Raw genomic sequence first — 115343 nt, forward strand, 5'->3', positions numbered from 1 at the left:
GGGCAGGAGGTCGTAAACCTTACAGCCATTGAGGGCGAAACAGTCACGCTGTACGCCCAGTGGCGGGCCAACAACTATACCATCAAATTTGATGGCAACACCGCCGATGGCGGCAGTACGCAGGATCAGGCCATGACCTATGATCAGGCAGCAGACCTGACGATCAATGGCTATACTAAAACCGGCTACACCTTTACCGGCTGGAACACCCAGCAGGATGGTGGAGGAACGGCCTATACCAATGGACAGAATGTGATAAATCTGACGGCCATCGAAGGCGAAACCGTCACCCTGTATGCCCAGTGGCGAGCCAATAACTATACCATCAAATTTGATGGTAATACGGCCGACGACGGCAATATGCCTGACCAGCCTATGATTTATGACATCGAAACCAGTCTGAGCATTAACGGCTATACTAAAACTGGTTATACCTTTACAGGCTGGAGCACCCAGCAGGATGGCAAAGGAACTATCTATGCCGATGGACAAAATGTCATCAATCTGACCCCGGAAGAAGGAGGAATGGTAACCCTGTATGCCCAGTGGCGTACCAACAGCTACACCATAAGATTTGACGGCAACACCGCAGACGGCGGAGACACAAGCGACCAGAGCATGACCTATGACACGGAAGCGAATCTGACCATCAATGGTTATACTAAAACCGGCTACACCTTTACCGGCTGGAATACCCAGACCGATGGTAAAGGAACAGCCTATACCGATGGACAAAATGTCATCAATCTGACGGCTGCCGAGGGTGAAACAGTTACCCTGTACGCTCAGTGGCGTGCCAACACTTACACCATCAAGTTCGATGGCAACACCGCAGACGGCGGCAGCACGCAGGATCAGGCCATGACCTATGATCATGCGGCCAACCTGACGCCTAACGGCTACACCAAAACCGGCTATACCTTTACCGGCTGGAATGCCCAGCAGGATGGTGGGGGAATTGCCTACACGAATGGAAAGAATGTGATAAATCTGACGGCCATCGAAGGCGAAACCGTTACCCTGTACGCCCAGTGGCGAGCCAATAACTATACCATCAAATTTGATGGCAACACCGCCGACAGCGGCAGCACGCAGGATCAGGTCATGACTTATGATCAGGCAGTGAACCTGACCGTCAATGGCTACACTAAAACTGGCTATACCTTCACCGGCTGGAATACCCAGGCCGATGGGGGCGGAACCACTTTTACCGATGAGCAAAGCGTCGTCAACCTCTCTCCAAATGAGGGAGAAACAGTGACTCTGTACGCCCAGTGGCGTGCCAACAGCTACACTGTCAGATTCGACGGCAACAGCGCCGATGGCGGCAAAACACCAGATCAGGTAATGACCTATGATCAAGCGATGGAACTGCCCGCCAATGGCTATACTAAAACCAGCTACGCCTTTATGGGCTGGAATACCCGGGCCGATGGCCAGGGAACCGGATATGCAGAGGGAGAAAGCGTGAAGAACCTGACCGCTGCGGATGATGATACCGTTCTTTTATACGCCCAGTGGCGTTTAAGAACACCAAACATCACCCTAAACCAGAATGTGAGCACACATGGGGATACCATCACAGTGACAGGCGCCGATTTTGAGCCAGACGCAGAAATTGTTTTTACAGTACATTCTACGCCAAAGGAAGTCGGGCGGATGCACGCCGATGCCCAGGGCGAGGTCCTGTTTATCTTCCAGATGCCCTCTGATGTTGAAGCAGGGGATCACACCCTTTTAGCCGATAACGGTATCCATTCTGCCCAGGTGCCTATTAAGGTAACAGCATCAGCACATGCCGATTCCAATGCGGCAGACAGCAGCGCTAATGCAGGCAGCAGCAGTGCAGGCACCGGAATACAGGGCAGCACCTACATCCCTGTAGTGATAATATTGCTGATTTGTGGTGTTTTGGTGATTGTATTATTCCAGAGAAAGCGTTCGAAGCGTTAACCTTTATCATTGGAAAGACACAGGTAAGTCCACATAAGGCTACCCCTATGTGGACTTACAATTTTGGACTAGGAGAAAAACAATGGAAAATTTCGTTGCAATAACAGAAGTAATCAAAAATGTCGTTTGGAGTAATATTCTTGTGATCCTCTTAATGGGTGCTGGTATTTATTTTTCAGTCCGTCTGAAGTTTCCGCAGCTTCGTTTTTTTAAGGAGATGATCAGGGTGCTTAAAGGGAATGGAGACACAAGTGATGGGATTACACCATTTCAGGCATTTGCCACAGCCCTTGGAGCACGTGTCGGCGTTGGGAATATCGCAGGAGTCGCGACAGCCATTTATTTTGGGGGACCAGGCGCCCTTTTCTGGATTTGGGCTTTTGGATTTTTTGCTACCTGTACAGCTCTGGCAGAAGCTGTGCTGGGCCAGGCTTACAAGATTAAAACAGGCAGCGAATACCTAGGCGGACCGGCCTTTTATATTGAGCGGGGCTTGAAGTGTAAACCTTTAGCAAAAATATTCGCCATAATACTGATTTTGGGAATAGGAATACTCATGCCCGGTATCCAGATGGACGCGATCGTCACCACGCTGGATAACGCCTATGGTGTGAACACACTCGTTACCGCCATCATCGGCACCGCCTTAATAGGAATTATTATCTGGGGCGGAATTAAGCGTATCGGGCGTGTGGCCGAAGGCATGGCACCCTTTATGTGCGCCATTTACCTGTTATTTGGTATTGCTGTCATTATTCAAAACATTACAAAGGTGCCAGATGTGTTCTCAGTGATTTTCACCTCTGCCTTTGGAGCGCACGCCATTTTTGGCGGCATTCTGGGCTCGGCGGTTTCGTGGGGCGTAAGGCGCGGGATATTTTCGACCGATGCGGGCTATGGCTCCGGCGGTATTATGGCAGCGGCGGCAGAAGCGACGCATCCGGCCAAGCAGGGGCTCATTCAGGCTCTGTCCATTTATCTGAGTATTTTTATCGTCTGCACAATCTCAGGCCTGGTCATTCTTTTGTCCGGGATTTATAACGTTGTGGATGAGAGCACAGGCGCGATGCTTGTGCAGGGCGCGCCTAATCTTGAGCAGGGAGCCCTCTGGGTACAGACAGCGCTGAATAACCTGACGCCTCACACCATTCCGTGGGAGGGCAAAATTCTGAGCGTCATTATAGCACTGTTCGCGTTGACAACCCTGCTCGGATATTATTACCAGATCGAGAGCAATGTCCGGTATTTATTTAGAAACGTTGGAACCCTGGGGAGAACCATCTTACGCTTTGCTTTTTTAGCCGCTATTTTTATTGGCGGTATCGCAGACTCGTCAATGCTTTGGAATGTCATGGATATTGGCGTGGCCTGCATGGCATGGATCAATATTATTGTGATACTGCTCCTTTCAAATCAGGTTGTAAAGATTATGAAGGACTATGAAATACAAAAGAAGGCGGGCATTATCGAGCCTGTTTTTAATCCGAAGCTTCTGGACATAGAGGATACCACACAGGTGTGGTCAAAATATCACAAAGAAGGATGACAGCTTACAGCAGAATTAATCACAGCGTTCTGTTGGGAAAATTCACAGCTTTTGGTGCAGAAAACAGAATGATGATCGAATTTCCAGAATAAGGCAGATTGATTGTAACCTTCAAATGAAGCTGTTAAGATAAAAACAGATAAAATAATCGTTATCAAGAGACTGGGAGGGAAAAATCATGATGCAGAAAATTCAGAAATTTGGCGGGGCAATGTTTACACCCGTTTTGCTCTTTGCCTTTGCCGGAATTGTCGTCGGCATAGGAACACTTTTTACCACTCAGGCCATTTTTGGTGAGCTGGCAAGCCCGGAAAGCCTCTGGTTTAAGTGCTGGAATGTCGTGCTTCAGGGCGGCTGGACCGTATTCCGGCAGCTTCCGCTTTTGTTCGTGGTGGCGCTGCCCATCGGTCTCGCCAAAAAACAAAATGCGCGCTGTTGTATGGAAGCGCTGGTACTCTATTTAACCTTCAACTATTTTGTCTCAGTCATGCTCTCCCAGTGGGGAGCAGACCTTGGCATCGATCTGACAGCGCAGGCAGAAGGCGGAAGCCATTTAACCCAGATTGCCGGTATCGAGACCCTCGATATGGGGATGTTTGGTGCATTGGGAATTTCGGCGCTTGTCATATTCCTGCACAACCGTTTTTATGAAAAAGAGCTTCCGGAATGGCTGGGCATTTTCAGCGGTTCTACCTTTGTATTTATGATTGGCTTCTTCGCAATGCTGCCAGTGGCAGTCTTAGCGATCCTTATATGGCCTCAGGTTCAGCTTTTAATGAGCGCCCTTCAGCAGTTTGTACTGGGAGCAGGCACCTTAGGTGTGGGCTTGTTTGTATTTTTGGAAAAACTGCTGATACCCTTTGGCCTCCACCATCTGCTTTACTCCTCTTTTTACTTTGACAATGTGGTCGTTAACGGAGGAATTTATTCTTACTGGGCCACACAGCTCCCTCAACTCGCGGCGTCGACAGAAGCATTAAAGGAGTTGGCGCCGTGGGCCTCCTATACAGCCACAGGATTTTCAAAGATATTCGGCTGTCCGGGGATTGCATTGGCCTTTTATTTCACAGCGAAGCCACAGAACAGGAAACGTTTGCTGGCTCTGCTGATTACAATAACACTGACCGCTGTTTTGTGCGGAGTGACAGAACCCATTGAATTCACATTTTTATTTATCGCCCCTGTTTTATTCGTTGTGCACGCCGTATTATCGGCGCTGCTGGCCATGGTGATAAACCTGCTGGGAATAACCGGAATCTTCTCCGGGGGGCTTATTGAGATGGCTTCCTTTAACTGGATTCCACTCATGGGAAGCCACTGGCAGCAATACCTGCTCCTGTTTGCAGTGGGGCTTGTTTTTACCGGAATCTGGTTTGTTGTGTTTCGTTTTATGATCCTCAAGCTTAATCTTAAAACACCAGGGCGCCAGGATGAAGAAACCGTCAAATTCTATTCCAAATCAGACTACAGGGCAAGTAAAAGTGATGAGGAAAGCCTTATTGTGCAAAAAGTGCTTGAGGCACTGGGAGGAAAAGAAAACATCATCGACGTTACGAATTGTGCGACGCGGCTCAGAGTGAATATTAAAGACCCAAAAGTGGTGCTGGGCGACCAGGCTTTCAAGGCGCTCGGAACACACGGCTGCATCGTGAGCGGTAAATCGGTGCAGGTCATTATAGGACTGTCCGTTGCGAAATTCCGAGAGCAGTTTGAACATCTATTATAGACACAGGAGGATAAAGCAATGACACAAAAATACGCAGTTACAGTAGCAGGCGGGGGCAGTACTTTTACACCGGGCATTGTCCTGATGCTGTTAAAAGAAAGCAGCCGTTTTCCAATAAGGAAAATCATGCTCTATGACAACGACCCCGGGAGACAGAAAGTAATCGCAGAAGCCTGTGGGATTTACCTCCGCGAAAACGCGCCGGAAATTGAGTTTGGCTATACCGACGATCCGAGAGAAGCCTTTACAGAAATCGATTTTGTGCTGGCACATATCCGTGTTGGAAAATACGCCATGCGCGAAAAGGATGAAAAAATTCCTTTAAAATACGGCGTTGTCGGGCAGGAAACCTGCGGCCCTGGCGGGATCGCCTATGGGATGCGCTCCATCGGCGGCGTCCTTGAGATTTTGGACTATATGGAAGCGTATTCGCCAGAGGCCTGGATGCTGAATTATTCAAATCCGGCGGCCATTGTAGCAGAGGCCACCCATCGTCTGAGGCCAAAATCAAAAATTTTAAACATTTGTGACATGCCAATCGATCTTGAAGAAAAAATGGCAGGGATCGCAGGGCTTAAATCACGTAAGGAGATGCAGGTTGGTTACTATGGACTGAACCATTTTGGATGGTGGCACCAGATCTATGACAAAGCAGGCAACGACCTGATGCCTGTCATCAGAGCATACATTGCGGAAAATGGCTTTCCAGTCAGTGCAGAGCAGCATGTCGATGACAGCTGGGCCCACACCTTTAAAATGGCCAGAGAAGTTTACGCGATCGACCCAGAGACAATCCCAAATACTTATCTGAAGTATTATTTGTTTCCTTATGAGATCGCGGCTGGGCTGGACCCGGAATATACCAGAGCAAATGAAGTCATTGACGGGCGTGAAAAGAAGATATTCAGCGTCTGCCGTGAGATTATCGAAAAGGGAAGCAGCATCGGCAGTGGCTTTGAGGCAGACGCCCACGCGACCTATATTGTCGACCTGGCCCGGGCGATTGCGGAAAACACCCTGGAACGGTTTTTACTCATCGTTCCAAATGAAGGCGCCATCGAGAATTTTGAACGAAGCGCCATGGTGGAAATCCCCTGCATTGTTGGAAAAAACGGTTACGAAAAAATATGTCAGGGAAGAATCCCGCGCTTTCAAAAAGGAATGATGGAGCAGCAGGTCAGTGTGGAGCAGCTGGTGGTGGACGCCTGGATTGAAGGCAGCTACCAGAAATTATGGCAGGCCCTGACCCTTTCCAAGACCGTTCCGAGCGCCGCAGTGGCAAAAATCATATTAGACGAATTTATTCAGGCCAATCAAGGCTACTGGCCAGAGCTAACTTAATCACACAAACAGATGAGGAAAAAATGAAACTTGATGAACATATAAACAAGTACTACCATAATCTCAACGAAAACGACTTATATATCTGGAAGTACATAAAATCAAACAGAGAGGCATGCAAAAGCTTGACAATCACCGAAATGTCCAGCCGGTGTCATGTCTCCCGAACGACATTATCACGGTTTGTCCATAAAATTGGATTTAACGGCTTTAGTGAATTCAAGGTGACCCTGATACAGGACAGCCAGATGCCGAAAGAGGATTACAGCAGTATGAAAAAGGTGATCAGCCTTTATAATGAGGTGGTCCACCGCGTCGTGGAGCAGAACTGTGACGCTATTTTTGAGCTGATCGACGGTGCGGAGAACCTGTATATTTACAGCTCCGGAATCCTGCAAAGCACCGTTGCCCATGAAATGACCCGGATTTTTGTCTCAGCAAAACGGATATTTTATGAGATCAACGGCAACGCAGAGACAAACCGGATGATCGAAAAGCTCACCCCAGGGGACGTGATGTTTATGGTCTCATACAGCGGGGAATCGCCAGAGGTGGTAGAATTCGCCCGTGCGCTGAAAATCCGTAATGTACCCGTTGTCTCGATCACCACCCTTCACGAAAACGAGCTGGCAAAGCTCAGCACCGTTAATTTATATACGTCAGGGCTGGTCATAAAAAAAGATGACCTCGATGTTTCATATACATCCGTTACCAGCTTTTTTATATTGATTGAGATGCTGTTTCTAAAATATTTGGAATACCGTTCTCGCAAGGAGCAGTGATATGGATATTAATCAATTAATCAATCAGCACTATGAAAACTTTAGCGAAACCGACCATCACATATGGCAGTATATTTATAAACATATGAAAGAATGTCCTCAGTATTCACTCAGTGAGCTGGCAGAAAGGTGCAGCGTTTCAAACAATTCGATCCTGAGCTTTTGCAAAAAGCTGGGAATGGATGGCTATGGGGAGCTAAGGGTTATTTTAAAATGGCAGGAGCAGACAAACGATGTTTTGGCCGTCAACCTGCTTAACCGTACCTATCAGGATTATTATCTGACCTTAGACTACTTAAAAAATCTTGATCTGACAAAAACCTTCGAGCTGTTCGACTGCCCCGGCCGGATATTTATATTTGGAACCGGAGAAGTACAGCGGCACGCGGCTAAAGAGCTGAAGCGCCTTTTCTTCATACTGCAGAAGCGTGCCTTTGTCATTGAGAGTAAAACAGAACTGGAAACAATGACAGAGCTCCTGAAAAAGGAGGATACCCTGATCGTTTTTTCCCTGTCCGGCGACAACCGGCCGGTAAACAATTTGGTGCGCGGGATAAAAAATAAAGGGACATCCATATTATCCATTACCTCCTATGAGGATAATGAGCTGGAAAAGCTCAGTGATGAGCACCTTTATTTTTATAATCACCGTATTATAAAAGGTAAGAGCCAGAAAACAGACGGCTACCTCTGCGCACCGTTTTTCACTATTGTAGAGGTATTGTTTGTGCGCTATTTAGAAGCGCATTATTTACAAAATGAGCGATCATAAGGACAGGAGGCAGCATGGATATTCAATATTTACTTGTGTTACAGAACTTCCGGTTTTATTCAGAGGGCGTCTTTAACGACTTCTTTTCATTCATCACAACCCTGGGAGAATCCTTCATACCCGTTTTGCTGATGGCAGCAGTGTACTGGTGTTTTAACAAAAAAGCCGGAACATATATGTGTCTGGCAGAAGGCGTGGGGGGATTAGTCAACAGTGTATTAAAAATCAGCTTTTGTGTTTACAGACCGTGGATAAGAGACCCGGGAATCGAGCCCATCGCAGGCGCTAAAACCACTGCCACAGGCTACTCCTTTCCAAGTGGGCACTCAACAAAAGCGACCTGCTATTACGGCTCACTGGCCCTGTATTTTAGGAAATACCGTTTTGTTGTCGTGTTTTTATTCAGCGTCGTCTTTTTAGTCATGCTGTCACGGAATTTCCTGGGCGTTCACACGCCGCAGGATGTATTGGTAGGATTTGGCAGTGCATTTCTGGTCATCTTGCTGATGGGTTATGTATTAAATAATTACTTAGAAAAAAACCCAGAGAAAGATATTTGGGTGATGGCAGCCATACTAACCTGTGGCGTCTTGATCATTATCTACGCAATGACAAAAAGCTATCCGCAGAACTGGGTGGACGGCACACTCCTGGTGGACCCGGCTAAGATGATCACCGATGTTTTTGGCAATGTAGGGTTTGCGTTTGGCGCCGCCATTGGATGGATTGTGGAGAGGAGGAAAATTAAATTTTCACTCGATGGGACGCTCTATGTTAAAATCAGACGCTACCTTATCGGCGCGGCAGTTATCACCGTACTGCACTATATTCTCAAAAATGTGTTCAGTCTGTTTTTAGACGCCTACGCCGCTGCCTTCATCTATAATTTTCTGGTCCCATTTTTTATTCTGGCAATTTACCCGGCACTTTTCAAAAAGTTTGAAACAAAATGTTCATGAATGAACAGGAAAGGAAAAAATGATGAAAACCTTATACAGAGTAATCAGCGTAATGACGCTCGCTTTACTGCTAATGCTGTTCGTGGGAGCGTCTACCCTTGCCAGAGGGTTTGATATCACTTATATAAAAGACCTGATCCCCACACAGCTTACCTTTGACAAAAGGGCCATAAACGACGGCGAGCAGGTAACAGCAACCCTGGAGCTCGACAATCCAACAGAGGCGGGGTTCTACAACGTATCGTTAAAGACGACCCTCCCCGATGGCTTACATGCGAGCACAACCGAGAAAACCTATGACCAGATTGCAGGCGGTCAGAAAATCAATTACAGTTTTAAGATAAGCAATGGAGAGATCAGCAAGGCAGCGCTCCTGACAGCCACAAAAGGGTCGAACCCGCATACAGGGTACCAGGGGCCCCACGCCATATTTGCAGTATTGATGCTCACAATCTTAATTCTGGGCGTTATATTCTTTAAAGGAAACACCCGGCATAAACAAAAGATGATGTCCCTTATACTCTGCCTGAGCATCGGAACACAGCTGGGACTCGCGGCCTTTCCAAAAGCGGCCTCAGCCGCCGGGGAGGAAACCACAGCCGAAGAATCCGAGCTGCCCACATCACTCGATAATATTACCTACGATGTAACCAGCCAGCTGGTGGTAGATGGGGAAGAACAGAACGTGACAACCACCGTCACCATCGAAAAAATCGCGCCCCTTACCGTGACCACCGCAAACTATGAGCCCATGACGACAGAAACAGAAGTCGCGGCAGATGCCAGGTTCTTTAATGTGGTCGCAACCAGTGAGGGAGACGCCTTTTCAGATTCAATCACAGCCGGCGATATTGAGCTGGCAAATGCCTTTCATGGTGTGAGTATTGATGAAATCAATTTGCTGGATGAGCACACAGTCAGTCTTAAAATGTCCGGTCAGCTTGACGAAAATGACGAAAGCTGCGGCGTTCTGTACTTTGACAAAGACAGCTTTAAACAGGAAGGTGATAAAGTCGGCGTTCTTGTTGTCGACGTCATGGCGCCGCTGCCGTATTTTGCAGAGGGAACCGACAACGTCCGGGTTAATGATGACGGCACAGCAGACATAGCATTCTGCGTTGATACCGCCGAGTTTGCGGACACTGCCGACGCTGCCCACTTCTCGTTTGACAATCCAGCAATCCAGCCCGTAGCCCTGACCGTTCCATCCACCCAAGCCAAAAAAGATGGCGTTTTAAAAGTTACGGTGAATGGTATAACCGATAAAGGCCAGATTTTGGACGAGCTTGACGGGGCCACCATGACCATTGACAGTGCAGGACTTAACTGCGACAGCCTGGAGCTGGATCTGGAGCTGGAGGAAGAGCGGATTACAGCAGAGCTTACGCTTGATACCGTTACCGCAGATCCCCAGTCGCCCAGTACGGCAGCAGCCGTCTTCACCGGCAGGGTAAGTTCTTTAAACGGCAGTGTAAACTTAACACCAGGCTCTGTCAGCCTGACAGAGGATACGCTGATCGACGCCGTTATCTCGCCAGTTACAATTGAAAACGCCAATACCTTTACCTTCTCGGTAACCATTGACAACGCAGAGCTGCAAAGGTGGTATGAGGAGGAAGGCGAAGAAGGTCTGAGAGCATTCTTTGCCCATTGGGCCAGTAATGAAAATATCGTGCTGGCCGAGGGCAGCCTCATTGACGCTTACGGTGTGCCTGTTGCTGCCGACGATTATGAGGTCATTGTTTATGACAACATGCTGGCGTCAAACAGCGCGGCCTCCACAACCGACCTGGTGTCAAAAATCCTCACGATTGTCAACTCCTTTGCCAAGGACGCTCCAATAGGAGGCATCGCGGGTATCCTGGGGCTTGGCACCCTGGCCATGTCCGAGAGCAAAGAATCAATGAGTGGCATAAGCGACAGCATTGCCGCTCTCAGCGAGTCAGCGCTGGAAATAAATAAAATGACAACTAAAATTCAAAATGAGGTCAATTATTTAGTCGATGCGACGCTGGAATCAAAAATCAGCAAATTTCAGGACAGCGCGCGTTCTATAAACTTCCGGGCCGGGCTTTTATCCAGCAGCACAAACGATATTCTGGCGCAATTAGCCAAGATAGAATCAATCGATTCGCAGGAATATAAAGACCTTATGGACCAGCTCAATGTTATCTTAGGAGGAACGACTACTGGCGGACAAGGCTTTGTCTATGATACCTATACCTTTGGGCAGTATATCCTTGGTGAGGGGGTTGTGGGCAGTGTGCTGGATGATTACGTCACGCTTTACAACCGGCGCTACAACTGGGAATCACAGACAACAACCGCCAAATCAGAATATTGGGCAAGCAATTACCAGATGTATATCAAAGCCTATATGATCAGTATGTGCTATATGAATGTCAATAATAAAGACCATATGTATGATGCACAGATCGCTAAAATGAAAGATCAGTTTAACAGCATTAACACGAAGTGGACCACTTTTCAGGCAAACCTGAAGCTACCGGCAGGCAAGGACCGGAATCTTGTGGATAAGCAGCTGTACACCGTCAAAACAGCCAATACAGTAACCCTTGATCCTCTAAAAGATATCCATGAAATGTTAGGCGATAAATACACAGGTACCTTTAATATGAAAGTGGAGACTCTTTTTAATAATTTGAAAAATGATAAGAAAATCACATCATATCAGGCGGATAATAAAAAAATCATTTCAGTTGATACTTTGAACACAATGAAAAACCGCCTGTCCTCCAGCGGGCATAAAACGTTGTATGATGAAATGACAGCAGTCGGTATGGTATTGCCCACAAAATATCTCTATATTGGAAATGAAAGCCTCAATGTCGAGGACAGGCTCTGGGTTATGTCGATTGTTACAGCGTTTGTTGGAGCCTCTGGGACAGGGAGCTTTAGAGGAGACGTGTATAATCTGGAAACCAATGCACTCGAAAAAAATGTAAAGCTTGTGAAATTTCGTTTTATTACAGGCGGTGATTTTTTCGAATATAATTTAGACAGTTACAAGAGCGCATATAATAAGACACCATTTGTATTCAAATCGACGACACAGTAATTAAAAATAAATAAAAAGCATGGCGCATAGTTCCTTACTATGCGCCATGCTTTTTTTATTTGACTCCAATTATAGCAGTTAATCGGATAAAATGCTAGTATGAAAATCAATTAATTTAAAAAAACAAAAGTTTTATGTAATAAAGGAGATTATAATGAACAAACTAAAAGCTTTAATAAATCATTTTAAATTGTCAACAACGATGAATACACTTTTTGATGAATGGCTGGATAGCAAGAGACATTTAAAGGCTCAATCGATCAGAACATATACGCAACTGCTTGAAGGTTATTTACGTCCTGCTTTTGGCGAGATGGTCGTTAGGGAAATTCGTAAAGAGACGATACAAAAATTTATTGATAATATGCAGAAAAAATATAGTGCTAAAACCATTCATGAGGTTTACCGTTGCCTTAAAACGATTTTTAACTTAGCGCTCAGACAGGGTATGATTGAAAATAATCCGTGTGAAAAAATAATTTTGCCGCCAAAGGAAAAAACCCAGGCACAGTCATTATCGATTAAGGAGCAAAACAAACTGGGAAAAGTTTTGGAACAGAGCGAAAATGCTTTAGATATTGCGATTCTGTTGGCTTTAAATCTGGGTTTGCGGCTGTCTGAGGTATTAGCTCTGCGATGGCAGGATGTACATTTTAAAGAAAATCTAGTCGTTATTAGACACAGCATGGAGCGTATACCGACTGGTGAGGGCCGGAAAACTGAAGCACATCTTGGAAAGCCAAAGACACAAAATGCTCTGCGAAAAATCCCCCTAACCGCAGAATTTTCGGCTTTTTTAAAGCATTACTATAACAGTCGGAATCTGAAACAAAAAAAGAATGCAGCCTATGTAGCCGGTAAAAAAGATGGCACTGCCTATCACGGGCGATCCATTGAAAGACATTTTAAAAAAAGAATGAAAGAGCTTGGACTTTCAAAAGACTACACTTTTCATTCACTACGGCATAGCTTTGCAACCAGGGCTATGGAAAGCGGCGTAGCTGTCAAGGTTATCAGCGCTCTGTTGGGACACAGCAAAACAGCTACCACAACAGAAATTTATTTACATTTAAGTGATCATTTTATTCGAGAAGAAATGATGAAAATGACAAAATATCAAGCGAAAAAAAGACGGCGCTCTAAAACTAAAGTGCCGCCGATGAACGCCGCATAGTAAGGAACTATGCGGCGTTTGATAGAAACAAGATACCCGAAAAAAATAAAAAATAAAAGGAAAGGAAACGCGTAAAGAAATGCTCAAGGAATTAACCCGCGCAGCACAGCAGTGCCCTAAGGATGTGCAGCAGCATAACCGGCGAACCGGACAAATCATCCGTGCCCTGCTCATCGAGGCAGGCAGGGGAGAACTGGTGGAGCTTTGGCGCTTAGAGCAGAGCGGCCCCTGCGATTACCACGACATTGGCAAAGGCAGCGGCGATAGTGACCCGCTGGCCCACTGCAGCCGCGGTGCAGCCCTGTTTTCCTACGCCTACGAGGAAGTGCTGGACGGCAGAGAACGCATTTTTTGCAGCATCGCCTGTGATCTGTGCCGCTATCATCATGAGCGGTGGGACGGCACCGGCGGTCCCGGGCATTTGTATGGGGAGGATATCCCCATTATCGCAAGGGCAGGCGCTGTAGCCGACGCCTGGGATCATCTGAGTATGGATAACCCACAGATGTCCACTGCCCAAAAGCATGAAAAAATAAAACAGCGCGCCGGCTTCTGGTACGACCCAGAGCTGGTAGCCGCGCTGGAACGCTTATTCCCGGCCTGGCCGGTAGAATAATAAAACTTTTTACCTTTTTCCGGCGGCAGCGCAGCGCCAATCGCGCTGCCGCCACCTCATGAACCCAAAGAAACGAGATAAAAACGTGGAACTGAACATCATCAACGAAGACAACTACGGCGCCGCTTATACCCATAAAAAAAGCGGCTTTACCACCAGATACTATACCAAAAAGCAGATGGCAGCTCTGTATCCCCAGCACAGCTACAAGGTAGCTGGCGCCATCGGGGCAGTGAAAGCAGAAAAAAATACCCAAAAAGAAAGCCTGAGCCTGCAGGACGGGCAGGGGCACAGCCTGCCCGTGACCCGGGGCTTTGCCATTACCCCCGCCACGGCGGTTATCGGCTATGTGCGCCTGAAGGACAACGTCTTTGCCGCCATTGTCAAAAACGTGGCGTTAAAACGCCTGGCGGTGGCCATAGCCGGCATTGCGCTCCTTACCTTTGGGGCCTGGTGCGCGGTCAACTGGTACGACTGGTTTCCGGCCAAAATCGAAATCGACCCCAACGCCATCGTTACCCAGACCACAGATACCCCGCCCCACGAGGACATCACCATACCCGGCTACACCGTCATAAAGGCCGACAAAAACGGCACCACCTACTGGAGCCTGCAAAACCCCGAGGGCAATCCCTGTTATTTTCAGGTGACCCTCAAGCTGGAAGAAAGCAACCGAAAGCTCTACCAGTCCGGCCTCATGCCCGCCGGCTCCGCCATCGAGAACCCAAAGCTTGAGACCATGCTGGACCCCGGCACCTACAGCGTGCTCATCCAGTATAACACTTACGAGCTGGAGGGCGCCCATAATCCCATGAACAGCGCCGCCACCGCCGGGCAGCTCATTGTCAAATAAAAACCAGAAGGAGGAAAACCATGCGAAACAAAAGAATCGGTAAGCAAGCCCTGTCCGTACTGCTGTGCGCCCTCGTGGTCTTTTCCTCGCTGGGGATCAGCCCTCTGACGCCGCAGGCCCAGGCCGAGGAAGCCGCGTCCGGCGTGTCCGTCATGCCTCGATATAAAGATAGCGATGGGCGTGTAAAAATTGAAGAGAGCGGGAAGTGGTATCCAAATATTACATTCGATTTTGTTCAAACAGGCACCACTACAACGACAACCGGTAATTGGTCAGACAATACCGATACAAGTTGGTATAATGCTGATGCTAGTGTGACAGGCTACACTCTTTATAATGCCTCTCAGCTGGCAGGCCTGGCAAAACTGGTAAATGCTGGAACTGCTAATTTTTCAGGCAAAACCATCACCTTAGGCCAGTCAATTGATCTTAGCGAACACTTTTGGAATGAGGTGATCGGTAGCACTGAAAGCCAAACATTTAACGGAATCTTTGATGGCAATGGATATAGCTTAATGGGGTTGAGGATAAAAGCAAGCATAAAAAATTCTGGCACGTCGCCGGGCTATAATTACTTTGGACTTTTTGGAGCAACGGGCACCACTGCAACGATAAAAAATTTGATCATGGACGATAGTATGATTTCAGTGATAAATGAAGGTTCAGCAGTCGTATATATTTCACCTGTTGTCGTCTTTAATAATGGAACAATTGAGAATTGCCATGTGGTTGACGGCCGTTTTTATGGAAACGCCCAAGTCATTATTGTGGGTGGGATAGCGGCTTGTAATAAAAACAGTATGACCAACTGCACTGTGTCGGAACAGACCGTTACTTACAGTGTTTGCGAACAAAAGAATACTAATGTGAAAATGACTTATGTCGCGCTTGGCGGCATTGTGGGAGATAATAAAAGTAATCAAACTGTAAAGAATTGTGTCAATAATGGAGTCATTATCGGATATACCGAAGGCGGCGATATCAGTATGGATTCAAAGCGCCATTTTATTGGCGGTTGTGTTGGCGTTAATGATGGTTTGGGTGCTAAAGGGCAAATTGCAAATTCGACGAATAATGGCAATATTGAAATCCATGCCGATGGCAAGGCCATCGGATATACTACAGGTCGAGGACTTCTCATTGGAGGGATTACGGGAGTAACAGCAACAGATACCTATGGTTGCGTGAATACCGGAGAAATATATGTGGATGGCGCTCAGAAGGCTGTTCCTACCAAGGGCGCTGTTGGCGGGATAGCCGGTGCTATGAACAGTGGCAATATAAAATATTGCTATAACTCCGGCAAGATTATCACCAATCACCCGGTAACGGCTGGTGTTGCGGGCTATATGAACAGTGGCAATATTGAGTATTGCTATAATACCGGTGAAATTGACACCACCGTTGCCGCCATTCCAGTACAGCCCACTACCCAGTATGTTGGCGGCCTGGCAGGATATGTAAATGCGGGAAATGTTAATGGGTGCTACAGTGTGGGCACCATCGTAGGAGAAAAACCTAATGATAAAGATAATAAAGGCGGCCTGACCGGTAAGGCTGGCGGGACGTTTACGAATTGTTTCTATCTGGGCGCCGGTAAGGCGTCGGGTGATCAGTCAACAGCCAGCGGCAAGGCCATCAACCTGGCCGCCATCAAAGACGCCTCGGCCACAAATGTAATCTCCCAGGTAAAACAGGGGGACGATACCGCCCAGGTGGTTCTGGCCGACGCCACCCAGCTGAATGCCCTAAAGACAAAAACTACCCTTGGCGATAGCTTTGGGGTACAGATGCCCACCGCCTCCGCCTTTTCCTCCGACAAGCCCGACGTGGTGCAGGCCGTTGTGGGCAGCGGCAACACCGTCAACCTCAAAACTTCCGGCGGCGCCGGGGGGCAGGCCGCCATCAGCGCAAAAATGTATCTGAGCCAGAACGAGCTGGCCGAGGATACGGACGGCGTCAGAAAATTTATTGGCCCTGTAAAAAGTGTGGAGACACCCATTAGCCTAAACCTGAACGTGGTCAATGTTGGCCTTGCCAACCAAAGCCCCACCAGCGCCATCGGCGATGTCACCAGCTTTAGCTTAAAGGCAGGCGTCACCTTTGGCGGTACCGGCGTAGATAAAAAAAGCTACAGCCTGACATGGTATAAAGATAACGCCGACCAGTCCACCGTGCCAACGGGCGACGGCACCGAAGTGACCGGCCTGACGGAAACCTGGGACGAAACCACCAATACAGCGACCTGGAAAAAAACAAGCGATTCATCCGCCACATTTGCAGAAAGCGATGCGGGCTGGTACAAGCTCAAAGCCACATCTGCAGTAAGCGGCCTGAGCGCTTACAGCTTCGAGACCGACTGGCAGTACCTGAGTGTGGATAAATTCATGGTCGTTGATGAAAACAGCACAATGCCCGATACCGTCGAGCTCAGCAGTCAGGATACCGATGCCGATATTCAGGCTAAAACCAAGCTCAGCGTTAAGATCAAAATCGCGGCAGGCTTTACAGGCAGCGTCACCTACGGCTGGTATAAGGTGGACGGGCAAACCCCAGCGCTGGTCGCAAATACCAAAGAGACAACAAAAGAGATCACAGAAGACGCTGCGACCCACACCATCGCCGAAGAAATCACGCTGGGTACTGCCTACAGCGATAGCCTGAAAGGCGCCTATCAGCTCAGGGTTACCAGCGTTACGGCCACTGGCAGCACAGCTCAGGAAAAAGACATCCGCGGCCCCGCCAGCAAGGTTACCTGTTATGAGGCCGTGATCAAAGACGACTACGCCCAGGCAGGCCCCGGCTACGAGGGCACCCCGGGCAACACCATGACCCAGAGTGTCATTACCCTGTCCGAGGACTTTGCCGACGCCATGTACGACGCCTATTGGATAAAAGGCGGTACCCTGAGCGAGAGCACCGATTTAACCGATTATACCCAGGTGCGCCACGCCACCCTCACCCAGCAGGCAGACAAGAAGACCTATAAAGCCATTGCCACCTTTAACATGGAAAAGGGCTACGAGGGTGACGATTACCAGCTGGTCATTTATCCCACCAACACCGCCAGAATCGCCCGGGCCGATACGGCCATGCAGTTTAAAGGGGCGTCCGGCTGTGTGTTAGAGCGATACGCAGTCAATACCGTCACCTACACACTGGCAGACAGCTACGCAACCACCGAGATGGCACAGAACACCGCCATCACCACCGCGCCGTCTGTCAGCGCCCCTAACCCGTCAGGAAGCCTGACCTACACCAAGGTATCCGGACCGGCGGCCTTTGACGTGGATCCAGCCACCGGGGCGATTCGATGCGCGGCAGCGCCAGCAGATATCCCCAACGGCCTTTACACCTACACCATAAAAGTGACCGAGGAAGGCTTTAAAAACGATACGGGCGCAGTCCTCACCGGCCCAGGCATGAGCAAAACCATCACCGTCAGCTTCCGGGTCACTGGCTCATCCGATTTTCCGTTGGCTAACAATAACCTGTATATTTACGACATCGGTTATATCTTTGCCGATGCAGAGCCAACCGGTCAAGCTGGGCTTACACCCTACCAGGGAATTTATAACATCCCCGCCACCAATAATGGCAGTGCCTACACCCACAGCATTATCGTGGTCAGCGGCACCCATACCGACGGCTCAAGGATCATCCTAAATGAAAACATTAACACCGCAGACGTACCCATCACCGTCAAGGCTGGCGCCACCGCCCAGGTGGGCGTGCCCGACGGCCAGACCCTCACCCTCACCAACAGCAGCCAAAACGGCGCCAGCCTGCAAAGCGACGGCAGCCTCAGGATCACCGGTGGTACAGCCGGCACCGGCAGTCTTACACTGCCCGGCAAGGCCACAGGAAATGGCAGCCTGACCATTGGAGCAGCCGATACAAAGGGCCTGACCCTAAACGCCGCAGCCGGTCTGGCCACCGCCAGCACCACCATTGAGAGCGGCCAGACCACCGTGGCCGGCAGCATTACCGGCAAAGCCACCATCAAAGGCGGCAACGTGAAAGCCATCGCCATCGGCACAGCAGGAACCACCATCGACGGCGGCTCCATCATCGGCAGTGTTGCCAGCGCCAAAAACAGTAGCGGACAGACAGTATACCCCGTTACCCTGAAGCTTAGCGCAACCCCGGCAGGCTATGCCGGCGTACCCGCCAGTGTCACCACCCAAAAAACAAAAGCCGACGGCAAGGCAGACGGCACCGCCAAAACCTGGAACGCCCAGGCCTCAGGTGGCAGCTTTAATCAAAACAACGGAAGCGGAGAGCTCTACGTCTATCTGCCCAAATATTCCGGCGGTTCTTACACAGCCGTCACCGCCGCCGCCACACCGGCAAGCGGCACAGCCCAAACCCTGAGCCGGAAAATAAACGCGAATGCCGACGGCAGCCTGAGCGCCAGCCTGCTGACCGCCACCTATACCCTCAGCCTTCCAAAAGCGCCCATCACCGGCAGCGCCAGAGTGGGGCAGGGTGCGACTGCGCCCATCACCGTGGGCGTGGCCAGTAATGACGGCTGGCTGTACGAAGGCCGCACCATCGACCTCGAGATCAGCCCGGGCGATGGCTACAAAACCATCTGGGGCAAGTACCAGATGCAGCCTGCGGATACCGCAACCCAGGGCAGCTACAGCCCCGAGTTTTGGATACAGACCCCATCCGGCGCAGCCCTGAGCAAGGCAGGCAGCTTTGCCACCCTGACCGATCAAGACAGAAAAAACGGCAAAACCGGACAGCTCGTCGTGCCCGCCGACAGTAAAATCACCGAGGGCACTTACAAAAGCCAGTTAAACTGGAAAAGCATTCCCAACGACCCTGTGGTCGGCGGGACAAATTAATTATCTTACTGAGAGGGAAAGCCCTTTTAAATAAGCCAAAAAAATAAAAACCAATAAAAGAGAGGTAAAAGAAAATGGCAATGAAGAAAAAATTAATCGTCGGCATCACCGCGGCGCTCGTCACCGCAATGTGCTTAGGAGGCAGCGTGTTCGCTGCAGGAGAGAGTGTTTCCGTTAACGGGTCGGGAACCACGGCTACCAAAGAAGGGCAGACAGAAGTAAAGATGGAGTATACAAAGCCAGCTGATAATACGCCTGTATGGTCGGTCACAATTCCAAAAACAATCGACTTTGGCTCCATCTCCATTACAAGCTCAAATTTAAAGCAAGATCTGAACTATACCGCCGTTATTGATAACCAAAAGCTGACGGGTGCACAAAGTGTAGCATCTCTGAAAATTTCATTACCGGCTACAAAAAATACAATGGCGCTCAACGATGCCACACATGGCATCAATATTGCGGAGGCCTTCAGTATTTTAAATACGGGTGGCGCAGAGGTAACAAAGAGTGATACGGCCGATAGTGCCCTTATCGCCACATTGACAGAGGCAAACCCCAGCGCGACCGCTTATGCTCAGCTTAACAGAGATAAGTTTAAGGATAATTCAAGCATAACAGCTAATAGTACCCATGCTTTTTCAGGCAGCTTCAGCATTTTAGTGACGCCAGTAGCAGGAACGAACTAAACACATAACCTCAAAAGAACAATCAGCTGTCCGCGGGTGAAACCACACCCGGTTCGATTTCAGAGCGCTCAGCCCAAAGGGCTGCAGCGCCCTGCATGAGAGAGGGTGTTTTTCACCCGCGAACAGCGACTACTACTTTCCGCTCTGCCGCAACTTATTTGCGACCTAAAGGAGGCATTGTCCATGAAAAACTTAATCACCATGCTCACCCTGTGCCTCCTTTTGCTATGGCCTGTCCCGGCAAAAGCCCAGGCCACGCCCGAGTCACCCGTCGGCGAGACCACAGTCACCCTTACCTATAGCGCCGGTTACCGTATTCCCACCGATGTGCCCTATGATCCGGATTTTCGCTTTACGCTGGCCGCCCAGACCCGCTATACCGACAGCCGCCCCTTCAGCCATGGCTTTATGGAGCTGCACTCAGTTGTCAAACGGGCCATGACCGATGAAAACGGCAGCTTTGTCATGGACAACGTGGAGCAGGGCAGCCATGTTCTGAGAGCCCTGAACACGGCCAACACCGAGGTTGGGCGTATGCGCCTGCGCATCGACCGCACCAATACCGTCGATGAAACCAAAGTATTTACTCTGCCCGACGGCACCACCGCCATTCACGTCAATGCCCGTATCCATTATCTGGAGCTTGTCCTGGAGCTGGACGGCCAGGGCGGCCTGCGCATCGTGGAAGCCCGGGGACACCAGAGCGAAAGCCCGGCAGGTGAAACCCAGAAGGTCAGCCTTGTAAACCCGCCAACCGGTGTGGCAAAAGCCGCCCGCGCGTCGGCGGGCGCCGCCCTTTTGCTGGTACTGCTGATAACAGGACAGACGCTCTTGTTAAAAAAGAAAACATAACCAAAAAAGAAAATGGGACAACGGCTGTCACCCATCAAAACACCGAAGGCCACATACGGATATCCGTATGTGGCCTTCGGTGTTTTTTGTTTAAAGAACATAAAAAAGGAGAAAAAAATGGCACTGGCAATATATTTGAAAGAACTGCTGAAAGCACTGGAACTGGATTTGGAGACCTATCTCAAAAAGCACTACGAGCTCTTTGAGGCAGTGGATACCGGCTATACGGCCAAGGATGGCAGGCAGCACCTGACAGAGCTCATCTACCACGGCCACAGTAGCCACGTCTGCCGCTATTGCCGGCGTGGGCTTAAAAAGAAAACCATGCGCCTTGTGGTAAAGGAGGGCAGAAACCATGTGGTCAACGGCCTGTCCAAAGAGGTGGAGGACGCCGAGGGAAACCTGTACGTGTTCTGGGTGTGCAGCTGCGAATGCGAGCACTGCGCCAGGCGCCAGCGGGTGCTGCCCGCCTTTGCGGGACGCTGGATGCGTCACAGCCTGTTTACGGTGGCCCAGACCCTTTTACATTTATTTGAAAACGATGAACTGGACAAAAAAGCACTGAAAGCCCGGCGCGGCCGCCTAGTGCTTACCATGCCCTTTTACGGTGAGCTGAGCACCGTATACCGGTGGCGGCAGAAAATAAAAATAATTTTTGATTTTTAATAATAAAAAACACGTTTACGCATCGGATAAAACCATAAAAGCCTGTATCATAGAATCATCAGCAGGAGCAGCCACAAAACGCTCTTGATGAAATAGAAATATTATATTTTACAGGAGGTTTACAATGAAAAGTAAACAGACAACCATGACAACCGCGGCAGAACAAAAAGGATTTAGCCCATGGTGTGCTTCGTGCGCGCTAAAACAGGAGGACCGACTTTTAGGCAGCTTTGAGAGCCTTTCCAGTATTGATATGCGCATTGAGCTGTGTTTTATGGAAAAGCAGCTCATAGCCCTGCAAAAAGAATATGAGAAAAAAGCCCGGATCTATCTGAAGGATGATTATGAGCGGCAGACGTATAGGAGCGCCAGATATGAGGCGGCCAAAGCAGGAGAAAATGATATCCCAGTGTCCCGTCTGGCTGAGATCATGCGGGATATGGGCTTGAACATAGGGAGGAACCAGCTGTACGTCTGGCTTCGGGAAAAGGGCTTTGCCTATTTTAACAATCAGTGCAACCGTAATTTACCCACCCGGCAGTCTTTGGATAAAAAACGCATGACCATTGAGTACAAAGACTATGTGGAGAAAAAGAGCGGCCGTCTCAAGCAGTCCCCCGAGCTTCGGATCACCCCTCTGGGCCAGCTCTTTTTTATCCGTGCGCTGGCAGAGGAAAGAAGCAGAAGATGAACTACCTGACCGAGCTCCTGGCCTTTTACAGATGGCTGGCCGACAGCCCTGTGAGCCCGCTGCTCCAGGCCTACTGGCACCTGCTCATGTATACGAACAACCGGGCGGCCATCCGTACGGCTGAGGGCGTGTGGTACTGGCCGGTAGCGTTTAAGCTGCCAAACACAATGGCCATGCCCCTCTTAGGCCTAAAGGACCGGCGTGTCCTGCTGCGGCAGCGGGGGTACCTCATTAACCGCGGACTTGTGACGTACCAGAAGAACGTCAGCCAGCGGGCAGGACTTTACCGCATGGTGCCCTTTGATAAAGGCCTTGAAGCCATCTGGGTGAGGGATGAAAGAAGGGACAGTGTGACACAGGTCTGGGCGCAGGCTGTCCCGCTATCTGCGGACGGGCTGTCCCCGTTAATAAACATAAACACTAAACAGACTTCTCTATTGTATAGTAATCAGGAGGACGCGGCAAATATCCACGGCTTCAATCTGCTTCCGCCGCTCAGTGATGAGGAAAAGGCAGAAATCAAAGCCCGTTGCCCCGATGATGATGTGGCTGCCTTTAACGCCATGTGGGCAGCCAGAGAGAGAAAACAAATGGCGGGAAAAAAGTAAGACTTTAAAATTTATGGAGGGAATCATATGAATCGATATGGCAGGGGACCAGGAATCATCAACCGTCGACGGGGCTACAGAGTCGAGGCGGCGTGCCGGATGAACGCGGGCTTTTATGCCCGCAGCGCGGAGGAGGCTGAGGATTTGTTTAACGATCTCAGCGCCGCGGTGGAGGACCGTTTTCCAGGCATTGTGCTTGAGATTACAGATGTGTATGAGGATGACTGAAAATGAGAAGTGGTATGGATTACAAGGAAATTGAACGGTGGGTGCTCCGCGCGCAAAAGGGTGATGGCGAGTCCATGGCCTTTCTGGAGCGTATGTTTCGTCCGCTGATGCTGGCGTCGGCGGATAAGGCCCGGCCGGAGAATTACAGCTTTGAGGATTGCCTGCAGGATGCGCGGCTCTTTTTTCTGGAGGGTGTGAAGTGCTATGACGGCACGCGGGGCGGTGGCTTTGCCGCTTATATTAAAACCTATCTTTACCGGTCGCTGCAAAACAAACGCAGGAAGTGCTGGCGCCGCCTGGTGCGGGATATCTCCGGCGATGGGAGCAGCCGTGAGGAGGAGGAAGGAACTTTGTTCGATACCCTGCCAGATTTTTCGGTTGACATTATGGGGAATTATATCCATCGAGAGGAACTGGAAGCCCTGTCAAAGGCTCTGGCTGAGCTGACGCCGGGTGAGCTTTCCCTGTTGAGGGCCGTTTACGGGCAGGGGCAGACCTTGAGATGCGCCGCCCAGAGTCTGGGAATGGGTTACAGCACAGTCCAGTACCGGCACCGCAGGCTTCTGGAGGTTCTGAAAAAGCGGCTGACCGAAGCGCCGTTAAGAAAAGAATTGGTCAAAAAGAGGATTCCAGACAACTTATAGAAAAGGGCGGCTGCATTCTTCAAGAAAGCTTCAAGAAATGGAAAAAGGCTTTTATTTGCTGTGGTCAGGTGCTATGATAGGTTCATGCTAAACATGGAGGTAAATCGATATGAAAAAATTAGAAGGTAAAGTCGCCATTGTGACAGCCGCAACCGCCGGGATTGGTCTGGCGAGCGCAAAAAAGCTGGCTGAGAACGGCGCCTTGGTTTATATTGCAGGGCTGGAGGATGAACTGGCTCAAAAGGCCCTGGCCGAATGCAGCGAGGAGAAGCTGAATGTTAAGTTTCACCCCTTTAACGCCTTTGATTATGAGGGATACCACGTGATGGTGGAGCACGTCGCCCGGGAGGAGGGGCGCCTGGATATTCTGGTGAATAACTTTGGCATGGGCATTCCCACCAAGGATTTTGATATTCTGACAGGAGACCCTTATGCGTTTTTCGACATTCTGCAAAAAAATATCGGCAGTGTGTACCTGCCCTGTAAGCCGGCCATCCGCTATATGGTGGAGCATGGCGGCGGTAATATTGTCAATATTTCCAGTATCGGCGGCCTTTTACCGGATGTCTCCAGACTGGGCTATGGTGTGTCTAAGGCGGCCATTAACTACCTTACAAAGGCCATTGCCCTGCAGTTTGGGAATAAAAATATCCGCTGTAACGCAGTAGCGCCGGGAATGATTGGCACCGACGCAGTTAAAAACAGTATGACAGGCGATTTCCAAAAGGCATTTTTACGCCATGTACCCCTTGGCCGGGTAGGCGAGCCGGAGGATATTGCCAACGCGGTGCTGTTTTTGGCGAGTGATGATTCCTCCTTTATTACCGGGCATATTCTGGATGTGGCCGGCGGCTTTGGCATCGGCACCCCAGAGTACGCCGATGCGGTGAAGGGGTAAACAAAAAGAAAGCACCGGTGTGAAAACACCGGTGCTTTTGCGTGCATACAGGATATTATGGTGTAATGGTCATTAAAATGCCAGTATATAGCCAGCTGCTCCCCGCGATGGGGTCTCCGACAGTAAAAATCTGATCCGGCTTTTCTTCACCGTTATTGGGATCATAAACGGTGCATGGGCATGGGTCCTTTTGCTCCTGCTTTTTTATAAGCATGTAGTGGAGGAGCATATCGCAGGCGGTCAGATCAAAGGTATTGCTTGTAATGCTGATGGTGTACTGCCCAGGCTGCAGTGCCTTTAGCGGGTCTTCGCAGGTAAAATTGAACAGTGGCTTTTGTCCATGGGTATTAACAGATCGGATGAGCGCGATAAACGGCGGGTCGACGGGCATGAGACAGGTTGGCTTAAGCCCGCATTTTTGAAGATAGTCGGCCATTTTTATGGGTGAGCAGTAATCGGAGGTCATGACGCCGCTAAAGGGATAGCTGAATTCACGAATGCTGTCCCCAAATTTAATTTGGTCGTGAATTTTGTTTGCATATTCAACGGCGTCATCAGGTGTTTTAAACGGACAAGCGTTGTGTTCAAGCTCCCACAGCAGATAGGCAATGGAAAAGGCGCCACAGTTATAGGGTTGGTCTTGTTGGATATATTTTGGCATTTAATCTTCTCCTTTAGGGTTCGGTTATAATTTCCAGTTTTTTCTGATAAATATTCAGCTGGCTGGTTTCTTCACACTGCTGAACCAACGTCTCAAGCAGCTCGGCGCAGGCCAGCTCATAGTGGGCTTCGTGAGCGGATATCCAGTTATAGGGAGCTCCGGCAAGCGTTGGACCAGTGTAGAGTTCAACCGCTCTCCGGCAGTTCTCAATCTCTGAGCGGTTATAGTACAGTGCGTCAAACTCCCAGAGATCACTGTAGACCTGAGAAATATCCAGACCCAGGGTCCCGCGCTGGGTAATGAGCGGTATGCAGATACCCTGTTGGCGAAGGTTTTTAAACCATTCCAGCGTTTTATACAGGCAGTACATGGCCTGGCTTTCTGTGCGGCCGGGCCAGATCGTTTCAGCAATGTTTTTCTTTGAAATCAGATTGCCTTTTTCGCAGATCAGATAGGCCAGCAGCTCCTCTGCCTTCCTGGACTGGAGAACCAGGGGCTCCTGTGCATAGAAGATGCGCAGGGGGCCAAAGCAGAATACGGCCAGCAGCTTATCGGTTCTTTGAGAAATAAAGGGTTTACCGGCATACTGGTGAATCCGTTTTTTTTCATGGGATGGCTGACGGGGCTCAGACAGATGGTATTTCCAATAATTTCACATTCCAGCGCATCACCTGTGTGAAGCTCTAATTGTTCCACCACCGAAGAGGGCAGTGTGATTTGTGATTTTTCCCTGAATTTTATATTCATAATATGTAGGTCCCTTTCTCGTTACTATTAATAAAGTTTGTCTTTTTTATGCACGCATTATTAAAATAACATACTAATTGTATTATATCAGCAGAAATTGGAAGTTTTTTTGAAGAATTTCAGAATTTAAAGAATTTATAGTAAGATAAACCGGCTTCGTCGCGTTGATTACCTGTTTACACGATAAAAATTTAAACATTTACAATAAAAATAGGAAAAATTTACAATTAATTAGAGTTATATAACCATTTTTTGATATTCTTAGAAAAAACTTAAAACATAAAAATAGCGAAGGATGTTAAGCCTCCGCTATTCATATTATTAATAGTTACCAATAACAACATTGCGGTCATCAAACAAAGGAATCTCGGTGCCGCTGCCTGTCTCACGATTGGCCAGTGTGCGGATAACAGAGAAATCCTCCCAGAAATGCATGGGGATCAGAACCTTTGGATGCAGCCTGTCAATAAAGTATTCCGCGGCACGGTAAGCCGAGCCGCCAAGGCGGGAGTCCACCGGGACAAAGGCCACGTCCATTTTGTGCTTGCTGGTCTGTTCCTTAATTTTCTGAATAACGGCTTTGAAGTCGCGCTCCTCCACCTCGGGGTTAATGTTGGGGTGTGATTCGGTATCCCAGTCCCACCAGTTTAAATCGCCGGAATGGAAGATATTCTTACCCTCAGCCTGTACAAAAAAGGAAACGCCCAGGTCGGTCGAGCCAAAGGTTTCAATTTCGATGCCTGGAAAGCTCATTTTCTGGTAAGGTGCCATATAATGGATATTGCGTCCGCCCTTTTCGGGAATATCGTCGCTGAAAATGTAGGTGGTGTCATAATCGCTGCCATAGGAAAGGATCTTTTGTGAGAAATGATCTTGATGGCTGTGGGTAACAAAGAAGTAATTTTTCCGACCTTTTCTGAGAAAATGGGGTGGAATATTCGTGATCGCATCAAAGATCAGTGTCATGCGCTCTAATTCTACGATGAAGCCACTGTGATGAAGATAAATAATTTTCATAAAATGCCTCCGGTTAATCATAAATTTACTTTTATTATACCATACTTATGCCCAGGTGATGGAGGGGTTATTCAATCTTTAAGAAAAGAAATTTGAAAATGTTTACGCCTCAAAAAGGTATCCGAACGTTTTAAAAACCATTGAAAATAAAGTTCGGAAATAGTAAAATACAAGTATCATTAAACAAAGGTGGAAGAGTAGTGATCAAACGAATTTTTGTAGAGAAAAAAGCGGGCTTCAATACCGAGGCCCAGGAACTGGCACAGACTTTTCAGCGCATTTTGGGCATTAAGGGTCTTAGCAGTATTCGTATCATTTACCGTTATGATGTTGAAGGATTAGAGGGAGAGCTTCTGGAAAATGTTAAACGGACCATTTTTTCAGAGCCTAATGTAGACAACATTTATGAAGACACCATGGCCTTTGGACCGGAGGAACAGGTCTTTGCCACCTCCTACCTGCCGGGTCAGTACGACCAGCATGCGGATTCAGCGGCTCAGTGTATTCAAATTTTAGCAGGCGAAAAGCCTTTAATCAAGGTTGCGAAGGTCGTTGCGGTTAAGGGCGATGTGAGCGGTGAAGAACTCGGAAAAATTAAAAAATACATGATTAACCCTGTAGACTCTCAGGAAACGGATCTCGGACCAAGGGATACCCTGACGGATAAAATCAAACAGCCGGCAGACATTGAGAGGATAGAGGGCTTTACTGATTTTAGCGCGGAAGCTCTGGAGGCTTACCGCAAAAAAATGGGCTTTGCCATGAGCGAAGCGGATATTGCGTTTGTACAGAAATATTACAGGGAAGATGAAAAGCGTGACCCGTCTCTGACAGAGCTGAAGGTTATCGATACCTACTGGTCTGATCACTGCCGTCACACGACGTTTTCGACCTGCATTGAAGCCATCGATTTTGAGCGCGGCCCGGTAACGGAAGCGGTTGAAAAAGCCTTTGAAAGCTATGACGCGACCCGTGACGCCCTTTACGGAGAAGATACCGACCGCCCCATGACCCTTATGGATATGGCCGTGATCGGCACCAAGGAAATCAAAAAACGCGGCATGATCCCGGATTTGGATGAATCGGAAGAAATCAACGCCTGCAGCGTCAACATGACGGTTGACCACGATGGTGTGGATGAGGACTGGCTGCTCATGTTTAAAAATGAAACCCACAATCATCCCACAGAAATCGAGCCCTTTGGCGGTGCGGCAACCTGCCTTGGCGGTGCAATCCGTGACCCGCTGTCTGGCAGAAGCTATGTTTACCAGGCCATGCGTCTCACCGGTGCATGGGACCCGAGAACACCGATTGAGGATACCCTGCCGGGCAAGCTGCCTCAGCGTAAGATTTCTCAGGAGGCGGCTCACGGCTACAGCTCCTACGGAAATCAGATCGGCCTGGCCACTGGCCAGGTAGTTGAGGTCTATGATCCGGGCTTCCTGGCCAAGCGCATGGAGGTTGGGGCGGTTATCGCGGCAGCGCCTAAGGAAAATGTTGTCCGTGAACGTCCGCAGCCGGGAGATGTCATTCTTCTGGTCGGCGGTAAAACCGGCCGTGACGGCTGCGGCGGTGCGACGGGTTCCTCCAAGGCACACACCGAGGAATCCATTCATGAAAGCGGCGCAGAAGTCCAGAAAGGGAACCCGGTTGAGGAGCGTAAGATTCAGCGTTTGTTCAGAAACGGTGATCTGGCCCGTATGATCAAGCGCTGCAACGACTTTGGCGCGGGCGGCGTATCGGTAGCCATCGGCGAGCTGGCAGACAGCCTGGATATCGATCTGGATAAGGTGCCGAAAAAATATGAAGGCCTTGACGGAACCGAGCTGGCGATCTCAGAATCCCAGGAACGTATGGCGGTTGTCGTCGCAGCTGAGGATGTCGATCGTTTTATTGAGATGGGCAACGCCGAAAATCTGGAGGTTACCCAGGTAGCGGTTGTCACCGACACCGGACGTCTGGTCATGAAATGGCGCGGTGAGGAAATCCTCAACCTTTCCAGAGCGTTCCTGAACACCAACGGGGCTGCCCAGTACGCGGATGTTCTGGTTAAAGAACCCGAACCGCTTCATGAAAAATCAGAAACCATTGGTTTTACAGCTAAAACCAGAGAAGTGCTCAGCAGCCTGAACGCTGCCAGCCAGAAGGGGCTGGCCGAAATGTTTGACAGCACCATCGGCGCTGGAACAGTGGTTATGCCATATGGTGGTAAGTACCAGCTGACGCCTCAGGATGGTATGGCGGCTAAAATTCCGGTTATTCACGGAGATACGACTACCTGCAGCATCATGACCTATGGCTACACGCCGGAATTATCCAAATGGAGCCCGTTCCACGGCGGTATCTACTGCGTGCTTGAATCCTTATCTAAAATGGTGGCCATGGGGGGCGATTTCAGAAAAGCCCGTCTGAGCTTTCAGGAATACTTTGAGCGTCTGAACAAAGACCCTGAAAAATGGGGCAAGCCCTTTGCGGCGCTTCTGGGCGCCTTTGAAGCCCAGAAGGCCTTCGGCGTTCCTGCCATTGGGGGTAAAGACAGTATGTCCGGAACCTTTGAGGATATGACGGTTCCGCCGACGATTATCTCCTTTGCCGTCGAAGCGGATAAGGTCCAGAATGTTCTCTCCAATGAGCTGAAAAAAGCAGGATCAAACCTGTATCTCTTTGAGGTGGAACAGGATGACAACAAGCTTATTGATTATGATAAGGTAATGGCCATGTATGACCGTATCCGCAGTCTGAACGTTGAGGGCAGGCTGCTCTCTGCCAAGGCTGTGTCTGCCAATGGTCTGGTCGACGCTCTGGCTAAGATGGCCTTCGGAAATAAGATTGGTGTGGATATTGCAGACATTGATGAAGCGCGCCTGTATGCACCGCTTTATGGCAGCATTATCGTGGAAACCGTCGAAACCCTGGACGACGCTGAGCTCATTGGTAAGACCACCGATACCGCAGCGGTCACCTATAAGGGAGAAAGCGTGGATATGGATGAACTGATCGAAGTGTGGGAAAGCGCCATGCGCAGTGTTTATCCAGAAAGCAAAACAACAGAGGGCAAAGTCCAGAACATCGAATACACTGGCGGCCCTGTCACTTTCGCCAAAGAAAAATTCGCGGCGCCTCAGGTTTTTATCCCGGTATTCCCGGGAACCAACTGTGAGTACGACACCGCTAAAGCCTTTGAGAACGCCGGCGCCAAGCCAGAGATCGTGGTTTTCAGAAACCGGACGGCGGACGATATTGCGGCGTCGGTCAAAGAAATGGCGGATGCCATCCGACAGTCCCAGATGATCATGATTCCCGGCGGCTTCAGCGCTGGTGACCAGCCGGACGGCTCTGGTAAATTTATCGCGGCGGTTTTCAGAAATCCTGAAATCAGGGACGCAGTCATGGAGCTCATTAAAAACCGCGATGGCTTAATGCTCGGGATCTGCAACGGCTTCCAGGCCCTGATCAAGCTTGGGCTGGTACCCTACGGCGAAATCGTGGATATCGAGCCTGAAATGCCAACCCTTACCTACAATACCATTGGCCGTCATGTGTCCACTATCCCCATGACAAAGGTTGTCTCCAACCTGTCGCCTTGGCTGGCTGGCGCCAAGGTGGGCGAAACCTACCGGATTCCAATGTCTCACGGCGAAGGCCGGTTTATCGCAAGCGACGCGGTGATGGAGGAACTCATCGCCAAGGGCCAGGTTGCGACCCAGTATGTCGATTTTGACGGCAACGCCACCATGGACGGCGCCTTTAACCCCAATGGCTCTACCTGCGCGGTGGAAGGGATTACCAGCGCAGACGGGCGTATTCTGGGTAAAATGGGCCATTCCGAACGTATCGGAAAGGGATTATATAAAAACATTCCGGGTGAGAAGGATCAGCTGATCTTTAAATCCGGTGTTGAATATTTCAAGTAAAAGAAGGAGAATACAATTATGCCAAAAGTTGCAGTTATTATGGGCAGCGACTCGGATTTTGATGTTGTTAAAAAATGCCTGATCGCTTTGGAAAAATTTGATATTGAATATGATGCTGAGGTTATTTCAGCACACAGAAATCCGGACAAGATTTTCTCATATGTCCGTTCTGCCGAGGAAAACGGCATCGAACTGATCATTGGCGCTGCCGGTAAAGCAGCTCATTTACCGGGTGTTATGGCAGGGCTTACCCCGCTTCCGGTTATTGGTATCCCGATTCAGACCTCTTTCCAGGGCGGCCTGGATTCCTTACTCTCCATCGTGCAGATGCCTTCCGGCGTACCGGTTGCCACTGTTGCGGTAAACGGCGCTGAAAATGCCGGTATTCTGGCAGCTCAGATGCTTTCCATCAAGTATCCTGAAATCCGTGAAAAGATGAAAGCCTACAAAGAAACACTGGACGAAGAAGTAGCGGCTAAGAATGAAAAGCTTCAGGCTAAGATTAATGGTTAATAGATTATTTCAAATATAGAAAGAGGTATTTTAAATGCAGAAATTAGAACAGTTATACGAAGGCAAGGCAAAAAAAGTTTTCAAAACAGAAGATCCGGACCAGTTTATCATCGAATACAAAGATGATGCGACCGCAGGAAACGGCGAAAAAAAGGGTACCATTGTGGGCAAGGGCGTCATCAATAATAAAATGACCGCTACCATTTTCAAAATGCTGGAAGAACAGGGGATCCCGACACATTTCATCGACCTGCTTTCAGACAACGAACAGCTGGTTAAGGCTGTTACCATCTTCCCGCTGGAAGTGATTATCCGCAACACTGCTGCCGGCTCTATCTGCAAGCGCCTTCCGTTTGAAGAAGGACAGGCTCTCGAAGCGCCGATTTTTGAATTCTGCTATAAGAATGACGACTATGGCGATCCCGTCATCAATGACAATCATGCCACTGCCCTGAAGCTGGCAACTCAGGAAGAACTGGATGCTATCCGTGAAATGACCATGAAGATCAATGATATCCTGAAAGCATACTTCTTGGAAAAGGGCATTAACCTGATCGATTTCAAGATTGAGTTTGGTAAAACCAATGACGGACAGATCGTTCTGGCTGATGAAATCTCACCGGATACCTGCCGTTTCTGGGATGTAAAAACCGGAGAAAAACTGGATAAGGACCGTTTCAGACGTGATCTGGGCGGTATTGAAGAAGCTTACGAAGAAATGTTAAAGAGGGTTAACGGCTAATCGCCCATACTCATTACGATTTGTCAACAGACTGCACGGGGCGGGCGCGAGACAGCGTCTGCTCCATAGAAATATTTACGGAATACGGCATAGAATGTGTTTCAATGGATGACAGCATGATTCCATTTTTGGAGGAAGAACGAATCAATGAGAGAAGACAAATTTCATGACGAATGTGGCGTTGTAGGTGTGTACTGTAAGAATCGTGAGACAAACTGCGCTTCCTATATCTATTATGGCCTGTATGCGCTTCAGCACAGGGGCCAGGAGAGTGCGGGCATCTCGGTTAACCGTGATGGCAGGATCACAACCCATAAGGACCTCGGTCTGGTGGCGGATGTCTTTAAGGGGAATGTCCTGAAATCCATGAAAGGTAACCTTGGGATCGGCCATGTGCGCTATTCCACCTCAGGCGAGGGCGGCGTGACCAACGCCCAGCCCCTGACGGTCAGCCTGAAATCGACCCAGATTGCTCTGGCGCATAATGGTAACCTGGTAAACGATAAGGCACTGAGGGATATGCTGGAGGATTCCGGCGTTGTTTTCCAGACCACCATCGACACAGAGGTCATGGTTGATATTCTGGCAAGGGGCCTGCGTCACGGCGTGATTGAGGCCATCCAGCGTATGGTTGAGATCATCAAGGGCGGCTTTGCACTGGTGATCACACTGGAGGATAAGCTCATCGGCGTCCGCGACCCATACGGCCTGCGTCCGATCTGCCTTGGCAAAAAAGATGACATGTACATGCTCGCTTCTGAGAGCTGTGCCATCGACGCCATTGGCGGTGAGCTGATTCGCGACCTGAACCCGGGTGAAATTGTCGTCATTGATGAAAATGGTATTCAGAGCTATGGGCAGAATAACTGGGCCAGCAAGAGAGCCTGTATTTTTGAGCAGATTTACTTTGCGCGTCCCGACTCTGTCATGGAAGGGCGCAGTGTTTACCAGGCCCGCCATACCGCTGGGCGTATCCTGGCCAGGGAAAGCCCTGTGGAGGCGGATGTGGTGATCGGCGTTCCGGATTCTGGTATTCCGGCGGCCATTGGCTATGCCGAGGAATCGGGCATCCCCTATGGTATGGGTCTGATTAAAAATAAATACAGCGGGCGGACTTTTATCCAGCCCAACCAGAAGCTGCGTGAAGAGGGCGTGCGTCTGAAGCTGAATCCGCTGAGAGATACCATTGAGGGCAAGCGGGTAGTCATTATTGACGACTCCATCGTGAGGGGGACAACCTCCAAACGGCTTGTTGAAATATTGAGAAGCGGCGGCGCAAAGGAAGTGCATTTCCGCGTGACCAGTCCGCCGGTATCCCATACCTGTCATTTTGGCATTGATACCCCAAAACGTAAATATTTGATCGGCGCCAAGAAATCTGTGGAAGAAATCCGCGAGATTCTGGGTGCGGACTCACTGGCCTATATCAGCCTTGACGGCTTAAACGAATCCGTCGGAGGCGGCACAGAGTACTGCCGGGCCTGTTTTGACGGGGACTATCCTATGGAAGTCCCTGTCTTAAAAAAAGATGATTAAAAGGAGAGAAAAGATGGCACAAACAGATGCTTACAAGGCAGCAGGCGTAGATGTCGAGGCTGGTTATGAATCTGTCAAGTTAATGAAAGCAGACGTTCAAAGAACGTTTAACCAATACGTTTTATCCCATTTAGGAGGTTTCGGCGGTTTGATCGAGCTGCCCGAGGGCTACAAGAAGCCCGTCCTGGTTTCCGGTACCGATGGCGTTGGCACAAAACTGATGATTGCCTTCATGATGGATAAGCATGATACCATCGGTATTGACGCGGTGGCCATGTGTGTGAATGATATTTTATGCCAGGGAGCAAGACCGCTGTTCTTTCTGGACTACATTGCCTGCGGAAAAAATTATCCGGAAAAAATCGCGCAGATTGTAAGCGGTGTGGCCGAGGGCTGTGTCCAGGGCGGTATGGCGCTGATCGGCGGCGAGACCGCTGAAATGCCGGATATGTACAGTCTGGATGACTATGACCTGGCCGGCTTTGCCGTTGGCGTTGTCGAAAAGGATGAAATCATCACAGGACAGAGCATCGCAGAAGGGGACATTTTGGTCGGCCTGCCGTCCTCCGGCGTTCACAGCAACGGCTTTTCCCTGGTGCGCAAGCTGCTCTTTAAGGATCTGAAGATGGATGTGCACACCAAGGTTGACGAGCTGGGCGGCACCCTGGGTGAAGCGCTGCTCACTCCGACCCGCATCTATGTCAAGGCAGTTGAGGATCTTCTGAAACCTTATGGTGTTAAGGGTATGAGCCATGTTACAGGCGGCGGTTTCTACGAAAACATTCCGAGAATGATCCCGGATGGCCTGTGTGCCAAGGTGGATGTCTCTGCCATCGATACCCTGCCAATCTTCAAGTTTATTAAAGAAGCAGGTAATATTACGGATGAAGCCATGTACTCCACCTTTAACATGGGAATCGGTCTGGTTGCTGCGCTGCCGGCAGATCAGGCGGATGGCTTTGTGCAGGCCTTAAAGGATAAAGGTGAAAAGCCTGTGGTTCTTGGCGAAGTGGTCAAGGGCGACGAAAAAATTATATTATGACAAAAATAGGCGTACTGGTGAGCGGCGGGGGGACGAACCTCCAGGCCGTCATCGACAGGGTTCATCACAGGTCAGGCGAAATCGTGGTTGTCATTGCCAACAACGCCGACGCCTATGGTCTGACGAGAGCGCAGAACAGCGGGATACCAACCGCTGTGGTGCTGGAGTCGGATTTTGAGGATTATGACGCTTTCAATGCCGAGATTATCCGGATCTTAAAGGATAAAGGTGTTGAACTGGTCGTGCTGGCAGGCTACATGAAGATCATTACCCCGGCCTTTGTGGAAGCCTACCCCAATAAGATTGTCAACATTCACCCTGCCCTGATCCCATCCTTCTGCGGTGAGGGATATTATGGAATGCACGTGCATGAGGCGGTCATCGACTACGGTGTTAAGGTTACGGGTGCGACGGTTCATTTTGTTAACGAGGAGGCGGACGCAGGCCCGATCATCGCGCAGAAAACCGTTGAGGTTGCGGACGATGACACACCGGAATCCATTCAGAAAAAGGTGCTTGAAATTGAGCATACACTGCTGCCCTGGGTGGTAGAGCAGTACTGTCTGGGCCATATAACCGTGGAGGGCAGAAAAACAAAGATAACCAGCAAACAATAGGGTTTGCTGCGGTTTAAATAAAATGATCAAAAATTGGAGGAGAAACTATGAGAGCTTTAATCAGTGTATCAGACAAAACGGGTATTGTTGAATTCGCACAGAAGCTGGCCGGTATGGGCTGGGAAATTTTGTCCACCGGCGGGACTGCAAAAGCCCTGCGTGAAGCAGGTGTGGATGTTATCGGCGTTTCCGATGTAACAGGCTTTCCAGAATGCCTGGATGGTCGTGTCAAAACCCTGCATCCCAAGATTCACGGCGGCATCTTAAATATCCGTGACAATGAAGACCATCAGAAACAGATCAAGGAGCTGGGCATTACCCCCATCGACCTGCTGGTCATCAACCTTTATCCTTTCAAAAACACCATTTTGAAGGAAGGTGTTGCCTTTGAGGACTGCATTGAAAACATTGATATCGGCGGACCAACCATGCTGCGCTCAGCTGCCAAAAACTTTAACGACGTTACCGTTGTAGTAGACCCGGAAGATTATGACGTTGTATTAAACGAGCTGGAAAAGGACGGCGCCACCAGCTATGATACCCGCTACCGTCTCGCATTAAAGGTCTTTGAAACCACAGCGGCCTATGATACCATGATCTCAGATTTCCTCAGAAAACGTGTTGACGGAGAAGTATTAAAGGATACCGTCACCATGACCTATGAAAAAGTACAGGATCTCCGCTACGGTGAAAACCCGCACCAGAAGGCTGCGTTCTACAAGGAAATCGGTATGACCAGAGGCGCTCTGACAGCTGCCGAACAGCTTCAGGGCAAGGAATTATCCTACAATAATATCAACGACACCAACGGTGCCCTTGAAATCCTGAAGGAATACACAGACGAACCGACCATCGTTGCGGTTAAGCATGCCAATCCCTGCGGCGTAGCAAGCGCTGAAACCATTTCAGAAGCCTACAGAAAGGCCTATGAAGCGGACCCAACCTCTATCTTTGGCGGAATCATTGCGTCAAACCGTGAGATTGATGCAGATACGGCCAAACAGATGGTTGAAATCTTTCTGGAGGTCATTGTAGCGCCAGGCTATACCGATGAAGCGCTGGAAGTGCTGGGCACCAAGGAAAACCTCCGCGTGCTCAAGCTGGATGATATTCTGTATAATGAACCGGGCTATGAAACCAAAAAAGTGCTCGGCGGCCTGTTAATCCAGGAACGCGACACCAAGGACTATGAAAAGCTGGAAGTGGTCACTGACCGTAAGCCCACCGACAAGGAAATGGAAGACCTGCTCTTTGCCTGGAAGGCCGTTAAGAATACTAAATCCAATGCCATCACCCTGGCCAAGGATAAATGTATGGTCGCCAACGGACCAGGACAGGTTAACCGGATCTGGCCGCTGGAAAACTGTATCGAACACGGCGGAGAAAAGGTAAAGGGCGCGGTGCTGGCATCAGACGCTTTCTTCCCGTTTGACGACTGCGCTACCGCAGCCGCCAAGGCAGGCATCACAGCCATTATCCAGCCGGGCGGCGCAGGACGCGACGCAGACTCCATCAAGGTCTGCAATGAAAATGGCATTGCCATGGTCTTTACAGGCATGCGCCACTTTAAACACAGCTAAGCTCAGAGGAGAAACGACATGAAAGTATTAGTAATCGGCTCGGGCGGACGTGAGCATGTGCTCACCTGGAAAATTGCCCATAGCCCAAAGGTAGATAAAATTTACTGTGCCCCTGGAAATGGCGGCATGGCCAAAATCGCCGAATGTGTTGACCTTTCGGTGGAAGACATTGACGGCTGCGTAAAATTTGCGAGGGAAAAAGGGATTGACCTGACCGTTGTGGGCCCCGAAGTGCCGCTGGTGATGGGAATGACCGACGCCTTTGAGAAAGAGGGCATGCGGGTGTTTGGCCCCAATGCAAAATGTGCGGAGTTTGAAGGCAGTAAGGCCTTCACCAAGGATTTTCTCCTGCGTCACAACATTCCGACAGCCGCCTACAAGGAGTATACTGATCTCGATGAGGTCATGAAGGATATCGGTGTTTACGGCTTCCCCATGGTTATCAAGGCCGATGGACTGGCAGCCGGCAAAGGGGTGTTGATCGTAGAAAACGAGCAGGAAGCCAAAGACGGCATTAACATGATCATGGCTGACCATGAATTCGGTGATGCTGGCGACAAGGTTGTCGTTGAAGAATTTCTGACTGGCCGTGAAGCCTCCATGCTGTGCTTTGTCGATGGCAATGTCATTGTGCCCATGGAAAGCGCCCAGGATTATAAGCGCGCCTACGATCACGATGAAGGCCTGAACACAGGCGGTATGGGTACCTACTCTCCAAATGTTTTGTTTGATAATGAGGTGTTAAACAAGCGCATTGAAGAAACCATTCTGACACCGATTATTGAGGGCTTCAAAGCAGACGGTATGGACTTTAAGGGGATTCTTTTCATTGGTCTGATGATCGAAAATGATATGCCCAAGGTTCTGGAATTCAATGTCCGCTTTGGCGACCCGGAAGCTCAGAGTGTGCTCATGCGCATGGACAGTGACCTGGTAGACATCATGGAAGCCTGTATTGATGGAAAGCTTGCAGACTGTGACATTAAGTGGAAGGATGAAGCCGCAGTGACGGTAGTTCTTGCCTCCGGCGGATACCCGGGACCTTACAAAAAGGGGCTTGAAATCACCGGAATCGAGGATGTGGAAGGCTGTGAAGTATTCCATGCCGGAACAGCGCTCAAGGATGGCAAGCTGGTAACATCCGGCGGGCGCGTCCTCTGCGTTTCCACCCTGGGTGAAGACCGTGAGGCAGCGAGAGCCAAGGTTTACAGCCAGGTGGACAAAATCAAATTTGACGGCGCACGCTACCGGACCGATATTGCAAAAATGGATTGATAACAGTATAATAAAGGCACGCAATGGTATTTTGCGTGCCTTTTTTTGAATAATCTGGAGGAAAGTAACGTGTGGAGTAAATTAAAAAAGAATATTGCACTTGGAATATTTATCGCTATTTTGGGCGCAGTGGTTGGAGCGGTTGTATGGTTTCTGCTGTGGCTGATGAATCTGGGCATTGACTTTTTCTGGACATGGCTGCCCGGAAAGTTTAATATCCCAATCTATAATCTGGTGATCTGCGGTGTCGGCGGGCTGCTTGTGGGGCTTTTGCAGACAAAGTTCGGTCCCTGTCCCAGTGAGCTCAGTGAAGATATGGCGGCCATCAAACAGGGCAAACGCCTGCCCTACGATAATCTGCCGGTCATCGCGGTCTGTGCGCTGGTACCTCTCATTTTTGGCGGCAGCCTCGGACCCGAAGCCGGGCTGACCGGTGTGATCGCCGGTCTGTGCTTTTGGCTGGCTGACCGCTTTAAGTATGCCTATGAGGAAGTGGAAGACCTGGCGCAGGTCGGGATCGCTGCCACACTGGGGGTTATCTTTCACGCGCCACTCTTTGGTTTTGTAAATCAGGTTGAGGACGAAAAGGGCGGGCAGGCCATCCCTAAAAATTCAAAGATTCTATTGTATTTTATCGCAATCTTTGCCGGCTTCGGTATTTATATTCTGCTTTCAGGATTGTTTGGCGGCGGTATGGGGCTTGGCCGTTTTGGGCACATCACCGTCGGGCGCAATGAGCTTCTGGCAATGCTGCCCCTTGCCCTTGTGGGTGCACTCTGCGGTATTCTGTATTTTTATTTTGCCAAGGGTGTCAAGGTGATAACCGCTCCGCTTGAAAAACACAAGGTACTTCTGGGAATCATCGGCGGTTTGGTTTTAGGCGGTGTTGGAATGCTGCTGCCCTTTACCATGTTTGCAGGTGAGCACCAGATGGGCGAAATGATGGAAATCTGGCAGACCCTGCCCATAGGGCTGCTGTTTTTAACAGGGATTGTCAAGCTTTTGATGATTAATATCTGTATCGGCACTGGCTGGCGTGGTGGGAATATTTTCCCCATTATCTTCTCTGCGGTCTGCATCGGCTATGGTTTTGCCGCTGTTTTTCCAATGGTCGACGCGACCTTCTGCGTGGCTGTGGTAACTGCAGCAGTGGCTGGCGCCATTATGCGCAAGCCCATTGCGGTTGTCATGCTGCTGATCATCTGCTTTCCAGTGGATGCCATTATCCCCATGTGTGTCGGCGCCATCATTGCGGCGTCCATTCCCCTGCCTAAGCTATTTAGACAGATGGCTGACGCTCAGGGAGAATAAAAGAACACATAAAAAACACTCCGCTTTTGCAGAAAAGGGAGTGTTTTTTAGTGGTTCGTATTATTCGCTTCTTTTACGTTTGATCAGGGCGATCACACCGATGAGGATCCCGCCGCCGGCAAACAAGCCGATGATAGAAGGAATCATCCAGGCTGGAACGTCTCCGTTCATCAGGGCAGCCTGACGGATACTGGTATCCGGGTTGGTGCCTGTGACAGTGGCGGCCAGCTTCTTAATAACATTGCCGTCTCCGCTGCCACCGTCATTGTAGGTCTGGGTGGTGCCAGCGCCTTCGTTTGAATCCAGTGCTTTCACTTCGATTTCGCAGGTTGCGGTTTTACCATTGGCTGTTGTTGCGGTAACGGATGCGGTACCCTCTTTGATGGCCGTAACCTTGCCGTTTTCATCAACTGTTACGATGCTTGGGTCACTGGAGCTCCAGGTAACATCGGCATTGGTGGCATTTGCAGGCTTGACAGTTGCTTTTAAAGTGGTGGTGGCATCCGGCTGAATTTTCAGATAGTCATTGGACAGCTTGACATCAGTTGCTGCTACCGGGGTTTTGACAGCTGCGTAGTAGCTGAAATGCGGTGCTTCAAAGGATACGGTTTTGCTGTCTTTGTCTGCTACAGCATTGTCAACGACATTTATTTCATCCTTACTGTCATCAAAATGAACGATTTTGATATCGCCATTGTCCTTGTATTTTTCATTCAGATCAAGTTCAACGGAAACAGTTCCGCCTTCTGGCTGTTTTTCTTCATTTGTGGTTTTATCAACGGCTTTAATATCGAGAATTTCCAGAATCTCGGCTTCTGGATCCAGTTTGTTCTTCACAGCCTGATCCGCTTTATTTTTAACTTCATCGCTGACAGATGAAACCTTTAACTCGGCATCTGGCAGAACCTTACTGTCTGCGGAGACCTTTACCTGAGTTCCGTCCACATCCGCGGTTGTCTCGACTTTTTCAGGCTGAGGCGTGGGTTCAGGAGTCGGCTGGACAGTTGGCTCAGGAGTTGGCTGAGCAGTCGGTTCTGGAGATGGCTGAGCAGTTGGTTCTGGAGTCGGCTGAACGGTTGGCTCAGGAGTTGGCTGAGCAGTTGGTTCGGGAGTTGGCTGAACGGTTGGTTCAGGAGTTGGCTGAGGTGTAGGTTCAGGAGTTGGCACTGCAGTTGGCTGAGGTGTGGGTTCAGGAGTTGGTTCTGGAGTCGGCTGAGGATCTGCATTGTCTAACAGGTAAATATAACCCAAGAAATTGCCGCCCATGCTGTTGGCATTGTCATAGTCCATATAAAAATCACGATAGCTCCAGCCAGAGTTGGAGGTGACAACCTCATTGCCGTTGACTTCCTCGACAACAGCGACATGACCGCACCAGCCATTGGTTAATGAGCCGTCCCACACCGCAATGGCACCTACAGCAGGCTCTGACCCGTAGGCAAAACCACCGCGTCCTTCGTCATAAAGCTCTTTATTATCAGACCAGAAATATTTTGCGTTGCTTCGGAAACTGCCCCATCCATTTGGATTGCTGTTTACCTGGTTATTTGGAAGCGGATAACCCAGAATTTCGTAGGCACGGCCCCAGGCGTAGTAGGTACAGTTACCTCCTGTTAAAGGATTTAACTCAAACGGATTTCCACTGGACCGGCTGTAAGGATAAGAATAGTAGTCCGGTTTTTCAGTCCTTGGTGAGAATTCCGCAGCCTTTACGGTCGGTGCAAACTGCAGCGAATAGGCAAACAATAGGCAGACGCATAAAAGCGAAGGAACAAATTTGTGAATAAACTTCTTCATGCTGTGATTCTCCTTCTAAAATGATTTTGTTAAACATAATACTGTAAAATGATGAAGATCAGTTAACTGTTTGTAGAAAATATTATACCGTATTTCATACCATATTTCCTTAAAATGTAACGAATTCTTAAAGGAGAAAATCCAATTGTAACAGAATTGCAAACAAAAAATATAGTCATTGCTTTTTAAGTTTTCAATAAGAGGCGTTGATTAAAACAAAAGTTAATTTCAAAAGTTGAATGCCTAATATTCCTGGGAACGGAGGATTTTATTGTGATAAACGACAAAGCCGCATAGGGCGGTCAGAATACCAGTGGCAATAATGATCAGCCGCACATCGATCATATCGGCTAAAGGGCCAAAAACGGTCATGCCAATCGGAAATGCTGTGGCTGCCATAATCTGGACAAGGCTGAAAACACGGCCCTGCATGGCTTCTTCCACCCGTTCCTGAAGCAGGACAGTGATGGGCGCGGTGATAAAGGGAACAGTTAGGCCCACAAAGAGCATAAAGCCTAAAAAGACAAGAAAAACTGGTGAGAAGCCCAGCCCAATGCAGAAGACACCGCACAGGGTGCTGAAAACCATGATGGTGGTTACACGGCTTTTAAAACCACCCCAGGCAGCAATGATGAGCCCGCCGATCATGGCCCCGACACTGTAAATGATTTCGTTGGCTGTCAGATACCATACCTCCTCGCCAAAGGTTCTGGCAATGAGGAGAGGCGTCAAAAAAGCGGTAGGAGTGACTAAGAACATGAGCAACGCATAAAAAATCAGCAGTACTTTGATAAAGGGATGCCGGTAAGCATAGAGAATACCGGTTTTTAAATCGGATATGGTGCCTGTGTTCTTGGCAGACTGGGCTCGTTCGTGAGGTAGAATTTTCAAAAAGGAAAGCAGTGAAATGCCAATGATGGCAGTGACAACGTCAATGAAGAAGGTTGACTCGACAGACACAGTGGCCAAAAGGGCGCCGCTGACTGCTGGCGCCACAATCATGGTCATGTTCTGGAGGCTCCCATTAAAGCCAGTGACACGCATAAGCATACTTTTGGGTGTAATCTGCGGAATGAGCGCATTGACAGTGGGGGTCTGGATTCCAGTGCCCACTGAGCGGACAGCCGATACCAAAAAAATAATCCACAGCTCCCGGTAACCCATGAAAAAACTGAAAGCCAGACCCAGTGTGGACAGGGCAACCAGAGCATCGGCGCAGATAATCAGGTTTTTCCGGTTATAGCGGTCTGCCCACACACCGGCAAAGAGGGAAATCAGTACCTGTGGAATAAAGGTGACGAGTGTGGAAATGGTCAGCATGATCCCTGAGGTGGTGGTCAGGGTGACGTACCAGATAATGGCATACTGAGTAAGGGAGGATCCGAGCAGGGAAATGGTCTGGCTGGTTAAAAAGAGGATGATCCGTTTTTTCCAAGCTTTGTCACGGGTACAGGTTTGTTGGTTCATTACTTCCTCCTTTGGGCTTCTGCCCTTTAATTTAAGGTGATGAAATCCTGAATGACCGGATTATCCGATGCTTTAAAATCTTCAACACTGCCGTGAAAGAGGAGGCTGCCGGAATCGATAAAGCTCAGAGTGTCACAGATACGGTAAGCCTGGCTTGGGTTATGGGTAATGATGATAACAGTCAGCCCGGCCTCACGGTTTCTTTTGATCAGCGCAGCCTCAATAATTTTCAGGCTTTGAGGGTCGATGTTGGCGGTGGGCTCGTCTAAGAGCAGTGTATCCGGTGAAAAGGATAAGGCCCTGGCCAGAGCTGTTTTCTGTGATTCGCCGCCGGAAAGCTTTTTCGCATTTTGTTTTGCAAGCTCTTCGATTTTAAATTCCCGCAGCAGTCCCTCAACGATGGGGGCTGCCGATGCTTTGGCATATTTGCGTATTTTTAGGGGATAGGCGATATTGTCATAGACAGACATGGCAAAAAGATAGGGTGTATGGCTGGCATAGGTCAGCTTTTTCAGCACGGCTTCATCACCAGTGCGGCCATTATAGGTGATGGCGCCGCTGGTGGGCGTGAGAAGCCCGGCAACAGATTTCATCAGGGTGGTTTTCCCTGATCCGTTTGGGCCTAAAATTCCGTGGATTTTTCCGGATTCAAGGCACAGGCTGTCCAGTGACAAGACTGTTTTTCCATGATAAATTTTCGTGAGTTTTTCAATCGCGATTTGCATAAGGGTCTCCTACCATATATTTGTAAAGGATCGAATTGGTCACAAAGGAGATGACCAGCAGAATAATACCCATGGCGATGGAAACCGCGTATTCGCCCATGTTATTGTTCATGGCAATGAAGGTGGTCATGACCCGCGTGTAGTTTTTAATGTTGCCCCCCACGATCATCACAGCGCCAACCTCAGATACAGCCCGTCCAAAGCCGGTGACCAGGGCGATCATGATGCTGGCCTTAAGCTCCCGGATCAGCAGGAAGAGAATATCCCCGCCGCCGGCCCCAAGGGTTTTTCCCATGGTCACCACAACCTGGCCGTTGACGGTAGTGTCGTTAAACACAATGCCCATGATAATCGGGGTGACGAGGATCACCTGGGCGATGATCATGGCAGTGGGTGTGTACATAAGCTTTAGATGCCCCAACGGACCGGATCGGGCCAGCACCAGTGAGGTGAACAGGCCGATGATGACCGGCGGAAAAGACATAAAGGTGTAAAGCAGCCGGGATACGATCCGCTTTCCCCTGAATTCCTTGATGCCAAGCAGGATGCCCAGGGGCACGCCGAGAACTGTGGAATAAATGGTGGAGGAGAAGGATACGTATAAAGAAAGCCCGACAATCTGGTAGATTTCCGGATCTCCGGAAATCAGCAGATGGAAAGCCTCAATGAAGCCGTTGATAATATAATCCATAAGAAACCTCGTCAGTCTGTCAATTCAAAATCAGCGCCCGAAGAACGGACGCTGATAAATTCTGGATTCAGTTAATGCTTATTTGCTGGCGTTTGGCACAAAGGTCGCTTCGCCGTTAATCTTGTAGTTTGAGATTTCCTGCTGTACGGCGTCGCTTAAAATCCATTCCTGGAATTTTTTTGCGCCGTCAGTGTTCAGCTCAGCGCTGACCTTGTCAGGATTGACGACGATAACGCCATACTGGTTATACAGGTTATCGTCCTTTTCGACAACAACCTCAAGATCCAGATTATCTTTCATGTTTAACCAGGTAGCGCGGTCAGACAGGGTGTAGGCTAATTTTTCATTGGCCATTTTCAGGGTGTCGCCCATGCCGGAACCGGATTCGATGTACCAGGGCTGTCCTGCCGGGGTAACGCCTGCCTTTTCCCACAGGCCCAGTTCTTTGGTGTGCGTACCGGATTTGTCGCCTCTGGATACAAATTCAGACTGGGTTTCAGCAATGGTCTGGAAAGCTTTTACCGCATCGTTTGGAGCGACTTCCTTCAGTTTGGCCGGGTCATCCTTGCTGCCCAGAACGATGAAGTCATTGTACATAACGTCAAAACGTTCAAGGCCGTAACCGTCTTTCACAAACTGTTCTTCCTGTGATTTGGCGTGAACCAGAAGAATATCCGCTTCACCGTTTTTGCCCATCTCAATGGCTTTACCGGTGCCAACTGCCACAACCTTTACGGCAATGCCGGTTTCTTCTTCAAACTTGGGCAGAAGCACATCCAGCAGACCGCTGTCCTGTGTGCTGGTGGTGGTGGCCATAATAATTTCACCGTTGGAGCCTGGCTCCAGCTTTTCGGTTTTAGCAGTATTGCTGCTGCATCCTGCCAGGCCGATAACCATGGTCAGAGTCAGCAGTGCTGCTAAGACCAGCGTCAATTTCTTTTTCATTTCTCTTCCTCCTTGATAATGAAAATTAAATATATAAAAGAATAATCTTCTATACCATTGTAATCTGTGAGGAGGAAATAAACGCAGTGCGCACGTTTATCATCTATCCTTCTCACAATGGAAAGCACAGCCGTTTCCCGCCGCACTCTATCGATTTTGAATCCATGGTTTGACTTTAGGATAAAAAATTCGGATAGATAAATCTGTAAAACGATTTCGATATGACTATTTTAACAGAAAATGGCGGAAAATTCAAGCGGCAGTACTAATTGACAAGGGCTGTCAGGCGTGCTAGGATTAATCTGTTGGAAAAACACAGGGATTAGAACAATATTGAGGAGTAAAAAATGAAGGAAATACATATTTGTATTGGCAGCGCCTGCCATGTCAAAGGTTCCTACCAGGTGGTGCAGCGCTTTAAGGAACTGGTGGCTGAACGGGGACTCGAGAATGAAGTAGAGCTGATGGGGACTTTCTGCCTGGACGCCTGCAGCGATGGGGTAGCAGTTAAGGTTGATGAGCATATTTATACGGTTAAGCCAGAGGGCGTTGACCAGCTGTTTGATCAGATAATGGAGGGAAACAATGGGTGTCATTAATTTCACGAAAGCAAGCTGCCGGAATTGCTACAAATGTATCCGATACTGCCCGGTAAAGGCCATTAAGCTGATGGATAACCAGGCCCAGATCGTTGAAGACCTGTGCATTGGCTGCGGCAACTGTTTTCGGATTTGTCCGCAAAATGCCAAATATGTGGCCAGCGATGTGGCCAGCATTAAGCAGTGGCTGGAGGAGGGACCCGTGGTTCTGAGCCTTGCGCCGTCATTTCCCGCCGGATTTAATACAGATGACCCGCTGCAGGTACTAAGCGGCCTCCGGGCTCTGGGATTCACAGTGATTGAGGAGACTGCCATTGGGGCAGAGCAGGTCTCAAAATACTATGCCAAGGATTACTGGGGGACAAAACGCCATGTGATCACGACCTCTTGCCCGACCGTTAACATGATGATTGAAAAATACTATCCTGATGTGGTGGAATACCTGAGCGAGGTGGTTTCTCCCATGACTGCTCACGGCATGATGCTGAAGGAAAAATACCCCAATGCCAAAATTGTGTTTGCGGGGCCCTGCATCTCTAAAAAAATGGAGGCCGTTGATTCGGCTAACCCGATTATTGACGGGGTGCTGACCTTTGATGAGCTGGATGTGTGGTTTAAGGAAGAAGGCATTGAGGTGTGCGATATGCCTGCAGGCAGCTTTGACGCGGCAGGCTGTAATGTCGCGCGGTTTTATCCGCTGGCCGGTGGTGTAGAAAAGACCAGCATACCAGGCGTGCAGGGCGTCCGGCGGGTCATAAAAATTGACGGCCTCAAAAACTGCCGTGATTTTCTGGATGATATCAGTAAGCTGGAGGGCCAGTACTGGATTGAGATGAACGCCTGTGTCGAGGGCTGTATCAACGGCCCGGGCAATACCCACAGCCCTCTGGTCAAGTATGAGCGGATCGAGCGCGTGACGGATTACATTAATAATAACGCCCGGAAAGACCCGGAAACGCCTGAACAGGTGCCGGATTTTGGTCGCGGCTTTTCATCTGAAAAGAAGAATCTCTTTGCGGGTGTGCCGGAGGAAGCCATTGAAGAAATCCTGCGGCAGACAGGTAAGTTTACCCCCAAGGATGAGCTGAATTGCGGTACCTGCGGCTATGACAGCTGCCGTGAAAAGGCCGCGGCTGTTTACTGCGGCATGGCGGAGCTGGATATGTGCCTGCCCTTTATGCGCAACCGCAATGAGGCCATTTCCAATTTGATCATCGCGTCGACGCCAAACGCCATCGCGGTACTGGACAAGGATTTCAGGATCGTCGATTTTAACGGGGCGGCCGAAAAGCTGTTTAAAACCGCTAAAACCGATGTGCTGCATAAAAATTTTGTAGAAGTTTTTGATTATAACCCATTTAAAAAGCTGGACAATGTCGAGGGCAATTATTACAGCGGAAGGGGACTTTACGCCCGCGGCAATATCCATTTTATGGAAATTCTGACCTACATACCAGGACAGAAGATGTATATGGGAATATTTGTGGACATCTCCAGAGAAATCAAAAAGGAGCGGGCATATCAGAAGATGCAGGAGGAAACCCTGGACATGGCCCAGAAGGTTATCGACAAGCAGATGCGTGTCGCCCATGAAATCGCAGAGCTGCTGGGTGAGACCACTGCCGAGACCAAGGTCACGCTGACCCGGCTGCAAAAGGTTGTAGGAACAAGAGAGGAAGAGGAATAATGGCTTTTTTTGTCGATATTGCCCATGACAGCATCAACAAGCACCATCAGGAGCTGTGCGGTGATAATGTGGAAATCCGCATCAACGATGAGAGTGTGATTGTTGTTCTGGCCGACGGGCTTGGAAGCGGCGTGAAGGCCAATATCCTGGCGACCATGACCTCCACCATTGCGGCGACCATGCTGGAGGATAAGATGTCGCTCAAGGATGTGGTGGAGACGCTGGAGGCCACCCTGCCGGTCTGTCAGGTTCGCAAGCTGGCTTACTCGACATTTACCATCGTCCAGGTTTACTGGAAGACCCGGAGGCTTTATATCGTCGAGTTTGACAACCCACCCATTGTTTACATCCGGGATGGGGAAATTTTAGAGCTTGAGCGCCATCCTATCGAGTTTCAGGGCAAACAGATCTATGAAACTACCATGAAAATTGAGGAGAACGATGTTCTCGGTTTTTTCAGTGACGGTGTAATCCACGCCGGGGTCGGGACGCTGCTCAATTTTGGCTGGCAGTGGGAGGACGCGGCAGACTATCTGCTGGCACGTACCTATGATGAAAAGATGATTACGTCAAAGGATATCTCCATGCGGATGATTGAGACCTGTAATGATTTGTATGGCGGCGAGCCCGGCGACGACACAACGGTTGTGGTGATGAAGGCCGAGGAACACCAGTATGTGACGCTGTTTTCAGGTCCGCCTCTGGATCGTACAAAGGATCAGATGATCAAAGAAATTCTGGACGAGGCCAAGGGAACAAAGGTGGTGTGCGGAGGCACCGCCAGCAATATTGTATCCCGGGAGTACGACGAGAAAATTGACATTGATCTTGAGACCATGTCGGAACGGGTGCCGCCGGTCGGCCGGATGAAGTCCATCGATCTCGTGACCGAAGGGGTACTGACCATTCAGGAAACCGTCAATATCATTGAAGATTACATCTACAAGCGCCGGGGCCATGAGGTTTTTGAAGGAAACAACGGCGCGTCCATTCTGGCAGACCTGCTGGTGAACCACTGCACCCATCTCGATCTGATTCTGGGCAACTCCATCAATCCGGCGCACCAGAATCCGGATTTTCCCGATGCGCTCAGCTCTAAGTGGAAGATCACTCAGCGGCTTATTAACCTGCTTAAGGAGCTCAACAAATCCATCAATATTGTGTACGTGTAAACTGCCGGCCTGCGGGCCGGCTTGTTTAAGTTGTACTTAAGCGGTAAAATATAAACTTCTAACATGGCATTGATTCTTGACACTAAATTCAAAAAAGTATAAAATAGACTTTATAATGAGTGTCTAAAAAAACAATAATAACAAAATATTTACTTTAGGGAGGTGAATGTTATAGACATATTAACTATATGCTTAATCGTTGGTATAGTCATTGCCTTTGGCGTTGGGTATTTTATCCGCAAAAACGTTGCTGAGGGCAAGATAAATAGTGCTGAAGAAACAGCCAAGAAAATCGTAAACGATGCAGTTAAAGAGGGCGAAGCCCAAAAGAAGGAAATGCTGTTTAATGCCAAGGAGGAATCATTAGCTTTAAAGGAAGCGATTGAAAGAGATAACCGCGAGAGACGCGCCGAGCTTCAGAAAACGGAAAACCGTTTGATCCAGAAAGAAGAGAACCTGGATAAAAAGGCAGCGAATCTCGAGCGCAATGAGGACAAGCTCGAAAGAAAGAACAAAGAGCTTGATAAGAAACAGGAAAAGCTGGACAGCCTCTACGAAGAACAGGTCAAAGAACTGGAACGTATTTCAGGCATGACCTTTGAAGAAGCAAAACAGATTTTACTGGATGATGTTGCCAAGGAAACCCGTGCCGAAGCGGCGGTAATGATCCGCCAGATCGAGGCTGAATCCAAAGCGACAGCAGACAAAAAGGCCAAGGAACTGATTGCGCAGTCCATTCAACGCTGTGCAGCAGACCATGTGGCAGAAAATACCATTACCGTGGTCAACCTGCCAAATGATGAAATGAAGGGCCGTATCATTGGCCGTGAAGGCCGCAACATTCGTACATTGGAAACCCTGACGGGCATCGACCTGATCATTGATGATACACCGGAAGCCGTTATTCTTTCCGGGTTTGATCCGATCCGGCGTGAAGTAGCCCGTTTGTCACTGGAAAAACTGATTATTGACGGACGAATCCATCCAGCAAGAATTGAAGAGATTGTTAAAAAATCTCAAAAAGAAATGGATGCTCAGATCAAGGAAGTTGGAGAACAGGCCTGTTTTGACACAGGTATCCACGGATTACATCCCGAAGTTGTCAAGCTGCTAGGACGTTTGAAATACCGTACCAGCTACGGCCAGAACGTGCTCAAGCATTCCATTGAGGTTGCCCATCTGGCAGGCCTGATGGCCGCTGAGTTGGACGCCAACGTTAAAATTGCAAAACGCGCAGGCTTGCTGCACGATATCGGCAAAGCCATTGACCATGAGGTTGAAGGAAACCATGTCGAAATTGGTGTAAACCTGCTGAAGAAATACAAGGAAAATAAAAATGTGATCCACGCGGTAGAGGCCCATCACGGCGATGTGGAAGCCACAACCATTGAGGCTGTGCTTGTGCAGGCTGCTGACGCCATCTCAGCCGCAAGACCCGGTGCCAGGAGAGAAACACTTGTCTCCTACGTGCAAAGGCTGGAAGAACTGGAAAAAATCGCCACCTCCTTTGATGGTGTCGAAAAATCCTTTGCGATCCAGGCTGGGCGTGAAGTGCGCATAATGGTTAAACCAGACTCTGTCAACGACGACGACATGATGATGCTGTCCCGCGATATTGCCAAGAAGATTGAATCTGAAATGGAATACCCAGGGAATATCAAAGTCAACGTCATCCGCGAAACCAGAGCCGTCGAGTATGCTAAGTGACGCTGAGTCCAAATTTCAAAGAAATTTGGCAGCGAACAGGAGCGTGAGCGGGTGAGCGGTAACGAAGCTAACGCAGATGACGAAAAAGCCATCCTGAAAGGATGGAAAGGCTTTTGAGAAATCTGTGCTCCGAAAGGGAGTCCAAATTTCAAAGGAATCTGCGATCCGATTCAAAATTAAAAAAGGGGAGGGGCAAAGCCCCTTCCCTTTTATTTATTCATAAAAAGAAGACTGGAGTAACAATGAAAGTATTAATGATTGGCGATGTTGTCAGCCGGCCAGGGAGAACAGTGCTCAAGGAACAGCTGACTAGCCTGATTGAGGAATATCAGATTGATTTTACCATTGTCAATGGCGAGAACGCTTCCGGTGGAAACGGCATTACCGAAAAAAATGCCAGGGAGCTGTTTAACCTGCCCATTGATGTCATGACCATGGGCAATCATGTCTGGCAGCAAAAAGAAATGGTCCATTACATCGAGAAATTCCCCAGGATCATAAGACCCCTTAACTATCCGGAGCCCTGCCCGGGCAAGGGCTATGATTTTTTTGAGCACAATGGCAAAACCATCTGTGTGATGAACCTGTCCGGACAGATTTTTATGCCGGAGCTGGATTCTCCCTTTAACCTGTTCAGCCGAGTGTGGCCGGAAATTGAGGGCAAATTCGATCTGCTGATTGTGGATTTCCACGCCGAGGCCACCTCTGAAAAGATTGCCTTTGGGTATTATCTGGACGGAAAGGCCTCCATTGTGGTGGGAACCCATACCCATGTGCAGACTGCAGATGAGCGGATTTTGCCCGGCGGCACCGCCTATATTACTGATTTGGGTATGACAGGCCCTTTAAATGGGGTTATTGGTGTGGAAAAGGATATTATTATCAATAATATGGTGACCAAACGGCCAGAGCGTTTTGTCATTGAAAAAGCGCGGCCATGGCAGATTAACGGGATTGTGGTTGAGACTGACGACTGCACAAACCAGCCGGTTAAAATCGAACGGGTTTACCGGATTTATGAGGAGTAGATCATGAGAACGAGAGTATCGGAAAAAGTAGAAAATTGTATAGATTCCCTGACATTGAGCCTGTCAGAAAAGGCGAAGGCCTTTCGTGAAGCTGGCGAAGCGGTTGTGAGCTTTGGAACAGGCGAGCCCGATTTCACCACGCCAGCTTACATTTGTGATGGCGCTAAGGCCGCCATCGATGCCGGTCATACAAAATATGATGCAGTGACCGGCGTAGCGGCGCTGCGCAGTGTCATTGCCAGAAAGCTGAAGGAGGATAACGGCCTGAGCTATGGCATGGATGAGATCATTGTTAACAGCGGTGCCAAAAGCAGTCTTTCTGTGGCCTTACAGACTATTTTGAACCCCGGGGATGAGGTTATTATTCCCAAGCCTTACTGGGTCAGCTATACGGAAATGGTTAAGCTGGCGGGCGGCGTGCCTGTAGTGGTGGATACAGACCCTGAAAATGCCTTTAAAATGACTGCAGAGCAGATGAAAGCAGCTATCACAGATAAAACTAAGGCTATGATGTTAAACACGCCTGTAAACCCCACAGGGGTATTATACAGCCGTGAGGAGCTGCAGGCTCTTGCGGCTGTGGCTGTGGAGGCAGATATTCTGGTGATATCCGATGAAATCTATGAAGAATTCGTCTATGATGGTAATAAAACGGTCAGCATTGCCTCTTTAGGAGAAGCAATCAAAAACAACACTATTTTGGTCAACGGGTTTTCAAAAACCTATGCCATGACTGGCTGGCGGCTGGGCTACGCCGCGGCGCCCGCAGACATAATCGCAGGTATGAAGCGGATTCAGGGCCATACGATTTCTCACCCGTCGACCATTACCCAGTACGCAGGTATCACGGCTCTTGAGGAAAAAGGTGAGGTGGTGGATGAGATCATCCGTATTTTTGACGAGCGCCGTAAGACTATGATGGCCCGTCTGGACAAAATCCCACAGCTCAGCTATATCTATCCCCAGAGTACTTTTTATATTTTTGTAGACATCAGCCGGGTTATCGAGGATAATAGATACGGAATTGGGTCCGGATATGAATTCTCACAGAGGCTTCTGAATGAGCAGAAGGTCGTTACCATACCGGGTGAGGCCTTTGGCGTCACAGAGCATATCCGTTTATCCTTTGCCACCTCGATGGAAGAAATCGAAGAAGGGTTCAACCGGATTGAGGCGTTTTTAGCATCGGCATGCACTGCATGACCGCATTAATAATAGATAGGAGAAAGAGAGTAAGAAGATGAAAGAATTTTACGAGAGTCCATTGATTGAGCGTTATGCGTCCAAGGAAGTCTGCCGGATTTTTTCTGCCGATAACAAGTTTTCAACCTGGCGTAAGCTGTGGGTTGCCCTGGCAGAAGCTGAACAGGAGCTGGGACTGCCCATCACCGACGAACAGATCGAGGAGTTGAAATCCAAGATTTATGATATTGACTATGAAACAGCCGCCAGGGAAGAAAAAATCCTGCGCCATGACGTCATGGCTCATGTGCACACCTATGGGGAACAGTGCCCCAAGGCTAAGGGGATTATCCATTTAGGCGCTACCAGTGCCTATGTGGGCGATAACACAGATATTATCACCTATACGGAGGGGCTGGTACACATCCGCAAGTGTCTGCTGAACCTCATCAATGCTCTCACTAAATTTGCGCTGGAATACAAGGATCTGCCCACTCTGGGCTTTACACATTTCCAGCCGGCTCAGCTCACCACTGTGGGTAAGCGTGCCAGCCTCTGGATTCAGGATTTGATGATTGATCTGGAGGATCTGGACCATCTCATCAGTATTGTCCGCCTGCGCGGGGCCAAAGGCACCACCGGCACCCAGGCCAGCTTTATGGATTTATTTGAAAATGATCAGGAAAAGGTAAAACAGATCGACAGGCTGGTCGCTGAAAAAATGGGCTTTAAGGCGACCTACGCTGTCACAGGACAGACCTATCCCCGTAAATTTGACAGCCAGGTTCTGGCAGTGCTCAGCGGTATTGCTCAGAGTCTGAGTAAGTTTGCCACAGACATCCGTTTACTTCAGCACCTGAAGGAAGTAGAGGAGCCCTTTGAGAAAACACAGATCGGCTCGTCAGCCATGGCCTATAAGAGAAACCCCATGCGTTCCGAGCGCATCTGCTCTCTGGCGCGCTACATTATTGTTGACTCTCTGAATCCAGCCATCACAGCAGCCACCCAGTGGTTTGAAAGAACTTTGGACGACTCTGCCAACAAACGTATTTCTGTGCCGGAAGCCTTCCTGGCAGCAGATTCCATTATTTCCATTGCGATCAATATCTCTGAAAATCTGGTGGTTTATCCAAAGGTTATCCATCAGCATATCATGAATGAGCTGCCCTTTATGGCGACTGAAAATATTATCATGGAAGGTGTGAAAAACGGCGGAGACCGTCAGGATCTCCATGAAAAAATCCGGGTGCTCTCCATGGAAGCGGGCGCGACGGTCAAGGTTGAAGGCAAACCCAATGACCTCATCGAACGCATTGTGGCGGACGGTACCTTTGGGATTAAAGAAGAAGACATCGAAAGCATTCTCGATCCTTCTTTATATATTGGCCGCGCGCCGCAGCAGGTGGTGGACTTTATTGAGGAAGAGGTACAGCCTGTACTGGATGCCAATAAGGACCTGCTGGATATGAAAGAAATTGACTTGAAAGTGTGAAAGCACACAGCAGAGCTGCCTGTAACGGCAGCTCTGTTTCACTAAATGGTACACCATGTAAAAAAAATAAAAAAAATCGAAAAAAGTACTTGCATTCCAGCATCGATATGGCTATAATATACGAGTACCTTAAATCTGAGGTCACACAAATGGGCCATTAGCTCAGTTGGCTAGAGCACCTGACTCTTAATCAGGGTGTCCAGGGTTCGAGTCCCTGATGGCCCACCATTTAAATTTAATACACGAACAACACCAGCCGCTTTTGCTATGCAAAAGCCATTTTTCTGTAGGGGTATAGCTCAGTTGGTAGAGCAGTGGTCTCCAAAACCACGTGCCGAGGGTTCAAATCCTTCTGCCCCTGCCAAATTTAATCATAAACTCTAAAATTGGCTTAAACAGCCGACTTTTAGAGTTTTTTTATATTCAGCTTTAGCGAAGAAAATTGACGTATCTGTTTTTTTATATTATAATAACGAACGGTTTGTAGCATTTTTTAAACAAGTTTTAAGGATGATGCTTATCCATATACTCAAAATAAAAAAAAGAGAGAGGACGAAGAAATGAAGAGTGTAAAAAAACTTTTTGCTCTGCTGCTTGTAGCCGTACTTGCCATCGGCGTTGCAGGCTGTGGAACCGGTGGAAGTTCTTCTGGGGGAACATCTTCAGACGGTAAGGTTCGTGTAGCAATGCAGGATCCTAATGTACCGATCGACCCACAGAAACAGACTAGTAGTTATTTAATGATGGTTGCTGATCAGATCACACAGCCATTAATCAGCCTGAAAAATGATGGTACATTAGCACCAGAATTGATCAAGGAAATGCCAAAAATCTCTGACGATGGTTTAACCTATTCTTTTGAATTGAAGGATAACGTTAAATTCCATAATGGAGAAACTGTGAAAACGTCTGACGTTAAATATTCCTTTGAACGTTTATTAACCGAAGGTGTTATGGGCTCTATGATCGACCAGATCGTGGGCGCACAGGCATTGATTGACAAAACAGCTACCTCCCTGGAAGGTTTTAAAATTATTGACGACCAGAAGTTTGATATTGTGCTGGAACAGCCTTTCAGCCCATTTACTTCTACTATTGCTACAGCTTACGTGGCCATTTATCCAGAACAGGCCTGTAAAGATGCTGGTGAAGATTGGGGTAGAACCGTGCTCTACGGTACCGGCCCATATAAAATGGACAGCTATGTTGCAGGACAGGGAATCGAATGCTCCAAATTTGAAGATTATCACGGAGAGCCAGCCAAAAATGCGGGTGTTTCTTTCAAATTTATGGAAGATGCCAACACACAGGTTATGGAATTCCAGAAGGGCAACATCGATATTGTTCAGTTAGATGCTACCTTATATCCACAGTATAAGGACAATGCAGACATCAAAGACAGCATTCACTCTTTCATGCCAATCGGGGAAATTTACTTAACACCCAGTGTTGAAATGATTCCTGAAGTTAAAGTAAGAGAAGCCTTAAGCTATGCGATCGACAGAGAAGCGATCTGCAAAGATTTATTAAACGGTACTGCTGTTCCAGCTAAGACCTTCCTTCCAGATGGCCTTATCGGATACAATGAATCAGCACCTGCATTTGAATACAACCCAGAAAAAGCAAAACAGTTATTGGCAGAAGCAGGATACCCGAATGGTTACACCATTGATGTGCCATTATCTTCAAAATATCCGTTCAAAACCAAAATTGCAACTGCTATTCAGGACCAGGCACGCGCAGCAGGCTTTACACTTAATTTAAGCGAAGTTGACGGCGCTGCTTACAACGATATGGATTTAGGTGGACAGATTCCGCTGGGCGTCAGCAACTGGTATGTTGACTACATTGATCCAGATGGAATGATTTATCAGCGTTTTGCACCGATCGTTACAATGACACATTCAAGTAAATATCAGAATCCTGAATTTGACGCTCTGTTGAATGAAGGTCGTCAGATTACCGATGAATCAAAACGTCAGGAAATCTATTCTAAAGCTGATCAGATGATTACACGTCAGGATTATGCTGCTATTCCGATTTGTCATGAAACCAAATATTATCTGATGAACTCTGCAGTTAAGAACTTTGAAGTTACGGATATGTTCCGTTTCCATTTTGAAACAGCAGAATTATCCTAAGTGATATAAAGGGTTATTTATAAGTTTAAAGACACGGTAGGACAACTCGTAGGGTTTTGTTCTACCGTGTATTTTAAATGGTTATAAATTAAAAAGGAGGAAAACAGTTTGGGTAAATATATCCTAAAAAGACTTGGGCAGACATTGCTGGTACTTTTTGCTATCAGTATTATTGTCTTCTTATTGATGAATGTGCTGCCCGGTGACCCTGTTGCGTTGATGCTTGAAAAACGTGCAGATCCTGCAACTGTTGAGCAAGTGCGTCATTCGCTAGGATTGGACAAACCTTTATTCCAACAATATTGGGATTTTCTCGTTGGGATTTTTCATGGTGATTTGGGGACTTCTTATTTCACAAAAGAGCCGGTTATGGAAACATTAACCCGCAGCTTTTTCATTACGCTTCAGTTAGCAGCATGTTCTTTTGTCTTTGCCGTTATTATTGGGGTGACTTGTGGAATGCTGGCTGCTATTTACAGAGGTAAGGCACTGGATTCAACATTAATGACACTCTCTATCGTAGGAATTTCTGCACCATCTTTCTGGGTTGCCATTATTCTACAGATTATCTTCGGCCTGCAGCTTGATTTACTGCCGATTTCCGGGTTTTCATCGCCCATTTATTTTATCCTGCCGAGTATTGCACTGGGAACGCGGTATGCCGCATCCATTGCCCGTATCACGCGTACGAGCATGCTGGACGTTATCGGACAGGATTACATCCGTACTGCGAGGGCGAAAGGGGTAAAGGAAAGCGTGGTTATGTGGAAGCATGCCTTCAAGAACGCCTTGATTCCGATTGTCACCTTATTGGGGACGCAGCTTGGCTACATGCTTGGCGGTTCCATGCTCATTGAAAAAGTATTTACAATTCCAGGAATTGGTAACATCCTGGTTACGAGCCTCAACAACCGTGACCTTCCGCTTTTGCGTGGCGCCATGCTCTATGTTGCCGTTGCCTTTGTACTGGTAAACCTTCTGGTCGATATTTCTTATGCTTTCATTGACCCAAGAATTCGAGTTACGGAGGGTAAAAAATAATGAAGACACCAAATCTTGGATATAAACGAAACAACTATGCTGAGGAGAAGACAGGACAGGAGATTGTCGTCCAGTCAAAAAGCTACTGGAAGGACAGCTTTAACCGCCTGAAGAAAAATAAGGTTGCCATGGTTTGCATGGGAGTCATTATTATTCTGGCGCTTGTCGCAATTCTGGCTCCGCTTATTTCTCCATATGATCCAAATCAGCAGAATTTGGCCATTGCCCTTCAGTCACCTTCAGGTGAGCACCTATTCGGCACCGATGAATACGGCCGTGATATTTTATCCCGTGTTATTTACGGTACCCGCGTATCCCTCTCAGCAGGGATTGTTGCCCAGATTATCGCAACAATTTTGGGTGTTACCCTCGGCTCGCTGGCGGGCTATTACGGCGGTAAGGTGGATACAGTCATTTCCAGAATCATGGAAATCTTCGCGGCATTCCCTGACTTGCTGTTGGCTATGGCGATCATGTTTGCTCTTGGTACTGGCCTCACCAGTCTGTTTATCGCTCTTGCGATTGTCAACTGGGTGCAGACAGCCAGAATGGTCCGCGGGCAGGTTATGCAGCTCAAGGAAAAGGAATTCGTTGAAGCCTGTATTGCCAGCGGCGGAAGCGGTTTCCGCATTATCATGAAGCACATGATTCCAAATTGTATTTCAACCATTATTGTACTGATAACCCTTGGTATTCCAAGTGCGATTCTGACCGAGGCGTCCTTAAGCTTCCTCGGTATTGGTATCCAGCCGCCAGATCCGAGCTGGGGTTCCATGATCAGCTACGCGCAGCCATATATTAACAGTGATCCACTGTATAGTATCTTCCCAGGGATCGCCATTATTATCACGGTAATTTCCTTTAACATGTTCGGTGACGGCCTCAGAGACGCCCTTGATCCGAAGTTGAAGAATTAAGATCAGAAAGCGGTGATTACGACATGAAATTATTAGAAGTAAAAGACCTTAAAACCTATTTCTACACCGATGAAGGTGTCGTTAAATCTGTTGATGGTGTTAGTTTTTCTGTAGATAAAGGCGAGACACTTGGGGTTGTAGGCGAGTCTGGCTGTGGTAAAAGTATCACATCGATGTCGATTATGCAGCTGATTGGTAAGCCAGGGAAGATTGTCAACGGTGAAATTGATTTTAAAGGTGAAAACCTGCTGAATAAAGATAAGGAAGAGATGCGGAAAATCCGCGGCAAGGAAATCGCCATGATTTTCCAGGAACCCATGACCTCCCTGAATCCAGTTTATACGGTTGGACAGCAGATTATGGAAGCTGTTTTGATTCATGAGGATATGACCAAGGAACAGGCCCGGGAACGCGCGATTCAGATGCTGGATCTTGTCAAGATCCCAGATGCCGAAAAGCGTCTTAATTCCTATCCCCATGAGTTTTCAGGCGGGATGCGCCAGCGTGTTATGATCGCCATGGCGCTCTCCTGTAATCCTGAGTTTTTGATCTGTGACGAACCGACAACGGCTTTGGATGTTACCATCCAGGCTCAGATTCTCAATTTGATCAATGAGCTCAAGGAAAAAACCGGGACTGCGGTTATGATGATTACCCATGACCTCGGGGTTATCGCTGAGGTTGCCGATAACGTTATGGTTATGTACGCGGGCCAGGTGGTCGAGTACACGGATGTGGATACAGTGTTTGAAAAGCCGCTGCACCCTTATACCCAGGGCCTGATCAGCTGTATTCCAAAGCTGGGCGGCCAGGAAGAAAAGCTTTCGACCATCAAAGGGATGGTGCCGAGCTTTAACGATATGCCGGAGGGCTGTCTGTTCTGTCCGCGCTGCGAGTACGCAAAGGATATTTGCCGCAAAGAACGTCCGGAGCTTGTTGACCTTGACGGCCATCAGGTACGCTGCTTTAAATATACCGATAGATGGGAGGAAGAAAACTAATGGCAGAAGAAAAAAACAATGTGTTGCTGGAAGTTAAAGACCTGAAAAAATGGTTCCCCATCAAAGGCAGCGGATTTGGCAAGGAAAAAGCCTTTGTCAAAGCGGTGGACGGCGTCAGCTTTACCCTCAACCGCAGTGAAACCCTCGGTATTGTAGGGGAATCCGGCTGTGGTAAGTCCACTATGGGCCGCTCGGTTTTACGTCTGATTGAGCCTACTGAAGGCCAGATTATCTATGAGGGTGAAGATATTATGACCCTGGACCGCAAGGCCCTGCGCACAAAACGCAAGGAATTTCAGATGATGTTCCAGGACCCTTACGCTTCACTGAATCCGAGAATGACAGTGGGTGAAATTATCGGTGAGCCTCTGGAAATCCAGACGGATATGAACAGCAAGGAGCGTGAGGCAAAGGTTCTTGAGATCATGGACCTTGTTGGGCTTAATACCCAGTATATCCGCCGCTATCCCCACGAGTTTTCAGGCGGACAGCGCCAGAGAATCGGCATTGCCCGGGCAATCATCTTACAGCCAAAGCTATTGGTGTGTGATGAGCCTGTATCCGCTCTTGATGTTTCCATCCAGGCGCAGATCATTAACCTGATGGAGGACTTACAGCATCATATGGGAATCGCCTTTATGTTCATTTCCCATGACCTGAGTGTTGTACGCCACATTTCTGACAAGGTTGCGGTTATGTACCTTGGTCACGTTGTTGAGTACGCAGAAAAGGATGAGCTTTACAATAATCCATCCCATCCTTATACCATTGCACTGCTGTCGGTTATCCCGACGGTTGAAAAGACTAAGAGGGAGAAAATCATCCTTCAGGGCGACCTGCCAAGCCCGGCTAATCCGCCGAGCGGCTGCTGTTTCCATACCCGCTGCTACAAAGCGCAGCAGATTTGTAAGGAATGCACCCCTGAGCTCAAGGATTTAGGCAATGGCCATATGTGCGCCTGCCATTTTCCGGGAAAGTAAATCACTCAATATAAATAAAGCGTTAAAAGCCTGGTAACCCAGGCTTTTGCGTTGCATACAGGAACTTTAACAGAATAAAGGGAGAAAGTATCTAAAATGAAAATTACGAAAATCAATACGAAACGTGTCAAGATTCCTTTGGTTGAACCTTTCCGCATCTCACTGGGAGTTATCACCCATGCGGAGCAGATTCTGGTTGAGATTGAAACCGATGAAGGCCTTGTCGGAATTGGCGAAGGTTCTGCAGCAGTTCTGATCAGCGGCGAAACCCTGGAAAGCATTGAAGCCGGTATCCATATTATGGAAAAGGATATTATCGGCTGTGACCCGATGGATATTGAAAAAATCTACTGGATTATGGACCGCGCCATTGCGCACTGTCCTTCGGCTAAAACAGCCATTGACATCGCCTGCTATGATTTGATCGGTAAAATCACAAACATGCCTTTATACAAGGTATTAGGCGGAAATTCCAATACTTTTGAAACCGACATGACGGTTGGGATCAACGACCCGGCTTATATGGCTGAAAAAGCAAAAACCCATGTGGCAGAAGGCTTTGACACCATTAAAACAAAGGTCGGCACCACTGTGGAGGAAGACGTGGCGCGCGTTAAAGCCATCCGCGACGCAGTGGGCCCAAATGTTAAAATCCGTCTGGACGCTAACCAGGGCTGGACGCCAAAGGAAGCCATCTCTGTGATCAACAAGCTGGCGGACTATGACATCGAGCTGATCGAGCAGCCTGTTCCTTACCATGATTTTGACGGTCTGGCATTTGTCACCGCCCATTCTCCAATTCCGATTATGAGTGATGAGAGCGTCTTTAATTCAAAGGATGCCATGAGAGCCATCAAAATGCGCGCGGTTGACCTGATCAATATCAAGCTCATGAAGTGCGGCGGTATCCGTGAAGCACTTAAGATTAACGCTATCGCTGAAGCGGCTGGTGTTGAATGCATGCTGGGCTGTATGGCGGAAGAAAGCAACATCGGTGTCACCGCTGCTGCCAGCCTGGGCGCTGCCATGAAAAACATTACGAGAGCAGACCTTGACGCACACCTGACCCTGACCGACGTAGCTGTAAAAGGCGGCGTGATCATGGAAAATGGCAAGACCATGATTATGCCCGAAAAACCAGGTTTGGGACTGGAAAGATAATTGAAAAAGACCGGGAGACCGGTCTTTTTTTAGTTGAAAGTTGATAGTTGAAGGTGGAAGGTGTATGAACCCTTTTGTATGCGCAAAAGCGATTGAGATTGTGGCCGCAGGCCGCTTCTGATCAAATTCGCACGGCGAATTTGCACCAAAACTTTCCACTTTCCACCTTTCACCTGTTTCATTCCGCGTTGACGACATCCACAATGTCCATACGGCGGATTTTTTGGGTTGGCCCGATGATGGACAGGAAGGTGGTAGCTAAGGACAAACCGATGATGATGACCAGGGGCAGCCAGGGCAGGCTCCAGGCATCGCCCCAGCGGATTGTAATCATCCGGTCATACAGAAGGGCATGCAGGGGCAGGCCCAGAACCGTACCGGCCAAACAGCCAACAAGGGCATAGGCGGCGGATTCTGAGGCGACCATCCGCACCAGCTGCCTGCCAGACATCCCCACAGCGCGCATGACGCCGTACTGGTTAATGCGGCTGGAAACACTGATGTTCATGCTGTTGATGATATTGAATACAGTGATCAGAGCAATGATAAACAGAAAGCCGTACACAAAGGTGGACATGGTGTAAAAGGCTGAGCGGGCCTCCTGATTGCTCTGTCTGGAATCCGCTACGGTGATATCATAGCCTGGGGTGCCGCTGTGCGCTTTTTCCGCAGCTGCGGCAAGTGCGCTGACTGTGTCCAGGGTCTCATCGCCGGCAGCTTCATTTACCTGCAGGTCGATCACAGTGTAGCCGTGATTACCCATGATGTGGTTAAAGGTATTTTCTGAGCTGATGAGGATCGCTTCGTTTTCGCCAGCGTTAAAGGGCAGGGAGGAGAGCACGCCGCCGACTGTGACGGCTTTGCTGCCGCCGGGCGTTTGCAGCGTAATGGTGTCACCAGTTTTCCAGCTTTGGCTGTTGTCGTAGCTGACCAGTACAGTATCAGGTGTTTCACGGACACTGTCAAGGCTGCCGTCCACCAGGAGCGCTTCGGACCAGTCAAACTGCTGATTCTCGTAGGAGATAAGGCTGACGGACAGGCCGCCGCTTTCGGGCAGTGGGGCGTATTTACGGCCAAAAACCCGCTCGATTCCCGGAACCTCATTAAGCCTTGCGGCCAGATCATCGGGCAGATAAAGGCCTTCTTCCTCCAGTGCGACTGTGATGTCTGGTGTGTTGGGTTTGAGGGGGCGCATGGCATGGGACATAAAATCAATGAATACCGTGAAGGATAAAAAGAGAATGATGCTGATGGCAAAGGAAGCGGCCATCAAAGCCATATTCTTCCGGTTTCCAAAAGCATGGCTGGTCCCCATGGCGATATCCACAGGCAGGCGGCTGGTTTTTGCCGCCCTGTGCACCCTGGGCAGATTGCTTTCCATATTGCCGGTAACAGCGTTTAAAGGAGAGACCTTTGACGCTTTTTTACAGGGAGACATGGCAGCCAGAAAGACGGTTAGAAGCCCGACGATTACACCAGCGGCCAGGCCGATGGGGCTGATCTGAAACAGGGGCAGGTTGCCGTAAAAGGTTGGGTTGAAATACCCCACTACGGCGCAGGAAATCCAGATGATGACAGTGCCTGCAAGCAGTCCCATTGGGATGCCCCGCAGGCTGAAGCCAAAGCTCTCCCGCCGCACGTACCGGCGAATCTGTTTCTTTGAGGCGCCCAGACAGCGCAGCAGGCCGAAAAACTGGGTCCGCTCCAGAATACTGATGTTAAAGCTGCTGGAAATCATGATGGTACCTGCGACCAGCACTAGCAGAAACAGTACCAGCGCGATGCCGTAAAGGGAGTAGGCGTAAGGGTCGCCGCTGACGCCGTAGAGCCCGAGGAGGCGTTTGTTTTCCTGAATCTGGTCTTGGGATAGGCCGTAGGTGGTCTGGATATCCTCGATACCCGAGCGGATGTCAAGGGGATTTTTGAACTGAAGGTAGTAGACCTTCTGGGAATCCCGGCCATCAAGCCGCTGCTTTATCCCCGCTTCATTGAAGAATGCGGCGTGGCGGTCTTTTGACTTAAGGGAGGAAAAATCATTGAAGGTACCGCAGATGGTAAAGGTGAGCGGAGGGCCGCCCACCGCCTCGGTAGTGACGGTGTCACTGATGCTCAGGCCAAGCGCATCAAGGAGCTGCCGGTCCACAAGGGCTTCGTCCGCGGTCTGGGGAAAGTGGCCCTGGTTTACCGTAAGCCCCATTTCAGCCGACAGGGCCTCACTGCTGCCCTGAAGCATTAACGCTCTACCGTCCAGCTCTGCGCTTGAAGCAGCAATAAGCCAGCCGGAGACCGCTACGTCGGGCCGGATACCAATCATCTGGCCTGTGGCCTCGTCCAGATCCTTGATGGCGATGTGAAAATTGCCGTCCTCCCGGATGGCCCGGTCGACTTCGGCCCGGACAGCCATATCGGCCATGCCGAAGATCGCAGTGACCAGGCAGACCGCAATGGTGATACAGAGCACGGTGATCCGGTTTTTCTTCCGGTGCACCCTCGCATACTGTGAGACAAGGTCGAGGTAGCTTTTCATTGCTGGGCACCTCCCAGATCGGTGAGGAAACCATCAGAAACCTGAAGCACCCGGTCCGCCTGCTGTGCGATAGAGGGGGTGTGGGTGATCATCAGAATGGTCTGCCGGTAATGTCTGGAGGTCGATTTGAGCAGAGAAATCACCTCGCGGCTGTTTTGGCTGTCCAGGTTGCCGGTGGGCTCATCGGCCAGAATGAGCATGGGACGGGTGACCAGAGCCCTGCCGATGGCCACACGCTGCTGCTGCCCGCCGGAGAGCTGCCGCGGCAGATAGCTTCTGCGCTCCCTGAGCCCGAGAACTGCCATAAGCTCCTCCACATAGGCCTGATCTGGCTTTTGATAATCGAGCAGGAGGGGGAAGATGATATTCTGCTCTACGCTCAGCTCAGGAATCAGGTTGTAGGACTGGAAGATAAAACCAATGCTGCGTCTCCGGAAAATGGTAAGCTGCTCCTCTTTCATGGAGAAGATATCCTTGCCGTCGATAAAAACCTGCCCCTTCGTCGGTGTATCCAAAGCGCCGAGGGTGTTGAACAATGTGGTTTTACCAGAGCCGGATTCGCCTACGACTGCCACAAATTCGCCCTTTGTGATGTTAAAGGAAACGTTCTTCAGGGCTTCTACCCTGGCGTCGCCGTCCCCATAGATTTTTGTCAGTTTTTTTACTGTGAGTAAGTTCATGTTGTTTACCGCCTTTCTTGATCTGCTAACAGGATAACATGGTGAGCTTACGGACAGATGTCCTAAAGCTTACAATTTTGTCATCTTTAAAAAGGTCATGGTAAACAGGGCCCCCTGTCCCGGGCTGCTCTCCACCGAGAGCGTGCCCTTATGAGCTTCGGTGATGGCCAGGGCAAGGGGGAGCCCCAGCCCGGCGCCCTGGGTATCCTTTGAGAAGCGGCTGCGGTAAAAGCGTTTGAAAATATGGTGGATATCCTCAGGGTGGACGCCGCCGCCGTTGTCCTTGACTGCAATTCGGGTGACTGCCGCGCTTTCATCCCAGCTCACTGAGACCCAGCCGCCGGCGCTGGTATGGTCAAGGGCGTTTTTTATCAGATTGCTGACCGCCTCGGTGAGCCAGTCAGGGTCGTAAAAAAGCCGGGCGGACGGGCTTCCCGAAAAGCTCAGGGTTTTCTGCTCGAGTCTGGCCCGCGTTTCAAAGCTGCGGGACAGCTCGTCCATCATGGCCTGAATGGGCCTGAGAGCAGGCTTAAGGGTGATGGCGCCCGCGTCCAGGCGGGTGATCTTCAGCAGGTTCTGAATCAGAGTTTCCATGCGGCTGAGCGAGGCGTTTACCTTCGCGGTGAAGCGGGAAAGCACCTCGGGGTCGGCGCCGTCCTCCTGAAGAATCTCGTTATACATTCTCAGGGCGGCCAGCGGCGTTTTCAGCTGGTGAGAGATATCGGAGAGGGTATCCTTGAGAAAAGCTTTTGCTTTTTTTTCTGTATCCAGATGGGCGGTGAGGGAGGTGGCCAGGCTGTTGATGTCCGCAAAAAGCTTGTACAGGCTGCCATCCGCGTCGCTTTCCAGCCGCGCTTCGGTGCTGCCTGCCATAAAGCTTTTGAGCTGGCATTCGGCCTGAGTGATAGTCCGCTGCTGGGAGCGGAAATACAGCAGACAGAGTGCAGCGACAGAGAGTGCGAAGACAAGGCCGAAGGCAAGCAGAGAGAGCGCGGCGCTGTGCCGGAAAGCGGATAAAAAAGGCAGGTAAGCGGCAGGGGTATCTGTCGTGTAGCCAGCCTCTCTGAGCAAGGCTGCCCCGGCCTCTCCCTGCCCGGCGCCGGGGTCCCTGGTAAAGACTGCTGCGACCTCGGCGGCAGGCACTCCTTTATCAAGCAGCGCGCCGGCCAGCTCGGAGTCTCGGGTGTAGAGTGCGTTCCGGGTGCTGGCGCCGAGGGAAGCTGCGACCAGCTGACCGGCGACCAGGAGAACCAGGGCCGTTATCCCCAAGGTGATAAAAAAACGCCGGATATCTCTGTTATTGAAAATCGTGTTCATCATCAGGCACCAAGGATTTCAGACTGCCATTTGTAGCCCATGCCCCGCACAGTGAGCAGCCGGGCAGGATGGTTAGGATCATCCTCGATTTTGCTGCGCAGGCGTCTTATATAGACAGAGAGGGTGTTGTCGTCCACAAAATCGCCAGGACTGTCCCAGAGGCGTTCCAGAATGGAATTCCGGCTCAGCACAATGCCGGGATTCTGTAAAAACAGGATCAGCAGGCGCTGCTCTACGGTGGTGAGCTCCAGAGACTGACCGTTTTTAGTGGCGCTGCCCCTCAGCAGATCCACAGCGATACCGTGGCTTTCCAGGACGGGAGACCTGAGCTTTCGTGCCCGGCGCAGCAGGGCCTTTATTCTGGACACCAGCTCGCCCAGATTAAAGGGCTTGGTGATGTAATCATCCCCGCCAATGTCCAGCCCCATGACGATGTTGACCTCCTCGTCGGAGGCGGTCAGGAAAATGATTGGCACCTCGGAGTGCCTGCGGACGCTGCGGCAGATATCAAAGCCGGTGCCGTCGGGCAGGGTGAGGTCCAGCAGAAGCAGATCAAAGGTCTCCGCAGAGAATTGGGCCAGGGCATCCTGCACGGTCCGGGCAATGTGGACATCGAATCCATTTTTGATCAGTGTATATTCCAGCCCGTCAATCAGGCTTGTGTCGTCCTCAACTAAAAGGATACGGTTCATAAAAAATACCTCCCATGTTCTGTCATCATTTTTTATTATAACACGGGAGGTCAACTGCTTTATGAAATTGTGCGGACTAGCCAATGGCGTTGTCGGCGTGAAGAATCACCGACAGGGTAAAGACGCTGTCCTGAACCTGGCAGTGGGCAGAGCCCTGGTATTTTGCTGCGATGGCACTTATGCTGGATAACCCGATGCCGGAATGGTCCCCGTCCTTGGTGGAGCGGCCGGGCGATGGCGCTGTATCCGGCAGGCAGCGGTTGGACAGGCGAAGCACCAGAAAGCGGGTGTTCTGGATGGAGATATTCAGTGTGAGAAAGGGCTCTTTCACCAGTAAGCTGGCTTCAAGGGCGTTTTCGAGGGCGTTTCCCAGCAGCACACAGAGGTCGGTGTCGCCAAAGGGCAGCTGCTCGGGCAGGCTGGCCCGGCAGTGGGTATGGATGCCCTGTGCCTTAGCCTGCTCCAGGTAATAGCCGATGATCAGATTTGCGCTCTGGTGTGCGCAGTAGCGCCCGCCCGGGCCGTCTGGAATCTCGCCGGCATAGGCCTCCAGATAGTTGCTGAGCTGTGCATAATCGCCCTGCTCCAGGCTGCGCTGCATAAGACGGTAATGCTGACGCAGATCGTGGCGGAGCCTGGAGGTTGCCGCGATGTGCTCCCGCAGCCCGGCATAGCGGTCCTCCTCGAGGCGGAGCTTCAGCTTTGTGTAGCGGCTTTCCTCCTCCAGCTGGTAAAGCCTGCGGTGGGCGTCGATACTGCGGTTCAGCAGCACTCCCGACAGGATGAGAAGAAAGAGGAATACGGCGGTTTCCACCATCCACCCGCCCACAATGGGCTCGTACAGGGGAAAGAGGCGGTCACAGACAAGGCTGGCTCCAAAGACAGCCACGCCGCAGCCCAGGGCGATGTCCACGCCGCGCATTTCGCGAAAGCGCATTATGAGAAGGACAGCCAGGTATAAAACGGTGCCCCATTTGTAGACGTCGATGAGAAGGCTGAAAACCGCCATGCTTTTCAGGGGAAAACGGTTGAGCCAGAGAGGATAGACGAGGACAGCGGCGCAGACAAGGCCCGCCAATGCCAGAGCAGGAGTCTGGACTCTGGAGGACAGGCCGGACAGCCGGCCGCATACTAGCATAATGAGCAGAAACTGGAGGTAATAGCAGAGGTGCTCCAGGCTGTACCAGTAATCGCCGCCGAGGGACAGCATGTGAACCACCGGGTAGCTCGATGCCCCGATATAGGCAAGACAGAGCAGGGCAAAGGGCAGCGATCCGGCCAGCCCCCGGGTTTTAAGGCCGAGGACCAGGAGAAAAACGCCGGCCAGCAGGGCGAGACAGCAGGTGAAAGCCGTGTAGGTAATACGCGCAGTCCACAACAGGTTCAGGGTATGCTCGGTGCCAAGGGCAGGCGGGTAGGTAAGCCCGCTGTAAAAATGGCGGTCATCCGATACAGCGAGCAGCAATTCGACCTGTCGGGTGTCCTCTGGCAGGCGGATTTTTTGAACCGAGGTACGGCGGCCGTCTCCGGCGGCGGCCAGCTGGCGGTTGATATAGAGCTGATAGGAGCCATAGATTTCGGGCAGCTCAAGGAACAGTCCTTTGTCTGCCGCCTCGGTATCGAGCACAAGGGTCTGGCGGTAGGTGGCGGACCCGTGGGGACTGCCGTGGCCGAGATCGAAGCCCTGGACCTGTCCGATGGTGATGCGGGCATTGGGAATGGGCTGTGCGTTGGCAAAGCTGTCCGGAGTCAGAAGCTGGTATTGGTAGAATTCCCAGCCTTTGGCCAGAAAGACAGGGCGGCGGCCCGAAAGGTCCGCTGCGCTGATGCGCACAATGCTTCCGTTTTCCTCGGGCGCAGACGCAGTGTATTTATTGTTAAAGCGATAGCTGGCAGTAAAAAGCAGAAAGGCAAGCAGCAGGGCTGCCGCCAGGAAAAGCCAGTTTCGGGGTGAATCAGATGTTTTCACATAATCCTCCGGAGGAACTCAGACGGTTCTTTTTTTCAGGCGCGCGATGATAAGGGCGGCGGTGCAGATGGCAGTCAGGACAGCCAGCCCGATCCATATCGGCCCGGGCGCGGGTGCCTGCAGTGCGGCGGCTGGCGCGGCCGGCACGCTCCAGTCTGAGGACAGGGTGTAAACGCCGGGGACGCTCACCCTCAGCTCCAGCTGTCCGGTTTCGCTGTTGTAGGCGGCGATGTCCGCGGCGGCGCCGTCCTCGGTTTTAAAGCTGAGCTGGTCAGGCGTCTCGTTCTCACGCAGCGCGATGTTAATTCTTACAAGCAGCGGGGTGTCAGAAAAGGTCACAGCCTCGCCGCTTTTTTTGATAAAGGCGACGCGGTAGCGGCTGCCGCCCAGGGCGGTCAGCTGGACCGTGAGCGTATCGTCCGCGCCGGGCATCAGAGCTGCGAGGGCCTGTGAGTCCACAGAGGCCTGGATGCCTTCCCCGAAAAAGGTGGTATAGCCGGGATTGGCTTCTACCATGTCCATGACTTCGCTGCTGCTGTAGGTTTCTCCGTCAGCGGCGGCAGTATCAATAGGTGTGTCAGGCGAGACAGGTATGACATCGCTGTGGCTGTCGTCCCGGTCGGAGAAATCCCGGTCGCCGTCAAAACTAAAGATGTCCAGACTGCCGTCATCGGAGAGGGTGATCTCCAGTATATTAGAGGTTCCGGAGATTTCTGGGCTTTCTACCTCCATTTTTAAGAGGTAGGTTTTGCCTGGTTCAAAATAGTTTTTAAACTGGATGGACAGGTGGTTATAGCTCATGTAGCGGTCTCCCTTGCCGCTGTCGGAGGGGACGCTGTGCCAGCTTTTGCCGTTGTCCTCGCTGAGATACAGGATTTCATGATGATCCTTGGAGTTAAAGGTCTTAAAATAAGGGATCGCGCAGACGCCGTCGGCGTTGAGCTGGTAAATGGGCTTCAGGTAGGGTCTGGACGGGTCCACCATCTGTACGGACAGAGTGGGCTTAAAATCGCCGAGCAGAGCGGTGAAATCCTCTGGAAGCTCCAGAACGCCGGTGACCGTGTAGCTGCCCGGAACAGCGGGCGGGGTGGTCTCAGGCGTCCAGTCCAGTGAAAGACTGCGCGCAGGGGTGCTTTCGGTCTTGTCAAAGGTTATTTCGACGCGGCCGGGCAGGGGTTCGGTATCCTGGATGCTTTTATAGAAAAAGGAGTCACTGTTGGCAACCCACAGCCCGATTTTGTGACGGCTGGCCGGGATGAGCACAGCGTCCTCTGGCTCTGGGCTGCAGGCCGCAGTATCTACCACTGAGCCGGCCCCGGAGCGCAGAGACACGGCGTCCGGCCCTGTGGCCTTGAGAATCGAGAAAAACACGTCGGCTGTGCCCTCGCCGGCATCGAGACAGGCGGCGCCTTCGCCGCTGGCGTAGAGACGGATACAGGAGAGGGAGAGATCGCCCCCGGCCAGCCGAACAGCGGTGGCCTGGCGGCCCGTGACGCAAATATCCGCAAAACAGGTGGACAACCCCTGGCTCCAGCGGGTCTGGACCGCAGTGACGTTGTCGCCCTCTGCCACAACCCTGGCGCCATCATCCAGAGAGAGCTGGGCGTTCTGTTCGCCGTCGAAGAGGACGCCGCCGGGCAGCGGGGAGCCCTTGATGGTCACCGGGCCGGAAAAACCGAGATAAGACCGATAGTTGAGATGAAAGCTGTAGCTGCCGGCGTCGATGATCACCGGGGCCTTGGTCAGGAATTTGAAATACCCCTCCCACTCGATGTCTGCGTCCAGGGCCACCTGGCCGCCGCTTTCCTTATGGCTGTCCAGCCACTGGCTCAGCGCTTCGGCGCTGTCCACGCGGTCGGGGACGGTGGTTTCGGCATGGGCCCTGACGCTGGGCAGGCTCAGAAACATCAGAAGGGCCAGAATAAAAAACAGTTTTGAGCGCATGTCATTCCTCCTTTGCTTTTTCGAGTAAAAACTGGTTAAAGCTGGCCTGTACCTGCTTTTTGCGGCGGCGGCTGATATAAAGGGTATGGTTATTGGACAGCAATACGGTATCGCCGTCGATGGCCAGAATGGAGTTCATGTTCACCAGATGTGAGCGGGAGACACGGACAAAGGTGCTCTGAGGCAGCTGGCTCTCCAGTGCGCGCAGGGAGAGATAGGTCTGAATCACACGCCCACCAATGTGGATAAGGAGGTAATTTCCGGAGATTTCGGCGTAGTCAATGATGGAGACAGGCACCTCCTGGGAGGACTGGGCACTGCTGATGGGAATCAGAAGCTCATCCTCTGTGTTGTTTATAGGCGGGAATCGGTCAAGGGCATCGGACAGGCACTGTGGGTCCAGGGGCTTTAAAAGGTAATCCACAGCCCGGACCCGGTAGCCATCAAGGGCGTAGTCGGGTGTGACGGTGGTAAAAATAATGCCGCAGTCCGGATCGAGACCGCGGATTTTCCGTGCTGCCTCCATACCCGTCATTCCCGGGAGAATGAGATCCAGAAAGATCAGGGAATAGCGCTGTGGAGAGAAAGTTTTGAGCAGGGCTTCACCGTCCGCGAAAGTGACGATGCGGCAGGTAACGCCCCGGCGCTGCATTTCATTTTCAACCAAAGACCTGATGGCGTCGCGGTCATCTTTCAGGTCTTCACAGATCGCAATTTCAATCATCATACGAATACGCTCCATTCATTTGTTTACTTCATTATTAAATTATATCATATTTTGCTGTTTTTTCATTTTTTTAAGGCAAAATATCATGACCGTTCACATAAAAAAACAACCGTTTATCCAGTAAAATTTGAAATTTTATGCAAACGGTCGTTTTTTTATGTGAACGGTCTCCATGAAAAATGTCCGAGATGTTATAATAAAATAAAAGTAAAAATTGGAGGAGAGCAATGAAGTACAAAAAATATCGGCAACGAGTACTCGTAACACTGCTTTTGGCCCTTCTGCTGGGGACGCCGGTTCTGGCGCAGCAGTCCGCGGCCGTGGATTTAGAGGGGCCGGATTACACCGGAAACGTCATGATGTCCGAAAACCTGAAGCTGGATATCGAATCGGACGATGACCTGCCTATAACTCAGGCAACCGGGATTCCCGCCACGCCGGCGGGCAGCCCAGGGCTGGATATAAACGCCGGAGGAACGGCAGAGGGCGAAGCTGCCGCGGGCGGACGATGCCTGACCCCATACCTGAATCAGGAAAACCTGCCGGCACTGGATCAGACCCCCAGGCTGAGAAACGCTCCGGCAACAGCGTACAAGGTGGGCGACACCAAGACATTTTATTCGGATTATTATAACGGAGAACCCGGCAATTTTACCGCGGAGGTGGCCGCTGTGGGCGATACCTGCACCATCTGGCGGGATACAGCCAACCGGGATCAGCTGACAGACGCCCAGGCTCAGGTCTTTGCTGAAACCATTGACCATCAGATTCACGACCAGCTGCAAAACGCTTTTGGCAGCTGGGACAGCGTGGACGTGGACGGCGACGGCAAAACCGCTTTTGTCTTTTATCCCATGAGCTATGCCGGCTTTTTTTACGCCGCTGATCTTTTGCCTGCGGGAACAGAGTACGCCACTGGCAATGCCATGGATATGTTAAACATGTCCAGCAGTTCGTCCGCCAGCACAGAGGTCATGATGTCCACCCTGGCCCATGAGCTCCAGCACCTCATCAACTACGCCCAGACAGGCGGCAATTCGGACAGCTGGCTCAATGAGACCTTTTCCCAGAGCGCCATCGCCATCGCGGGGCTGGCCAACGCCACCACCGTCTATGAGGTGCCAACACTGATAAGGTGGGCCAATACCAATGGCAGCACCTATCCCTTTATTTTCAAGAACTGGTATGTACCCTCAGGCAGTAACAGCAGTGTGCCCTATGGCAGCTGGTACCTCTTTGGGCGCTATCTGGCCCACCAGACCAGGGGTTATGAAGGCGGCGGCGACGCCATCTACAAGACCATTTTAAGTGCGAACAGCCAGGAGGATGGATACAAGAGCAGCACCATAGGCGACCTCGAAAAGGCCCTGCGGGATATGGGCTACATGGGCGAGGGCAAAACCGTTGCGGATATGAACGCCCTCATCACCAACTATAACCTGGCCCTGTACCTGAGAGAGGCCTCGGGCGTTTACAGCCTGAACGGCGGCGCAGACAGCGATGTGAATAACGTGGACGGCGTGGAGGTCGGCCGTATTTTTGCCATCCGCAGCGCCCTCAAGGCACTGCCCGGCGGAGGGGCGGCCAGCTTCAGCATGAGCCCCGCTGACGCTACCACGCCCACAGCCTATGGCGATAATGTGCGCTTTGCAGGCATCACCACCGAGGTGCTGTCCGGCGTCACAGCCACACCGGGCGAGGAGAAATACACCATTTACGGCACAGACGTCACTCTGAGCACAAATGATGAGAACGCCAGGATTTATTACACCACCGACGGCAGCGATCCGCTGACAAAGGGCCGGGAATACACAGCGCCCATTGTCCTGAACCAGAGCGCTGATATCAGGGCCTGCACTGTGAACGCAGACGGCAGCAATTATTCGCCCACATCCAGCTGGAGCTACACCGTGGTACCGGCGCCGGTTAAGGCAAACGTGGTGTCGGGATGGGTGCAGAAGGGAACCGAGATAGCTCTGAGCTGCGACACCCAGGACGCCCAGATCCGCTACACCACTGACGGCACCGACCCATCGGCGGACAACGGCAGCGTTTACAGCGCGCCCATCAAAATCGAAGAGACGACCACCCTCAAGGTCATGAGCCTGCTGCCAGATGCCGAGGGCGTGCAGCCGGGCAATGTGTATACTTATACCTATGAGACCGGTGAGGGTGAGGGCGACCGCTACGAGCCCAATGACAGCGTGACCGCGGCCACGGCCGTCAGCTTTCCCGGAAGGCTTGAGGCCACCCTGCACAACAGCGGCGACGTGGACGTTTACGCCTTCGAGCTTGGAAACAGCGCCAATCTCAACCTAACCCTGACCCCGCCGGATGGCACCTCCTACAGCCTGACCCTCTGCGACGGCACAGGCAATACCCTGGCCCAGTCCGCCATCAAGGGAAAGAGCCAGAGCATCCGCTATGCTGCGGCCCCGGGCAGATACCTGCTAAAGGTGGCCAGTCTGGAGGACAGCTTCTCCCAGACCCAGCCCTACACCCTGAGCCTGACCAAAGAGCTGGATAAGGACGCGGTGAGCAGCCTGGATCTCTCCGAGATGAACATGCTCACAGCCATGTCTGACAAGAGCAGTACAGGCAGTGGCTATGCCTGGGATCTGGGCCCAGACGGCGGCGGTCATTTCCTGATGTCCATGGCCTACCTGTCGCACTGGAGCGGCCCAGTCACCGAGGCAGCCCATCCCTACAGCGATCAGGGTCCTTACAATTATAAGGATAAATCTGACGAGGCACAGTACCATGTCCAAAACGCCCTGTACCTGCCCAACAGCGACCGGGCGAACGCGGTGGATAACCTTAAAAACGCCGTGTACAGCTATGGCGCGGCTGATATTTATATCCAGTCAGCCAGTGCCTACTGGACTCCAAACAGCCAGAACCTGTATGTGGACAGCAGCTACGCCTATCCCATAGAAAAAGCAGACGGCGGCCACATCGTGACCGTGGCGGGCTGGGACGACGACTACAGCCGCAAAAATTTTACAGGCAACCCGGCAGCAGCTGAGACTGCTGGCTACACCAATGTTACAATCCCCATGCCGGAGCATGACGGAGCCTTTATTGTCAAAAACTCCTGGGGCGATCAAGCGGGAGACGAGGGATATTTTTACCTGTCCTACGAGGACGCCTACTGCATGATGAACAACCCTACGGTCTTTATGGCCGATGAACTGCCTGACAATTACAACCGCCAGTATATGAACGACCCCTGGGGTACTGTCAGCTTTATTAACAGCAGCGCCGCTTTCACGACCACTGAGGTCTTTAAAAGCGCGGGCAGCGGCGACGAGTTGCTGAAAGCCGTATCCTTTGTTACTGGCGACGCCAACACCCGGTACGAGATCAGCGTTACCCAGAACGGCGTTACACAGAAGGTGGCTGAGGGCGTTAAAAAATACGCTGGTTTTTACACAGAGGCCTTAAATCAGGCCATTCGTATCCCGCAGGGCGGGAGCTTCGCAGTTAACGTGCGGCTGGAGGCCCAGGAGCCCGGTGGCAACGCATCCATGGGTATAGCCTCCAATGTTCAAAACGCCACCAGCGGCATCGAGCCCGCGGAGGGAGTTTCTTTCATCAGCCAGAACGGCCAGAACGTGGACTATGGCGCCCAGGGCGTGTTCTTTAACATCCGGGCCTACACCTGCGATGTGAACAGCAGCAGCTACAAAGAGAGCGTGTCCACAGCCACAGCCGCAAAGGGCGTCCTGCCCGAAGACACCGAAATGGTGGACAGCCTGCCAGAGGTGCGCATCAACGACATCAGCCTTGGCGGCCAGGATACCGCCTCGGTGAACGGGGCGCTGACCGCATCACTGGACGGAGCCAACGGCGCCCAGACGCCAGTGCAGAGCCTGCCTGCCAAATTTGACCTGAGAGAAACCGGTACCCTGACCCCGGTCCGCAACCAGGGAAATCTTGGCTCCTGCTGGACCTTCGCGGCCATAGCCTGTGTAGAAAACAACATTGCCCGCAATGGCGGCTTTGCTGTGGACCACCCCACAGGTCTGAGCCTGAGCGACAGCGAAAAGGCCTTGCTGCTCACAGCCGACGCGCCCGAGCAGTCCCTGAGCCTTAAGGCCAGCCTTTTAGGCTCAGAAAGCCCGGCCAGCGCCCGGATTAATTGGAGCGTCAGCGGCGATGTGGACAGCGTGCGCTTGGACAACACTGTGAGCATGAACGGCGAGACCGTGCCCGTGCTCACTGCCCTCAAGCCTGGCGTGGTCACCGTGACCGCGGCCAGCGACGCGGACATGACCGTCACCGCCAGCTGCGTGGTGACCATCACCAGCCAGGGCGTGGAAAGCATGACCCTGAGCCCGGATAAAATGACCCTGACCAAAGGCGAAACTGGCCAGCTGAGTGCAGAGACAAGCCCAGCCGACGCTGTGGACAAGACCATTTTATGGCAGAGCGACCACCCCGAGATCGCCAGCGTGGATGAAAACGGCCTGGTAACTGCCATCTCCGGCGGCAAAGCTGTCATCACCGCCAAGGCCGGAACCGCCGTGGCTACAGCCGAGGTAACCGTCAAAGGTGCCCCGGCCGTGAACCCGGGCAGCGACAGCCCCAAAACCGGCGTGATGGCAGACAGCCCCCTCTCTGCCGCTGTCTGCGCAGGCCTGCTGGCTCTGTGCCTGGCCGGAAGTGTTTTGGCCGGAAGACGGAAAGAGGGATAATCAATTTTCATCAAGCTTTATAAGCCGGCTGTTAATCCAGCCGGCTTATGAATATTATGCGAACGGTTGTTTTTCGGGACAAACGGTCATCCGGGATGGGTGAAAATCTGTTATAATAAAAACAACATCAATCGTGAAAGGAAGTAAAACATGAAAAAGTACCTGAGTCTATTGTTGACCGCACTGCTGGTTTTTGGCAGTCTGCCCCTGACAGCTCTGGCGGAGGAAAGCCAGACGCCAGCCATCACCGGCGACTATGTTGAAGGGCAGGCCATAGTCTGTGTTGAGGGCGGCCTGCAGAGCCTGAACGGCGGCCGGAGCCGGAGCGCTTCGGATATTCAGATTGTGGACAGCCTGATGACCATCTCCGACAGCGCGGCCGAAAACGGCCTGCTCAAAAGCCGTTCGGCAGCCGAAGGAGATACCAGGCAGCTCGTGCTGGTGGAATCAGCGGCCGGGGAAAACACCCAGACCCTCATCGAAAGCCTGAAGGACAACCCCTCCGTTCTCTTTGCCGAGCCCAACTATCGGGTGCAGGTGAGCACAGACGAAGCCACAACGGATGAAATCAGCCAAGTGGCAGAGCCCTCCCCCGTGGAGGGCGCAGAGCCGACACCATCCGCCGGGACTCAAAACGCTGAGGCTGAGGCCGAAAAATCCGACAGCGATGAAGCGAAAGCCCAGCCGGAAGTCAGCCTCCTTCAGACCGGAGCCAGCCAGGCCGCTGGAGTACCGGCAACCGTTATAAACCAAGACCCTGCTGTGCAGGATATGTCTAATGGTCTCTGGAGTATGGATAACCGAGGCCAGATGGGCGGCACTGCCGGCGTGGACATTAACACAAAGCCTGTCTGGAATGCGGGCAATAAAGGCAGTAAAAATGTGGCTGTGGCCGTGCTGGATACCGGCGTGGACTACACCAATGACGATCTGGCCACACAGATGTGGGATAAAGCCGAGACCGGCGTTGATCTCGCCGGCATTGACGGCGGTGGAACCTACGGGAAGAACGTGTGTAGCATCGATTTGACAGCCACCGACCCCACCGATCCCATGGACAACATGCTCCATGGTACCCACTGCGCAGGCACCATCGGCGCCTCATGGGATAAGCAGGGCGTGGACGGCGTCTGCAAGGATCTGCAGCTCATTGCCGTCAAGGGGATGAACAGCTCCGGCGGCGGGATTTTAAGCGACCTCATCCAGGGCTACAGCTATCTCTCAGCAGTCTGCGACACCCTTGAGGCAGAGGGAAGCGCTACCCGCCTGAAGGCCATCAACAACTCCTGGAGTATGCCAAGCTACAGCGAAGCCCTGAACACAGCCATCACCACCCTTGGCCAGAAGGGTGTGGTGAGCGTTTTTGCGGCTGGAAATTCCAGCACCAATCTGGATCTGGAAACCAACACCACCAACGGTCAGCTGCCAAAGGCCTACACTCTGGTGGTCGGCGCCATGAACAGCGACGCCACCAAGGCCGTGTTCAGCAGCTACGGAAAGCAGACCGTGGACGTGTTCGCGCCCGGCTCCAGCATTTTATCCACACTTCCCAACGAAAAGACAGCCTACATGGCGCCCTTTGCCGATCCAAGCGCCAACTACATCTACGATGGCTATGAGGGAGATAAACCCGGAGCCACAGATAAAGAGGCCCAGAACGGCGGCCTGCCCTTCTATTACTACAGCGATACCGCCGCCAACCACACAGGCGATGCCGTGGCGGACGGCGAGGCAGGAAAGGCCATGCTGGGCAACGGCTGCCTGAAAACCACCGAGGTATCGCCCAGCACAACCACGACACTCATCAGCAATCCAATCACCATCAACGCCGCCGACAGCGCGCCCACGGCCTTCTTTAGCTTTGGCGCCCAGAACGTCCAAAGTTCCTTTAGCAGAATCGAGGTCATTTATGTGGGCGAGGACGGAACAACGGTCTCATGCCCGGTTGTGGACAAGGTTACCCAGGTCGATGGCACCACAGGCGCCATGCGCCGCTATAACCTCTGGGAGTACAGCACTGTGCAGCTGCCTGACAATTTTGCCAGCCAGCCCTTCCAGCTAAAACTGGAAATCAAGGTTAGTGACGCCAGCGCGGCCACCGGCCTTTACATCGACGCCGTTGGCATTGGCACCCAGAAGGTGGCCTACGGCTACGAGCACGGCACCTCCATGGCCACGCCGGCCGTTACGGGCTCTGTGGCTCTGCTGGCAGCCAAATATTTCAACGAATCCGCCGACGTGCTGGCCACCCGCATAAAGGGCGGCACCACCGACAGCGCCAACTACACCGCCAACAGCATCTCCGGCGGCTACCTGAACGTGGAAAAAGCCCAGAACAACCCCAACCCTGTGGTCTATGAGGCCGGGGATCAGGATGGCACCGTGACCCTGAAAGGACACTTTTTAGGAAACGAAAAGGGGAGCATCACCATTGACGGCGCAGACGCCACCGCAGCTGTGGTAAACTGGAGCGCCGACGTCATCACTCTGGATAAGGCTAAACTGTCGGCAGAAAAGGGACGGCACGAGGTGGTCATTAAAGCAGGCCAGAATACAGGCAGAAGCAACCTGAGCTTTGGCAGCGACGCAGCCGCCCAGGGCTTTGAAACCCTGAACCTGCCCCAAGGCGAGAGCCTGACAACCCTGGCAGACCAGAAAGGCGATGTTGGAACCATGGCGGCCACGGGCGGGGCGTTGTACTACTTTAACGGTTCTTTCCTGACCGCTTACACGACCACTGGCATCAGCGATACGCGCAACACCCAGACAAAGGTCTGGCGCTACGTGCCAGACAGCAGCGGCGGCGTCTGGGAGCAGCTGCCCAGCCCAGACACGGTGTTCATGTATGACCCCACGGCCTGCGCATGGCAAGGGAACGTCTATCTCATGGGTGCGGACGTGAATACGCAAAAAACAATGCTGCTGCGCTTTAACGTGGACGAAAACAGCTGGACCACAGCCTGCGAGCTGCCCGACGGCCTGCCTAATCAGGGAACCCTCATCAACTACAAGGGCCAGCTCATCTACGCCGGAGGAACCCTGACAGATCCTGAAAACGCCGGCAAAACGCTGGCTCAGGACAGCTGCTACCAGATTAACCCGGACGAAAAAACCGCTGAGCTGGCCAGCTTTAAGCTGCCAGAAGCCCTGGCCTCGCCAAGGCTGGCGGTTGGCGGTACCGACAGAGAAATCATCACCCTTTACAATAACGCCGGAACCTGTTACAGCACAAGCGACGACGGAAAAACCTGGCAGAAGGCCACTGCTGATTACGACAATGGCGGCCAGAGCCTGCTGACAGCTCTTGGCGGCACCAGCACCGGCGCCATTGCCACAGGACTGGTTAAAAACTACAACGACTCTGAGGGCTTTGCAGATACCTGGACCCTGAAAGCTGGCGACCAGGCTCTTACAGCCTCCTGCAGTGTGTATTACCCGGCAAAGACCATTGCGCCTGTGGGCATCGCCTATCAGAATTATTTCTATGTTCTGTCCCATGTCTCCAAGGATATGGAGGCCAGCGGTCTGGTCTTTAAGCGCATGGCAGTGAGCACCAACGACGCCGCAGAAACCACACCTGGCGGCAGTGGCAGCAGCGAGGACAACCAGCAAAACGGCAGCGCCGGCCAGACAAAGGCCGAAAAAGCCAGCGTCAACACCGGCATTGTGGCTGACAGCACCCTTTCTACCGTGATTTGTATGGGCCTGCTGGCCTTGTGCCTGGCCGGAAGTGTTTTGGCCGGAAGACGGAAAGAGGGATAATCAATTTTCATCAAGCTTTATAAGCCGGCTGTTAATCCAGCCGGCTTGTTTTAAAATAAAAACATAATATTATGTAAACGGTCAATTTTCATGACAAACGGTCGGACAGAATATTGTAAAATGTGTTATAATATGATCATTATTATATTTTAAAAGGAGCAACCATGAAAAAGAAACCGTATGTAAAAGCCCTGAGACGGCGCGTGTTCGCGGCTGCCCTGGGCGTAACCTTAAGCTTTGCGGCCTTTACCGGCTCTGCCGTGCTGGCAATGCCGGAGATTCCAGTAGATACCAGCGGTGTTGATAACTACAACGGCGGTCGCCTGCCCGCCGGGCTGGATTCGTCCTACTACACCCTGCCCCAGGACACCAACGCCATTACGCCAAGAGGCGTGGAGCAGCCGTTACCGGAGAAATACGACCTGCGGAATGAAAACCTTGTGACCGGAACCCGCGCCCAGGACCCCTGGGGTTCCTGCTGGTCTTTTGGCAATACCTCCAGCATCGAATCCAACGCAGTGCTAAACGGCGCTGGCAGCGCCAGCAGCCTGGACTACTCCGAGCACTATATGGCCTGGTTTACCTTCCAGCCTTATCAGGGCGAGGGATATCAGATTGTGGAGGGTACGGCAAGCGTCCTGGATTTTGGTGGACGCCGCCAGATGGCCACAGCCGACACCACAGCCTGGTTTGGGCCAGTATCCGAGGCGCTGGCACCTTATGTCAACGCTGCCGGCACTCTGGATAAAAGCGGTGACTGGAGCCTGCCTTCAAGCCTGCGGGATGAGGCAGACGAGGTGCACGTGCAGAACGTGGATTACCTGCCTGAGACCGGTGTCTTTACTGGCACAGCTGTGGATAAGGACGGCTACACCTATAAAACCGGCTATTCCTTTGACGAGGCTGCCTTAAAGGCCGTTAAGAGCACTCTCATGGAAAACGGTGTGCTGGATGTGTCCTACCATTCGGCGAAATCACTTCCAGATCAGGATGATAAGACCACCGAAATTTTTAATACGACAACCCATGCCCAGTATAGCCCAAGAAATGCTTCGGCCAACCACGAAGTCTCCATTGTGGGATGGGACGATACCTACGGTGTTGAGAACTTCAGCACCACGCCGCCGGGACCGGGCGCGTGGATTGTCAAAAACAGCTGGGGCAAGGGCGACGGCGGCCCGGGCTCCGTGGATGCAGAAGGCTATTTCTATATCTCCTACTATGATCAGACCGTCAGCGAGTTCACCTCATACCAGGTGGATGTGCCGGAAAACGGCCTGTTCAGCTATGACAATAACTATCAGTATGACTTTTTAGGCTATAAGTCTTTTGTGTCGGTTCCGCCGAGCGAGGCCAGCAGAGGCAACAAGGTGGCCAATGTTTTTACCGCGGAAAAGGACGAGGTTTTAACCGCTGTGTCTGCCATCACCGTGGATACGAACAGCACCGTTGAGGTTGAAATTTATAAGCTGGCCGATGGCGCAGACCTTTCAAACGCGGGCGAGGCTGTCTCCACAGCTACGGCTTGGCCCATCTACGGCGGCTACCATACCATCACGCTGGACACACCAGTTGAGCTGAAGGCCGGCGAGCGCTTTGCCGTGGTCGAGACCATCACCGGCGCCAGAGGCGGCTATATGCCTATGGAGATGGGCTACAGCGGCGTTATACCCCAGAACGGGGGCACCATCACGTCCATTGCCAAGATTGAGCATGGGCAGAGCTATGTCGGCGCCGAGGAAGACGGCCAGTGGGTCTGGTCTGACGTGGCAGACATGCCTGAAATGCCAAACGGCGACGAAACCATTAACTATGGCAATGTGATGATCAAAGCCTTTACGGTGGATAAGGACGCTATCGCGGTGAGCCTGAATGTCGAAAGCTTTGGCCAGGATGGCCAGAGCCTGGGAAACCAGATCGTCACAGATTTCAGCACTCCAGTGGAACTGCCGGATAATACCAAGCAGATTGCCCTGACCAGCAGTGTTCAGAACGGTACGGCCAGCCTGAGTGTGGACGGCACCTCCTACGCCGAGGGCACGCAGATTTCTCCGGACAGCGTGGTCACTATTGACACCACCTCCCAGCCAAGGGGCAACAATGAAGCCCAGTACACCTTAAGCTTTAAGGTGGCCGAGGTATTGGCTGATAACGGGGTCACTGTAACTGGCACCGAGGATCTGCTGCCCCCGGGCACCATTTTCAGTGCCACACAGCTGGACGAAACCGCCCTGGGCCAAGCGGCCCTGACCAATCTTAAAAACAGCTATAAGGCCTTTACCCTGTATGAGGTTAAAACTCAGAAGGATGGCAAAGACCTGGCCCTGCCAGAGGGCAAAACCGTCACCCTGAGCTTCCCGCTGCCCGAGGGCTACGACGCGGCCAAAACCGGTGTATACCTGGTGAGGGAGGATGGGAGCATCACTCCCTTTACCACCAGCGCAGCTGCCCCGGATGCCCAGGCTAAGACTCTGAACGCCGAAGGGGCTGAAAATGCCGCCGCAGTGTTGAGCGTAGACACCAGTGTACTCAACGGCACCTACGCCATTGCTCTTGAAAAGGATCAGAGTGAGGGCGGTGCGACGCCGGATAATGGCAGCGGCACCAGTACAGACACAACCGTCCATCAGGACGGCGGCGCAAAAGCCAGCGGCAACGTGCTCACTGGTATTCTTGAAACCCCGCAGTACGCCGGCGCTGCCTGCATCGTGGCACTGGCCGCCATTTTTGGCGCGGGCTATGTTTACCGCAGAAAAAGGACACGGTAAGCCGCTCGAGTAAATTTATCATTTAAAAGACAGATGCGCGGGACGCATCTGTCTTTTTTAGTTGCATACAGAAATCTAAAAATGCTGTTAAATAAACAAAGATCTGTTATAATGGCCTTAATCAATAAAAATGGAGAAATGACTGATGAAAATTTTGCTGTGCGAGGACAACCAGCTGGAACTGGAGGAGGCAAAGCGTTGCATCCAGGAAGCCACGGAGGATTACCAGACTCCCGTGAAGCTGCACTGTTTTCAAGAGGTTGAGAGCTGTCTTGGCTATCTTGAGAATAACGTGCCAGATCTGGCCTTTATTGATATTTTTATGGGAGAGGAATCCGGCCTGCATATTGCTCGGGCGATCCGGGAGAAGAGCCGTCAGGCTCAGATCGTTTTCCTGACCGGCTCCAACGAATTTGCTGTGGAGTCCTACGACGTGGAGGCCTTAGACTATGTATTAAAACCGCCAACGCCCGATCGGATCAGGCGTACCTTCGAGAAATATCTGCAAAAATACAACAGTGTGGAGAAATTCATTCAGGTTAAATGGCGGCGGGAGGAACTGAAAATCAAGGAGAGCAGTATTCTTTATATCAAAACCACGGGTAACGAGACCAGCTTTTACACTGATAATGGCGTGGTCAGTGTCTATTATCCCCTGAAGGAGATTGAAAAGCAGCTGTCGCCGGAATGGTTTCTCAGGCTCCGCAAGGGGCTGATTACCAGCATGGATTATATTGAGACCATGGACACAGGCTGCTGCACCCTGAAAAACGGCGAGGAGTATAGCCTCAGCCGCAAGGATAAAGCCGCTATCCGAAAAAAATACTTTGATTATCAGTTTTCAAAAATTGAAGGGAGATAACGCCTTTGCTGGAATCCAATATTTTTATCCGGTATTTTCTGGGGTTCTGGCTGCAGGTGGCGCCCGTTGCGGCCCTGTGCTATCTGGCCTTTGACCCGCGAGATTACCGCCTGCCGGCAGGAAGGATGGCAGGCCTGAACCTTATCGTTATGCTTATGCTCTCAATCCTGCAAACCCTGGCCTGGGCCTTTAACGAGCGGCTTCACTGCCAGGATGCCGAGGCCGCCTTTAACGGGAACAGCATGATCTTTTACATTTTTCTGCTTTTCTGCTTTCTGCTGTTTCTGTTCTGCGTGCGCAGCACTCTGGTCAAAAAGCTGCTGGTTTTTTCAATGGGCTTTGCCTACGCGGTTTTTGTGGCCTCCTGCGCCAACTCCTTTCTGGTGAGATACGAAGCCTTCGGCTTCTGGAACAGCGCCAGGGAGGCCGGCGTCATGCTCCAGGGCGGCTCCTTCTATATTATCCTGCTGGTCGAAATCGTGACCCTGCCGCCGCTGGTCCTGTTTATGCGCAGGATGGTCTGCCCGGTGCTGCGGGTGATGGATATCAAAACCAGCCGTTACCTGTGCCTGACCATCATTGTGATGCTGCTGCTTTACGGTGCCAGCTATACTCAGGTAACCTTTGATTTTGACACAGTGGTCTTTGTCTTTTACAGCCTGACCCTGTGCGTGTTTGGCTCCTTTGGCATTTTTTTCTTTACAGCCCGCCAGATGAACAAAAGCCGGGAAACAGAGGAGAAGGCCCGGCAGCTTGAGCACCAGATCGAGCTTGAGGAGCTTAACTACCGAAATATTACCGCCAGCATTGAGAACACCCGCATGATCCGGCACGATGTGCGCCACCATTTGCGGCTCATCGGAGAGATGGCGGAAAAGGGAGATACCACAGCCATTCAGGCCTATATCGCTGCCTACGACGCGCGTGTGCAATCCGAGACATCGGCTCCGGTTTCGGACAATTATATTTTGAATACCATCTACCAGTACTATTATGGCAAATGCCGTGAGAGCGGGATTACCCTTACGGCCAGGGCCCAGCTGGAGGAGCGTCCGGGCGTCGGTCCAGTGGATTTAACGGTCCTTTTCTCCAATATTCTGGAAAACGCCTATAATGCCTGCCAGTCTGTGGCGCCGGAGCGCAGGATGATTGACCTGCGGGTGGGCCGGGTTGGCAATTCTGTGGTGGTAGTCCTAAAAAACACCACCTCGGCAGCGGACGCTCGGGGTGAGCTGACAACTGCCGGGCTGGGTGAAAAAGGAGGTGGCGGCCGCAGAGGTCTGGGCCTGTCCAGCGTACAGCGCATTGTGGACGCCCACGGCGGTTATATTGAATACCGCTGCAAGGACGGTGTGTTTATGACGAAGATCAGTATGATTGGCTCAAATTTAAATGAAGAAGAAAACAGGAGGTAAACCGATGAAAAAAATAATGCTTACTCTGATGGCTTTGGCCCTGTGCCTGGCTGTGACAGCCTGCAGCACAGGCGCGCGGGCGGGCCTTGAAGGCTCCTGGCATGAGCAGCCGGCAGATGGAACCGATCAGAGCGCCTATCAGCTGACCTTTAACGGCGACGGAACCTTTGAGGAGCGCGTGGTATCCGCAAAATCAAGGGATATTATCACCACAGTCAGCGGCAGGTATATCGTGAACGGAGACCGGATAACCTTCGAGATCACTGGCTTTGCGGGCAGCGGTATCGAAGGTGAAACCCTGATGAACCTGGGCGGAGAAAACAGCATGGCGCGCCAGTATGAAATTGACGGCGACACCCTCTATCTATACGAGAACGAAAAACAGGAGGGCCGGACAGAAAAAGCCTTTGAGGGAAAACTGGTCAGAGGCCCGGTGACAGAGCAGCAGTAGCTGCCAATGAATAAAGATAAAAATATGACGAACGGTCAAAATATTATGTAAACGGCATGCAAAGGCAGGCCGGTTCTGTGTTATAATAAAATGTAATGATAAAAGACGAGAGGAGAAAAACGTGAAAAAAAGAATTTTAGCCATCGCTTTAAGCCTGGCGCTGATCCTGTCCGCCGTGCCAGCTTCGGCACTGGCTCAGGAAAATGACGCAGCCGCCAGTCTCGGCACTCCCGGGGTGGACTATGTCCCCGGTGAGGCCGTTGTCTATGTGAACGGCGGCGCGGCAGCCCTCAACAATATCAACGGCTTTGGCCGAAGCGCTGCGCCGTCCTACGAGACCGAGGAGCTGATGACCGTGGAGGACACGGCAGCCGTACCGGAGGAAGCCAGCAGCCTGCTGCGCAGCGCGGCGGCGGATACGGGCAAGAGCCTGGTGCTGGTCAAGAGTGATCAGGACACCGAGAGCCTCATCGCCGATCTGCAAAATAACCCCAACGTGGCCTTTGCAGAGCCCAACTATTACGTAGAGCCCTACGACGCGGGAGAGCCAACCGATAAAGGCTATCCGTACCAGTGGGCCCTGGACAATAAGATGAACAGCGGAGCCACCAGCCAAACACCCGCGGTCAACCCCGCAGTGGATATTAACGCGGTGGAAGCCTGGAAAAAGTATGCTGCTTCCAGTGATAAGCCCGTAGTGGCCGTACTGGACAGCGGCGTGGATTACGAACACCCGGATTTAAAGAATATTATGTGGGACGATGGCCTGAAATATGACACGCTTACAAAAATGGGCGGCGGCCAATATGGCTACAATGTTCTGGGCGGCGCCAATGGGGAGAAGGACAAGAGTGACCCCATGGATACAGACATCGGCCACGGCACCCACTGCGCGGGCATTATCGGCGCTCAGTGGAACAACGATGCACAGGCTGGCGGCGACAGCGTTGCCGGCGTGAGCCCCAATGCTGAGATCATGGCTGTGCGGTTTTTAGGCAATAGCGGAGCCGGCACCTCCGCCAGCGCCATTCAGGGCTACGCCTACATCCAGGCTGCGGCCAAAGCCGGCGTAAACGTGGTGGCGGTCAATAACTCATGGGGACCCTCCAATTATGACGGCGCACAGCTGCGCTCAGTCTCCACTGCCGCCACGGCCATTGGCCAGGAATACGGCGTGGTCTCCTGCTTTGCGGCGGGCAATTCCAATGTCAATAACGACCTCAATACCAGCGGCATTGTGGACAGCCCCTACGTGGTAACAGTGGGCGCCATGGACAGCCAGGGCTACCGCAGCGGGTTCTCCTGCTGGGGTCAGGAATCTGTGGACGTCTTTTCGCCTGGAAGCCAGATTCTGTCCACTGTCACCACCTATGAGGATGACGCGGACCCCTTCTATACTCATACCATGCCTGTCCAGTATCTGCCGCAGATTCAGGCCGATGCGGACAGTTATTTCTATGAGGATTTTGAAAGTGGCGCCCCGAAGGTGGGCATGCGCCTTCTGGACGCTGAGGGCAAAGAGGTGGAGACCGCCAAAGCAGCCACAGCGCTGGGCTACAACAGTGCTAAAAGCCTTGCCCTGCCGCTGGACAGCATTGAAAACGGCCAGAGCTTTGCCATTGAGCTGACCTTTGACCGGAAAGATTTGAAAGACATCAATACTGCTGAGAATTTTCACATCGCCTTCCAGGGTGGGTGTGATAACGCCATGTACGGCGAGACCTTTCTGATCCAGTACCAGAACGCCGAGGGCCAGTGGACCGACATCAATTCCACCCAGATCATCGGCCAGGACGCCAGCGGCAGCCCCAGCTACATGCCGGCCCGTCTGCGCCTGTACGACCATAGTTGGGTGCAGTCCACCCAGGAGGTCAATCTGCCCGATTTTGGACAATATGTAAATGATAGCGAAAAAGACACCGTGGCCCTGCGCCTGGTGCCAAGGCCAGCAGGAAATGGGACCTTGGGTGTCATGAGCGGCAAGACAGGCAATGCTGCCGCCTTCCGCCTGGACGATCTGGGATTTGGCAAAAAAGCCTCCGATTATTTTTATTCAGACGGCACCTCCATGGCCACCCCGGTGGTCACCGGACTGGCCGCGCTGCTGTCAGAAACCTTTAACAGCCAGACAACCAAAGCCGAACACGCGGCCGAAATTTGCGCCCGTATCAAGGGCGGGGTTAACCGCACCGAGCAAAAGGATCTGGCGGACAAATCTGTGTCCGGCGGTTTTATTGACGCTGCGGCCGCCTTTGATGAAAACCAGTGCGTGCCTGTGCTCAACGATCTGGAAATTGATGAAAACGGCCAGGCCACGCTGAGCGGCTACTTCTTTGGAACCCAGGGAGCCCTTACCGTGGGCGGCCAGGCGGCCGATGTCACCAGCTGGGCCGATAACACCATCACCTTCACCCTGCCCGCAGGAGTAAGCGGAAAACAGGAAATTGTCGTGACACCAGAGGGTAAGGGCTATGGCCGTGATTTCTTCGAGGTGGGTCTGGCTGCCAGGGGCTACGACAGCCTGAGCGCGCCAGCCATCAGCTTTGGGGAATACGGGGGCTATCCCATCACCTCAGCCGATCTGCTCCCCATGACTATGGGCGCCACCGACAGCCATCTGGCCTATGTGGGTTATCAGATGGAAGGCGACGGGGGTCTGGGAACACCCTATTTCTCAGTCTATGATATAAAAGCCGATACCTGGAGCAAGGCGGCCCTGCCCGAGAACATCCTGCCCATGCCGTCAAAGGACTACTATTCGCTGACCGGCGGCAAGACCAAATTTTATCTATTGTACACCGAGCTAAACGCGGAGGACACCGAGCTCACGCCTAAAATCGGAACCTATGATCCGGCAGATGGCAGCTGGACCAGCGTGAACGCAGAGGGCTTTAGCGGTACCGAGCGGCTGGTGGTCTATAAGGACCAGCTTCTGGCCGTGGGTGGCGACGATATGGTTAAGGATGATACCGGAGCCACCGTCAGCAGCAGCGCCCGGGCATCCGTAAAAATGATTGACCCCAGCACTGGCAAGACCAAAGGCAGCCTTGCGGATATGCCCGAAGGGCGCAGCGGAGCCACCGTCACCGCCTCAGGCAGCACCCTCATGGTGACCGGCGGCAACAGCGGCGCGGCCAACGCCAGCCATACGGTTTACACCAACACCCTGAGCTACAACGGCGGCAAATGGGAGAAGCATAATGACAACCTCCTGGGCATGGAAAGCCTGGACCCAATGCAGACCCTGGACACAGCCTACACCGCGGTCAACGGCGGTATGATGGCCGTGGGTCCGGTTGCAGACCTGGATAAGGACAATATGCGGGATACCTGGAGCCTTAAGGGCGACGTCTGGAGCGCTGACGAAAGCCGGCTCTACAGCCAGTCCAAGACCACCCGCAACATAGGCGCGGCCAGCGGCGGCAAATTCTATGTGCTCAGCTACACTGGAAAAACGAGCGCGCCCTTAGTATTCCGAGCCACTGCTGTAGACTACACCGGCCCTACCGCCGACCCGGGAAGCGATAAGCCCGTACCGCCGACCCCAACCCCAGAACCACAGCCCAGCGTCAACCCAACCCCGACCACACAGCCCGCTGACACAGACACCACCACAACCAGCGGCAAAAACGCGGGTACCGGCATCTTTGAAACCACCGCAGGCAAAACCCTCGTCATGGCGGCTGTACTGCTGATCGTGGCAGGCGGGGGCTTCGCGCTCTATCGGAAACGGAAAAACGGGTAGTTCATTGTTAAAAAGACCCTGTACGGAACCACGCTCTCGTGGTTCCGTATTATTATCATCGTTCTTTCGAGCCTCGCGCAGTACGCGCGGGGCTTTTTTATTATAAGTTTGTGACGAACGGTCGATGTTTTATGCGAGCGGTAACAATAAGAAGTAAAAACTATGATATAATAGAAAAAGCAATGAATCGCGAGAGGAGAATAACATGAAGAAAAAACTGCTGGCTCTGTTGTTGAGCCTGTCCCTGTTGATTTCTGTCCAGCCAGCCCCAGCCCTGGCCCAGGAGGACAGCAGCACTGAGATTAAAGGCGTGGCCGGAGAGGACTACGCCGATGGTCAGGCCATTGTGCTGATCGAGGGAGGGGCCGCGGCCTTAAACAGCCGCAGCGCCCTGGGCCGAAGCACATCCCCGGCCTTTGCGGCCGAGGACCTCATGACCTTTGAGAACACCGCCGAACCTCAGACCTACGGCCTGCGCTCCGCAGCCGCGGGCGCCGGGCAGGAGCTAGTGCTTATCACCGCCCAGGACGGCAGCAGCACCGAGGAACTCATCGGCAGTCTCCAGGACAACCCGGCCGTTACCCTGGCCGAGCCCAATTACATCTACCATGAAACTGCCCTCGAGGGCGCTGCGGAGACCACAGATGCCACAGCGTCGGACAATACCGGCGATGCTGCCTACGCTGCCGACCTCAGTGGAAACCAGTGGTCTTTAAGCAATTCCATCAATCCAGATGCTGACCTTAACACCCCGTCAGGTCTGACCGGCGAGGGCGTGGTGGTAGCCGTGCTGGATTCCGGCATCGACGACACCCACCCCGATCTCCACAGCCAGATGTGGGATGAGGGTCTTAATTATCCGGCCCTCACCGCCATGGGCGGCGGAAAATACGGTATTAACGTTTGCCATACCAGTGCGGATACCACAGATACAAACCCCGAGGTCAACACCCACGGCGTCCACTGTGCAGGTATCATCGGCGCAGCCTGGGATCAGCAGGGTATCGACGGCGTGGCCGGAGGCATGAAGCTCATGGCCCTGCGCCACTCCGATGATGGAGGCAGCTCCTATACCAGCGACTCTCTCAAGGCCTACGAATATATGTCCCGAGCTGTGGACGCAGGCGTGAACCTGAGAGCAGTCAACAACTCCTGGGGCGGCACCTATTACGGCGAGGCCCTGCGGCTGGCCGTGGACGCCCTTGGCCAGAAAGGCGTGCTCTCCATCTTTGCCTCGGGCAACAGCGCCCAGGACGCAGACAACGTGTCCGGAACCAGCCTTGGCTTTAACCGCAGCCCTTACGCCATTAACGTCAACGCCATGAACGCGTACGGTGAGGTCAGCTTTTTCTCCAACTATGGGCAGCGTGGCACCGACATCTACGCTCCCGGCGTCCAGGTGTTGTCCACCATTATTAGCGGTCAGGCCGAGTACAATGCCCTGCTGGCAAGGGATAACCGCCTCTACACCGGTTTTGAGACCGCGGCCAGCGCCACCGACAAGGCCGATGTGCCAGACAGCAAAGGCCAGTCTCTGAGTTTTTACACCTACGACGCTGCAAAACCCAATAAAATGGGCGAGAAACTCACACCCGCCGAGGGCAGCAGCCTCACCGACTACCGCACTGTTTACGGAAGCCGCGCTCTGTCCGTGTCCACTGGCGGGAAGGAGGCGTGGAGCAGCATTATCTCGGCTCCCATCACCCTGGACAACCCGGGAGATGGTCTGAGCCTGTCCTTTACTGGCAACGGACCCGACGCAGATTCCTTAATCAGCGCCAGCATCCGCACCGCAGATGGAACGGTGTATCCTCTGCAGGCCACCTGCAACGTGGGCTGGCAAAACACTGATAAAAACTATGTCCTCATCGGCAGGGACGACTGGATCAACTACAGCGCCAGCCTGAAGCCCGAGTGGCTCACAGACTCCTTCCAGCTTATCTTTGACGTAGTCAGCTATGCTGCCGACAATGACAGTGTTGTGCTGGACGCTGTGGGCATTGGCAGTGAAAAACTGGCCTACACCAATATGTCCGGCACCTCCATGGCTGCGCCTGCCGTTACCGGCTCTGTGGCTCTGTTGAGCGCGGCACATTCCACCGAGGACGCAGCCACCATTGCGGCCCGTGTGGTAGGCGGCGCAAACCGTCAGCTGGACGCGGACATGGACGCCAAATGCCTGAGCGGCGGCGCTCTGGACGTGGCTAAAGCCAGCACAGACCCCGACCCGGCTTTAGGCCAGATCACCCAGGACGGCAGCGCCCTGACCCTTGACGGCCACTTCTTTGGCAGCAATCAGGGCAGTGTGGCCGTGGCAGGAGCTAATGCCACAATCACCAGCTGGTCCGATCCCCAGATCAAACTCACCCTTGACGGCGATATTCCCGAGGGCATTTCAGAGGTGCGCGTCACAAGAGCTGATAAGGCCTGGGGACGCAGCTACAAGGCTCTGAGCAGTAAATCCGAATCCCAGTATGAAAGCCTTGCTTTGCCGGACAGCGGTACCCCGGGCTATGAGGGCTCCTACTTCCAGCTGCTGGGCACTGCCACCAGCGCCATGACCGCCACAGGTCAGAAGCTCTATCTGGCGTTGGGCGATATTGATTACGAAAGTGTGCTTGTGGAGAACGACCGGGCCAAATGTGCCACTGAGCTCTGGAACTATGATACCCAGGCCGGCAGCTGGGAACGCCTGGCCGATCTGCCCGAAACCGCCTATAACCTTCAGAATCTCTGCGCCTGGCAGGGTAAGCTGTATCTGACCAGCATACATAAAGAAAAAGGGCAGGAAAAAGAAAGAGGACGCCAGTATCTCTGGTGCTACGACCCTGCCACAGGCGGCTGGACAAGAGGGCCAGAGCTGACCGAGGATTACACCTATGGCGCTTCCCTCATCAATTATAAGAACCAGCTGGTGCTGGCCGGCGGTTACACGCAGGATACCATGGCCAAAACCCTGCTGGCCCTGGACCCTGAAACCGGTAAAACCACAGCCCTGGATGTGCCCCTGCCCTATGATGAAGAAACCATGGCAGAAGGCACCTGCGCCTATGAGCCCTCCATTGCTGTCTGCGGCCAGAACCGCGACCAGCTGGTGATCGGCTCCTACAGCTATTTGGTCAGAGACATGTCAAGTACGAGTACATCCAAAAGTCCTTGGTACTACGATGGCCAGAGCTGGATAAAGAGCCAGCTGCCAGAGAATATGGGAGCTCCCCAGTCCACAGCAGCGCTGGGCGGCCTTAAGAGCGGCGCCCTCATTACCGGCTTTAACACAGGCGGCAGCGGCAGCGCGGGCTACCGGGATACCCTAAGACTGGCAGCCGACGGCAGCGCCGTCTTTCTGGAAGAACCCGTGTCCGCTTTCGCCCTGACCCATGTCAGAGGTCTGGCCTATCAGGGCAGCTACTATGTGATGGCCTCTTCACCTGAGGTGCCTGGAGGACTGGTCTTTAAGCGTATGGCCGCCGACACCAGCGACGCCGACGAGCCTGCAAAGCCCGACGAGCCCGTGGTTCCCGATAAGCCCGTAACTCCGGATACTTCCGGCAGCGATACGTCCGCCGATGGCGCGGGACAGAGTGCAAAGGCCCGGAATGCAGCCACCGGCGTTGTCGATGGCAGTGCCGGCGCGGCCACCGCAGGCCTCATGTTGGCAGCCGTCCTCATGGCCATGGGCCTGTACCGTCACCGTAAAAGCCTGAAAGATTAAAAAAACCCCCTGTGGTACCAACGTACCGCAGGGGTTTTAAAGTGGGACAGGGTTTTATTCACCTGTTACCCGTCTCAGATAAAAAGCGCTGAGAGCAAGGTAAAGGACAAAGGTTACCAGAATAGAGGGGCTGAGCCCGGAAGAAGCCGCTGCTGCCGCCTGAGTATCCACAAGGGTCTGGCCGGCAATGGCTGGCACAATATCGTTCACTGCATGGAAAATCATAGGGCCGATGAGGTTTCCAGTGCGCAGGTAGAGGGTGCTCAAAAAGAGACCCATGCCAAAATTGGTGATCACCTGAGACAAGGTATAGGTGAGATCCGCATGGCCGATGAGGTTCAGGCAGTGGGCAAGGGAAAAGATGACCGCCGCCATGACTGCGGTTTTGACAAGAGCGCTCCGGGAGCCGCCCAGCTGGTTTTTAATCAGATTGACAACGCCGGCCCGAAAGACAAGCTCTTCAAAAAACCCCACAGAGGCCATAAAAACAATCTGAGTCAGCACCCATCCAGGGCCCACAGACCGGCCCGTGAGCCCGGCGGAGATCAAAGAAAAAACCAGAATGCCGGCAAAGAGCAGAAAAAAAGGCCAGGCCAGCAGAAGCGATTTTCCAAGGCCTTTGGCCCTGAAGCCAGGATTTTTGGTAATCTCCAGTCGAAACAGCAGAAAGAGGACAAAAATACCCAGCCCAAAGCGAAGGGCCGCGTCGGCCAGGATAAATGCTGTAGAAGAAGCGTTCAGGCCAAAGCCCCTTAAGAGCAGCAGCTCCAGAGCAAAAAGAACCGCGATGGCAGCCAGCCCCAGGATCAGGGCAGCGAGAATGCCGTGTCTGCGGCACCCGTTTTTTAGTATGTTCATGTTAAACTCCTTTATTGAATGGTTTGTTTCCATTCTATTCTAAACAGCCAGGCCTGTAAACCGATATTATGTGAACGGTCAATTTTTCAGCCAAACGGCAGGAGATTATTTTTCTTTAAGGCTTGCTAATTTTTCACCTTCATGATATTATAGTAATAGTAGTAATCTTAAATATTTAAAGCAAATGGGACAATGGCTGTCACCCATCAAAACCCTGAAGGCCGCGTACGGATATCCGTACGTGGTTTTCAGGGGTTTTTTTTATCATAAACCCATAAAAAAAGGAGAAAAAAATGGCACTGGCAATGTATTTGAAAGAACTGCTGAAAGCACTGGAACTGGATTTGGAGACCTATCTCAAAAAGCACTACGAGCTCTTTGAGGCAGTGGATACCGGCTATACGGCCAAGGATGGCAGGCAGCACCTGACAGAGCTCATCTACCACGGCCACAGTAGCCACGTCTGCCGCTATTGCCGGCGTGGGCTTAAAAAGAAAACCATGCGCCTTGTGGTAAAGGAGGGCAGAAACCATGTGGTTAATGGCCTGTCCAAAGAGGTGGAGGACACCGAGGGAAACCTGTACGTGCTCTGGGTGTGCAGCTGCGAATGCGAGCACTGTGCCAGGCGCCAGCGGGTGCTGCCCGCCTTTGCGGGACGCTGGATGCGCCACAGCTTGTTTACAGTAGCCCAGACCCTTTTACATTTATTTGAAAACGATGAACTGGACAAAAAACCCCTGAAAGCCCGGCGCGGCCGTCCAGTGCTTACCATGCCCTTTTACGGTGAGCTGAGCACCGTATACCGGTGGCGTCAGAAAATAAAAATAATTTTTGATTTGTAATAATAAAAAACACGTTTACGCGTCCAAGGTTGTTAAAAAGTCCTGTATTATAGACGTATCAGCAGGAGTAAATGAGAAAACAGCACCGCTGAAAGAAAACCATTATATTTTACAGGAGGTTTACAATGAAAAGTAAACAGACAACCATGACAACCGCGGCAGAAGAAAAAGGATTTAGCCCATGGTGTGCTTCGTGCGCTCTGAAACAGGAGGACCGCGTCTTAGGCGGCTTTGAGAGCCTTTCCGACATCGATCAGTGCATCGAGCTCTTCTTTATCGAAAAGCAGCTGGAGGCCCTGCAGCAGGACTACAGGGAAAAGATGGGCTATATGAAAAGTCAGATGTCAGAGAGCAAACCGGCAGACTCAAGGGAACAAGACCCGGCGTGCAGCGTGCAGGAGCTGGCCTTAAAAATGCAGGCGTCCGGCATCGACATTGGCAGGAACCAGCTTTATTTCTGGCTGCGGCACCACGGCTATGCGCATTACCAGAGCGAAAGAACCCTTCAGCATCTGCCCACCGAGGAATCATTGGCCCAAAACTACATGATCGCCGAGAAGGTTCCCCGCCGCGATAAAAGAATCGGGAAGCACAGCTACAACACCAGACTCCTAGTGACCGGAAGAGGCCAGGACTTTTTTATCAAAGCCCTGAGAGCAGAGCGCGGCTCTGCGGCAAAGGCGGTGGGCGTATGATCCACGATGTGCCAGGACTGGATACCTGCTTTTGCTACCGCGTCCATGTGTTTCCCGGCGGCCGCGACCAGCTGCGCGCCATGATCGTCGGAGGGCGTTCCCTGGCCTGGCATATGGAGGACCTGGCCAGGCAGCTGGGCATTGAGCCGGAGGACGCCTTTCTCGACCGGATGCGCCATTCCCGAAAGATGACCGTCTGGCGCAGGCACTTCCCCTCCGATCACGACCCCATGCGGCTGGAGGTCATGGAGTTTCTGGACGTCGGCGGCATGTGCGATCTGCTGCAGTACGCCCGTGACAGCGGCCAGCTTACCCCTGAGGAGGCAAAGGACTGGCACTTTTTTCTGGATGGATTTATGATCATGCAGCTGCGCAAAGGCGATGTCTGCGGCATCGCGAACCTGCTCTTTGACACAAAATGAACTACCTGACCGAAGTCCTGACCTTTTATAAATGGCAGAGGAACAATCATCTGAGCCCCTTACTCCAGGCCTACTGGCACCTGCTCATGTACGTCAACAACAGCGCCGCCATCCAGGGTGATGACGGCCAGTGGCACTGGCCCATCCGTTTTAAGATCACTAACAGCCGGGTGCGCGAGGTTCTGGAGCTCGAAAACCGGTTCCAGGTGGGGCACGCAAGGGCGCACTTAGTGCGGCACGGACGCCTGCACTATTATCCGCACGGTGGAAACAAGGCCGGCGAGTATGAGCTCATCCCTTTTGATACCGGCCTTTCCGCTCTGTGGATAACTCAGGCAGAGACCGGTGACCGCACGCAGGTATGGACGCAGTCCAGCACAAAACCCGCACGCGAACCCGCACCGTTAATAAATAATATAAATAATAAATATACTTCTCTATTGTATTCTAATCAGGAGGCGCTGCCCAATATCCACGGCTTCAACCTGCTGCCCCCGCTCACGGATTCCGAGAAAACCGCCATTCAGGCCCTGTACCCGGATGACGATGTGGCCGCCTTCGAGGCCATGTGGGCCGCAAGGGAGAAAAAGCAGAAAGGAGAAATATTATGAACCGATACGGCAAGGGACCAAGCATTCTGCACCGCCGCCGGTCCTACCTGGTCGAGGCTGAGTGCCGGGCATGCGTTGGCTTTTACGCCCGCAGCGCCGAGGAGGCTGAAGATGAATTTAACGAATTCAGCGCCGCTGTGGAGGACCGGTTTCCCGGCATCGTGCTTGAGATTACAGACGTCTATGAGGACGCATAGGAGGCTTATTGAAAGAAAAATACACATTGATCGACACCTGGGTCCAGGAAGCAAAAAACAGTAACCAAGCAGCTAAAGAGCAGCTGATCAACACCTTTAAGCCTCTGATCCTGTCCGTCATGCAAAAATACATCTACGACACAGAAGCCTATGAGGACGCCCTGCAAGACGGCGCGCTGGTCGTGCTGGAGGCCGTACAGGCCTACGATCCGGATTTAGGCGTCGTATTCCCCTTTTATCTGAAAAACCGCCTGTTCCATCATTTCGTCAATGTGGCCAAAGCCATCAAAAAACAACAGGAAAATGAGCGCGCCGTCACAGGCGGTGGGGAGGATGGGGAAAATAGCCTAGAACAATATCCAGATGCTGGGCCATCGCCAGAAAAAGAAATGGTGAGACAGGAAAAAAACGCAGTGCTTGAGCAGATGCTCGTAGAAATAAGAGCAGAAAGGGCAGACGCTATCCGGCTGCGCTACTTTGAGGGAAAAAGCCTGAATGAAATCGCCCAGATACTGGACATTAGTCCTTGCCTGGCCGGCGTACACGTGCATCGGGGAATAGAAGACCTAAGGAAAAATAAGCATCGCCTACAATAAGAATAATATTTCAATAAAAACAACCAAAGCAGCAAATTTGGTTGTTTTTATTTATTTTTTGAAATAACTGTAAAATTTCCGCCCTTTTTTCCATTGTAAGAGTGTAAGGCAAAAATGCCAAAACCAAAATCAGGAGGTAAGCACATGGCAATTGAAAAAACAGTGGAATCGGTAGGGATGAAAATCACCGTCAATCATGGCGAAGTAGGTGGGAAGATCGTCAAAACCTCTAAAACCTACGGCGACGTCAAGGAGGACGTGACCGACGACGCCTTTGTGGCCACCGTCAAAGCCATCACCGGTATGCAGGAGCCCATTCTCGAAAAGAAGGTCAAGGTAACGGCAGAGGAGTTGGTTGAAATCGCATAGCGATTTTGTTCCAAAATTCTCCATTCTGTATTCTCAATTTTCCATTAAAAAACGTAGGGCACGGCGCCCCCGTCGTGCTGCAGACAGGCAATAAAATTCAAAATTAAAGGAGATTAAAAACATGGCAGCAACAACCAACAAAGATTTAACCATTACCTTTCAGCGCGCGGACGGAAAGGACCACAAAATCACCATACCAGATTACAAAGAGGGCATCACCGACGCCGAGATCAAGACCGGGGCCCAGGCTATTGTGGATCAGGGAGCCTTTGAGCCCGACGGCTTCGCCCTTGCCAAGGTCGTGGGCGCTGTAAAAATCGACACCACCAAAACCGACGTGGCAGTGGAGTAAAAAAGGGGCGAAAGCCCCTTTTTTACATGGAAGGTTGAAAGTTGAAGGGAGATCCAATGAAAACCATTCATAAACGTATCCGTCAAAGCTTATTTTTAACCATTTTTATCCTTGTTACCTGCGTGTTTTTCTCAAGCCCGAACTTTAGGCCGGAAGCGCCGGAAACGCAGCAGACTCAGGTATCAGATCCGGAGTTGCCGCAAGAGCCTGAAACGCCGCCGGACAAAGCGGTGATCGATCACCCGCTGCCCGAGGATCCCATCCTCACAGACGGCCCCTGGGCTTCGGCCCATTTTCTTATGGAGGAATATGCCTGCGACTGCGCGGGCTACTGTGACGGCTGGCCTGCAGGGATGGCCCCGGAGCTGCTGGAGCAGGTGGAGGCCCTGCGGTGCGCCCTGGGACAGCCCCTCATCATTACCTCCGGGGTTCGGTGTGAGGCGCGCAACGCCGAGGTGGGCGGCATCGAAAACTCCTGGCACCTGAGCGGACACGCGGCCGATCTGTACTGCCCGGGTGTGCCTTATGACGAGGTAGCGGCCACAGCCCGGGCCTTAGGGCTTGGGGTCATTGAGTACCCCTATCAGCAGTTCGACCATGTCGAGATCTGGCGCTAGAGAGATGTCCTGCAACAGGGACATTTTTTTATGCCGTAAACCCTGTTATAAAAAGCTGTTCAACAGCCCAAAAAGAGGTTATAATGAAGAAAAAGAAGAAAATGAAGGAGTACCAATGGAGAAAGAAAACTTTATTGAACGATTCTGGAAAGTCAAAGCCTCGGGCTCAACCGTCAGGACGGAAATCATCGCCGGGTTTACCACCTTTTTGACCATGGCCTATATTGTTTTTGTCAATCCGGCTATTATTTCGGCGCCAGCAGGTGTGGACGCCGCTTATTTTTTTGGGGCGGATGCCCAGACGGTGCAGTCTGCTCTGTTTGTGGCTACCTGTCTCTGCGCCTGTATGGGGACGCTACTCATGGCTTTTCTGGCAAGGGTCCCCTTTGCCCAGGCGCCGGGTATGGGGCTCAATGCTTTTTTTGCCTACACGATTATGCTGGGCATGGGCAAAACCTACGCTGAGGCTCTGGCCATTGTGCTGATCTCGGGACTGCTGTTCATTATTTTAACGGTTACGGGGCTGCGGGAGGCCATTGTGCGGGGGATACCGGCCAATATCCGGATAGCCATTTCAGGTGGTATTGGCCTGTTTATTGCGTACAGCGGCCTGAAAAACGCGGGGCTGCTCAAGTTCACCCTGGATCCGGGCAGCTACCTGGTAACCGACCCAGCCGCGGCTGTGGGCCAGAGCACCGTGGTGGCCAATGCCTCGGCGATCCCGAGTCTGGTAGATTTTTCGTCCTGGACACCTGAGACGGCCGGCGCGGCTCTGGCCCTTCTCGGGCTCGTTATCATCGGGGTGCTTTACGCCCGCAAATGCAGGGGATATATTTTTATCGGGATTGTCGTTACGGCCATCATCGGGATTCCCTTTGGGGTCACCACCCTGCCGGCGTCCATTGATTTCAGCCGTATCGGTCTCCAATTCCAGGACTGGGCCCAGGTTTCGCTGCTGCATCTGGATTTTTCATCGCTGATCCATGAGGGAAGCCTGGTGGGCACACTCTTTAATATTCTGATGGTGGTGGTGGCCTTTTCGCTGGTCGATATGTTTGACACTCTGGGCACCATTATCGGAACCGCTCAGCAGGCGGGAATGCTGGACGAAAAAGGTGAGTTCCCGGCACTCAAGCGCACGCTGATGGCTGATGCCTTTGCCACTACGGCCGGCGCGCTCATGGGCTCCTCCACGGTCACCACCTTTGTGGAATCCAGCACAGGGATCTCGGAGGGGGGCCGGACAGGCCTGACTGCCCTGGTAACTGCGATTCTCTTTCTGGCGGCGCTGGTGCTGTCTCCGGTGCTGGGAATTATCCCGGCGGCGGCTACTGCGCCGGCGCTCATCTTTGTGGGTGTGCTTATGGTCGGCCCCATCAAGAGCATTGATTTTACGGACATCACAGAGGCGATCCCGGCCTTTGTTACCCTTTTGTTTATGCCGCTGACCTTCTCCATTGCCGACGGCATTGCCTTTGGGCTCATCACTTATGTGCTGTTAAAGGCACTGACCGGGCATTATAAAGAAGTGCGGCCGGTGACGGCTGTTCTGGCGCTTTTGTTTATCGTCCGGTTTTTATTCATGCAGTAGAGAGAATTGTGTGCTCTCCAAACCTTAAAGGGCAGAGGACGTCAAACACATTGGCTGCAGATGGGGTATCCTTTAGGTAAAGGAGGTGCTTACAATGCACGCATGGGAAGCAATTCAGACCACTCTGGATTATATTGAGACACATATGGATGAGGCGCTGGAAATCGAGGCGCTGGCAGAGCAGGCGGCCTTATCGCCCTTTTACTACCAGCGGTTGTTCTCCCGGCTGGTAAAAAAGCCGGTGCGGGAGTACATAAGATTGCGGCGTCTGGCGCGGGCCAGCATTATGCTGAGGGAGGGGGATGCCCGTATTCTGGATATTGCTCTGGACTGCGGCTTTGGCAGCCACGAGGTTTTCAGCCGGACCTTCAAGGACGCCTATGGTATGCCCCCGGCCGGCTTCCGGAAGGCCCCGGTGGCCCTGAACCAGTTTGACAAGCCCGATCTGCTGTTAAGCTATGTGCTGATTGACGAGGGAGTCCCCCTCATCAGCGAGGGTCTGGTGCTGGAAATGAACCGCAGACAGCTCGGTGAGCCTGTCCGGTTTATGGGCATCAGCGGCGTTGTGCCCATCAATGGACAGATGCCCCTGGGTGAGGCCACCGGCGTGGATATCCCCGGAGAAATCTGGGAGCGGTTCCACCGTGAAAAGCACCGGATACCACGGGTAACCGACAGCCGGGAGGTGGGGGTGGCCTGCATGGGTGACGCGCCCGAGGGCTGCTTTACGTATTTTACCGGCGCTGAGGTGGGTTCAGACGCCGGAGCCGATGGGTTTATGACCTGGGAGCTGCCCGCCAGGGAATACGTGGTCTGCGGCTTTGAGGCCGAAAGCTTTGAGGAGCTGGTCACTGCTGCCCTCAACAAGGCGGTCAAATACAGTGCCCAATGGCTTGAGCACAAGGGCCTGACAATGGAGGCCTACTCGCCGGAGATCTATTATCAAAGGGAGCAGGCTGTGCCATACATGGAGCTGTGGATGCCGGCAGAGAAAAAGTAGAAAAAGGATGCTCCCTTCACAGGGGCATCCTTTTTTAGCGGTTTAACCAAGGTTTCGTTTTCGGTAGAGAAGCAGTCCCGCCGCGCAGACTGCCAGAATCACAGCGGCCACCAGGATACCGGCGTTACCGCCCACGAAGCCAGTGGACGCGTTACCGCTGGCGCTGGGGCTGTCTGGTGTTGCTGGATTAACCGGGTTCACAGGATCGACGGGCTTTTCCCGTTCCTCGCCGGGCTGGGTCAGGGTTTTCACGCTGCGGTCCACGCTGAAGACGCGGTTATTTTCGGCATAGTTGGTTTCACCTAAAATGTAGAAGGCGTTTTGGTAGGCAGTACCCACGCCGTTGTATACCCGGCCGGTGTTCACGATTTTGCCTGTGGGCTCAAAGCCGCCTGTGTCAAAGTTCAGGGTATAGGTATCGGCAGTGACCTGTCCGCTGTCTGGGTCTGTGACAACCGGACCGGAGAGGATCATGCCGCCATCGAGGGTGCCCCATGCGCCAGTGTAATTCTGGCTTTGGGTCAGGCCCTGCGGCAGAATCTTATCCCGGACCATAGAGCTCTGGCCGTTTTCAATTTTTTCGAGACCGTCGACCATGCTGCCGTCCGCTGCGGTTCCAGCCGCCACATAGGCGCTGCCGTCCGCGGTGTAGGCGACTGCCGGAGAGATACGGGCAGCGGAGAGATCACCGGTCTTTTCAGCGTTCTGGCTCCCGATATCCACACGGATGATAGCAGTCTGGGCAGTTTCCGTTTCATTCACGGTTTTGCTGCCCCCCACAAGCAGTAGCTCATTGCCAGTGTTGAGGAGAGACGGTGAGGAGAGGTCTGCGATCAGCTCTGTGGTGAAGGAGCTCCATGCGTTGGTCTCGGGATCGTAAACGCTGATGCCGGCGCCCTGGGGCCCATCGCTGAAGAGGATAAGCCTGCCGTTCCAGGTGCAGGCGCTGTTGCTGGACGGGTAAATGCTTTCATCACTGTTCAGCCGGGTCCAGCCATTATTTTCAGTCTGGCCTGGGGTGTAGCGCCAGAGCTCGACAGTATTATCCTGGCTGAGGCCGGTGTAGTACAGGCTGCCGCCAAGGCCGGTGAGACTCCCAGAATAGGTGTCGTAAAAGCGCGCGTCATCGGGCAGGGGCAGGCGTTCGTAAAGGCTGCTGACCGCGCCCAGTTCAAAGGACTGATGGCCTGCGCCTTTTTCAGAGGTCACCTCAACGCGTTTGACGCCGGCTGTCATGCCCTGGGGCAGATTAGCCACAATGCTTTCATCCGATGAGGAGACCACCGCAGCGGGAGCGCCGTCAATGGTGACGGTTGGCGCGCTGCCAAAGAAATATCCGCCGATGGCCAGCTGGCTGTCCCCGGTGGGCACAGCACTGTTGACAACCGGTACCGTGTTCTCCGCCAGAGCCAGGTCGACCTTGGCCAGGCCTTCGGAGACACTTTTGCCCTTCTGGCTGTCAATTTTTTTAACACTGCCGATAACACGGGCCGCGGTTTTGGCGGCGTCCTTATCGTCAAAGTGTTTTGCCAGGATGGCAACCTCGCCGGTGACAGCCGGTGTGGCCATGGAGGTGCCGTTCATGTATTCGTAGGCGGCGGCGGTATCGCCGAGGCCCAGATTGTCGATATAAACATCGCCGGTACCCGCGGCGTCGGAAAGTACTCGTGCTGCGAGGATCTGAATCTGAAAGTTTTTATAATCGGTGTTGTCGGGCAGGGTGTAGACCGCAGCACCCCAACTGCCAGCCTGTACAGCTGACTGGTCGAGGGATTCCCATTTGGGTGTGCCGTCTTCGTTCAGATCCGTTGTTTTAACTTTGACAGCAGTCAGAGCCCCCAGAATGGTCTGATCTGCGGTGGAATCGGCGCGGAACATGTAGGAAAGGTATCGATATGGGGTAGCGGAAAGATCAATCGTATTATTTTCAATTATTCCTTTGGCGTCATTGATTGTTATCTTAAAGCTCTGGCTGCCCTCAAAGGCCATATCGCCGGAGTAGCTGGCGATGGTGCTGCTGTCGGGCTGAAAGGTTATTTTGGGTGCAGATTCATCCTCAAAGCCTTCCAGAAAGGGTGCGGTGACGAAACGCGGGTCAGCCTTACCCATATTGGTGGGCACAGTGGAAAGAATGTTGACGCCCGGAGCAGCCACGTCAGTGGTGGTGGCGCCGTAGTTGCTGAAGTCTGCCATATTGCCGTCGATATCGGTGGCGTTAACGGCGATCACATAGGGATTATCCCTCAGGGTGGAGACAGTTCTGGACGTGTTGTCGCAGTCGCTGCTCTCGTTGCCCGCGGCAAAAACGCTGACCACGCCCATATCGCCCAAGGCCGTGGCAGCGCGGTCCAGGGCTTTACCGCTGGCACCGCCGCCCCAGGAATTATTGATGACGGTGACGGGAACGCCGTTTTCTACGGCTCTCTGAATGTAGGCATAGCCCTTGAGCGAATCTGAGGCTGCAAAGCTTCCTTTGTCGTTGGCAGCCTTGACGGCCATAATCTGCGTGCCGCTGGTGGCGCCGCTCACACCCATGTTGTTCCAGGAGGCGGCAATGATGCCTGCGCAGTGGGTGCCGTGGCTGTGATCGTCCATGGGGTCTGCGCTGTCATAAGGCTGGCCGTTGGAATTTACGGTGACAGCGTTATAACCATATTGCCCGCCGCCAATGATGGCCTGGAGGCTGCTGTCAGCAGTCCACATGACGGATTTCAGATCCTCATGGTCGTAGTCGACACCGGTGTCCAGTACGGCGACCACGGTACCGCTGGTGTCTACTGCGGGGTCAGGCGTACCGTCTGTTTTGTATTGGTTCCAGCCATCAATGGCCATGCCAAAATCACCGTTTTTATCATAGGCCCACTGCATACCTGTAAGGTCTTTGGTGCCTTCGGAGACGGTGTATATGTAATTGGGCTCTGCGAATTCGACGGTGTCCAGCTTTTGAAGCTCGTCGATGAGCTCTGCGGTGCTCAGGGCGTCGGAGCGCACTAGCTTCAGGCTTTCGGCGGGTGCGGCGCTGCGGCTGTAGGCGTTTGCGCCGCTGTTCAGGTCCATGAGCGGTTCGGCGTCTGTCAGCAGCGCAGACTCAGCCGACCGGCTGTACAAGCCCGCGCCCTTTACGCAGACAATGGCCTCTCCAGGGACATAGTCGCCGGTAAGGGCGTCTGAGCTGCCGTTATCCCGAGCCAGGGCTGAGATCGGCAGGCTGCCGAGCAGGAGTAGAGCGGTGAGCAATAAAGATAGTAATTTTTTCATCGTATCCTCCACATTTTAATTTGTATGATGGGCCAAGTATAACATGTCTGCGGCCGATAGAGCAAGACATATGTAAAGAAAGCTTAAGACAAAAAAAGAAAGAGGACTGCTGCAGCAGTCCTCTGAATTTGGTTTAATCAATGGGGAATATTTCCACGATCACACGTTCCTCGTCAAAATCATGGAAGGTAAGGCGGCGGTCTTCATATTCACATTCGCCGCGCTGGTTATCGTAGGGGTCGGCCCGCAGGTAGGTTTTCGGCGGGTCAAAGTCCAGCTGAAATTCCGAATTGGCCGACATACGGAAGGGCTCCAGATTGCCGAAATAGAAATTCCAGCGGTTTTCGGCGCCATTTCTGTAGGCGCTGCCCCCAAAGGAGCAGTCACAGTGCAGCCAGCCATAGGGCGCGATGTAGAACATGGCCCAGTCGTGGTTGCCGATGCTTGCCGGATTGACATAGGAGCCGGACTGCCATTTGGCCGGGATGCCCGCACAGCGGCACAGGGTAATGAATAAAAGCGCCTGAATGCCGCAGTCACCCTTGAGCCCGGTGGCCATGTAGTCAGGTATGTTGGTGATGGTCAGGTACTCACGCACGTAGGAGTAGTGTACCCGGGTGGTGATAAAGTCATAAATCTTGCGGGCCTTAACAAGCGGATTGGTTTCGCCGCCGGTCAGCTCCTCGCAAAGTGCGCGGATATAGGGTGAAAAGACAATGTGGGGCAGAAGCTCCTGGGTCTCGAAATCCGGCTGCTCTGCGTCCACCTTATCCGGGTCCAGCTTCACGTATTTCGCGCGGTTTTCATAGGAATATTCAACGGTAAAGGTGTCGCCCGCTTCCAGTGGCTTTTCAAAGTAGACGGTGCGCTGGCCATAGGTTTCGTCCGCAATCTTGACCGGCTCTGGTGAGATGTCGATGAGCTTGATATTGCTGATCTGGTCGGCGTTCTGCGGAATGGGCAGGTAAACACGGATTCGGTTGCCCAGCTCTTCGGCTTCTTTTTTGATTTTAACCGTGTGGCGGATGTGGATGAAGTAGTTCTTTTCACCCTTTTCGATCATTTCATTGACGGTTTCGTCTAGGATTTCCACTGGGCTCACCTCGATGGTCTTCTGGTCCTCGTCCACCTCGATATCTTCGTATTTCGGAACGGTCTTGGCAATGCTGGCCACAAACATGTCCTGGAAATGGACGACGCCGTTCACATAAATCCAGTCGGCATAGCCGTCATCCTTGAGGGTTTCAAGGTCTTCTTTGGTAAAACCAGGCACTTTTTCCTGCATCATTTTAAGGGCCTCATCGTAGGGATAGGGGTATTGCATGGGCAGCTCGGCCAGTATGTCCAGCTCCAGCGTAAGGCGTTCAGCCAGGGCCTTTGGAATGGGGCGTGTCAGATATTTTTTAATGAGCTCTGCCGCTTTGTCAAAGTCTCCCCAGGCTTTGAGCAGGGCGATGTCCTCGGGCAGGTTTGTCTTAAGGGCTTGCATGTTGTTCATTGATTTCTCTCCTCCTTATGTCAGCGGTTTATTTTAAATTCTCTAAAACCTTCAGCAGATAATCCCAGGTGCGGGCTGTCGATGAGATGGACAGGCGTTCCTCCGGGGTGTGGATATCGTGCATGTCTGGTCCAATGGATACGATGTCCAGCTCCGGCAGTTTGGCGGAGATCAGGCCGCATTCCAGGCCAGCGTGGATGGCTTCCACAGTCGGTGTCTTTCCATACATGTCCTCAAAGGTTTTGCACATCATGTCCCGCAGGGCGGATTCCCTGCGGTATTCCCATGCAGGATAGGAGGACGCTTCGGTGTAGGTGCCGCCCAGGTACTCGGTAAAGGCACGGACCTTCGCGCTCAGGGCTTCCTTGGCAGTGCCGATGGAGCTGCGCATGGCAAAGCTGACGAGGAAGTAATCCTCTTTGGTGTACATAATGCCCAGGTTCAGCGAGGTTTCCACCAGTCCCTCGATGTCGAGGCTCATGGCCTGGACGCCGTTTGGGATCTGCATGAGCACAAAGACGGCGCGTTTCGCGCAGGCTTCGTTAAAAACCATGAAATCGCCCTTTTCGAGGGCTTTCAGGCTCAGGGTAAGCTCTGGGTCCTTAGAGGCATAATTCTTCTTATAGACGCATTCCAGGGCTTTCAGGCGGTCGGTAGCAGCCCGCTCGTCGTTAGGGTCAATGACGATGGTGGCGGTTGCTTTTTTGGTGATGACGTTGTCCTTGGTGCCGCCGGTCAGGTCGATGATGTCAAAGCTCACATTCTGGGCCAGGTCGTTCAACAGGGTGCCCAGAAGCACGCTGGCATTGGCGCCGTAGCGGTTGATCTCCTGTCCCGAGTGGCCACCGTGCAGGCCGGATACGGCCAGCTCGCAGGAGAGGCCGCTTCTGGCAGTGCGCTTGACATCAAAGGTACAGTTGGCGCGGACACCGCCGGCGCAGCCGGCCAGGATAATGCCCTCGTCCTCGGAATCGAGGTTGATCATATAAGCTGCGTCACTGACAGGAGCCAGATCAATGGCGTGTGCGCCCTCCATGCCCACTTCTTCCTCGGTGGTGAAGATCACGTAGAGCTTGGGGTGGGGCAGTGTGTTATCGTCCAGCAGTGCCAGACCGTAGGCCACTGCAATGCCGTCATCGCCGCCTAAAGTGGTGCCGTCAGCGGTGATCCAGTCGCCTTCAATCATGAGTGCGAGGGGATCCTTTTTAAAGTCGTGGTCTGAGCCGTCAACCTTTTCGCAGACCATATCCAGATGACCCTGCAGGATCACGGGTTTGGCGTTTTCATAGCCTTCGCTGGCTTCTTTTATGATAATAACGTTATTGGCGTCGTCCTGATGGCAGGTAAGTCCCCGCTCTTCGGCGAAACGGACGCAATAATCCGAAATTCGTTTTGTGTCAAAGGAACCGTGCGGAATTTCACAGATTTCTTCAAAATAGTGAAAAACCGGTTGGGGTTCCAGGGTGTTTAGTACTTTATCCATAATGGACCTCCCGATAATAATTTGTCTTGAACCAGAGAAAAACAGCCGCTGCTGCTGCTTCGATAGAGTCAGATGATTGTTTGTGTTTTCATCTCCGTACAAGAATATATCATACACCATTTAGCGGGTTTAGTAAAGTGAGGAAGGCGGCAGAAGGTTTAAAAATACTCGAATAAGGTAATTAAGTAGTAGCCTTTTTGGGTAGAACAATATATAATTAAAGATACGAAGTTTTGGCTGTTGATAAGGGCTTTTGGCGGATGCTCTCCGCTCCTGGCCTTTTCTGTGGTCAAGGGAAAACAAGTTGATTCAATTAAAAGGAGAGAGTAAAATGTCAATTAACTATGTGGATGTTTACAATGCTTACGGCAGCGATCAGCCGGCGGACAAAAGAGAACAGTATCATATGAACTGTGCGGAGGTCCTGCTGCGCACCGGAAATTCGGAATATGAGCTTAACCTGCCCGAGGAAGCCTTTAAAATGATGCAGGGCTTCGGCGGCGGTTTTAACTCTGGCCGGACCTGCGGCGCGTTCTGTGGTGCATTGGCCACCTTAAGCGCCATGTACGGCGAGGAGCGCCCCAGCACTCAGGACAAAGCCAAGAAGGCGTCCAAGCTTTTAGTCGAAGAATTTGAAAAGGAATTTGGCAGTCTGGATTGCAGCTACATCAAGGAACACCACCGCGATGAGGTAAAAGCCTGCGATCCTGTAAAACAACGTGCAGCCGATGTTCTTGCGCGTGTCGTTGAGAAAATGAACGCGGAGGAATAGAGGCGGAAAGGAAACAGCGTGAATAAAGAAAACATGAGAGTTAAGGGCATCGAGCTTCTGGACCGCGCCTATGGCAAGTGGTGGATGATGCTCCTGGAGGGTATCTGTCTGGTGGTCATCTGTGGGATGACCCTCTTTGTGCCTGATGTAACCTTGTCTTTCCTCGTGATGGTCATTGGTATCTACCGTGTGGCCATGGGAGTTTTTTACCTGATTGTCGGCATCGCCAACCGGGTAGAGTACGGCATCAGCAATGGCTTCAGCTTTGGGCGGGGCATTGTCGATATTTTAGTGGGGGCGGCCTTTTTGCTCTGGCCCACCACCATCATATCCTTCTTTGTCGTGCTTGTGGGCATCTGGGCCATCATCACCGGCATTGTGCTGCTGGTCATGGGCGGCAGTTCTCTGGGCATGGGCCGGATTGTAAAAATTGTGCTCGGCGTGCTTCTGATCATTTTTGGTATTTTTACATTTATTAACCCTGTCGGGCAGGCAGTGTTCTTCATTGTCTTCCTTGGAATTGTGCTGGGGATTCTTGGGTTTTTCTTTATCATTCAGTCTTTCAGTATGAAAAAGAACTATAAAGAGCTGAAAAAACTGAATGAAGGCTTCAAAGATTACGACGTGCATTAATTGAAAAGGTTGTATCTCTTTTTTACCCTTGAAACCATATAGAAATAAGGTTAAACTTATCCTAACAACTGTGTATCTTTAAGACATCAGGGTAAGATGAAATTATAAGAATTAAAGTGCAAAGGAGAAAATTAAGTGAAAACAGTACAAATTAAAAACGACATTTACTGGGTCGGCGTCAACGACCATGAAACCTACCTGTTTGAGGGCATGTGGCCCATCGATCAGGACGGCGTGGCCTATAACGCCTATATCATCAACGACGACAAGGTCGCTGTTGTGGATACGGTAAAATCCTTTAAACAGGGCGAATATATCGAAAAGATCAAATCCATCATCGGTGACAAGAAGGTCGATTACCTCATCGTTAACCATATGGAACCGGACCACTCCAGCTCCATTGCGGATCTGCTGGCCGTTTATCCGGATATGCAGATTATCGGCAACAAAAAAACATTCCCGATCATGAAGAACTTCTACAATATTGATAAAAACATCCTGGAAGTCGCTGACGGCGATACCCTGGATCTGGGCCATCATGAGCTGCAGTTCTACATGACGCCAATGGTTCACTGGCCGGAATCCATGGTCACCTACGACGCAACCGACAAGGTTCTGTTCTCAATGGACGTGTTCGGCAGCTTTGGCAGCACCGACGGCAGTATTTTTGACGATGAAAATGATGTGGCCTCTTACGAGGATAACACCAGACGCTACTACGCCTGTATTGTGGGCAAGGTCAGCGGGCAGGCTCAGAAAGCGCTGCAGAAGCTGGGACCACTGGACATTCAGACCATCTGCCCGTCCCATGGCCTCATCTGGAGAAGCAATCCGGGCTACATTGTGGATTTCTACGACCGTATGAGCCGCTACGAAACCGAGGAAGGCGTCGTCATCGCCTATGGTACCATGTACGGTAATACGCTGCACTCCGCAGAGCTGCTGGCAGGCTACCTGAAGGACGCTGGCGTGAAGACTGTTAAATTATTCGATGTTTCCAAAACCGATATTTCCTACATTGTCAGCGATATGTGGAAATACAAAGGCCTGATTCTGGGCGCACCGGCTTATTACGGCCGCATTTTCCCTAAAATGGCCAACCTGTTATACAAGGTGGAAGAAATTGGCGTAAAGAACCACAAGGTGGGCTTCTTTACAGACTTTAGCTGGAGCAACGGGGCAGACCGTTATTTTAGCGCATTCATAGAAAAGGCAAAGGCCGATGTGGTTGGCGAAATGGTCAACATCCAAGGCCTGGCAGACGCAGAAGACGAAGCGAAGCTCAAGGCATTGGCAGATGCCATGGCCGCCGCCATCAAATAAGACGTTCGCCAGCCTGACCGCACTGGGAGGAGGATAAAAATGAAAATAGTAGTAGGTATGTCCGGCGGGGTAGACTCTTCCGTCGCGGCCCTGCTTTTAAAGCAGCAAGGGTATGACGTCATTGGCGTTTTTATGAAAAACTGGGAGGAAAAAGACGAGAACGGGGTCTGCACCGCCACCGAGGATTACGAAGATGTCCAGCGTGTGTGTGAGACCATTGATATTCCCTATTACACGGTTAACTTTACCCGGGAATACTACGACCATGTTTTTGCCTATTTTCTCGATGAATACAAAAAAGGCCGTACTCCAAATCCCGATGTTCTGTGCAACAAGGAAATTAAGTTCAAACGATTTTTAGATTACGCTCTGGGGGTGGTCGGCGGCGATGTGCTCGCGACCGGCCACTATGCCCAGAAAGATGTGCATGAAGGTAAATTCAGGCTGATCCGCGCCTTTGACCATAACAAGGACCAGACCTATTTCCTCTGCCAGCTCGGCCAGCATCAGCTGGAAAATGTCATGTTCCCCATCGGGCACCTCGACAAAAAGGAGGTCCGTGAGATTGCGGAAAAGAACAATCTCATCACTGCGGACAAAAAGGACAGCACAGGAATCTGCTTTATCGGGGAACGCAACTTCACTAAGTTCCTGAGTCAGTACCTGCCTGCTCAGCCTGGAGAAATCCGGGACCTCGACGGCAATATCAAGGGTAAGCACGAGGGCCTCATGTACTATACATTGGGCCAGCGCCGCGGCCTGGGTATTGGCGGACAGGGCACAGGCGAGCCCTGGTTTGTGGTGGAAAAGGACCTGAAGGACAATGTGCTCTACGTGGTTCAGGGTGAAAAGCATCCGGCTCTGTATTCCAGATCGCTGGAAGCCACAGATACCAGTTGGGTAGCCGGCGAAGCACCGGCCCGTGAGTTTGCCTGTACGGCCAAGTTCCGTTACCGCCAGCCCGATCAGGACGTCCATGTCACGGTGCGGGACGATGGCGGCCTGCATGTCGATTTCGACAAAGACCAGAAGGCAGTCACACCAGGTCAGGAGGTTGTCCTCTACGACGGCCAGGTATGCCTGGGCGGGGCGACCATTGACAGTATTGAAAAAATTTAATACAATACCATGCAAAAAGAGCGTATTCTCCATTTGATGGGGAACACGCTCTTTTTGTGTTTATGTTAAAGGCATGATACTTGAAAAATCAACCTCTCGGTTAAACGCGATGGCCTCCTGCCCGATGCGGTCAAGCTCTGCCTTGGGCACCCCCAGGAGCATCTCCCGGGAGGAGCTCAGGAAATTGGCCATCTCTGCGATGTTCACTGTGCCCAAGGCACCCTCCACATAGTCGATGACCATCTGTACCCGGCCGCCATAGCCAAACTTCTGCGCCATGTTGGCATAAGTGTCGTCCACAAAAATATGGTAGTCCTTGAGTGACTGATGGTAAACCTCTGTGATAAAATCGGCCAGCTCGCTGCCGCCGTAGTTGGTCGAATGGACAGACTGGGCCTGGGTGAACTCATAATAAAACCGCTTTGTGTTTTCTTCGGTCAGCAGGTTTTCATAGTAGGGGATACTGGCGTAGAAGTGGAGCTCCAGGGCATTCAAGGGTTTTTGGGCATTTTCCAACGTGTGGTCATAGAGGCGTTCAAGAAAAATTTTCAGAATGGAGGAGACAATCGCTTCCTTTTTCTTAAAATGGTAGGACAATGAGCCGAGAGCAATCCCTGTATCATCCGCGATGTCCTGCATTCTTGTTTTACTGTAGCCGTCACAGTAAAAGTGCTTTTTGGCATTTTCGATAATCCTTTCACGGGTACTGCTGTTTTTCTTCTTCTCTGCCATTGTCATTTTGCTCCTTTAGCGCATTTTCGGTATCGTGCTGATATGCAATATTATAGCAGATAATCCTCGGATTAAAAAACAAAAATACTTTTAATATTTACAAAATATACTTTTACCTGAAAAACTTAATTTTTCCGATAAGATGATCGGAAAAACTTGACTTTTCAGGTAAAAGGAATTATACTTCAATTACAAGATGCTTATGTAAATGTTTTCCGGAAAAATCAAAAGCATACTGTAGAGGTGATATTGGCGTTGATACGTGTTTTAGGTATTGAAATCTTAGATAATATTGGAATAATTAAGATTTTTACTATGAAAGGGAGAGAAAAATGGCTGAAAAAGTTAAACCCAGAGTTTCTCAGTTTATCGTAACAATATTTGGTTTATCAGAACTGACGGCTTTAATGGTAGCAAGCCTATCGACAAGCTATTACTCATACTTTATCACGAATGTTTTGATGGTTGCACCGGCTGTAATGGGGACAATCCTGATTTTTACCAGAGCTTTTGACATTGGTACCCTGCTGCTGTCCGGCGTTGTGGAGGAGCGGATGAACCCGAGATGGGGGAAATACCGTTCCTGGCTGCTGCTGATGTGCCCCTTGGCAGCGGTCATTGGTATTTTACAATATTCCAGCGCTGGCGGAACACAGACCGTCCAGCTCTGGATATCGGCAGTCTGCTATATTGTATTCTTTGCATTGTTTAATTTTGGGCGGACTGCGCAGCTGGCACTGCTCAACGCTCTGGGGGCCACCCCCGAGGACCGGGCCATGCTGTCTGCCAGAAAGGCCCAGTTTGCGGCAGTGGCAGGGATTGTGCTCAACTCAACCTTTATGCCGCTGGTGCTGTGGTTTTCCGGCGAAACCAAGGATGCCACCTCCTTTGGCTTTCTGGCAGCGGTCGTTATTTTCCAGATCGTATACCTGATTCCTCAGATGGGGCTGTTTAAGGTCTCCAGGGAATATGACAAGCCAGAGGAAAAATCGGCGGCGGTCAAGAAAAAGCTGTCGGCCAAAGAGATGGCTGAGCAGGTCTTTAAGAATCCGCCGCTCATGCTCATGCTGGTGGCGGAAACCTGCAAGACGGTGTGCAATACCCTGGTGCTGAGCATGGCAGTCTATTATTTCAGGGTTGTTGTCAATAATCTGGAATTTCAGCCGGTCTTTTCAACTGCGATCAGCATTGCGGGCTTTGTGGGCTCCTTGATTGCCGGTCAGTTCATTGTAAAAAAGCTGGGGAAGAAAAACACCTATCTTATCGGCTTTGCCGCGCCGGCCATCGCGCTGGTATGCGCCCGGCTGTTTGGCGGTCAGAGTGATATCACCTTTATGGTAATCATGTTTATTGGCTGGTTCTTCTTTACCTTTATCGCGACACCTGGCCCTGCCATGTTTGCGGACTGCGTCGAATATGGAAAATTTAAAATCGGTAAGGAAGGGCGCGCTTTTATCATGTCGCTCTACACACTGCCCATCAAAATCGGTGTCCTGATCGCAGGCGGATTTTCGGGCTATCTTTTAGCCGCTGTTGGTTATTCGGCGGAGGCTGCGGTAACCCCGCAGGTGGTTTCAGGAATATTCAGCGCCATTACACTGGCGCCGGCCGCAGTACTGGCTGTCGGCTTCGTATGCATGCTTTTCTATAAACTGACAGAAAAGCGTGTCCGGGAAATTATGGAAGTGAACCGTCAGAATGACGGAGTTTAATGAAGCAAAAGGGAAATGGAGGAAAAACAGTTGGATGCGAATCAATTAAAACAGGAAAGACAAGCGGATTTAAAGGCGGTATATTCAGGCGAGGTGCCTAAGAGGGTGCCCATACATTTATCCTTTGCCTTTGAAGCGTCGGTTTCCTATGCCATTGATCAGGGCATTGTGGAACAGGGGAAGAACCTCCGCAACATCTATTGGGAACCAGAAACCTGGTACGATATCTTTGACCGGGTCAATAACGACTTTTATTCCGATATACCGCTGGGGCCTGGCGCCATACGGTTACCGATTCTATACCAAATACTGGAGGCGAAATCCATTATCATGGGGGCCACAGGCGTCATGCAGCACCCTGAGGTGCACTCACTGGAGCCTGAGGAGTACGATGCTTTTATTGAGGACCCTTTCTTTTATATGTCGGAAACACTGATGCCGAGGCTGTACCCGGCTCTGGATACCACGCCCGGACGGCGGGCCATGGTTCTGGCACAGGCGGTCAAGGCCAACGCCGACCAGTTTGCCACCATCGGTCAGATGATGGGCAAGATCGCTGCAAAATATGGCTATCCAGCCGCGCCTGGCGGCCGCTCCACAGCCCCCTTCGATTATCTGGCGGATTTTCTCAGATCCTTTACAGGGATATCAAAGGATATGCGAAGGTACCCGGACAAGGTTGTGCAGGCCTGCGACGCGTTGGTACCCCTGATGCTGCGGGAGGGAGTTCCAAACCCGGACAAGCTGCCGCCGGATTACCGGGTGATGATCCCGCTGCACATGGGCAGCTTTATCAACGAAAAGCAGTTTGAGAAATTTTACTGGCCCTCCTTCAAAAAGCTGATGGATGGTCTGGTAGCGCCAGGAGCCGGTGTTGACCTGTTCGTGGAGGATAACTGGATGCGCCATATGGACTATCTCAAGACCTTTAACGGGTCGGTGAAAATGCAGTTTGAATACGGCGATCCAAAGCTGGTAAAGGAAAAGCTCAGCGGAACCCGCCATGTGATCACAGGCTTTTTCCCAATCTCCCTGCTGCAGTTCGGCAGTGCGCAGGAGGTTAAGGACAAGGCCAAAGAACTCATTGACATCCTGGCCCCAGGCGGCGGCTATATCTTTGGATTCGACAAGGGTTTGTTCTCGCTGGAGGGCAATACCATTAAAAACCTGCATGTGCTGACCGACTTTGTCCGTGATTACGGTGTTTACAGATAAGGAGCAGAAAATGAACGATAGAAATCAAAGCTTTGAGACCAAAAATTATGTTAAATGGGATGATTATTTGAAAGAACACGATCATCTTTCAGATATTGAAAGGGCAAGCGATATCCAAAAATATGAGGACCTGGTATTCGCGCTGGTTCTCAGATTATTTAGATAGTGAAGGGGGTCCCGGCAGTGTCTGCTTGCCGGGGCTTTTACCAGAAAGGCAAAAAAATGAAAAAGCGTATAACAGGAATTGTTTTGTCGGCCGCTGTTTTTATCGGATACCGATTTTTGCCAGTTCCCCAGGGATTGGAAATGTCTGGTATGCAGACCTTGGCGCTTCTTATTATTGCGATTCTTCTGTGGGTGACAGAGGCCATGCCTCTTGGGATTTCGAGTATCTTTGTTCTGGTACTCCCAATGTTTTTTGGACTGGCAACCATGAAGGATTTTCTGGTGGCCTTTCCCAACCCTACCCTGTTTTTCGTGCTGGCGACCTTTGGTCTGTCAGCGGCCATTTCCAAGGTACCCACAGCCAAACGCATTCTGCTCATTCTGCTGGAAAAGATGG

Annotated in this window: 88 protein-coding genes, 2 tRNA genes, 2 pseudogenes and 1 riboswitch (1 of these 93 running past the window's edge); of the genes and pseudogenes, 71 read left to right on the forward strand and 21 right to left on the reverse strand. The window is 51.6% G+C overall.

Features of this window, described 5'->3' with window-relative positions:
- The 20 genes from DW091_RS04075 to DW091_RS04170 form a co-directional block, all read left to right on the forward strand.
- The coding region (locus DW091_RS04075; RefSeq protein ID WP_147365272.1) for an InlB B-repeat-containing protein at positions 1–1953 on the forward strand (1953 nt) is incomplete at its 5' end.
- 82 nt (positions 1954–2035) lie between these two features.
- On the forward strand, positions 2036–3499 hold the full coding sequence (locus DW091_RS04080; RefSeq protein WP_118517466.1) for an alanine/glycine:cation symporter family protein: 1464 nt from the start codon (positions 2036–2038) through the stop codon (positions 3497–3499).
- Between the two features lie 178 nt (positions 3500–3677).
- Positions 3678–5225, forward strand: a complete 1548-nt coding sequence (locus tag DW091_RS04085; RefSeq protein WP_118517467.1) for an alpha-glucoside-specific PTS transporter subunit IIBC — start codon at positions 3678–3680, stop codon at positions 5223–5225.
- 18 nt (positions 5226–5243) lie between these two features.
- A complete protein-coding gene (locus DW091_RS04090; RefSeq protein WP_118517468.1) occupies positions 5244–6566 on the forward strand; it encodes a 6-phospho-alpha-glucosidase in 1323 nt (440 codons plus the stop codon).
- 23 nt (positions 6567–6589) lie between these two features.
- The gene (locus DW091_RS04095; protein WP_058693709.1) at positions 6590–7348 is read left to right on the forward strand and encodes a MurR/RpiR family transcriptional regulator; all 759 of its coding nucleotides are present in this window, start codon (positions 6590–6592) and stop codon (positions 7346–7348) included.
- Between the two features lies 1 nt (position 7349).
- Positions 7350–8120 carry a MurR/RpiR family transcriptional regulator gene (locus DW091_RS04100; protein ID WP_118517469.1) on the forward strand — a complete coding sequence of 257 codons (771 nt, stop codon included), beginning with the start codon at positions 7350–7352 and terminating at the stop codon, positions 8118–8120.
- 14 nt (positions 8121–8134) lie between these two features.
- Positions 8135–9079 carry a phosphatase PAP2 family protein gene (locus DW091_RS04105; protein WP_118517470.1) on the forward strand — a complete coding sequence of 315 codons (945 nt, stop codon included), beginning with the start codon at positions 8135–8137 and terminating at the stop codon, positions 9077–9079.
- Between the two features lie 19 nt (positions 9080–9098).
- Entirely contained in the window at positions 9099–12158 is a 3060-nt protein-coding gene (locus DW091_RS04110; RefSeq protein WP_118517471.1) for a hypothetical protein, read from the forward strand.
- A gap of 154 nt (positions 12159–12312) precedes the next feature.
- Complete coding sequence (locus DW091_RS04115; protein ID WP_118517472.1) at positions 12313–13332, forward strand: site-specific integrase; 1020 nt, start codon at positions 12313–12315, stop codon at positions 13330–13332.
- A gap of 79 nt (positions 13333–13411) precedes the next feature.
- Positions 13412–13948, forward strand: coding sequence for an HD domain-containing phosphohydrolase (locus DW091_RS04120; RefSeq protein WP_118517473.1), 537 nt, complete (start codon positions 13412–13414; stop codon positions 13946–13948).
- A 58-nt stretch (positions 13949–14006) separates the two neighbouring features.
- Positions 14007–14801, forward strand: a complete 795-nt coding sequence (locus DW091_RS04125) for a hypothetical protein (RefSeq protein WP_158577822.1) — start codon at positions 14007–14009, stop codon at positions 14799–14801.
- Between the two features lie 20 nt (positions 14802–14821).
- A complete protein-coding gene (locus tag DW091_RS04130; RefSeq protein WP_118517475.1) occupies positions 14822–19654 on the forward strand; it encodes a hypothetical protein in 4833 nt (1610 codons plus the stop codon).
- Positions 19655–19728: 74 nt separating this feature from the next.
- Positions 19729–20343, forward strand: coding sequence for a hypothetical protein (locus tag DW091_RS04135; RefSeq protein WP_118517476.1), 615 nt, complete (start codon positions 19729–19731; stop codon positions 20341–20343).
- Between the two features lie 183 nt (positions 20344–20526).
- On the forward strand, positions 20527–21195 hold the full coding sequence (locus DW091_RS04140) for a hypothetical protein (protein ID WP_118517477.1): 669 nt from the start codon (positions 20527–20529) through the stop codon (positions 21193–21195).
- 117 nt (positions 21196–21312) lie between these two features.
- Positions 21313–21861, forward strand: coding sequence for a hypothetical protein (locus tag DW091_RS04145; RefSeq protein WP_118517478.1), 549 nt, complete (start codon positions 21313–21315; stop codon positions 21859–21861).
- 124 nt (positions 21862–21985) lie between these two features.
- Positions 21986–22552: a phage antirepressor KilAC domain-containing protein gene (locus DW091_RS04150; protein WP_118517479.1), complete on the forward strand. Its 567-nt coding sequence runs from the start codon at positions 21986–21988 to the stop codon at positions 22550–22552.
- On the forward strand, positions 22549–23160 hold the full coding sequence (locus DW091_RS04155) for a hypothetical protein (protein ID WP_058693721.1): 612 nt from the start codon (positions 22549–22551) through the stop codon (positions 23158–23160). Before DW091_RS04150 ends, DW091_RS04155 begins: the two co-directional genes overlap by 4 nt.
- A gap of 27 nt (positions 23161–23187) precedes the next feature.
- The gene (locus DW091_RS04160; protein WP_082669222.1) at positions 23188–23388 is read left to right on the forward strand and encodes a hypothetical protein; all 201 of its coding nucleotides are present in this window, start codon (positions 23188–23190) and stop codon (positions 23386–23388) included.
- A 2-nt stretch (positions 23389–23390) separates the two neighbouring features.
- Complete coding sequence (locus DW091_RS04165) at positions 23391–24032, forward strand: sigma-70 family RNA polymerase sigma factor (protein WP_224168739.1); 642 nt, start codon at positions 23391–23393, stop codon at positions 24030–24032.
- Between the two features lie 109 nt (positions 24033–24141).
- A complete protein-coding gene (locus tag DW091_RS04170; protein WP_074618424.1) occupies positions 24142–24930 on the forward strand; it encodes an SDR family NAD(P)-dependent oxidoreductase in 789 nt (262 codons plus the stop codon).
- A gap of 55 nt (positions 24931–24985) precedes the next feature.
- On the opposite strand, the gene DW091_RS04175 is transcribed toward DW091_RS04170, so the two are convergent.
- From DW091_RS04175 to DW091_RS04190, 3 genes are all read right to left on the reverse strand, one after another.
- The gene (locus tag DW091_RS04175) at positions 24986–25591 is read right to left on the reverse strand and encodes a hypothetical protein (RefSeq protein WP_118517480.1); all 606 of its coding nucleotides are present in this window, start codon (positions 25589–25591) and stop codon (positions 24986–24988) included.
- 13 nt (positions 25592–25604) lie between these two features.
- Positions 25605–25961, reverse strand: a complete 357-nt coding sequence (locus DW091_RS04180; protein ID WP_118517481.1) for a bacterial transcriptional activator domain-containing protein — start codon at positions 25959–25961, stop codon at positions 25605–25607.
- A gap of 698 nt (positions 25962–26659) precedes the next feature.
- A complete protein-coding gene (locus DW091_RS04190; RefSeq protein ID WP_118517482.1) occupies positions 26660–27355 on the reverse strand; it encodes an MBL fold metallo-hydrolase in 696 nt (231 codons plus the stop codon).
- 200 nt (positions 27356–27555) lie between these two features.
- On the opposite strand from DW091_RS04190, the gene DW091_RS04195 reads away from it, so the two are divergent.
- The 9 genes from DW091_RS04195 (at position 27556) to DW091_RS04235 (ending at position 39885) form a co-directional block, all read left to right on the forward strand.
- On the forward strand, positions 27556–31269 hold the full coding sequence (locus tag DW091_RS04195; RefSeq protein WP_118517483.1) for a phosphoribosylformylglycinamidine synthase: 3714 nt from the start codon (positions 27556–27558) through the stop codon (positions 31267–31269).
- 18 nt (positions 31270–31287) lie between these two features.
- A complete protein-coding gene (gene purE, locus DW091_RS04200; RefSeq protein ID WP_013379507.1) occupies positions 31288–31782 on the forward strand; it encodes a 5-(carboxyamino)imidazole ribonucleotide mutase in 495 nt (164 codons plus the stop codon).
- A gap of 34 nt (positions 31783–31816) precedes the next feature.
- Positions 31817–32524 (forward strand): phosphoribosylaminoimidazolesuccinocarboxamide synthase, encoded by a 708-nt coding sequence (gene purC, locus DW091_RS04205; RefSeq protein ID WP_058693729.1) that lies wholly within the window; start codon positions 31817–31819, stop codon positions 32522–32524.
- A 147-nt stretch (positions 32525–32671) separates the two neighbouring features.
- The gene (gene purF / locus DW091_RS04210) at positions 32672–34060 is read left to right on the forward strand and encodes an amidophosphoribosyltransferase (RefSeq protein ID WP_118517484.1); all 1389 of its coding nucleotides are present in this window, start codon (positions 32672–32674) and stop codon (positions 34058–34060) included.
- Between the two features lie 13 nt (positions 34061–34073).
- The gene (gene purM, locus DW091_RS04215; RefSeq protein WP_058693731.1) at positions 34074–35102 is read left to right on the forward strand and encodes a phosphoribosylformylglycinamidine cyclo-ligase; all 1029 of its coding nucleotides are present in this window, start codon (positions 34074–34076) and stop codon (positions 35100–35102) included.
- Positions 35099–35719 carry a phosphoribosylglycinamide formyltransferase gene (gene purN / locus DW091_RS04220; RefSeq protein WP_118517485.1) on the forward strand — a complete coding sequence of 207 codons (621 nt, stop codon included), beginning with the start codon at positions 35099–35101 and terminating at the stop codon, positions 35717–35719. The genes purM and purN overlap by 4 nt, the downstream gene beginning before the upstream one ends.
- 47 nt (positions 35720–35766) lie before the next feature.
- Complete coding sequence (gene purH / locus DW091_RS04225) at positions 35767–37299, forward strand: bifunctional phosphoribosylaminoimidazolecarboxamide formyltransferase/IMP cyclohydrolase (RefSeq protein ID WP_118517486.1); 1533 nt, start codon at positions 35767–35769, stop codon at positions 37297–37299.
- Positions 37300–37317: 18 nt separating this feature from the next.
- Positions 37318–38574, forward strand: a complete 1257-nt coding sequence (gene purD / locus DW091_RS04230) for a phosphoribosylamine--glycine ligase (RefSeq protein WP_118517487.1) — start codon at positions 37318–37320, stop codon at positions 38572–38574.
- Between the two features lie 69 nt (positions 38575–38643).
- Entirely contained in the window at positions 38644–39885 is a 1242-nt protein-coding gene (locus DW091_RS04235; RefSeq protein WP_074618417.1) for a chloride channel protein, read from the forward strand.
- Between the two features lie 318 nt (positions 39886–40203).
- On the opposite strand, the pseudogene DW091_RS20805 reads toward DW091_RS04235, so the two are convergent.
- The 6 genes and pseudogenes from DW091_RS20805 to DW091_RS04260 form a co-directional block, all read right to left on the reverse strand.
- Positions 40204–41175 (reverse strand): annotated as a pseudogene (locus DW091_RS20805) (Ig-like domain-containing protein); the annotation flags it as partial.
- 42 nt (positions 41176–41217) lie between these two features.
- Positions 41218–41682 (reverse strand): annotated as a pseudogene (locus DW091_RS20810) (CHAP domain-containing protein); the annotation flags it as partial.
- Between the two features lie 243 nt (positions 41683–41925).
- Positions 41926–43149 (reverse strand): MFS transporter, encoded by a 1224-nt coding sequence (locus DW091_RS04245; RefSeq protein WP_118517489.1) that lies wholly within the window; start codon positions 43147–43149, stop codon positions 41926–41928.
- Positions 43150–43175: 26 nt separating this feature from the next.
- Positions 43176–43874, reverse strand: coding sequence for an ABC transporter ATP-binding protein (locus DW091_RS04250; RefSeq protein ID WP_058693737.1), 699 nt, complete (start codon positions 43872–43874; stop codon positions 43176–43178).
- Entirely contained in the window at positions 43858–44565 is a 708-nt protein-coding gene (locus DW091_RS04255) for an ABC transporter permease (RefSeq protein WP_118517490.1), read from the reverse strand. Before DW091_RS04255 ends, DW091_RS04250 begins: the two co-directional genes overlap by 17 nt.
- Positions 44566–44643: 78 nt before the next feature.
- Positions 44644–45510, reverse strand: a complete 867-nt coding sequence (locus tag DW091_RS04260) for a substrate-binding domain-containing protein (RefSeq protein ID WP_058693738.1) — start codon at positions 45508–45510, stop codon at positions 44644–44646.
- Between the two features lie 89 nt (positions 45511–45599).
- A riboswitch (molybdenum cofactor riboswitch) is annotated at positions 45600–45717 on the reverse strand.
- Between the two features lie 140 nt (positions 45718–45857).
- Here DW091_RS04260 and DW091_RS04265 point away from each other — a divergent pair.
- The 15 genes from DW091_RS04265 to DW091_RS04335 all read left to right on the forward strand — a co-directional run bounded on the left by DW091_RS04265 (position 45858) and on the right by DW091_RS04335 (position 61618).
- Entirely contained in the window at positions 45858–46109 is a 252-nt protein-coding gene (locus tag DW091_RS04265; protein WP_058693739.1) for a (2Fe-2S) ferredoxin domain-containing protein, read from the forward strand.
- Positions 46096–47796, forward strand: a complete 1701-nt coding sequence (locus DW091_RS04270; protein WP_096920390.1) for a [Fe-Fe] hydrogenase large subunit C-terminal domain-containing protein — start codon at positions 46096–46098, stop codon at positions 47794–47796. The genes DW091_RS04265 and DW091_RS04270 overlap by 14 nt, the downstream gene beginning before the upstream one ends.
- On the forward strand, positions 47796–48968 hold the full coding sequence (locus DW091_RS04275; protein WP_058693741.1) for a PP2C family protein-serine/threonine phosphatase: 1173 nt from the start codon (positions 47796–47798) through the stop codon (positions 48966–48968). Before DW091_RS04270 ends, DW091_RS04275 begins: the two co-directional genes overlap by 1 nt.
- A 162-nt stretch (positions 48969–49130) precedes the next feature.
- Positions 49131–50675: a ribonuclease Y gene (gene rny / locus DW091_RS04280; protein WP_096920391.1), complete on the forward strand. Its 1545-nt coding sequence runs from the start codon at positions 49131–49133 to the stop codon at positions 50673–50675.
- Between the two features lie 242 nt (positions 50676–50917).
- Positions 50918–51703, forward strand: a complete 786-nt coding sequence (locus DW091_RS04285) for a TIGR00282 family metallophosphoesterase (RefSeq protein WP_118517491.1) — start codon at positions 50918–50920, stop codon at positions 51701–51703.
- 3 nt (positions 51704–51706) lie between these two features.
- Positions 51707–52906 (forward strand): pyridoxal phosphate-dependent aminotransferase, encoded by a 1200-nt coding sequence (locus DW091_RS04290; RefSeq protein ID WP_096920393.1) that lies wholly within the window; start codon positions 51707–51709, stop codon positions 52904–52906.
- 37 nt (positions 52907–52943) lie between these two features.
- Positions 52944–54377, forward strand: a complete 1434-nt coding sequence (purB, locus tag DW091_RS04295; RefSeq protein WP_058693744.1) for an adenylosuccinate lyase — start codon at positions 52944–52946, stop codon at positions 54375–54377.
- Positions 54378–54528: 151 nt separating this feature from the next.
- A tRNA-Lys gene (locus tag DW091_RS04300) sits at positions 54529–54605 on the forward strand.
- Between the two features lie 60 nt (positions 54606–54665).
- Positions 54666–54741: transfer RNA gene (locus DW091_RS04305), tRNA-Trp, on the forward strand.
- A 196-nt stretch (positions 54742–54937) separates the two neighbouring features.
- Positions 54938–56518, forward strand: coding sequence for an ABC transporter substrate-binding protein (locus tag DW091_RS04310; protein WP_074618346.1), 1581 nt, complete (start codon positions 54938–54940; stop codon positions 56516–56518).
- 108 nt (positions 56519–56626) lie between these two features.
- Complete coding sequence (locus tag DW091_RS04315; RefSeq protein WP_058693746.1) at positions 56627–57559, forward strand: ABC transporter permease; 933 nt, start codon at positions 56627–56629, stop codon at positions 57557–57559.
- Entirely contained in the window at positions 57559–58476 is a 918-nt protein-coding gene (locus DW091_RS04320) for an ABC transporter permease (protein WP_058693747.1), read from the forward strand. Before DW091_RS04315 ends, DW091_RS04320 begins: the two co-directional genes overlap by 1 nt.
- A 23-nt stretch (positions 58477–58499) precedes the next feature.
- Positions 58500–59477 carry an ABC transporter ATP-binding protein gene (locus DW091_RS04325; protein ID WP_058693748.1) on the forward strand — a complete coding sequence of 326 codons (978 nt, stop codon included), beginning with the start codon at positions 58500–58502 and terminating at the stop codon, positions 59475–59477.
- Positions 59477–60457, forward strand: coding sequence for a dipeptide ABC transporter ATP-binding protein (locus DW091_RS04330; RefSeq protein ID WP_058693749.1), 981 nt, complete (start codon positions 59477–59479; stop codon positions 60455–60457). Before DW091_RS04325 ends, DW091_RS04330 begins: the two co-directional genes overlap by 1 nt.
- A 96-nt stretch (positions 60458–60553) precedes the next feature.
- The gene (locus DW091_RS04335) at positions 60554–61618 is read left to right on the forward strand and encodes a dipeptide epimerase (protein ID WP_058693750.1); all 1065 of its coding nucleotides are present in this window, start codon (positions 60554–60556) and stop codon (positions 61616–61618) included.
- Positions 61619–61796: 178 nt separating this feature from the next.
- Here DW091_RS04335 and DW091_RS04340 read toward each other — a convergent pair whose 3' ends face one another.
- The 7 genes from DW091_RS04340 to DW091_RS04370 all read right to left on the reverse strand — a co-directional run bounded on the left by DW091_RS04340 (position 61797) and on the right by DW091_RS04370 (position 71474).
- Positions 61797–64145, reverse strand: a complete 2349-nt coding sequence (locus tag DW091_RS04340; protein WP_118517492.1) for an FtsX-like permease family protein — start codon at positions 64143–64145, stop codon at positions 61797–61799.
- On the reverse strand, positions 64142–64825 hold the full coding sequence (locus DW091_RS04345) for an ABC transporter ATP-binding protein (RefSeq protein WP_118517493.1): 684 nt from the start codon (positions 64823–64825) through the stop codon (positions 64142–64144). Before DW091_RS04345 ends, DW091_RS04340 begins: the two co-directional genes overlap by 4 nt.
- Before the next feature lie 69 nt (positions 64826–64894).
- The gene (locus DW091_RS04350; protein WP_118517494.1) at positions 64895–66145 is read right to left on the reverse strand and encodes a HAMP domain-containing sensor histidine kinase; all 1251 of its coding nucleotides are present in this window, start codon (positions 66143–66145) and stop codon (positions 64895–64897) included.
- Positions 66145–66834 carry a response regulator transcription factor gene (locus DW091_RS04355; RefSeq protein ID WP_118517495.1) on the reverse strand — a complete coding sequence of 230 codons (690 nt, stop codon included), beginning with the start codon at positions 66832–66834 and terminating at the stop codon, positions 66145–66147. Before DW091_RS04355 ends, DW091_RS04350 begins: the two co-directional genes overlap by 1 nt.
- A gap of 76 nt (positions 66835–66910) precedes the next feature.
- Positions 66911–68803, reverse strand: a complete 1893-nt coding sequence (locus DW091_RS04360) for an ATP-binding protein (RefSeq protein WP_118517496.1) — start codon at positions 68801–68803, stop codon at positions 66911–66913.
- Positions 68804–68821: 18 nt separating this feature from the next.
- Entirely contained in the window at positions 68822–70747 is a 1926-nt protein-coding gene (locus DW091_RS04365) for a hypothetical protein (protein WP_118517497.1), read from the reverse strand.
- A 1-nt stretch (position 70748) separates the two neighbouring features.
- Positions 70749–71474, reverse strand: a complete 726-nt coding sequence (locus DW091_RS04370; protein ID WP_058693758.1) for a LytTR family DNA-binding domain-containing protein — start codon at positions 71472–71474, stop codon at positions 70749–70751.
- A 227-nt stretch (positions 71475–71701) separates the two neighbouring features.
- Between DW091_RS04370 and DW091_RS04375 the strand changes: the two genes are divergently transcribed.
- The 8 genes from DW091_RS04375 to DW091_RS04410 all read left to right on the forward strand — a co-directional run bounded on the left by DW091_RS04375 (position 71702) and on the right by DW091_RS04410 (position 92886).
- Positions 71702–76171 (forward strand): chitobiase/beta-hexosaminidase C-terminal domain-containing protein, encoded by a 4470-nt coding sequence (locus DW091_RS04375; protein WP_118517498.1) that lies wholly within the window; start codon positions 71702–71704, stop codon positions 76169–76171.
- Between the two features lie 150 nt (positions 76172–76321).
- On the forward strand, positions 76322–79933 hold the full coding sequence (locus DW091_RS04380; RefSeq protein ID WP_118517499.1) for a S8 family serine peptidase: 3612 nt from the start codon (positions 76322–76324) through the stop codon (positions 79931–79933).
- A 164-nt stretch (positions 79934–80097) separates the two neighbouring features.
- Complete coding sequence (locus tag DW091_RS04385; RefSeq protein WP_118517500.1) at positions 80098–82701, forward strand: lectin like domain-containing protein; 2604 nt, start codon at positions 80098–80100, stop codon at positions 82699–82701.
- Positions 82702–82846: 145 nt separating this feature from the next.
- Complete coding sequence (locus DW091_RS04390; protein WP_074618463.1) at positions 82847–83563, forward strand: LytTR family DNA-binding domain-containing protein; 717 nt, start codon at positions 82847–82849, stop codon at positions 83561–83563.
- A gap of 5 nt (positions 83564–83568) precedes the next feature.
- Positions 83569–84978 (forward strand): GHKL domain-containing protein, encoded by a 1410-nt coding sequence (locus DW091_RS04395; RefSeq protein WP_118517501.1) that lies wholly within the window; start codon positions 83569–83571, stop codon positions 84976–84978.
- Between the two features lie 4 nt (positions 84979–84982).
- On the forward strand, positions 84983–85429 hold the full coding sequence (locus DW091_RS04400; protein ID WP_118517502.1) for a hypothetical protein: 447 nt from the start codon (positions 84983–84985) through the stop codon (positions 85427–85429).
- A gap of 121 nt (positions 85430–85550) precedes the next feature.
- Positions 85551–89174 carry a S8 family serine peptidase gene (locus DW091_RS04405; RefSeq protein WP_118517503.1) on the forward strand — a complete coding sequence of 1208 codons (3624 nt, stop codon included), beginning with the start codon at positions 85551–85553 and terminating at the stop codon, positions 89172–89174.
- Positions 89175–89379: 205 nt separating this feature from the next.
- Positions 89380–92886, forward strand: a complete 3507-nt coding sequence (locus DW091_RS04410; protein ID WP_118517504.1) for a S8 family serine peptidase — start codon at positions 89380–89382, stop codon at positions 92884–92886.
- Positions 92887–92940: 54 nt separating this feature from the next.
- Here DW091_RS04410 and DW091_RS04415 read toward each other — a convergent pair whose 3' ends face one another.
- Positions 92941–93744: a CPBP family intramembrane glutamic endopeptidase gene (locus DW091_RS04415; protein WP_118517505.1), complete on the reverse strand. Its 804-nt coding sequence runs from the start codon at positions 93742–93744 to the stop codon at positions 92941–92943.
- 293 nt (positions 93745–94037) lie between these two features.
- Here DW091_RS04415 and DW091_RS04420 point away from each other — a divergent pair, with 293 nt between their 5' ends.
- The 11 genes from DW091_RS04420 to DW091_RS04470 all read left to right on the forward strand — a co-directional run bounded on the left by DW091_RS04420 (position 94038) and on the right by DW091_RS04470 (position 101036).
- Positions 94038–94586, forward strand: a complete 549-nt coding sequence (locus tag DW091_RS04420; RefSeq protein ID WP_118517506.1) for a hypothetical protein — start codon at positions 94038–94040, stop codon at positions 94584–94586.
- A 125-nt stretch (positions 94587–94711) separates the two neighbouring features.
- Positions 94712–95281, forward strand: coding sequence for a phage antirepressor KilAC domain-containing protein (locus DW091_RS04425; RefSeq protein ID WP_118517507.1), 570 nt, complete (start codon positions 94712–94714; stop codon positions 95279–95281).
- Complete coding sequence (locus DW091_RS04430) at positions 95278–95703, forward strand: hypothetical protein (protein WP_096920411.1); 426 nt, start codon at positions 95278–95280, stop codon at positions 95701–95703. Before DW091_RS04425 ends, DW091_RS04430 begins: the two co-directional genes overlap by 4 nt.
- The gene (locus DW091_RS04435; protein ID WP_096920412.1) at positions 95700–96314 is read left to right on the forward strand and encodes a restriction endonuclease subunit S; all 615 of its coding nucleotides are present in this window, start codon (positions 95700–95702) and stop codon (positions 96312–96314) included. Before DW091_RS04430 ends, DW091_RS04435 begins: the two co-directional genes overlap by 4 nt.
- Positions 96311–96511: a hypothetical protein gene (locus DW091_RS04440; RefSeq protein ID WP_074618278.1), complete on the forward strand. Its 201-nt coding sequence runs from the start codon at positions 96311–96313 to the stop codon at positions 96509–96511. Before DW091_RS04435 ends, DW091_RS04440 begins: the two co-directional genes overlap by 4 nt.
- 8 nt (positions 96512–96519) lie before the next feature.
- Positions 96520–97107, forward strand: coding sequence for a sigma-70 family RNA polymerase sigma factor (locus DW091_RS04445; RefSeq protein WP_158577823.1), 588 nt, complete (start codon positions 96520–96522; stop codon positions 97105–97107).
- A gap of 144 nt (positions 97108–97251) precedes the next feature.
- Positions 97252–97476, forward strand: coding sequence for a hypothetical protein (locus DW091_RS04450; RefSeq protein ID WP_074618280.1), 225 nt, complete (start codon positions 97252–97254; stop codon positions 97474–97476).
- Positions 97477–97597: 121 nt separating this feature from the next.
- The gene (locus DW091_RS04455; protein WP_074618281.1) at positions 97598–97828 is read left to right on the forward strand and encodes a DUF2922 domain-containing protein; all 231 of its coding nucleotides are present in this window, start codon (positions 97598–97600) and stop codon (positions 97826–97828) included.
- 56 nt (positions 97829–97884) lie between these two features.
- Positions 97885–98445, forward strand: coding sequence for a D-Ala-D-Ala carboxypeptidase family metallohydrolase (locus tag DW091_RS04460; protein WP_118517508.1), 561 nt, complete (start codon positions 97885–97887; stop codon positions 98443–98445).
- 115 nt (positions 98446–98560) lie between these two features.
- Complete coding sequence (locus DW091_RS04465; RefSeq protein ID WP_096920465.1) at positions 98561–100036, forward strand: NCS2 family permease; 1476 nt, start codon at positions 98561–98563, stop codon at positions 100034–100036.
- Between the two features lie 94 nt (positions 100037–100130).
- Positions 100131–101036 (forward strand): AraC family transcriptional regulator, encoded by a 906-nt coding sequence (locus tag DW091_RS04470; protein WP_058693783.1) that lies wholly within the window; start codon positions 100131–100133, stop codon positions 101034–101036.
- Positions 101037–101078: 42 nt separating this feature from the next.
- On the opposite strand, the gene DW091_RS04475 is transcribed toward DW091_RS04470, so the two are convergent.
- The 3 genes from DW091_RS04475 to DW091_RS04485 all read right to left on the reverse strand — a co-directional run bounded on the left by DW091_RS04475 (position 101079) and on the right by DW091_RS04485 (position 107275).
- The gene (locus DW091_RS04475) at positions 101079–104294 is read right to left on the reverse strand and encodes a S8 family serine peptidase (protein ID WP_118517509.1); all 3216 of its coding nucleotides are present in this window, start codon (positions 104292–104294) and stop codon (positions 101079–101081) included.
- A 133-nt stretch (positions 104295–104427) separates the two neighbouring features.
- Complete coding sequence (locus tag DW091_RS04480) at positions 104428–105792, reverse strand: transglutaminase domain-containing protein (protein ID WP_118517510.1); 1365 nt, start codon at positions 105790–105792, stop codon at positions 104428–104430.
- A 28-nt stretch (positions 105793–105820) separates the two neighbouring features.
- Positions 105821–107275 (reverse strand): aminoacyl-histidine dipeptidase, encoded by a 1455-nt coding sequence (locus DW091_RS04485; protein ID WP_074618285.1) that lies wholly within the window; start codon positions 107273–107275, stop codon positions 105821–105823.
- A gap of 331 nt (positions 107276–107606) precedes the next feature.
- Here DW091_RS04485 and DW091_RS04490 point away from each other — a divergent pair, with 331 nt between their 5' ends.
- From DW091_RS04490 to mnmA, 4 genes are all read left to right on the forward strand, one after another.
- Positions 107607–108047, forward strand: coding sequence for a C-GCAxxG-C-C family protein (locus DW091_RS04490; protein WP_058693788.1), 441 nt, complete (start codon positions 107607–107609; stop codon positions 108045–108047).
- Positions 108048–108065: 18 nt separating this feature from the next.
- Positions 108066–108680, forward strand: coding sequence for a DUF308 domain-containing protein (locus DW091_RS04495; protein WP_118517511.1), 615 nt, complete (start codon positions 108066–108068; stop codon positions 108678–108680).
- A 135-nt stretch (positions 108681–108815) separates the two neighbouring features.
- A complete protein-coding gene (locus DW091_RS04500) occupies positions 108816–110003 on the forward strand; it encodes an FprA family A-type flavoprotein (protein WP_118517512.1) in 1188 nt (395 codons plus the stop codon).
- A gap of 39 nt (positions 110004–110042) precedes the next feature.
- Positions 110043–111122 (forward strand): tRNA 2-thiouridine(34) synthase MnmA, encoded by a 1080-nt coding sequence (gene mnmA, locus DW091_RS04505; protein ID WP_058693791.1) that lies wholly within the window; start codon positions 110043–110045, stop codon positions 111120–111122.
- A 60-nt stretch (positions 111123–111182) separates the two neighbouring features.
- Here the strand turns inward: mnmA and DW091_RS04510 are convergent, their stop codons facing one another.
- Entirely contained in the window at positions 111183–111854 is a 672-nt protein-coding gene (locus tag DW091_RS04510; protein ID WP_158577824.1) for a TetR/AcrR family transcriptional regulator, read from the reverse strand.
- A gap of 332 nt (positions 111855–112186) precedes the next feature.
- On the opposite strand from DW091_RS04510, the gene DW091_RS04515 reads away from it, so the two are divergent.
- The 4 genes in view from DW091_RS04515 to DW091_RS04525 are tightly spaced (at most 56 nt apart) and all read left to right on the forward strand, a layout consistent with a single transcriptional unit that may run on beyond the window.
- Positions 112187–113566: an MFS transporter gene (locus tag DW091_RS04515; protein WP_118517514.1), complete on the forward strand. Its 1380-nt coding sequence runs from the start codon at positions 112187–112189 to the stop codon at positions 113564–113566.
- Between the two features lie 30 nt (positions 113567–113596).
- On the forward strand, positions 113597–114781 hold the full coding sequence (locus DW091_RS04520) for a uroporphyrinogen decarboxylase family protein (RefSeq protein ID WP_224168740.1): 1185 nt from the start codon (positions 113597–113599) through the stop codon (positions 114779–114781).
- A gap of 10 nt (positions 114782–114791) precedes the next feature.
- Positions 114792–114947: a hypothetical protein gene (locus DW091_RS20015; protein ID WP_158501298.1), complete on the forward strand. Its 156-nt coding sequence runs from the start codon at positions 114792–114794 to the stop codon at positions 114945–114947.
- A 56-nt stretch (positions 114948–115003) separates the two neighbouring features.
- Positions 115004–115343, forward strand: partial view of a DASS family sodium-coupled anion symporter gene (locus DW091_RS04525; protein ID WP_147365273.1) — the start only. 1043 nt of this gene lie beyond the right edge of the window; only the first 340 of its 1383 coding nucleotides appear in the window; it begins with the start codon at positions 115004–115006; its stop codon lies off the right edge, out of view.

This window comes from Eubacterium sp. AM05-23 (assembly GCF_003477535.1).
In the GTDB taxonomy this organism is placed as follows: Bacteria; Bacillota; Clostridia; order Eubacteriales; family Eubacteriaceae; genus Eubacterium; species Eubacterium maltosivorans.

Coding starts and splice junctions, on each gene's coding strand:
- DW091_RS04080 (WP_118517466.1), top strand. CDS start 2,036: ATGGAAAATTTCGTTGCAATAACAGAAGTAATCAAAAATGTCGTTTGG.
- DW091_RS04085 (WP_118517467.1), top strand. CDS start 3,678: ATGATGCAGAAAATTCAGAAATTTGGCGGGGCAATGTTTACACCCGTT.
- DW091_RS04090 (WP_118517468.1), top strand. CDS start 5,244: ATGACACAAAAATACGCAGTTACAGTAGCAGGCGGGGGCAGTACTTTT.
- DW091_RS04095 (WP_058693709.1), top strand. CDS start 6,590: ATGAAACTTGATGAACATATAAACAAGTACTACCATAATCTCAACGAA.
- DW091_RS04100 (WP_118517469.1), top strand. CDS start 7,350: ATGGATATTAATCAATTAATCAATCAGCACTATGAAAACTTTAGCGAA.
- DW091_RS04105 (WP_118517470.1), top strand. CDS start 8,135: ATGGATATTCAATATTTACTTGTGTTACAGAACTTCCGGTTTTATTCA.
- DW091_RS04110 (WP_118517471.1), top strand. CDS start 9,099: ATGATGAAAACCTTATACAGAGTAATCAGCGTAATGACGCTCGCTTTA.
- DW091_RS04115 (WP_118517472.1), top strand. CDS start 12,313: ATGAACAAACTAAAAGCTTTAATAAATCATTTTAAATTGTCAACAACG.
- DW091_RS04120 (WP_118517473.1), top strand. CDS start 13,412: ATGCTCAAGGAATTAACCCGCGCAGCACAGCAGTGCCCTAAGGATGTG.
- DW091_RS04125 (WP_158577822.1), top strand. CDS start 14,007: ATGAACCCAAAGAAACGAGATAAAAACGTGGAACTGAACATCATCAAC.
- DW091_RS04130 (WP_118517475.1), top strand. CDS start 14,822: ATGCGAAACAAAAGAATCGGTAAGCAAGCCCTGTCCGTACTGCTGTGC.
- DW091_RS04135 (WP_118517476.1), top strand. CDS start 19,729: ATGGCAATGAAGAAAAAATTAATCGTCGGCATCACCGCGGCGCTCGTC.
- DW091_RS04140 (WP_118517477.1), top strand. CDS start 20,527: ATGAAAAACTTAATCACCATGCTCACCCTGTGCCTCCTTTTGCTATGG.
- DW091_RS04145 (WP_118517478.1), top strand. CDS start 21,313: ATGGCACTGGCAATATATTTGAAAGAACTGCTGAAAGCACTGGAACTG.
- DW091_RS04150 (WP_118517479.1), top strand. CDS start 21,986: ATGAAAAGTAAACAGACAACCATGACAACCGCGGCAGAACAAAAAGGA.
- DW091_RS04155 (WP_058693721.1), top strand. CDS start 22,549: ATGAACTACCTGACCGAGCTCCTGGCCTTTTACAGATGGCTGGCCGAC.
- DW091_RS04160 (WP_082669222.1), top strand. CDS start 23,188: ATGAATCGATATGGCAGGGGACCAGGAATCATCAACCGTCGACGGGGC.
- DW091_RS04165 (WP_224168739.1), top strand. CDS start 23,391: ATGAGAAGTGGTATGGATTACAAGGAAATTGAACGGTGGGTGCTCCGC.
- DW091_RS04170 (WP_074618424.1), top strand. CDS start 24,142: ATGAAAAAATTAGAAGGTAAAGTCGCCATTGTGACAGCCGCAACCGCC.
- DW091_RS04175 (WP_118517480.1), bottom strand. CDS start 25,591: ATGCCAAAATATATCCAACAAGACCAACCCTATAACTGTGGCGCCTTT.
- DW091_RS04180 (WP_118517481.1), bottom strand. CDS start 25,961: ATGTACTGCCTGTATAAAACGCTGGAATGGTTTAAAAACCTTCGCCAA.
- DW091_RS04190 (WP_118517482.1), bottom strand. CDS start 27,355: ATGAAAATTATTTATCTTCATCACAGTGGCTTCATCGTAGAATTAGAG.
- purE (WP_013379507.1), top strand. CDS start 31,288: ATGCCAAAAGTTGCAGTTATTATGGGCAGCGACTCGGATTTTGATGTT.
- purC (WP_058693729.1), top strand. CDS start 31,817: ATGCAGAAATTAGAACAGTTATACGAAGGCAAGGCAAAAAAAGTTTTC.
- purF (WP_118517484.1), top strand. CDS start 32,672: ATGAGAGAAGACAAATTTCATGACGAATGTGGCGTTGTAGGTGTGTAC.
- purM (WP_058693731.1), top strand. CDS start 34,074: ATGGCACAAACAGATGCTTACAAGGCAGCAGGCGTAGATGTCGAGGCT.
- purN (WP_118517485.1), top strand. CDS start 35,099: ATGACAAAAATAGGCGTACTGGTGAGCGGCGGGGGGACGAACCTCCAG.
- purH (WP_118517486.1), top strand. CDS start 35,767: ATGAGAGCTTTAATCAGTGTATCAGACAAAACGGGTATTGTTGAATTC.
- purD (WP_118517487.1), top strand. CDS start 37,318: ATGAAAGTATTAGTAATCGGCTCGGGCGGACGTGAGCATGTGCTCACC.
- DW091_RS04245 (WP_118517489.1), bottom strand. CDS start 43,149: ATGAACCAACAAACCTGTACCCGTGACAAAGCTTGGAAAAAACGGATC.
- DW091_RS04250 (WP_058693737.1), bottom strand. CDS start 43,874: ATGCAAATCGCGATTGAAAAACTCACGAAAATTTATCATGGAAAAACA.
- DW091_RS04255 (WP_118517490.1), bottom strand. CDS start 44,565: ATGGATTATATTATCAACGGCTTCATTGAGGCTTTCCATCTGCTGATT.
- DW091_RS04260 (WP_058693738.1), bottom strand. CDS start 45,510: ATGAAAAAGAAATTGACGCTGGTCTTAGCAGCACTGCTGACTCTGACC.
- DW091_RS04265 (WP_058693739.1), top strand. CDS start 45,858: ATGAAGGAAATACATATTTGTATTGGCAGCGCCTGCCATGTCAAAGGT.
- DW091_RS04270 (WP_096920390.1), top strand. CDS start 46,096: ATGGGTGTCATTAATTTCACGAAAGCAAGCTGCCGGAATTGCTACAAA.
- DW091_RS04275 (WP_058693741.1), top strand. CDS start 47,796: ATGGCTTTTTTTGTCGATATTGCCCATGACAGCATCAACAAGCACCAT.
- DW091_RS04285 (WP_118517491.1), top strand. CDS start 50,918: ATGAAAGTATTAATGATTGGCGATGTTGTCAGCCGGCCAGGGAGAACA.
- DW091_RS04290 (WP_096920393.1), top strand. CDS start 51,707: ATGAGAACGAGAGTATCGGAAAAAGTAGAAAATTGTATAGATTCCCTG.
- purB (WP_058693744.1), top strand. CDS start 52,944: ATGAAAGAATTTTACGAGAGTCCATTGATTGAGCGTTATGCGTCCAAG.
- DW091_RS04310 (WP_074618346.1), top strand. CDS start 54,938: ATGAAGAGTGTAAAAAAACTTTTTGCTCTGCTGCTTGTAGCCGTACTT.
- DW091_RS04320 (WP_058693747.1), top strand. CDS start 57,559: ATGAAGACACCAAATCTTGGATATAAACGAAACAACTATGCTGAGGAG.
- DW091_RS04325 (WP_058693748.1), top strand. CDS start 58,500: ATGAAATTATTAGAAGTAAAAGACCTTAAAACCTATTTCTACACCGAT.
- DW091_RS04330 (WP_058693749.1), top strand. CDS start 59,477: ATGGCAGAAGAAAAAAACAATGTGTTGCTGGAAGTTAAAGACCTGAAA.
- DW091_RS04335 (WP_058693750.1), top strand. CDS start 60,554: ATGAAAATTACGAAAATCAATACGAAACGTGTCAAGATTCCTTTGGTT.
- DW091_RS04340 (WP_118517492.1), bottom strand. CDS start 64,145: ATGAAAAGCTACCTCGACCTTGTCTCACAGTATGCGAGGGTGCACCGG.
- DW091_RS04345 (WP_118517493.1), bottom strand. CDS start 64,825: ATGAACTTACTCACAGTAAAAAAACTGACAAAAATCTATGGGGACGGC.
- DW091_RS04350 (WP_118517494.1), bottom strand. CDS start 66,145: ATGATGAACACGATTTTCAATAACAGAGATATCCGGCGTTTTTTTATC.
- DW091_RS04355 (WP_118517495.1), bottom strand. CDS start 66,834: ATGAACCGTATCCTTTTAGTTGAGGACGACACAAGCCTGATTGACGGG.
- DW091_RS04365 (WP_118517497.1), bottom strand. CDS start 70,747: ATGCGCTCAAAACTGTTTTTTATTCTGGCCCTTCTGATGTTTCTGAGC.
- DW091_RS04370 (WP_058693758.1), bottom strand. CDS start 71,474: ATGATGATTGAAATTGCGATCTGTGAAGACCTGAAAGATGACCGCGAC.
- DW091_RS04375 (WP_118517498.1), top strand. CDS start 71,702: ATGAAGTACAAAAAATATCGGCAACGAGTACTCGTAACACTGCTTTTG.
- DW091_RS04380 (WP_118517499.1), top strand. CDS start 76,322: ATGAAAAAGTACCTGAGTCTATTGTTGACCGCACTGCTGGTTTTTGGC.
- DW091_RS04385 (WP_118517500.1), top strand. CDS start 80,098: ATGAAAAAGAAACCGTATGTAAAAGCCCTGAGACGGCGCGTGTTCGCG.
- DW091_RS04390 (WP_074618463.1), top strand. CDS start 82,847: ATGAAAATTTTGCTGTGCGAGGACAACCAGCTGGAACTGGAGGAGGCA.
- DW091_RS04400 (WP_118517502.1), top strand. CDS start 84,983: ATGAAAAAAATAATGCTTACTCTGATGGCTTTGGCCCTGTGCCTGGCT.
- DW091_RS04410 (WP_118517504.1), top strand. CDS start 89,380: ATGAAGAAAAAACTGCTGGCTCTGTTGTTGAGCCTGTCCCTGTTGATT.
- DW091_RS04415 (WP_118517505.1), bottom strand. CDS start 93,744: ATGAACATACTAAAAAACGGGTGCCGCAGACACGGCATTCTCGCTGCC.
- DW091_RS04420 (WP_118517506.1), top strand. CDS start 94,038: ATGGCACTGGCAATGTATTTGAAAGAACTGCTGAAAGCACTGGAACTG.
- DW091_RS04425 (WP_118517507.1), top strand. CDS start 94,712: ATGAAAAGTAAACAGACAACCATGACAACCGCGGCAGAAGAAAAAGGA.
- DW091_RS04430 (WP_096920411.1), top strand. CDS start 95,278: ATGATCCACGATGTGCCAGGACTGGATACCTGCTTTTGCTACCGCGTC.
- DW091_RS04435 (WP_096920412.1), top strand. CDS start 95,700: ATGAACTACCTGACCGAAGTCCTGACCTTTTATAAATGGCAGAGGAAC.
- DW091_RS04440 (WP_074618278.1), top strand. CDS start 96,311: ATGAACCGATACGGCAAGGGACCAAGCATTCTGCACCGCCGCCGGTCC.
- DW091_RS04450 (WP_074618280.1), top strand. CDS start 97,252: ATGGCAATTGAAAAAACAGTGGAATCGGTAGGGATGAAAATCACCGTC.
- DW091_RS04455 (WP_074618281.1), top strand. CDS start 97,598: ATGGCAGCAACAACCAACAAAGATTTAACCATTACCTTTCAGCGCGCG.
- DW091_RS04460 (WP_118517508.1), top strand. CDS start 97,885: ATGAAAACCATTCATAAACGTATCCGTCAAAGCTTATTTTTAACCATT.
- DW091_RS04465 (WP_096920465.1), top strand. CDS start 98,561: ATGGAGAAAGAAAACTTTATTGAACGATTCTGGAAAGTCAAAGCCTCG.
- DW091_RS04470 (WP_058693783.1), top strand. CDS start 100,131: ATGCACGCATGGGAAGCAATTCAGACCACTCTGGATTATATTGAGACA.
- DW091_RS04475 (WP_118517509.1), bottom strand. CDS start 104,294: ATGAAAAAATTACTATCTTTATTGCTCACCGCTCTACTCCTGCTCGGC.
- DW091_RS04480 (WP_118517510.1), bottom strand. CDS start 105,792: ATGAACAACATGCAAGCCCTTAAGACAAACCTGCCCGAGGACATCGCC.
- DW091_RS04485 (WP_074618285.1), bottom strand. CDS start 107,275: ATGGATAAAGTACTAAACACCCTGGAACCCCAACCGGTTTTTCACTAT.
- DW091_RS04490 (WP_058693788.1), top strand. CDS start 107,607: ATGTCAATTAACTATGTGGATGTTTACAATGCTTACGGCAGCGATCAG.
- mnmA (WP_058693791.1), top strand. CDS start 110,043: ATGAAAATAGTAGTAGGTATGTCCGGCGGGGTAGACTCTTCCGTCGCG.
- DW091_RS04510 (WP_158577824.1), bottom strand. CDS start 111,854: ATGGCAGAGAAGAAGAAAAACAGCAGTACCCGTGAAAGGATTATCGAA.
- DW091_RS04515 (WP_118517514.1), top strand. CDS start 112,187: ATGGCTGAAAAAGTTAAACCCAGAGTTTCTCAGTTTATCGTAACAATA.
- DW091_RS20015 (WP_158501298.1), top strand. CDS start 114,792: ATGAACGATAGAAATCAAAGCTTTGAGACCAAAAATTATGTTAAATGG.